Below are 115,343 nucleotides of genomic sequence, written 5' to 3' on the forward strand. Positions count from 1 at the left end.
AGCACCCTGTTGGGTCCTGAAGGAACAACCCGTGGGTTGTCTTTCAGAGCCATGACCTCACCTGTGGTGGGGGTTGGTTGCCAGGCATGACCTGGCCCTGCATACCGGTCACTGTGGTGGCGTTTGGTGTGGGGTGTTTCTGGTTGTGGGTTGGTCGTTTGTTGAGAATTGCACAGTGGACGCGAGCATCTTTGTGGTCAAGTTGTCAAGGGCGAACGGTGGATGCCTTGGCACCAGGAGCCGATGAAGGACGTGGGAGGCCGCGATAGGCCTGGGGGAGCTGTCAACCAAGCTGTGATCCCAGGGTGTCCGAATGGGGAAACCCGGCACCAGTCATGTGGTGTCACCCGCACCTGAACACATAGGGTGTGTGGGGGGAACGCGGGGAAGTGAAACATCTCAGTACCCGTAGGAAGAGAAAACAATTTAGTGATTCCGTGAGTAGTGGCGAGCGAAAGCGGATTGAGGCTAAACCGGCTGCGTGTGATACCTGTCAGGGGTTGCGTGGTCGGGGTTGTGGGACCCTGCTGAACAAGCTGACACTTGTTCGAGGAGTTATAAAGTCAGTGGCTAGCCGAACAGTCTGGAATGGCTGACCGTAGGCGGTGAGAGTCCGGTAGGTGAAAGTTGCTGACCTTCTGTGGGTGTTCCCGAGTAGCGGCGGACCCCTGAAATCTGCCGTGAATCTGCCAGGACCACCTGGTAAGCCTAAATACTTCCTGGTGACCGATAGCGGACGAGTACCGTGAGGGAATGGTGAAAAGTACCCCGGGAGGGGAGTGAAATAGTACCTGAAACCGTTCGCCTACAATCCGTCGGAGCCTTGCGGGGTGACGGCGTGCCTTTTGAAGAATGAGCCTGCGAGTTAGTGGCATGTGGCGAGGTTAACCCGTGTGGGGGAGCCGTAGCGAAAGCGAGTCTGAATAGGGCGATCGAGTCGCATGTCCTAGACCCGAAGCGGAGTGATCTAGCCATGGGCAGGCTGAAGCGCGGGTAAGACCGCGTGGAGGGCCGAACCCACCAACGTTGAAAAGTTGGGGGATGACCTGTGGTTAGGGGTGAAAGGCCAATCAAACTCCGTGATAGCTGGTTCTCCCCGAAATGCATTTAGGTGCAGCGTCGCGTGTTTCTTGCCGGAGGTAGAGCACTGGATGGTCTAGGGGGCCCACAAGCTTACCGAAATCAGCCAAACTCCGAATGCCGGTAAGTGAGAGCGCGGCAGTGAGACTGCGGGGGATAAGCTTCGTAGTCGAGAGGGAAACAGCCCAGATCACCAGCTAAGGCCCCTAAGCGTGTGCTAAGTGGAAAAGGATGTGGGGTCGCATAGACAACCAGGAGGTTGGCTTAGAAGCAGCCACCCTTTAAAGAGTGCGTAATAGCTCACTGGTCAAGTGGTTCCGCGCCGACAATGTAGCGGGGCTCAAGCACACCGCCGAAGCTGTGGCATTCACATTTCAACCTCGCTTGGACTTGATTCCTTGTGCAGGTGTGTGGATGGGTAGGGGAGCGTCGTGCCGGGGGTGAAGCAGCGGGGTGACCCAGTTGTGGACGCGGCACGAGTGAGAATGCAGGCATGAGTAGCGAAAGAAGGGTGAGAAACCCTTCCGCCGGATGACCAAGGGTTCCAGGGCCAGGCTAATCCGCCCTGGGTGAGTCGGGACCTAAGGCGAGGCCGAGAGGCGTAGTCGATGGACAACGGGTTGATATTCCCGTACCCGCGAAAGAGCGTCCCTGATGAACCTCGTTGTGCTAACCACCCAAACCAGCCAAGACCTTCGGGTTGAGGTTGGGGAGCGTGGGAACCTGGCGGGTAGTAGTCAAGCGATGGGGTGACGCAGGAAGGTAGCTGATCCCGGCCGGTGGTTGTGCCGGGGTAAGCGTGTAGGCCGCACCATAGGCAAATCCGTGGTGCATATAGGCTGAGACGTGATGCCGAGCCGATTCAGGTGAAGTCAGTGATCCTATGCTGCCGAGAAAAGCCTCTAGCGAGTTCTGAGCGGCCCGTACCCCAAACCGACACAGGTGGTCAGGTAGAGAATACCGAGGCGATCGGGCGAACTGTGGTTAAGGAACTCGGCAAATTGCCCCCGTAACTTAGGGAGAAGGGGGGCCGGAGACGTGAAGCCCCGCGCGGGTGGAGCGTTGTATGGCCGCAGAGAGCAGGGGGAAGCGACTGTTTACTAAAAACACAGGTCCATGCGAAGAAGTAATTCGATGTATATGGACTGACGCCTGCCCGGTGCTGGAACGTTAAGGGGACCTGTTAGCTCTTCGGGGCGAAGCGGAGAACTTAAGCGCCAGTAAACGGCGGTGGTAACTATAACCATCCTAAGGTAGCGAAATTCCTTGTCGGGTAAGTTCCGACCTGCACGAATGGCGTAACGACTTCCCCACTGTCTCAACCACAGGCCCGGCGAAATTGCAGTACGAGTAAAGATGCTCGTTACGCGCGGCAGGACGGAAAGACCCCGGGACCTTTACTATAGCTTGACATTGGTATCCGAATTAGCTTGTGTAGGATAGGTGGGAGCCGGTGAAGTCCATACGCCAGTATGGGTGGAGGCAATCTTGAAATACCACTCTGGTTGATTTGGGTATCTAACTTCGGACCGTTATCCGGTTCAGGGACAGTGTCTGGTGGGTAGTTTAACTGGGGCGGTTGCCTCCTAAAGGGTAACGGAGGCGCCCAAAGGTTCCCTCAGCCTGGTTGGCAATCAGGTGTTGAGTGCAAGTACACAAGGGAGCTTGACTGTGAGACTGACAGGTCGAGCAGGGACGAAAGTCGGGACTAGTGATCCGGCACTTGCGAGTGGAAGCGGTGTCGCTCAACGGATAAAAGGTACCCCGGGGATAACAGGCTGATCTTCCCCAAGAGTCCATATCGACGGGATGGTTTGGCACCTCGATGTCGGCTCGTCGCATCCTGGGGCTGTAGCAGGTCCCAAGGGTTGGGCTGTTCGCCCATTAAAGCGGTACGCGAGCTGGGTTTAGAACGTCGTGAGACAGTTCGGTCCCTATCCGCCGTGCGCGTAGGATACTTGAGAAGGGCTGTCCCTAGTACGAGAGGACCGGGACGGACGAACCTCTGGTGTGCCAGTTGTCCCGCCAGGGGCACGGCTGGTTAGCTACGTTCGGAAGGGATAACCGCTGAAAGCATCTAAGCGGGAAGCTCGCTTCAAGATGAGGTATCCCACCCACTTTGTGGGGTAAGGCCCCCAGCTAGACGACTGGGTTGATAGGCCGGAAATGTAAGCCCGGTAACGGGTTCAGTTGACCGGTACTAATAGGCCGAGGACTTGACTACCAAGCTGCTACGCGTCCACTGTGCAACTCTGAACAAGCGAACACCCGCGAAAGGGTTGTTTTGACATGTTCATAGAGTTACGGCGGTCATGGCGGAGGGGAAACGCCCGGTAACATTCCGAACCCGGAAGCTAAGCCCTCCAGCGCCGATGGTACTGCACTCGGGAGGGTGTGGGAGAGTAGGACACCGCCGGACATCTTCATAGTCAGGGCCACCCCTATCCGGGGTGGCCCTGACTGCATTTCTGGAAAGGGCCGCAGGCCGGCCGATGCCATGTGATCCCGCCGAACCCGTTCGGTGAATCGGTCCGATCCCCCTGCCCGCCTCGGTACCGTCGGTGCGGGACACGCCCTTGACGGCGCGACCCCCGCCGCGACGGCGGAAACGTGACGTGGCGTACGCCCCGTCCGCAATCGGGGCGGACCGGTCGGGGTACCTGCTCCCCGTACGACCGGAACTGACCGCCGGAGACCGGCGGAGGCAGGAGTGGTCATGAAGATCGGAATCATCGGCTCGGGGCACATCGGCGGGACCCTCACCCGGCGGCTGAGCGCCCTGGGGCACGACGTGACAGTGGCGAACTCGCGGGGCCCGCAGAGCCTCACCGACCTGGCGCAGGAGACCGGCGCCACGGCCGGCACCCTGGAGCAGGCGGCGCAGGACGCCGAACTGGTGATCGTGGCGATCCCGCTGCTGGCGGTGCCGGGGCTCCCCGCGGAACCCTTCGACGGCAAGGTGGTCGTCGACGCCGACAACTACTACCCCCAGCGCGACGGCGACATCGCCGAACTGCTCGACCGCAGCCTCAGCTCCAGCCGCTGGACCGCCGAACACCTCAAGGGCGCCCGCGTGGTGAAGGCGTTCAACAACATCCAGGCCCAGCACCTCATGGACAACGGCCGGCCGGCCGGCGCCCCGGACCGGATCGCCCTGCCGATCGCCGGTGACGACGCCGAGGCCAAGCAGCTCGTGATGCAGCTCGTCGACTCGCTCGGCTTCGACCCGGTGGACGCGGGCACGCTGGACGAGAGCTGGCGGCAGCAGCCCGACACCCCGGTCTACGGCACCGACCGCGACGCGGACGGCGTACGACAGGGACTGGCCGAGGCACGCCCCTGAGGGCGTACGACAGCAGGAAGCCCCGCCGGCGACGGAGCCGGCGGGGCTTCGGTGCGCCTGGGGTCAGGAGGGTTCCGGAGCGCAGATGAAGCGCGGCTCGGCGTCGTAGGTCCAGCTGAACTTCTCCCGCTTGACGACCTTGCCGTCCTTCTTGATGACCCGGAAGGCGTCCTGGCTGAAGCCGTCGCTGCCCACGGCCGCGATGCACCTCGGGCCGGGCTCCAGGTAGACCGTCTTCGGCTTGGTGATGTTGCGGCGGGGCCCGTACTCCGTCTTGACGCTGTCGTAGATCTTCGTGCTCCAGATCGACACCGTGATGGTGCTGGAGGTCCACGAGGTGTCGATCAGCACCCCGTGCGGGGTGTTGTTACGGAACTTGAAGTCCAGGTCAGGCCAGAAGATGGTCGACTCGATCACCGCCGGGTAGCGGCTGAAGTAGAACGAGTGCGGCTTGTGCTCGACGTCCTCCAGACCGGCGTAGTACGTGGCGTTGAAGAGCGTGGTGGTGAACTGGGAGACACCGCCGCCCACCCCGGGCACCAGCTTGCCGCCGACGATCACCGGCGCGTCCTTGTAGCCCTGGGCGTAGCCACGCTCCCCGGTGTGCCCGTTGAGCGAGAACGTCTCGCCGGGCTGCACGACCGTGCCGTCCACGTCCTTGGCGGCCTGGATGATGTTCTGGCTGCGCGGCGAGGAGAGCCCGCCGGGGAACCGGGTGGTGAAGGTCGACACCCGCTCCTTGATGCCGAGGGTGGCCAGCTTCTCCTCGGTCAGCTCCGGCTCGCTCGCCTTGAGCTGGCCGGTGACCGTCCGCCCCTCGGTCCTCGGCAGGACGGCGAGCAGGTCCCGAGCGAGGGCCGCCGTGTCGACCTGCTGCCCGGCCTGGCCCGGCACCACCTTGGGCTTGCCGCCGGAGATGGTCATGCCGGCGTCCTTCGGCGGCACCTCGATCTTCGCCAGCCGGTCGCCGAGCGCGCTGCGCAGGCGCTTCACGTCCACCCGGGGGGTGAGCTTGCCCGCCTCGTCGGCGGAGAAGCGCAGCGCACGGGCGATCGCGGACGGTGGGATGCTCACCGAGCCCTTGTCGGTGCCGAGGGTGACCGGGGCGGCGACGGCCGGCTTCGCCAGCTCGGCCACCAGCCGGTCCACCTCCTCGCGGGTGGTCGCCGGCGCCTTCTCCACCACCGGCACGGTCACCGGCTCACCGGCGAGCCACCCCGCCTTGATCACCTGGACGGACTGGTCCGGGTCGAGGGAGAGGGCCGGCTTCGGGTAGACCGGCTTCGGCGTGGTGCCGGTGAAGATGATCGCCGGCATGGTCATGTCCCGGCCCTGCTTGCCCAGTACCTTGCGCAGCGCGGCGTCGAGCCTGGCGGCGTCCACCGTCACCACCGGCTCCACGGTGCGGGAGCCGACCAGCCGGCTCACCGGGTGCGCGTCGGCCTCCGCCGCCGCGGCCACCGTGGCGTCGACGTCCACCGCCAGCCCGACGTCGGCGGGCACGATCTCCGCCTTCGTCTCGCCCACCACGACGGTCAGCGGCGCGTTCAACGTCGCGGCCCGGCGCTCCAACTCGGCGCGGAGCTCCTTCGCCGCGTCCGCCCGGCTGCGACCACCCAGCTCGGCCCCGAGCACGGTGGTGCCCCGGGGGACGTCCCCGGCGTACGCGTAGGCGCCGACACCGCCGACGCCGGCCAGCACCGCGGCGGTCAGCCCGCCGGCCAGCAGCAGCTTGACCCGGCGCGACCGCAGGCCGCCGGTCGGGCCGGCGGACTTCCCGCCCGGCGGCGGCTCCTCGTCACCGGGCCAGGTGACCGCGGTGACCTGCACCGTGGGCCGGTCGTCGGAGAGACGTTTGTCGCCGTAAAGGGTCACAGCCACCTCGATCGGGACGTACCACGTGGGGGTTGCGGGCCCCCGGAAGCAACTACGGTAACGAACGCGCGGACCGCTCGACACTGTGCGCCCGGCCATCCGTGCCCCACCGCGTGTCGGCGGGGGTGGGCCCGGTCGCCGCGCCGGGTGACGGCCGTGGCACGGTGTCGCGGTGGGCGATCGGATGATGGCGTACGGCGGCGGGTGGCTGGACCGGGCGGGGGCGCTGCGCGCCGACCGGGAGTGGATCTCCGCCCGGCTGGGCAACCCCGGCGGGGTGCTGCTCCCCCTCTGGCGTGACCACTGTCTCGTCGACGCCGGTCAGGCCCCCGTCCGGCTCGCCCTGGCCGACGCCACCGACCTGCTCGCCGCCGCCGACGAGCCCGTCTTCCTGGGCCTCGACGACGACGTGCCGGTCTTCGCCCTGGACCTGTCGGAGCGGACCGGGCCGGAGGCGGTGCGGCTGGCCGGAGCCGTCTCGACCGTCGACGTCCGGGCCCTGGTGGGGCGGCTCGCCCCGGCCGACGCGGCGGTGCAGGCGTACGCCCGGGGGCTGCTGCACTGGCACCGGCAGCAGCGCTACTGCGGCTGCTGCGGGTCGGCGACGGTGCCCCGTGACGGCGGGCACGTGCGCGCCTGCTCGGGGCCGCGCTGCGGCCGGCTGATCTTCCCGCGGATCGAACCGGCGATCATCGTGCTGGTCGAGTCCCCCGAGACACCCGAGGCGCCGGACCGCTGCCTGCTGGCCCGGCACGCCGGGGCGCCCGAGGGGTCGTACTCGACGCTCGCCGGGTTCGTCGAGGTGGGCGAGAGCCTGGAGGACGCCGTCCGGCGGGAGATGGCCGAGGAGGCCGGGGTGAGCGTGACCGCGCTGTCGTACCAGGGGTCGCAGGCGTGGCCCTTCCCGGCCGGACTGATGGTCGGCTTCCGGGCCACCGCCGGGTCCGAGGAGGTCCGGGTCGACGGCGAGGAACTGCTGGAGGCGCGCTGGTTCACCCGCGACGAGCTGCGCGAGCGGGTGGCCGCCGGGCGGACCCTCGGCCGGGTCGACTCGATCGACCATCACCTGCTCACCGGTTGGCTCGCCGCCGGCGACTGACCGTACGGCCGGGCCACCGAGGCCGACCGGGGCGGCCGTACACGCCGCGCCGACGGGCCGGGTCGGGTCAGCGCCGACCGGACCGGTCGCGGGGGCGCAGGACGAGCCAGGTCATCACGGCGGCGGTCACGGCGGCGGTGCCGAGCGCGCAGGCGAGCACCCCTTCAACGGTGCGTGGCGCGACCAGCAGGGCCGCCGCGGCCAGGCCGGCGGTGGCCACCCAGAGCGGCGCGGCGGGGAACCGGACACCGCTGGCCACCCGGTCGTTGACCAGCATGAAGACCACCGCGTACAGGGCGCCGGTGGCGGCAAAGAGCGGGGCCTCGCCCGCCAGGTGCAGGTAGGCGGCGCCGCCGGCGAGCCGGAACGCCAGCTCGCCGCCGAGTTCGGCGGCCGCCACCAGCACCGCGCCGCAGGCGAGGATGACGGCCAGCCCCAGCGCGCGGGCCCGCCGGTCGCCCCGCGCGAGCCGGGGCAGCGCGAGCAGGGTCACCACCTGCGGCGCCCACAGCGCACCCTTGGTGAGCACCGAGCCCACCGCGTACGCGCCGGAACCGGCCGCCGGCAGCAGCTGCCGGGCGAGGATCAGGTCGGCGTACGAGATGGTGAGCATCGCCAGCGTTGCCGTGCACGCGGTCATCACGTGCCCGGGTCGCAGGTCGCGGTCCCGCGTGGTGGCCGGTGCGGCGGGCGGCCCGGAACGGGCGGGGCGGGCGAGGCGGGCCAGCAGCGGCAGGGCGAGCAGCCCGGTGACCGTGGCGAGCAGCAGGGCGGTGACCGCGCCACCGCCGAGCGCCAGACCGGCGATCAGACCGCCGTAGCGGCCGAGGGCGAGCAGGGTCATCGCGATGGAGAGGCGCAGGAAGCGCTGGTCGCCCTGGAGTTCGCCGAGCCAGCGGCCGGCCAGCACGGTGGCGAAGGTGGTCGCCGCGAGTAGCAGGGTCAGCGTCACCGGCAGCCGCAGCAGGACGGTCAGCAGCGGCGCCGCCCCGACCGTGACCCCGGCGGTGAGCGTCGCGGTGAGCAGCGCGAGGCGGCGGGTGTGGGTGGGGCCGTGCCGGGCGCGGTGTACCGCGACGGCGATCTGCAGGCCGAAGCCGGGCACGGCCGCGATCGCGCCCAGCGCGAGCACCGTGGCCAGCGCGCCGAGGTCGGCCGCGTCCAGCCGCCGGGCGCCGAGCACCGGCACCAGGTAGGCCAGGGCGTTGCTCAGGGTCGTGGCCACGGTGACGGCGACGCCGGCGGCTCCGAGCCGCCCCGCGCCGGTGTCCCTGCCAATGGCCTGTGTCATGCCGCCCCGAGTGGCCTGCGCTGCTTCGAAGACCGTGCGCGTCGTGGCCGGCGGACGGCCGTGACGCTCCGGCCCGACCGGGGAGACAGTACCGCCCGCCCGACCGGCCGTCAGCCCCGCACCGGCGACCCCTGCCCCCGGAGCCGGGAAGGGGCTAGTGTGCTGCCCCATGGCGTCGACGAACGTGGCCGCGGCAGCCACCTCCGGGCTGGCCGCGAAGCTGCCGGAGCGGTGGGTGGCGGACGGGATCCGGCTGGTCTATCCCCGGGTGGAGCCGGAGCTGGCCCGGCTGGCCGACTTCGTGCCGCGCGGCGGCACCGCGGTGGACGTCGGCGCCTGGTACGGCCCGTGGACCGCCCGCCTGCTGCGCCGCGCCGACCGGGTCGTCGCGGTCGAGCCCACGCCCCCGCTGGCCCGCCAGCTGCGGGCCGCCTTCCCCACCGTCGAGGTGGTCGAGGCGGCCGTCTCCGACCACGGGGGCACCGCCGCACTCTACCTGCCCGACGGCGGCGCGATCGTCGGCACCTCCTCGCTGGAGCAGCCGGAACAGGGCAGCCCGGTGCAGGTCCGCCGGATCACCCTGGATTCGCTCGGCCTGACCGATGTGCGCTTCGTCAAGCTCGACATCGAGGGGCACGAGCTGCCCGCGCTGCGCGGCGGGTCGGAGACCGTCCGCCGGGACCGGCCGGTGCTGCTGATCGAGGTCGAGGAGCGGATCCAGCCCGTGGAGCCCTTGCTGGAGCTGCTCACCGGCTGGGGCTACCGGGGGTACGTGCTGCCGGGGCGTACCTGGGTGCCGCTGGCCGACTTCGACCTCGGGCGGCACCAGCGGGAGGCGATCGCCCGGGTGGGGCAGAGCTTCGCCCGCCGCGTGCTCTGGCCCCGCCCCCGGTACGTCAACTCGGTGCTGTTCCGGCCGGAGTGACCGGCCGACGCGTCACTGTTGCGGGACCGGGCTGCCGACCGCGACCTCGTTGGTGCAGAGCGTGACGTCGGGGTCGGCGACGCTCAGCTCGACGGTGTCGCCGCCGCCGGTGAACTCGAAGAAGGTCTGGTTCAGCCCGGTCTTCACCGGGAACCGCTTCTCCCTGCCGCCGAACCGGAACGTGGCCGTGCTGTCGCCGGAGCTCAGGTAGCCGATCCGGACCACCCAGAACCAGTCGTCGCGCGGCCCGGTGAGCGGCATCCGCACCGCCTCGCCGTCGGTGACCTTCCAGCCGCAGGCCTGTTCCGGGCCGGGCTGAGCGGTGGGTCCGTCGATCCGGACCGGGGTGATCCGGCCGGTGCGGTCGAACAGGGACGGCGCCTCCGCCTCGGTGACGAAGACCGGCCGCTCCGGCAGCGCGCGGAAGAACTTCGACTGCCGGTTGTACGGCGCGGAGAGCGCGGGCACCACGTCACCGGGGACCGGCTGGTCGAAGAAGACCGTGCCGGGCGGGGCGGCGGCCAGCTCGGCCCGGACCGTGTCCAGGTAGGTGCGTCCGGCCTTGACCGCCCACTCGTCGCCGAAGCGGGCCGTCGTCCAGGCGGTGCCGAGACCACCGGCGACCAGCGCGATGGCCAGGCCGGCGGAGACCGCCTCCCGGTGGCGTACCAGCACGGCCGGGGGCGCCGGGTCCTCCGGGTCGTGCCCGCCCGTGGACGCCGCCGGTACGGCCGGCTGCTCCGGCTCACCGGTGGGCCGGACGGCCGGGGTCGCCGCCCGGGTCGCGTCCTCGGCCCGGTCCGCCCGGACCGGCGCTGCGGTGGGTGGGGGCGCGCCGGTGGCGGTCGGCGGCGTCGACCCGGCGGCCGCGCCCGCGCGCTGTGGTGGCGCGTCGAACGGTCGCGCCGCCGGCGGGCGGACCGGGGGTCGGAGATCGTAGTCGTCGTACTCGGCGTGGATGACGCCGTGGGCGGCGGCCGGGACGGCGACCCGGGGGGCCGGCTCCGAGTCGGCCGGGCGCTCCACGTCGGGCGTCACCTGCTCGACCGTGGCGATTTCCGGGTCCTCGTCGTGGGCGCCGGCGCTCCCGGTCGCGGCGCGGACGGGCTCGCCGTCGGTCGCCGTGGCCGGCTCGCCGTCCGTCCGCTCGGCGTCCCCGTCCCCGTCGCCGTTGCCGTTGCCGGTGGCCGGCTGGGGGTCGTCGCCCGGGTCCGCCCGCGGCGGGTCGGCCGGGGCGAAGCGGTCCGGCACGGGCCGCAGCCCGAGCAGCGCGACGCCGATGCAGAGCGCGGCCACCACCACGACGTCGCTGACGTAGCGGGGGACGGCGCCGGCGACGTCGCTGTAGATCGAGCCGAGCCGGGTGGCGGCCAGCAGGGCGGTCACCAGGGTCAGGTACGAGGCCAGCAGCAGCCACGCCCGGCCGGCGACCCGGCGCAGCCGGACGGTCAGCACCACCAGCACCAGGAACGCCACCCAGGCGATCCACCGGCCCAGCTCGGGCGGCGCGGTCACCGGGGCGCCGTCACCGGCCGGCAGCCAGCGCCACGGCCCGCCCAGCAGACCCGGTACGACGGTGGAACCGAGCAACTGCCACAGGAAGGAGAACACCTCACCGAGCGAGTCCGGCCGGCGTAGCGAGGACTCCGCCCGGGAGCCGTAGAGCGCGAGGAAGCCCAGCGACAGGGCGGTCAGCACCAGCCACGACGGCCAGTAGCGGCGGACGGTGGTCAGCACCGCGCGCACCGGCGGGCCGCCGACGAAGAGGAACGTGGTCAGCAGGAAGACCAGCGGCACCACCAGCAGCGCCTTCTCGAAGAAGAGCAGCCCGAGGAGCACGGCCAGGCCGAGGGTCACCAGGTGCCGCCGCCGGCCGCTGCGCACGTACCGGACCTGCGCGCTGACCGCGAGCACCATGGCGATCTGCATCGGCAGCATGTTGACCCCGACCGCCCACCAGGAGGTGGCCTCCAGGGTCAGCGGGCTGAACAGGAACACCGCCAGCGGCACCAGCAGCGCCCAGCCGGGGCGGACCAGGGTGCGCAGCAGCCGGGCGAAGCTCACCGCGAGCACCGCCTGGGCGGCGGTGAGGATCAGGACGTACGGCCAGTAGGCGAGGCCGACCGCCCGGGTCACCAGCCAGGTGATGAGCAGCGCCGCCGGCATGAAGTGATTGTTGTAGAGGGTGAGCAGGAAGCCCGGGGTCAGGTCGGCCTCCGCCGCCCGGGCGATCAGCATGTAGTCGTCGACCGCCAGGTAGCCGCGGGAGGCCAGCTGTGCCCGCCAGACCAGGCTGACCAGGATCATGGCGGCGGCCACCGCCCGGACCGGGTGGGCGCGTGCCCAGCCGCCGACGAGGCCGGTCCCTTCGGGGGCGTTGGTCGTGCCGGTCGATGCCATGGCGGGAAGACTGCCACACCGGCGACCTGGCGTCCCATCAGGTCATCGGGTGGTTCCCGGTCGTCGCCGGAGCGCGGTCGTGGTCGCGTACAGTGGCGAGCCACCACGGCGCGGTCGGGTCGCGCCCGGCAGGCAGGTGGGGGTCGACGGATGCGTGGACGGCTGGTGCCGTACGGCGTGGCCGCCGCCGTGGCGGTGGTGGTGCTCGCCCCGCTGGCCCTGCCCGGGTACGTCCTCCGCTACGACATGGTCTTCGTGCCCCGGCAGGCGTTGAGCTGGGACGTGATCGCCCCGGCCTCGGCGCTGCCCCGGGCCGTGCCGCAGGACGCCGTGGTCGCGCTCGCCACCCAGCTCGTGCCCGGCTGGCTGCTGCAACGGCTGGTGCTGGTGGCGATCCTCTGGTTCGCCGCGCTCGGCGCCGCCCGGCTGGTGCCCACCACCCGCACCGCCGTACGGGTGGTCGCCGCCCTCGGCTACGCCTGGACGCCGTACCTGGCCGAGCGGCTGCTGCTCGGGCAGTGGGGGCTGCTGTTGGCGTACGCGATGCTGCCCTGGCTGGTGGCGGCGGCGCTCGGGGTGCGCGCGGGCCGGCCCGGGGCGCTGCCGGGGCTGCTGCTGGCGGCGGCGGTCTCCGCGATCACCCCGACCGGTGGGCTGATCGCCCTGGTGGCGGTGGCGGTGCTGCTGCCCGGCCGCTACCCGGGCGCCGCCCGCCGGGCCGGCACCGGGCTCGCCGTGACGGTGCTGCTCAACGCGCCGTGGCTGGTGGCCGGGCTGGGCAGCGCCACCGGGGGCCGCTCCGACCCGGCCGGGGTGCCCGCCTTCGCCGCCCGTGCCGAGAACTGGGGCGGGTCGCTGGTCGCGCTCGCCGGCACCGGCGGGATCTGGAACGCGCTGACCGTCCCGGCGTCCCGCCAGGCCGTGTTCGTGCCGTTGGCCACCGTGCTGCTGCTGCTCCTCGCCGGGTACGGCGTGTCGCTGCTGCGCCGGCGCTGGCCGGCCGGCGCGCCCGCGCGGCTGCTGGTGCTGGCCGCCGGGTCGTGGCTGGTGGCGGCGCTCGGCGTGCTGCCCGGTGGGGCCGCGCTGCTCGGTTGGCTGGTCGACGCGGCGCCCGGGGGCGGGCTCGTCCGCGACGGGCAGAAGCTGCTCGTGCCGTACGCGCTGGCCCTCGCGGTGGCCGTGGCGCTCGGCGCGGAACGGCTCGCCGACCGGCTGGCCACCCGGTTCGACCGGGCCACCGGCACGGTGCTGCTGGTCGGCGCGGCCATGCTGCCGGTGGCGCTCCTGCCCGACCTGGCCTTCGGGGCGCTCGGCCGGTTGACGCCGGTGCACTACCCGGCCGACTGGGCGGTGGTCGCCCGGCAGGTGGCCGACCGGCCGGGCGAGGTGATCTCCCTGCCGTTCCAGGAGTACCAGCGGTACGCCTGGAACGACGGCCGGGTGGTGATCGACCCGGCCCCGCGGTATCTGTCGTCGCCGGTGCTGATCGACGACACGTTGTGGGTGGGTGACGTAGCGGTCGGCAAGGAGGACCCGCGCGCGGCCCAGGTGCGTGAGCTGCTCGCCACTGGCCGCCCGCTGGCCGGCATGGGGGCGCGCTGGGTGCTGGTGCAGCGGGCCTCGGGCCCGGCGGTGCCCGCGGCGTCGCTGGTCGGGCTGCGCCTGGCCCACGCCGGGCCGGAGTTGACCCTCTACGAGAACCCGGCCGGGACGGCCCCGACCGGCCGGGAAGGCCCCGGTCCGGTCGGTTACGCCCACCTGCTGGCCGGAACGGTGGTGTTGGCCATCGGGTTTTCGGGCACTGCGCAGGTGCTGCGGCGCGTGGTAGCGTCCCGGCACGCGAGTCCCGCGGAAGGAGAAGGTGGATGAGGAACCTGCCCGCGTTCGTCGCCGTCGGGGTGCTCGGGGTCGTGCTCGGCCTGCTCGGCAGCGTCGGTCTGGCGAATGCGCTCAGCCCGTCCGCCAAGGAGGCCGCCAACACCAAGGTGAGCGAGCAGAGCTCCGAGAGCACGCTGTACGGCACGCGCTGAACCACCGTCGACCGGGGCGTCCGCTGATGCGGGCGCCCCGGTCGCGTGTCCGGGGCAGGTGCGCGCCGGCCGTCAGCGGGCGGCGGTGAGCCGGGCGACCAGCTGCGCGAAACGCGCCCCGGTCGCGGCCCAGGTGAAGCGGCCCGCGTGGGCCAGTGCCGCCTCGCCCATCGCCTTGCGCCGCACGTCGTCGGCGAGCAGCTCGCGGACCCGGTCGGTGAATTCCCGCTCGTCGTCGACCAGCAGGCCCGTCTCGGTGTCGACCATCGCCTCGGCGACGCCACCGGCGTAGCGGAACGCGATCGTGGGCGTGCTCCGGGCGGCGGCCTCGACGATGGTCAGGCCCCAGCCCTCCTTGAGCGACGGGGTGAGCGCCAGCCAGCAGGAGGAGAGCACCTCGTGCTTCTCCTCCTCGCTGATGAAGCCGGTGAACCGGACCCGGTCGGCGACGCCGAGGGAATCGGCGACCTCCCGCAGCGGCTGCTCCCACCAGCCCTGACCGGCCACCACCAGCTCCAGCTCCGGCAGCTCCCCGACCAGCTCGGCCACCGTGCGCATGGCGATCTCGACCCGCTTGTGCGGCACCAGGCGGCCCAGCACCAGCAGCGACGGGTGGGCGGTGCGGGGCAGCGGCGGGCCGGTCACCGGCGGGGTGCCGTTGGGCACCACGTCGATCCGCTCCGCGTCCACCCCCAGCTCGGCCAGCTCGGCGCGGCTGGCCTCGGAGACCGTCACGTAGCGGCAGCGGCGGTAGAGCCGGACCGCCAGCCAGGACTCGATCCACCAGCCCAGCCGGCACATCCACGGGCCGAAGACGACCGGCCACTGCTCCCGGTGCACGTGGTGCACCAGGGCGAGCACCGGGCGGCCGGCGTACAGCGGGGCGAAGAACGGCACGCCGTTGCAGACGTCCACCACCAGGTCCGGCAGGCCGCCGCCGCGCCGGCCCAGCGGGCCCAGCCCGAATCGCCCGGCGAGGTAGGTCAGGGCCGCGCGGGCGTACACCGTGTGGCGGGAGCCGCGGCGCAGCACGCGTACGCCGTCGGTGTTGGTCTCCTCCGGGCCGGCCTGCGGGTGGGCGGCGCAGAGCAGCGTCACCCGGTGGCCGGCGGCGACCAGTTCGGCGGCGATCCGCTCGATGTAGACCTCGGAACCGCCGCCCTCCGGGTTGCTGGTGTCGCGCCAGTTGAGGAACAGCACGTGGCGAGCGGTGGTGCTGCTGGAGGGGTCCACGCTGCTCCTACCGGTCAGTAAGTAGCGGATCGCGCCACCCTAGGGCGGCCCGGGGCTCGTACGCAATGGGTCGGACCGGCAGCGACGATCGGATAACAGCTCGTCGCTCGGGGGTTTGCCGGGGACCCGAAACCTTGGCAGGGTGTGTCAGCGCGGACCGGTGCGGGGCCGGTGAGTACACCGGCGGAGGCCGTCCGCCACACCCGTGACCTGCGGCAGCGTGCCGATGGACGGGCGAGGGACGAGCAGGGGAGGCAGCCGTGGTGCGCGACGTTCCGGCGCGGCTGCTCGCCCGCCGTTCCCCGGTGGTGCTGCTCAGCGCGGCCCTGGTGCTGCTGCTCGTCGGCTGGGCCGGGTACACCTGGCTGCACGACGAGCGGGTGACGCCGGAGTGCGCCGAGCGGGTGCGGCTGCGGGTGGCCGCCGCCCCGGTGGTCGCCCCGGCGGTGGACCGGATCGCCCGCGCCTCGGTCGGCCGGCAGCCCTGCGTGTCGATCGCGGTGGAGTCCCGGGAGTCCGACGCCGTCGCCGCCGAGCTGGCCCGGGGCGCCGAGGTGGCCGACGCCTGGCTGCCCGAGTCGACGTTCTGGCTGCGGCGGGCCCGCGCCGCCGGCGCCTTCGAGGTACCCGGGCAGGGCACGTCGGTGGCGAGCACCCCGGTGGTGCTCGCGGTGACCGAGCGGGTGGCCCGCCGGTCGGGCTGGCCGGCCGAGCCGCTGACCTGGGCGCCGCTGCTCGGGCCCCGCGCCCGCGCCGGCACGGTCGGGCTGCCCGACCCGGCCGCCGACCCGGCCGGGGTGGGCGCGCTGCTCGGCGTCCGCGGGCTCGCCGCCGGGGAGCGCGATCCGCGCGGGGTGGTGGCGGCGACCCTGCGCCGGCTCGCCGGCCACACGTTCAGCCCCGCCGGTACGCCGGCCGGGCTGCCCGGCCGCTCCGACGCGGTCGCCGCCACCGAGCAGGCGGTGCTCGGGCACAACGCGCTGGCCGGCGCCGACAAGCTGGTCGCCGCGTACCCGGAGGTGGCGGTGCCCTGGCTCGACCTGCCGTACGCCGTGCTGCCCGCCGCGCGCGACGCCGTGCGGGACGCCGCCGCCGGGTTCCTCAGCGACCTGCTGACCAGCGCCTCCCGCGAGGTGCTGACCGGGTACGGCTTCCGCACCGCCGCCGGCTATCCGCCGGCGATGCCCCGCGACCGCCGCTTCGACCCGGCGGTCCGCGAACCGGTGGCGCTGCCGGCCGAGGAGACGGTCACCGAGATGCTGACCGGGTGGAGCGGCGTCCAGCGCAGCGCCCGGATCCTCACCGTGCTGGACATCTCCGGCTCGATGGCCGCCCGGGTGCCCGGCGGCGGCACCCGGCTCGACGCCACCCTGGGCGCCGCTCGCGAGGGTGCCGGGCTGCTGCTGGACAACAGCGAGCTGGGGGTCTGGGTCTTCTCCACCAAGGTCGACGGCGAGCGGGACTACCGGGAGATCCTGCCGGTCCGGCCGCTGCGGGTGCAGCGGACCGCGCTGGCGCAGCGGCTGGCCGAGGTCAAGGTCAAACCCAAGGGCGGCACCGGCCTGTACGACTCCACCCTGGCCGCGTACCGGGAGGCCCGGCGGCACTGGACGCCGGGACGGATCAACCTGGTGCTGGTGATGACCGACGGACGCAACGAGGACGCCGAGGGCATCGACCGGAAGAAGTTCCTCGCCGAACTCGCCGCCATGCAGGACCCGCGCAAGCCGCTGCCGATCGTCTTCGTCGGCCTCGGCCGGGACGTCGACCCGGAGGAGCTGAACGCGATCGCCAAGGTCACCGGCGGGCAGGTCCACCGCACCGACCAGCCGAAGGGGATGCGGCAGATCTTCTTCTCCGCCCTGGCCAACCTGAGCTGCCTGCCTCCGGAGTGCCGTCGGTGATCGCGACCTCGGCGCGCCGGGTGCTCGACCGGGTCGTCCGGCCGGTCCGCGAGGCCCCCGCCACCGCGTCCTGCCTGGTGCTGCTCACCGTGCTGGCGTTCGCGCAGCGCCCCGGCCAGGTCACCTTCGACACCAAGCTCGACCTGGCGGCGAACCCGGTGCACTTCATGGCCCGGGCGCTGCACCTGTGGAACCCGGAGGCCACCTCCGGCGAACTCCAGAATCAGGCGTACGGCTACCTCTTCCCGATGGGACCGTTCTTCGGCGCCGGGCAGCTGCTCGGCGTGCCGCCGTGGATCACGCAGCGGCTCTGGTGCGCGGTGCTGTTCTGCGCCGCCTTCTACGGCCTGCTGCGGCTGGCGCGCGCGTTCGGCATCGGCACCGAACCGACCCGGTACGCCGCCGCGCTCGGCTACGCGCTGGCACCCCGGATGCTCACCGAGATCGGCGTGCTCTCCTCGGAGGTCCTCTCCGCGGCGATGCTGCCCTGGGTGCTGCTGCCGTTGGTCCAGGTGAAGCGGATCGGCTCGCCGCGCCGGGCCGCCGCGCTCTCCGCGCTGGCCGTGCTCGGCATGGGCGGCATCAACGCCGCCGTGGTGCTGATGGCCCTGGTGCTGCCCGGGGTGTGGCTGCTCTCCCGCCGCTGGGACGCCGCCCACCTGCGGCTGGTCGGCTGGTGGTGCGTCTGCGTCGTCGGGGTCTGCCTCTGGTGGATCGTGCCGCTGCTGCTGCTCGGCGAGTACAGCCTGCCGTTCCTCGACTACATCGAGTCGTCCACCACCACCACCGCGGTCGCCTCGCTGTTCCAGGCGGTACGCGGCACCAACCAGTGGGTGGCGTACATCGTCCAGGGCGACCCGTGGTGGCCGGCGGGCTGGCTGCTGATCGACCACCCGGCGCTGATGGCGCTCACCGCGGTGGTGGCGCTGGTCGGCCTGGCCGGGCTGGCCGGCAACCTGCTGCCCGAGCGGCGGTTCCTGGTGCTCGGCTTCCTGGCCGGGCTGACCCTGCTCACCATGGGCTACGTCGGCAGCCTGGACAGCCCCCTCTCCGAGCAGGTCCGCGACCTGCTGGACGGTCCGCTGGCGCCGTTCCGCAACGTGCACAAGCTGGAACCGGTGCTGCGGCTGCCGCTGATGCTCGGCTTCGCGCACGGCGTCGACGCCTGGGTCACCCGGCTGCACACCGCCGCCCGTCGCCGCCGGCCCGGGCTGCGGCTGCGCCCGGTGGTGTTCGTACCGGTCTTCGCCCTGGTCCTGGGTGCGGCCGCGCCGGCCTGGACCGGGCTGCTGCGCCCCGGCCCCGGCTGGTCCGACCTGCCGCCGCACTGGCGGGCCGCGGCCACCTGGCTCGCCGACCGGGACGCGTTGGCCCGCACGCTGGTGGTGCCCGGCTCCGGCTTCGGCCAGTACGACTGGGGACGCACCGTCGACGAGCCGTTGCAGTCGCTGGCCGGCGCGCCCTGGGCGGTGCGCCACCAGATCCCGCTCGGCTCCATCGGCAACATCCGGATGATGGACACCGTCGAGACGCTGCTGGCCGGTGGGCGCGGCTCGGCCGGGCTGGCCGACTTCCTGGCCCGCTCCGGCTTCCGCCATCTGCTGCTGCGCAACGACATCGACCGTACGCAGATCGACGCCCCGCCGGTGGCGGTGCTGCGCCGGGCGCTGGCCGGGTCGCCGGGGATCACCCGGGTGGCCACCTTCGGCAGCACCGACGCGGTCGGCCGGGCCGCCGGCAGCCCGGTCGACGACGGCGCGGGCCCGCTGCCCGCCGTCGAGGTGTACGTGGTGGACCGCCCGGTGCCCGCCGCCTCGGCGGTGCTCACCGCCGACGTGCCCACGGTCAGCGGCGGCCCCGAGTCGCTGCTGCCCCTGCTGGAGCAGCGTGTGGTGGAGCGGGACCGCCCGGTGGTCCTGGCCGGGGACCGCCCCGACGCCGACGTCGGCGCCACCGGTGACCGGTGGATCGTCACCGACGGCCTGCGCCGCCGGGAACGGGACATCGGCCGGGTACGGGACAACCTCAGCCAGACCATGACCGCCGCCGAGTCGGGCCGGCAGGGCCGGGTGGCCCTCGACCTGCTGCCCTTCGCCGAACGCCGGCACCAGACCGTCGCCACCTACCAGGGGTTGCGTGAGGTCAGCGCCTCCACGGCGGCCAGTTTCGTGGACAACCTGGCCCCGGCCGACCCGTCGCACCTGCCGTTCGCCGCCGTCGACGGTGACGCCGGCACCGCCTGGCACTCCGCGGCGCTGGTCGGGCCGGTGGGGCAGTGGCTCCAGCTCGACCTGGACACCCCGCGTGAGGTCCAGCAGGTGTCCCTGGCGTTCGTCGACGACCTCGGGGTCGGCTGGCCGGTGACCCGGTTCCGGATCAGCACCGACCGGGGCTCGGTCGACCACGACGTCGCCGTCGGGCTCGGCGCGCAGACGTACTACACCCTGCCCGGGGCCACCAGCACCATCCGGATCACCGTGCTGGCGGTGGCCGGCAACCGGCTCGACGGCGGGGTGGGCATCCGGGAACTGAGCGTCCCCGACATCACGCCCCGCCGGGCGCTGCGCGTGCCGACCGACCTGCCGGCCGCGAGCACCGGCCCGGTCTCCTGGTCGTTCAGCCGGGGTGCCGGGGACCGGCCGGCGTGCTTCCCCGTCGACGCGCCCGAGGGCAACCCCCGCACGGTCCCGGCGGGCTCCGACGGGGTCGCGCCCGGCTCGGACCCGGTGCCGGTGACGCGGTCCACGAACGGCGTCCGTCCGGGGGGCAGCGTGGTGCGCTGCGACCGCTTCCTGGCCCGGGTCGGCGAGGAGCCGCTCGGGGTGGACCGGCTGTTCCGCAGCAGCACGGCGGGCACCTACCGGCTGACGGTCACCGCGGTGGCCCGCCCCGGTGGCGCGGTGACCCTGGCCGGGGAGCCGGTCACCGCCGGCGCCTCGTCGTACCTGGCCGGCGACCCGTCCGTGGCCCCGTACGCGGCGGTCGACGGGGACCCGGGCACCGCCTGGCTGGCCGGCACCGGCGACCTGCGGCCCACCCTCACGCTGCGCTGGCAGGGGCAGCGCCGGATCGACCGGCTCCGGCTGCGCCCGGCCGACCTGCCGATCGGCTCGCCGCCCACCCGGGTCGAGGTGCGCGCCGGTGGCCGTACCCAGCTCGTGCCGGTCGCCCCGGACGGGCTGGTCCGCTTCGCCGCGGTGCGTACCGACCGGTTGGAGATCGTCGTGCGGGAGGCCACCGATCGGGTCGCCGACCGGCGCGGCAACGGATGGACCGCCACCGCCGGCATCGCCGAGGTGGAGATCCCTGGGCTGGCGATCCGGCCGCTGCCCGCCGGCACCCGGATCTCCGCTCCCTGCGGCGCCGGCCCGACCGTGGAACTCGACGGCTTCCGGTACGACACCGCGGTCACCGGCACCCTCGGCGACGTCGTCGCCGGACGGCCGATGCCGGTCACCCTCTGCGGGGAGACCGGCGCGGTGGTGGACCTGCCGGCCGGCGGTCATCGGTTGGCCAGTTCCCCGTCGCGCGGCTACCTGGTGCAGGACGTGACCCTGCGGCCGGTCGGCCCGGCGGTCGCCGCCCCCCGGCACCGCGACGTGTCGGTGCTGGACTGGGCGCCGACGCAGCGCCGGGTCCGGGTCGCCGCCGGGGAGAGCGCCCTGCTGGTCGTACCCGAGAACGCGAACGCCGGGTGGACGGCCACCCTGGACGGACGGGCGTTGCCGGCAACCCGGGTCGACGGGTGGCAGCAGGCCTGGGTGTTGCCGGCGGGGGCCGGCGGCGAGGTGCGGCTGGAGTTCGCCCCCGACCGGGCCTACCGGGGCGGCCTGGCGGTGGGGGCGCTGACCGCGCTCGGCGTGCTGGTGCTCGCCGCCTGGCCGGCCCGGCGGCGGCCGGAGGACGGGTCGCCGGTGCCCGCCGAGAGCGCGCCCTGGTTCGTCGGGACGCTGCTGGTGGTGCTGCTCGCCGCGCTCGGCGGGGTGCTGCCGGTGGCGATCGTGCTCGCGGCGATGCTGCTGCGTCAGCTCGCCCGCCGGGCGCTGCCGGTGGTCGTCTTCGGCGGCCTGACCGTGGCCACGGTGGTCGCGGTGGCCGGGAGACTGCGCGGGCACGGCCAGGAGTGGGCGTACGGGACGTGGGTGCAGGCGGCGATGCTGGTGGCGATCGGCGCGGTGGTCGCGGCGGTGGTCCCGGTCCCCGGCACGGTCGCGGCGACTGACGACCCCGGCCCGGCGGAGCGGACCGACGTGCCCGCTGCGCGGCTGGGCGGGGCGGAAGCGGCCGGTGGGTCGTCGGCCGACGGGCGCGGCGGGACGACGGACGGCCCGGCGACGGGCGACGACGAGACCGGTGCGACAGTTCCGGCGGACGGTGACCGGCCGACCGCCGGTGAGGACGAGGACGGGACGGTAGTGCGATGACCGTTGGACAGGGACCGGCAGCCCGCCGCCGGTTCGCCACGCTGGGTCGTTCGGTGGCCCTGTTCCGGGCCTTCCTGGTCGAGCAGACCGACCCGGACCACTTCTACGGCCTGCTGGCCGACGACTCGGTACGCCAGGTCTCCGGCTACACCGGCCTGGCCGGGCGGACGGTGCTCGACGTGGGCGGCGGGCCGGGCTACTTCGCGCAGGCGTTCCGCGCCGCCGGCGCCCGCTACGTGGGCCTCGACCCGGACGTCGGTGACTTCTCGGCGGCCGAGTCGTCGGCCGGGATGCTGCGTGGCAGCGGCACCGCGCTGCCGGTGCGCAGCGGCAGCGTCGACGTCTGCTTCTCGTCGAACGTGCTCGAACACGTCTCGGAGCCGGACCGGATGCTCGACGAGATGGCCCGGGTGACGAAGCCCGGGGGCGTCCTGTTCGTCTCGTTCACCCCGTGGCTCTCCCCGTGGGGCGGGCACGAGACCGCGCCCTGGCACTATCTGGGCGGGCAGCGGGCCCGGCGGCGGTACGAGCGGCGCAACGGACGCCCGCCGAAGAACCGGTTCGCCGAGACGCTCTTCCCGGTCTCGATCGCCGACGCGCTGCGCTGGGCCCGGGGCAACCCGGAGGTCGAGGTGCTGGACGCGCTGCCCCGCTATCACCCCTGGTGGGGCCGGTGGATCGTCCGCATTCCCGGGGCGCGGGAGATCGGCTCGTGGAACTTCCTGCTGGTGCTGCGCCGGACCGCCGAGCGGCCGGACGTTGCCGGGCAGGCAGGAAAAGTTGGGCTGACCGGGGGTCGCGTCCAGATGTGACCAGGTAGTAACCTCGCGGCCAACTCACTGATCGACAACGACGAAATTGAGCTCCTCCAGGAGGAAACATGAAGCGCCGCGCCATCGGTGCCGTGCTGTTCGGGGTCGGCGTACTGCTCCTGGCGCTGGCCGCCGGGCTGGTGTTCGTCGTGACTCCCGCACTGGCCAAGCTCCCGTACGACCTGAAGGCGGCGACGTCCGTGGCGGAAGCCGACGGTGCGACGTTCCTGCAGATCAACAACGGGTCCATCAAGATCAATAACGGTGACCTCAGGTCGACCATCCGGGTCAACCAGCTCAGGGACGAGACCGCGAAGCTGGGCGGCGACCTCGACGGCAAGGCCGTGGTGTGGCAGGTCGGTCAGACCGTGGACCGGGTCGACAACAAGGAGTTGGTCAGCGCGTACGGCGCCAAGCTGGCCATGGACCGGGTCTCCGGCGAGGCGCTGAAGTGGCAGGGTCAGTGGCTCGACGACACCGGCCAGCGTGACACCGGGGTCCAGTTCGCCGGCCAGATCTACAAGTTCCCCTTCAACACCGAGAAGCGGGACTACAAGATCTTCGACCGCGACATGCGCCAGGTGCGCGACGCCAAGTTCTCCGGTACGGAGAACGTCAAGGGCATCGAGACGTACCGGTTCGAGCAGGTGATCACCGACGAGCCGCTGACCCTCGACGCGACCCGGCTCACCCCGCTGCTGGCCACCTTCGCACCGGGCGCGACCGACGGCAAGGTCGTCTACAGCAACCAGCGCACCGTCTGGGTGGACCCGGTGACCGGGTCGTACATCAAGGTGCGCGAGGTGCAGAAGAAGGTCCTCACCCCGAACGTCGGCACGCCGACGACGCTGCTGGACGCCGACTTCACGTACAACGACGCGACCCAGACCGCCTCGGCGGACCGGGCCAAGGAGAGCCGGAACAGCCTCCGGCTGCTCAGCGTCTACGCCCCGGTCGGTCTGGCCGTGCTGGGCCTGGTGCTGATGGTCTTCGGCCTGCTGGTGGCCCGCCGGAGTGCGGTCGCCACGGCCGGCGAGGCGCGGCACCGGGCGGACGTCCCCCCGGCTCCGGTCGACGCGCCCACCCGTCACGAGGAGCCGGTCGTGGACGAGGAGCGGCCGACCGCCGAGCAGCCCGCCGTGGACCGCGAGGGCGGCCCGCTGAGCGACGAGATCCCGCCCGCGTCGACGAACTGGCGCGCGGACGACGAGCCGACGGTGCCGACCCAGCGGCCGGCATCGGACGAGCGGGAGAAGCACTGACCCGGTAGCACCACGAAGAGGGCGGGCCGATTCTTCGGCCCGCCCTCTTCGTGTCGGCGTCATCACGCTCGGCACTTGTTACTTAATCGTAACTTATGAATGGTTTGACTGCGCCGGGTAACCGACTGCGAGGCAGATTGCCCCTATTGAACGCTTGATCCGGTCGTGGATCGGGGCGTGTGTTCCACCCGGAGTGACGGCAGTAGATCATCGGGTGGCCCGCAAGTTACGGGACCGTAAGTGGGGTCTTGTGACCCACGCCTCAGTCGGTGCACCATCACTGCGCACGTTCGTTACTCGCCGGTAACAGATGTCGCGGCCCGGCACCGGGCCCACATCCCCTCCCCTCGGCCACCACCGGAGCAGCGCACCACCCCACCCAGGAGGAACCCGTGCAGGATCGGATCGACAATCCGGGGCGTACCCGGTGGCGGCGCTTCGCCGCGATGATGGTGCCCGCGACCGCCGCCGTCGGCGCCATCCTGTTCGGCATGCAGTCCGGCGCGATCGCCGCCGACATCACCGTCTCCGGCCAGACCTTCAAGATCGCCGCGGACCGGCTCGAGGGTGACGGCTTCAAGCAGTACGGCGGGATCGTCAAGGAGAAGAACGGCAAGACCCACCCGGTCGCCCTCTCCGAGATCGACAGCGCCAAGCTCTACAAGCTCTGCCAGTCGGTCCGGGCGGACCTGCCCGGCCTGCCCGTCGTACTCACCATCAACGCGGGCGACGACGAGCCGGCGACCGCCCGGGACCTGCTGATCGCGATGGACACCCTGGAGGGCAACGCCACCTTCAGCAACATCAAGATCGGCCGGGACGCCACCGACCTCAACCCGTCGGCCCAGGCCGGCTCCTTCGGGCAGAACAGCGAGAAGGTCGACATCACCGGCGTACGACAGGTCTCCCGCTACACCACGGCCGCCACCTTCAACCTGACCGGCCTGCGACTGAAGGTCAACGTCGGGGAGGACGCCAAGGGCAAGGAGTGCTTCTGAGCTGACCCGGGGCCCGTGGCGGGTGACCGCTGCGGGCCGGCACCCGCGTCCCCCCGTCCCCGCTCCGCCAGGAGGAGTACGTGACAACCGCCGAAGCGCCGCACACCCCCGCCGGTGGCCTCACCCGGGCGTGGCGCGGATTCCGCCGCTGGCGGCGGAGCCGACCGTTCTGGGGCGGCCTGCTCACCGCGCTGGCCGGGGTGGAGATGTTCGCCTCCACCAAGATGACGATCAACGGGCTCAGCTTCGCCAGCGGAGCGACCGGTCTCTACTCCCTGCTGATCCCGGTCATCCTGCTCACCTGCGGGCTGCTGCTCTGGCTCAGCCCGGGGCAGCGGCTCTTCTACTCGATCGTCGCCGCCGTCACCACGATCTACTCGCTGATGGGGCTCAACCTCGGCGGCTTCTTCGTCGGCCTGTTGCTCGGCCTGGTCGGCAGCGCGCTCGGCTTCGCCTGGACGCCGACCGGGCCGGCAGCGACCGGCCCGGCAGCCGGGGACCCGGCGGCCGGCGGTACGCCGCACCGGCACGACGAGCCGTCCGCCGAGGACCAGACCCTGGTGGACGACCTGCTGCCCGCCGGTGACGCGGCCGTGCCCCGGCAGCGCGCCGGGCGCTCCCCGACGGGCGGTGCGCCCGCGCCCCACGGCGCGGCCCCGACCGGCGGTGACGTCGACCCGCCCGCCGGCTCGCGTGACCCGGGCTGGTTCGCGGTGGCGTTGCTGGTGCTCGGCCTCGCGGTGAGCGGGCTCGTCGCGCTCCGGCCGTCGGCCGTGCACGCCGCCCCGGCCGTGCCCGCCGTGCCCGCCCCGACCGGCACCGCCTGCCCGACGCCGCCGGCCCGGCCGGCCACGCCCACCCCGGCGCCCAGCCGGAGCGCGCCGGCCGGCCCCAGCCCCACGCCGTCGCCGGAGCCGACCGAGGACGGCAACATCATCACCGACTTCTTCCGCGGAATCGGCGATCTGTTCACCGGCGGCCGCCGGGCCGAGCCGAGCACCACGCCGTCGGCCGGCCCGACGCCGGGGGCGAAGACCCCCACGGCGAAGGCCACCCCGAACCCCACGCCGAGCCGCCGGGGGAGCAGCACCTGCGCCCCGGCGAAGCCCGACCGGTCCGAGAAGGTCGAGCCGGGCAAGCTGATGCCGCGTATCGCGCCGGAACCCGGCCAGCCGAAGGTCGCCGAGCGCCCCTCCAAGCTGACCGGCTCGAAGGTGACCATGACCGGCCTGCGGTTCGAGGGGATCGTCGACCTGCCGACCGCGAACGGGACGCTCAAGGCGCTGAAGTTCAGCATGGCCAAGGCGGTCACCGACGACTTCAAGCTGGTCGCGGACGGTCCGGCCGGCCGCCGCCAGCAGTACGTGACGGACCGGCTGACGGTGCAGGGCGACGTGGCGTTCTACGCCGCCCGGTTCTCCGGCAAGCTGCTCGGCATCAGGATCACGCTGACCCCGGACCTGCCGTTCCCGGACGGCATCCCGATCACCTCGCCGATCCCGATCACCTTCACCGACCCCGAGATCGACCTGGCCTTCGTCGACAGCGACACCCTGACCGCCCGGCCCGACCTGCGGCTCAGCGTCCCCTGACCTCCGTCCCACCACCACAGGGGACCGGGGGCGGGTCGTCCCGCCCGCCCCCGGTCCCGCAGCTCAGAGCCGGGCCAGCGCCCTGCGCAGCGGGTCGAGCCCGAGCGAGCCGAGATCCAGCGCCTGCCGGTGGAACTCCTTGAGGTCGAAGTCGGTGCCCTTGCGGGCCCTCGCCTCCTCCCGGGCCTGCAGCCAGATCCGCTCGCCCACCTTGTACGACGGCGCCTGCCCCGGCCAGCCCAGGTAACGGTTCAGCTCGAAGCGCAGGTTCTCGTCCGGCACCCGGCAGTGCGCCCGCATGAACTCCCAGCCCAGCTCCGGCGTCCACCGCTCTCCCGGGTGGAAGCCGAACGGGTTGTCCTTCGGGATCTCCAGCTCCAGGTGCATGCCGATGTCGACGATCACCCGGGCGGCCCGGAACGCCTGTCCGTCGAGCATGCCGAGCTTGTCGCCCGGGTCCTCCAGGTAACCCAGTTCGTCCATCAGCCGTTCGGAGTAGAGCGCCCAGCCCTCGCCGTGCCCGGAGACCCAGCAGAGCAGTCGTTGCCAGCGGTTGAGCAGCTCGGCGCGGACGGCGGTCTGCGCGACCTGGAGGTGGTGACCCGGCACGCCCTCGTGGAAGACGGTGGTCACCTCCCGCCAGGTGGAGAAGTCGGTGATGCCCTGCGGCACCGCCCACCACATCCGGCCGGGCCGGGAGAAGTCCTCACTCGGGCCGGTGTAGTAGATCGCGCCGTCGCTGGTCGGGGCGAGGCAGCACTCGATCCGGCGGACCTGCTCCGGGATGTCGAAGTGGGTCCCGTGCAGGTCGCCGATCGCCTTGTCGGCCAGCGCCTGCATCCAGTCCCGGAACGCCTCCTTGCCCTGGATGGTCCGGGCCGGGTCGGCGTCGAGCGCCGCGACGGCCTCGTCGACGGTCGCGCCCGGGCCGACGATCCTGGCGGCCACCGCGGCCATCTCGGCCTCCAGCCGGGCCAGCTCCGCGAAACCCCAGGCGTACGTCTCGTCGAGGTCGACCTTCGCGCCGAGGAAGTACTGCGAGGCCAGCTCGTACCGCTCCCGGCCGGCGGCCTGCTTGTCCCGACCGTGCGGCGCCAGCTCGGTACGGAGGAACTGACCGAACTCCGCCGTCGCGGCGGTGGCGGCGGCCGCGCCCCGGCGCAGCTCGGCGCCGAGCGTGCCGTCCGCGTCGAGCCGCTCGACCAGCCCGTGGAAGAAGTTGTCGCCGTCCGGGTCGGTCCACACGTCGCACTGCTTGGCCACCTCGACCAGCTGCACCTTCGAGCTGACCCGGCCGGCGGCGGCGGCCTCGCGCAGGGTGGTCTTGTAGCCCTCCAGGGTCGCGGCGAACCGGTTGAGCCGGGTGGCGACGTTCGCCTTCGCCTCGTCCCCCTCGGTGGGCATCAGGTCGAAGACCATCCGGATCTCGTGCAGGCCGCTGGCGATCACGTTGACCTCGCTGGTCACCTCGCCGGCGTCGTACCGGGCGAGGTCCAGGCCGAGGCGTTCCTGCATGGCCTCCTTGGCCGTCCGCTCCGCCTCGGTCTCCGGTTCGGTCACGTCGAGATCGGCGAGGGCGCGCCGGGTCAGCTCGGCCCGGGCCTCGTAGCCGGCCGGGGAGAGGTCGTCGAGCTGGTCGTCGTAGCCGGAGATGCCGACGTAGGTGGCGCCGGTCGGGCTCAGCGGCGCCCAGTCGGCCACGTAGCGGTTGGCGAGGTCATCGATTCGTCCCACGCTGCGACCCTACGTGACGCACCGGCCCGGATGTCGACCGTGTTTGGCGTGTTCAGGGGAGCAGTCGGGCCGGGGCGAAGTCGATCGGAAAGGGGTCGCGGACGCGCAGCCGCTGCCCGCCGACCGCCCGGGCGGCCGGTGCCCAGCCACCGCCGTCGGTACGCCGGAACAGCTCGGCCGTCATCCGCTGCGGTCGCCGGTCCACCTCCACCCGGAGGAACCACGGCACGCCCGCCTCGGCGCACCGCCGCCGTCGATCCACCTGATCGACCCGGCCAGGACCCGGCTGCGGCGCGGCTGCTCGACGAGCGGGCGGTGCCCCGCGCCGGACGAACTCCACCGCCATGGCGCACAGCGCCGCCGGCACCCAGCGTTCCTCCTCGTCGCAGGCGGGCAGGGTGTGCAGGACGGTGACGTCCGGCTGGATCCAACAGGTGGGGGAGAAGGTCAGGTTGACCCGCCCGAACACGTGCCGGCCGGTCGCCTCGGCCGCCGGCACGAAGGCACTGGCCAGGCTCGCCATGGCGATGCTCTCGGTGGCCGGCGGGAACGGGCTGACCACCAGGCGGCCGTCCACGCACTCGTGGCGGGCACCGGCCAGCTCCCCGACCCGCAGGTGCCGTTCGGCCCGCTGGATCGTCCACCGGCCGTCCAGCGCTCCGACCGGTTCCGCCCCGCGCGTGAGCAGCATCAACCGCGACACCTCCGGGCGGATCAACGAGGCGGCGGCGTGCGGGTTCCGGGGTGGGTCACGGCAGCAGCTCCGCCGGGTCGAAGTCGATCGGGAAGGGCAACTCGGAGCGGAACCGTTGCCCGCCCCGCGCCTCGACCACCTTCCGGTACGTGCTTCCGTCGTCGAGGGCGAGGAGCTGCACGGAGACCTGGCGCAGCCGCCGGACGATCTCGACCCGCATGAAGTACGGCACCCCGGCCTCGGCGCAGCGCCGGGGCTTGTGGAGGTGGTCCTGGTGCCGGCCGGCCGGGGAGACAAACTCCACCGCCATCGTGCAGTACCGCACCGGGACCCACCGATCCTCGTCGTCGGTCTTCGGCACGGTGTGCAGGACGGTGATGTCGGGCTGGATCCAGGTGCGCGGGTCGAAGGTGAGATTGACCGGCCCGTAGACGTAGAGGTGGGCGGCCTCGGCGGCGGGGCCGAGGATCCGAGCGAGCTTGATCTCACCGAAGCTGTTGGCGCCGGCTTCCGCGGGGGTCATGACCAGCCTTCCGTCGAGGCACTCGAACCGCGCGTGGGGGAGGTCGCGCGGGGGGAGGTGACGGTCGGCCAGGGTGGTCGTCCACTGCCCGTCGAAGTCGTACAGCGGGTCGAACCTGTCCGGCATCGCCATCGGGGGTACCTCCTCGACCGGTCAACGCCCCCACCGTACGACGGTGACTGTGGTGGTCGACACGGCGTGGTGATTTCGCGGGACTTCGTCGTACCCCTGGGGCAGAGTGTCAGGGGTGACGGCCGATATCACTCCTGACAAGGCGCCGCTGCGCAGCTGGCTGCCGGGCTTCGTCGCCCTCGCGGCGATCTGGGGTTCGAGCTTCCTCTTCATCAAGGTGGGCATCGAGGAACTGCACCCGCTGCACCTCACCCTCTACCGGGTCGCCACCGGTGCGGCCACCCTGCTGGTGGTGCTCGCCGTGCTGCGCGACCGGCTGCCGCGCGAGCCCCGGGTCTGGGCGCACATGGTGGTGGTCGCCGCGTTCGGCGTGGCCATCCCGTTCACCCTCTTCGGCTTCGGTGAGCAGCGGGTCGAGTCGATGCTGGCCGGCATCTGGAACGCCACCACGCCGCTGATCGTGCTGCCGCTGGCGGTGCTGGTCTTCCGTACCGAGCGGCTGACCGCGCGGGCGGCGGTCGGGCTCGGGCTGGGCTTCCTGGGCGTGCTGGTGGTGCTCGGCGTCTGGGAGGGCGTCGGCGGCGCGCACTTCGTCGGCCAGCTGATGTGCTTCGGGGCGGCGGCCTGCTACGGCGTCGCGATTCCGTACCAGAAGAAGTTCATCGCCGGCAGCGCGTACTCCGGCCTGTCGCTGTCGGCGGCGCAGCTGCTGGTGGCGACGGCGCAGCTCGCGGTCGTGGGGCCGCTGGCGGCCGGCGCGCCGCAGGTCCCCGCCGACCTGTCGCTGCCGGTGCTGGGCAGCGTGGTCGCGCTCGGCGCGCTCGGCACCGGTCTGGCCTTCGTGATCAACCTGCGCAACATCCGGGTGGCCGGGGCGAGCACCGCCTCCACCGTGACCTATCTGATCCCGGTCTTCGCCGTGCTGATCGGCGCGCTGGTGCTCGGCGAGCGGCTGAACTGGCACCAGCCGGTCGGTGCGCTGATCGTGCTGCTCGGCGTCGCGGTGGCGCAGGGCCTGGTCGGCCGCCGTCGGCCCCGCCCGACCGTCGGCGCGGGCGCTCCCGCCGTGCCGGCCGTCGAGCCGGTGGCCCGCTGACCCTCGGTCGGGACGCGGGCCGCGTCATCGGTGGGTCGTGGCCCACCTGACCAGGCGGTCGGCCTTCCAGGTGTTGACCACCCGGTCGGCCGGCACCCCGCAGAGCGTCGCCCGCTCGCAGCCGAAGCGCTGCCAGTCGAGCTGACCGGGGGCGTGGGCGTCGGTGTTGATCGCGAACCGGCAGCCCGCCTCCAGCGCCCGCCGGATCAGCCGCTTCGGCGGGTCCTGCCGCTCCGGCCGAGAGTTGATCTCGACGGCCACGCCGTGCTCGGCGCACGCGGCGAAGACGGCGTCCGCGTCGAAGTCGCTCTCCGCCCGGGTACGCGGCCGGTGCGCCCGGTCACCCGGGCCCTTCACCCCGGCCGGTCGGGACGCCACCATCCGCCCGGTGCAGTGCCCGAGGATGTCCAGGTGCGGGTTGGCGATCGCGGCCAGCATCCGGCGGGTCATCCTGGCCCGGTCGTCGTTCAGGCCGCTGTGCACCGAGCCGACCACCACGTCGAGGCGGGCCAGCAGCTCCTCGTCCTGGTCCAGCGAGCCGTCGGCGAGGATGTCCACCTCGATGCCGGTGAGGATGCGGAACCCCTTCGGCAGCGCCTCGTTGACCGCCGCCACATGGTCGAGCTGCTGGCGCAGCCGGTCGGCGGTGAGACCGCGGGCCACCTTCAGCCGGGGCGAGTGGTCGGTCAGCACCAGGTACTCGTGACCCAGCTCGACCGCGGCCAGCGCCATCTCCTCGATCGGCGATCCACCGTCCGACCAGTCGGAGTGCGTGTGGCAGTCGCCGCGCAGCGCGGTGCGCAGGGCGGTCGCCGCCGCGTCCAGGTCGGTGCCCTCGGTGGCGACCAGCCGGCGCAGGTAGACCGGCTCCTCCCCGGCCAGCGACTCGACCACGCACCGGGCCGTGACGTCGCCGACGCCGGTCAGCTCGGTCAGTTTGCCGGTCCGGGCCCGCTCGGCGACCTCCGTCGCGGGCAGCCCGGCCAGCGTCTTCGCCGCGGAGCGGAACGCCCGTACCCGGTAGGTGGCCTCGTTGGCCCGTTCCAGCAGGAAGGCGATCCGGCGAAGGTCGGCGACAGGGTCCCGCGCGGTCATGCCCTGCAACCTACGCGTCCGCGCCGCCGGTCGGGGTACGACCGGCGGCGCGGACCTGGTGGTGGTGCGGTCGGATCAGGCGTACGGGAGCTTGACGAACGACTGGTCACCGATGCCGAGGGTGGTCGGGTGGACGCCGATGGCGGACCAGACCTCCACCTTCACGGTGCCGTTCGACAGGTTGCCCAGCGCTCCGGTCGAGGAGAGCAGGCCGGCGTGCTGGGTGTAGTGCTCGTAGCCGGGCACCGGGTCGGTGGGGAAGTAACGGTACGTCTCCACCCGGTCGAAGGTGCCGTCGCCGGTCAGGTCGTAGGAGACCCGGGTCTGCACCCCGTTGCCGACCGCCTGGTTGGCGTCGAGGAACAGGTCGAACGTGGTCTGTCCACCGGCGTAGGTCATGTCCAGGCCGGTCGAGGTGAACACCAAGGGATTGTGCGGAGTTCCGTCCCGGTTGGTGCCGCCGGCGCCGGCGACCGTGACGGTCGACGGGGTGCCGGCCGCCGCGAGTCCCCCGGCGGGGAGCAGGTAGCGGGTCGGCGAGTCGCTCGGCGGCGGGGTGGTCGGGTCGGGGCTCGGGCTGGTCTCGGACGGGTCCGGGCTCGGGCTGGTCTCGCTCGGGTCCGGCGACGGGCTCGTCTCGGACGGGTCCGGCGAGGGCGAGCCCGACGGGTCGATGCCGCCGTTGGCGTTGCCGCCGCTCCAGGTGTGCGCCCCCTTGGTGGCGGTCTTCCCGGCGGCGACCGTGAGGCTGGTGCCGTCGGAGAAGGTGACCGTCAGCGGCGCGGCGGTGATGTTGCTCGCCACGTAGGTGCGGGCCCCGTTGCGGTTGAAGACCGCCGCCAGCGGGTGGTTGGCGGTGATCGACGTGTCGGGCTGGCCCAGCGCGGCGAGGTTGCGGATCCAGTGGAACGTGTGCGCCCGGCTCTCGCCCTCCTCCGGGGTGTACCCGGGGTTGGCGCGCAGCTTGGACAGCGCGGCGTCCGGGTCCCCGAGGGCCAGGAACTGCCAGAGGATGTCCTGCCACACGGTGGGTTCGCCGCCGTTGTTGCGGACCAGTTCGGCGTAGTTGACCTTGTTGTAGTCCGGGTTGTAGCCCATGTACAGGTGGCCACCGGTGACCGGGAGCATGTTGATGCCCTGGATCATCTCCGGGTCGGCGCTGAACCAGGTGGCGTACGCGCCGCCGTCACCCCAGACCATGCCGACCGTGGAGTGGCCGAAGTTCGCCGGGAAGTTCTCGTCGTCGGCGTCGAACCAGTACTCCTGGATCGCCGCCGCCTGGGTGGTGTAGATGAAGACGCCCGCGTCGCGTACGGCGGTGTTGCCGGTGGCCTGACCCCACTGGATCAGCGCGTTGGCGAAGTTCATCCCCTCCGACGAGGACTCCTGGTTGTTGCCGGCGTGGAACGAGCCGTGCCCGGAGGCCCAGTCGTGCCCGGCGTAGATGTCGAAGTCGCGCAGGTACGGGAAGCGCGTGTCGCTACGGCTGTAGTTGTTGGCGTCCCGGATCAGCAGGTCGACCATGCCGCCGTACTGGTCCTGCTTCGCCCACGACGGGTCGAACTTGGCCAGGGTCGCGGCAGCGGCGATGAAGTAGCCGTAGTGGAAGTGGTGGTCGTTGAGCTCCAGGTCGGACCCGTACGACGCCGGGTAGCCGATCAGGGTGCCCCACTTCTCGTCGTAGTAGAAGATCTTGGCGGTCTTCCCGGGCGCCGCGGTGAACCAGTCGTTGAGCGTGGTGCGGATGGCGTTCAACGCGACGGTGCGGGTCTCGGTGTCACCGACCAGGTCGGCGATCTCGGCGATCCGGGCGGCCCGGCCGAGGCCCTTGCCGGTCCAGTAGGTGTCGCCGCCACGGGCGTCCATCGGGTTGCCCCGCAGCGCGGCGAGCTGGTCCTTGAGCTGGGCCAGGTCCGCGCCGCTGCCGGTGCCGACGGCGGGCAGTTCGGGCAGCACGCCGTGGTACTTCATCGAGGTGCGGAACTCGCTGACCCCGGTGAGCACCTTCATCCGGCCGCGGGCCGACGGGTAGGTCAGGGTGAGCGGGGTGGACCCGGTCAGCGCCTTCCACTGGTGCGGGTAGAGGCTGACCACCGTCTTCGTGGTGGTGCCCTCCTTGGCCTGCGTGGTGAAGGCGTACGTGGTGTTCACCGTGCCGGACGCCTGGTTGTAGGCGTACGAGACGCGGGTGCCGGTGATGTGGGCGTGGGCGTGCTGGCCGTAGGTGGCGGCCAGTTGGGCGCGGGCCGTGGCCTCGGTCGTCGGCGTGGTGGGCAGCAGGGCGATGGAGAAGTAGCCCTTGCCGGCCAGGTTGGACGTGATCCGTCCATTGGTGACCGACCAGCTGGCGCCGGTCGGGGCGTAGGCGACGTAGTCGTGGCCCTTGATGGTGAAGCCGATGGTGGAGCCGCTGTTGGACCAGACCGTGGGGCTGCCCCCGGTCGGGTTGATGTTCGCCTCGCCACCGCTGGTCTGGAAGTACGAGAACGGCAGGCCGTGCCCGATGGTGGCGCGCATGGTGCGCACGCCGTCGCTCCAGTACGGGCTGACCGTCCAGTCGCTCCAGTCGTCGACCTTGACGATCGGCACGCCGAGCGCGGTCACGCCGACCCGGAAGTCCTCCGAGTACGCGTACTTGAACTCGCCCACCCCGGTGGCGGTGCCGCTGATGGTGGGGGTGGAGGTGGCCGAGAAGCCGAGCCCGTCGCTGAACGCCTGGTACGACAGGGGGTGCGCGTGCAGCGGCTCGCTGTAGGAGCAGTTCGTCTTCTTCCACAGCAGGGACGACCACCAGTCGTTGGTGGGGATCGGCCCGGCCGGTGCGTTGGCGGTGGCGAACTGTCGGGGGTTGGTGGACATCTCACCGCAGCCGGCGGGGAGCGGTCCCACCCGGTCGGTGGTGTAGCTGCCCGCGCCGACGGTGGCAGCTTCGGCGGTGCCGGTGGCGGCGGTGAAGGTGAGGCCGGCAACGAAGACGGCGAGTGCGGTGGTGGAGGCGAGCACCCAGGGGGTGCGGCGGTGTGGGACGGGAGGTTTCATCTGTCCTCCAGCGCGCCGGGGTACGGGGTCGGTCGCGCAGTTCGTCGGAATCAGGGGGTTTGTTACGTGAGAGAGCGCTCTCTCTAAATCGGACGTTAACTGAGTCACAAGCCTTTCGTCAATGTGTCCCTCAGATGACGGAACCGTTGCCTGGCCTGGTCAACCGGCGACCGGGGCCTCTGGGCAGCCGTGTTCGCGCTCCCACGCGGTGATCTCCGCGACCGGTGAACGGTTGCCGCCCCGGCGCCAGGAATCCAGGTACTTCGCCGGCCAGACGACCCCGCGCCGGATCCACCAGTCCTCGCGCCCGGTGCACTTCGGCGACAGGCCGAAGTGGAGGTGGCAGACGTTGTTCGCGTTGCCCGTCCGGCCCACCTCGCCGAGCCGCTGTCCGGCGCGTACCCGCACCCCGGCGTCCACGCCCGGGCTGATCACGCGCAGGTGCGAGCCGTAGTACCGCACCCCGTCGTCGCCGAGCAACGACACCGACAGCCCGCCGTTGTACGGCCCCCGTGGCCCCCGCGTGTCGAACCGGTCGACCCGGCTCACCTCCAGGATCGTCCCGTCGGTCACCGCCACCACCGGCTCCCCGCAGTCGGCGAAGATGTCCGTGCCCGGGTACGTGGAGTGGGTCGGGTGGTAGGCCACGTCGTCCGCGCGTACCGGAAAGACCCGCCGGGCCGGCGACCGGCTCGGCGACGGCGCGACGGCGCGCGGCGTCGGGCTCGCGTCCGTCGCCGCCGGCTGCGCCCCGGTGGCCGGCGCGCTCGGTGCGTCCCACACCGCGCTCGGCGCCGCCGTCGGCCGGTCCCCGCCCGCGCAGCCGGCCAGCAGCGCCGGCACGAGCAGCAGCAGGAGCGGGTACGCCGACCGGGTACGACGGCGGTCGATCGATCGCGAGGACATCCGGCAATCCTGACAGAAGGCTACGGTGGGACGGTGCCCGAGGAGCACCGGGCGACGTCGACGGGAGCAGTGACACCAGATGGACGGTCAGCCCGCGTACCCGGCCGCGCCGGCGGCCGGCCACTTCCTGGCGCGTACCCCCTCGGGGTTGTTCCCCTCCGGGCCACCGCGCCGGCCCACCTGGCGCGAGCCGCACCCGGTGACCGGCAGCGGAGTGGCCGCCGGCGCCGCCCTCGCCGCCGCCTGGCTGCTGCTCTTCGGCCTCCTCGGCCGGGACGTCCCCGGCTACGCCTGGTGGACGGCCGTCGCCGGCGGGATCGCCTGGTCGGCCGCACTGGCCCTGGTCCGGTACGGCGACCGGGGCGTCGCCACGGGGGTGGCGATCGTCACGGCGGGTGGCTGGAGCATCGCGTTCGCGGTCGTGCTCGTCCGCTGGGCGACCAGCGCGAACTGGCCGATGTGGTGACGACCGGTGATCGGTCCACTCCGTTTCGAACGCCATCTTGACGTACTCGCTGTGACTGGGGACGCTTTCCGGTATGGCCTGGACCACCCCGCGGCTCGACCCTGATCGCAGCCGTCGCCGCCTGCAGATTCTCGCCGAGCTGGCGGGGGCCCGCGCGGTACGCAGGCGCGACCGGCCGCAGCGGGAACGGACCGAACAGCTGCGGCAGCTGATCGCGACCCGTCGCCGCGTCACGGGCTGAACCGACTTTCCAGGAATGACCGGCCCTTCGGGGCGTTGACCGGTCGCCTGCCGACCCGACCGGTTAACGTGCACGCGTAACGAGTCGGCGAGCTGTGCCGAGGCCATTGGGGGAACCGTGTCGTACTTCGCTGCCGCCGTGGTGCGCGTCGAGGGCGGCTGGACCGCCGCCGAGGTGAACCTGCGCGGTGCCACCGACGTCGACGACGTCGCCGACCGGCTGCGCGACGTCGAGCCGGACGCCGACCTCTCCCTGCTCTTCGTCGAGGCCGACGACACGTACCTGGTGATCCTGCGGCTGGACGAGGGGGAGGATCTGCGGATCTTCGGCTCCGACTCGGCGTACGCCGAGGAGTCCCGCCTCGGCGCGCTGCTCGTCGGCGACCTGAAGACCTCGGTCACCGGGCTGGACGACACCGAGGAGGCCCGGCCCGCCACCGGCGGTGGCGAGGAGAGCGAGCAGCCCGCGGTGGACCCGGAGGCCGACCCGGTCGGCGACGCCGACATCCTCGCCGACCTGGGCATCTCCGCCCAGAAGCTGCTCCGGCTCTGTGCCCACGAGGGGATGCTCCCGGCCGACGTCACCGCCGAGGTGTGCCAGGTGCTCGGCTGCGCCGACGAGGTCGAGGAGCTGCGTGAGGTCTGAGCCCTCGTCGCCGGGCGGGGCCGAGCCGGCCGGCGGTCGCCCCGAGCTGTCCGGCGGCGGGTCGCCGCTGGCGAGCGCCGCCGAGCCGGCCGACGCCACCGACCCGGCCCTGGGGACCGTACGACCGGGACAACCCACCCCCGGCGCGGTTGGGCGGGTCGGCCCGGGGGCGGACGAGGGGCTGGCCGGACCGGAGGGGCCGGGCCGCCGGCAGCGGCACGAGCTGTGGATGCGCCGGGCGCTGGAGGTCGCGGTCACCGGCCCGGAGCCACCGGCCGGTGCCGCCGCCCCGGAGGGTGGCGTGCCGGTCGACGACGTGCCGGTGGGCGCGGTGGTCTACGGCCCGGACGGCGCCGAGCTGGCCGTCGGACGCAACGAGCGCGAGCTGACCGCGGACCCGACCGCCCACGCCGAGGTGCTGGCGCTGCGCCGGGCCGCCGAGCGGCTCGGCCGCTGGCGGCTGGACGACTGCACCCTCGTGGTGACCCTGGAGCCGTGCACGATGTGCGCGGGCGCGTTGGTCCTGGCCCGGATCTCGACCGTGGTCTTCGGCGCGTGGGAGCCCAAGACCGGGGCCGCCGGGTCGCTCTGGGACGTGCTGCGCGACCGCCGGCTCAACCACCGCCCCGAGGTCTACGGCGGGGTGCTGGAGGCGGAGAACGCCGCCGTCCTGCGGGCCTTCTTCCGCTGACCTGCTCCACGCCGCCGGCCGACCGGTGTCCTTCCCAGGCCGGTGTCCTTCCCAGGCCGGTGCCCTTCTCAGGCCGGGGTCGTGGCGGGACGCAGCAGGGTCGCGGCGACCGCGCGGGCGGCTTCGGTCCACCGGGTCGGCCGCAGGGTCGCCGGGTCGAGCCGGACGATCGCCCGCCGGCCCTCGGCGTGCACCGTGCGGCCGTCCGGCGAACGGAACTGGTAGCCGTACTCGGCGCTGCTGGTGCCGAAGTGGTCGAGCCAGAAGTGCACCGCCACCGGCCCGGTCCCGGTGATCGGGGCCCGGAAGGTGATGGCGAACTCGCGCACCGCGTGGAACACGTCGGGGGCGCTGGCCGAGCCGCCCCGGAAGGAGATCCCGCGGGCGGCCCAGTACGGGGTCAGCGCGCGTTCCAGCAGCACCGCGTACCGGGCGTTGTGCAGGATGCCGAGGGCGTCGAGGTCGTCGAAGTGCACGGGAACGTGCTCGACGTGACCGAACTCGACGGCGGGCGGGTCGATGACGGTGTGGCTCACGGGAGACCACCTTCCGGTAGCAGGGTGGGATCGGGGCACAGCGCCCGCAGGCGGTCCAGCAGACCCTGGCGGGCGTGCCGGTAGGCGGTGTCGGGCTCCAGCAGCCGCGAGCGCATCGCGGCGGCGATCCCGAGGGCGTCGATCTCGTACGCCAGCTGCGACACGTCGGTGCCGGCGGGAAGCTCACCGGCCTCCACGGCCTCCCGGACGAGCCGTTCGAGGAACGCGGTCCACCGGCCGAACACCTCGGCGAGCCGGTCCCGGACCGGGCCGGGACGGGCGTTGTACTCGAAGTCCGTGCTGGCGAAGAAGCAGCCGCCGGGGAGCACCCGGGCGGCGTAGAAGTCGATCCGGGCCTGGTGCAGCGCCAAGAGCCGCCGTACGCCCGCCGGGGCGCGCAGCCCCGGTGCGACGATCCGCTCCTGCCACTGCTCGACGGCCCGGTCGACGGTGGCGAGCTGGAGCGCCTCCTTGGACCGCCAGTGCGCGAAGAGGCCGGACTTGCTGACGCCGAGGGTGTCGGCGAGCCGGGCGAGGGAGAGCCCGTCCAGGCCGACCTCGGTGGCCAGCACCACGGCGGCGTCCAGCGCCGCGCCGCGGGTCCGATCACCCCGCGCGAGGCGTCCGTCGACTGTCATGGGCAGAGCCTAATAAATAAGCACGACCGGTCGTATACTTTTCTCGGGTGACCGTGGTCACCGCCGTACGACACCGCCCCGCCGTCCGGACGGAACGGCGGGGCGGCGGCGTCGAGGAACTCAGGCGATGGCGGTGTCCAGGGCGATCTCGACCATCTGACCGAAGGTCTGCTCGCGTTCCTGCGACGTGGTCTTCTCGCCGGTCTTGATGTGGTCGCTGACGGTCAGGATGGTCAGCGCCCGCGCCCTGAACCGGGCCGCGATCGTGTACAGCGCCGCGGACTCCATCTCGACGGCCAGCACGCCGTAGTCGGCGAGCGCGTCGTAGAGGTCCGGCCGGTCCGTGTAGAAGGCGTCCGCCGCCAGGATCGGGCCCACGTGCATCTGGATGCCGCGCCGCTCGGCCACCTCGACCGAGGTGCGCAGCAGGCCGAAGTCCGCCACCGGGGCGTAGTCGATCAGCCCGTCGAAGCGCATCCGGTTCATGTTCGAGTCGGTGGACGACCCGATCGCGGCGACCACGTCGCGCAACTGGAGGTCCTCGGTGAGGGCACCGCAGGAGCCGACCCGGATCAGGGTCTTCACGCCGTACTCGTTGATCAGTTCGTGGGCGTAGATCGAGGCGGACGGCATGCCCATGCCGGAGCCCTGGACGGACACCTCGACGCCGTTCCAGCGGCCGGTGAAGCCCAGCATGCCCCGGACCGTCGAGTAGCACGTGGCGTCCTCGAGGTAGGTCTCCGCGATCCACTTGGCCCGCAGCGGGTCGCCCGGCATCAGGACCCGCTCGGCGATCTCTCCCGGCTTCGCGCCGATGTGCGTACTCATGGCAAAGATCCTGCCAGGCCGGCCGGAGGGATACCGGTTCGGCATCCGAACCCGTGGTCCTGTACCCTCGTCGGCGGTGGCGTGTCCGAGTGGCCTAAGGAGCACGCCTCGAAAGCGTGTGAGGGTTTACGCCCTCCGCGGGTTCAAATCCCGCCGCCACCGCTCGTGACAAACGAGAACGCCCGGTCGATCCGTGAGGATCGCACCGGGCGTTCTCGTGTACGGCCTGTGCGGTGGGCCGGCCCCCACGGGACCGGCCCACCGGGTGTCACGAGGTGCCGGCGTCCCGGCGGGTGAGCTGGTACGACGCGGCGGCACCGTCGGTCTGGAGCAGCACCGTGACCGGCCCGGCCGGCAGGTCGCAGGTGACCGTTCCCTGGGCGACGCGGTCCACCGTGCCGCAGCGTGACCAGCCCTGGCTGTCGTACACCTGCAGGCGGGCGCGCCCGGTGCCGGAGGTGCGGGCCCAGGTGACGCTCTCCCGGGCGGCGTGGTCGGCCGGGATCGAGTAGCAGGCCGCGACACGGTCCGCGCCGGTCGTCACGGTGACGCCCGTCGCGTCCCGCGGCAGCACCGGGCAGTCCGGCGTGTCGACCCGGGCGAAGCCCAGCGTGTACGGCAACTGCGTGACCCAGCTTCCGCCGGTGAGCAGCACCGAGTACGGGGCCGGGCCGTCCAGCCGGCAGTTGTACCACCGGTACGAGGACAGGCTGCACACCGGCTCGCCCTCAGCATCGACCACCTCGATGTTCATGGCGAGGTCGGTCGGCAGCAGCGCGGCGAGGCCCGCTCCGGACGGGGTGGGCAGTGCGACGCAGTCGACCTCACCGGAGGTCGTGATGTCGCCCCGGTGTGGCGCGTCCCGCCAGCCGGCGTCGGAGACGGGCGCGCATCCGGTCGGCCGGATCGGCAGCAGCGAGACGCGGTACTCGACGTCGCCGGCCAGCCCACCGTTGACGGGGAACAGCGTGTAGCGGCCCGCCGCCGGGAACTCGCAGCGGACGTCCCCGCAGATCGTGCGGCCGGCGGTGTCCAGGACCCGGGCGTACGCGTGCAGGTTGTCGCCGTGCAGCGCCTTCACCCGGTAGACCCCGGCGGACGGGATCTCCAGGATCTGGCACGGCACCGTGTTCGGCGTGCCGGAGGGGGCCGCGTTGTACGCCCCGGGGCGGACCGTCGGGCAGCCGACCGGGTCGGAGAGCCGGCGGATCGCCATCCGGTACGTCGCCTCGGTGCTCTCGGCGTCCCAGGAGGACAGGTGCGAGATCATCCGGTAGGTGCCGTCGGCCGGCAGCACGCACCCGATCTCGTCGGACGGCTCGGTGCAGATCAGCGCGCCGTTGCGGTCCACCAGCCGGTGCCAGTCCAGGACGTAGGGGGCGATGCGGTCACCGGTCCGACCCTCGAACGGCTGGCAGTTCGTCTGCACCGGCGAGGTCTGGCGCACCGTGAGACCCGGCTGGTCCCAGGCGGCGTAGCCGGTGGTCGGGGCGCAGCCGTCGGTCCGGTCGAGCGGAGTGACCGCCATCCGGTAGTGGTGCGTCCGGTCGCTGTACTGCGGGCCGCCGACCAACAGGGTGTACCGGCCGGCAGCCGGCAGGTCGCAGATGGGGACGCCACTCGACGTGCTCCCCGAGCAGACCTGTACGCCGGTGTGGTCGAGCACCGTCCACCCGAACGTGCTCCCCTCGCCGCTCACCGCGCGCAGGAGAGCCGGCCGGGGGGCGTCGGTGGTGAAGGTGTGGCAGGTCTGGTCGTCCGGCGGGGTCGCGCCGGTGCCGACGGCGTCACCGGGGTCGCCGAACGGCGCCAGCGGCAGGGCCTGGCAGCCCGCCGGATCCGACAGCCGTCGCGCCGTGATGGTGTGGGCGCTCTCCTTGCCGTAGGACTCCCAGGTGAACAGCCGGTACGGCCCCGGCCGGCTGAGCCGGCACTCGATGCCGTTGAAGGAGCTCACGCAGAGCGTCTCGTGCTGCGCGTCCAGGATCTGCCCGCGCAGGTCACCGGGACCCTTCAAGCGGATCAGCGCCAGCGCGTCCAGCGGCTGGTCGAACTGGTGGCACTGCGCGGCCGCGCCGGCGGGCAGCGTCCGGGGGAGTCCGGCCGCGCCGAAGTGGAACAGCTCGGCCGGGAGCGTCCCGCACGCCGACGGGGTGCGCGTCGACTCGACCGCGATGGTGTAGTTGCCGCGTCCGGTCGGGTACGGCAGCTTCACGGTGATCGTGTACGTGCCGGCGGCGCCGAGCTGGCAGCTCTCCGCGTCGACCCCGATCCGGCAGAACTCCTGGCCGGCGGCGTCGGTCAGCCGCGCGCCGACCGAGTCGAGGTCCAGGCTGCTGCTGCGGCCGAGCTGGGTGAGCAGGACGTCCCGGTCGGCGGTCGTGGTGACCGTCCACCGGTGTTCCTGCTGGTCGACGATCGACGCGCAGGTCCCGACCGCGCCGAGGGCCAGCGCCCCGCCGCACGCGGGTCGCCTCGGCGACTGGGTGATCCTGGCCGACCGGTACCGGGTCTGCTCCGTGGTCAGCCCGGCCGCCGTCGAGCCGGACACGGGCGTCGGTGCGGGCGTGCTGGCCCGGCTCGGGGCGGTCGCCGTCGACGTCCGGTCGGTCGTGGTGTCCGTCGCTGGCGCGGACGTGCCGGGCGCGGCGACCGGCGCCGACGTGGCGGGCCGGGCATCCGGCGCCGAGGCACCGGCGACGACGGCCGCCGGTGTCGTACCGCCGGGATCCGGCGCGGACGGTCCGACCAGGAACGCCGGCACGGTCAGCACCGCTGCGGCGAGCAGCGCGATCCGTGGTGTTCCCCGGCGGGTCCGGTCCTCCCGGCAGGCGGGCAGGGTTGTGCTCACCGTCAACTCCCCCGTGACGTCCCGCGCCGACTGCGCGGGGCCAGGCGATGATGCCACGCGAGTTGATCAGCGGCCATCGGCCGGGCGGTCGGTCAGCAGGGGCCGTAGCCCTCGTCGAAGAGGCGGCGGGCCCAGTCGGCGTACCCGGCGATGATCTCGCGTACGGCGGTGCCGTCGTGCAGGAAGAGGTACGCCCGGTCGCCGTCGCGGGCGAGCAGCCCGTCGAACCGGTACGTCCCCTGTGGAGCGTCGAGCGGGACGGCGGACGGATGGCTGACCCGCACCTCGTCGACCGGAGTGCCGACGGTGATCCCCTCCGAGGTGCTCATCGGGTCGTCCAGCCAGAGCAGCACCAGCCGGTCGTCGACGAATATCGGACTGGCCGACTCGTGCCCGGCCAGCGTCGGTCCGCAGGCGTCGACGTCGGCGCGCAGCACCCCGCGCCGGACCAGTTCCTGCTCGGTGTCGCCGAACTCGGCGTCGTCCAGGCCGTGCAGGCCCACCACCTCGGTGGCGCCGATCGGCCGTGCCGGCACGTCGGGCCCTTGTGGACGGACGCCGCTGCCGGAGATCGAGGCAGCCGTCAGCAGCGCCGCAATGAACACGAATTGTCGCAATTTCATGGAATCCCCCAGTCCCCAACGGCACCGAGGCGTCCAGGTTGCTGCTGATCGCCGGATTGCTGCTCTTCCCATTCCTCGGCCAGCTCGTCCCAGTAGTCGGCGGAGAGTCCGCGCCGCCCGTGGGTCAGCCAGCCGGCGGTGTTCCGTTCCAGGTGCAGCCCCAGTTCGGCGAAGGGGTCGATCCATCGGCCGGGCTCCGTGCCCAGCCGGGCCAGCGCCGCGTTGATCGGCCAGTCCGGGCGCGGTGCGGCGAAGCTGTCGTCGTAGCAGGGACCGAAGGTGACCCGCCCGTGCAGCCAGACCGCGGCCGCCTGTCGTCCCAGCCCGCCGGCGAACTCCGCCTCCAGGTACGCCACCGGCCCCTGCCGCGACCAGCGGGCCAGCAGCTCGTCCAACACCGGCGAGAGGACCAGCTCGAACGGCTGCGCGGCGGACGGCTCGCCCGGGGCGAAGTCGGGCAGCCCACCGGTCAGCTCCTGCACCAGCTGCGGCGTCACCGGCAGCAGCGCGAAGTCCTGGCGGAGCGCGGCGAGGACCGCGTGGTCCAGGTCGGCGGTCTGCTCGCGCAGCAGCTCGACGTCCGCGACGACGGCGCTGAGCTGGTAACTCATCGGATCCCTCCGCCGTCCACACCCTGTGGATGGAACATGTGTACGACGGGTGTTCCGCCGTCGATCAGGGCACGGTACCGGGACCGGGCCGCCGGGCGCAGCGTCGTGGCGTACCCGTGAGGGCCGGGCCCGACCGCGACGCCGGCCCTCGCGGCGCGGCGTCACCAGGCGGTCATGTCCGGAAGCTGGTCGATGGAGATCGTCCTCGGGTCGGCCATCGCGGTGCGCCACAGCCCGGCCACGTCCCTGCCGCTGCCGGCCCAGTCCCGCGACGCCCACACCACGAAATACGGCCACGGCGCGTCCGAGGCGGGGTTGAGCGGGCTGAACGTCTCCGCCACGCCGGTGGTCTTGGCGCTGCTGACCGCCTTGGTGGTGGCGAAGTCGCTCCAGCTCTGGAAGTAGTCGGAGGTGACCAGGTCGACGTAGCCGTCACCCGGGTACCAGGAGGCCAGCGAGGTGCCCTGGCCGCTGGCCATGCCGTTGAACACCCAGACGATGTTGTGCGCCCCGGCCAACTGGGCGCGCTGGTAGATCAGCCGCCAGAGCTGCTTGTACGCGTCCTGGCCCTTCTTCGCCCACCACATGTAGTTGTTGTTCGCCTCGTGCAGCGGCCGGAACAGCACCGGCACGCCGGCGTCACCCATCTTCTTGATCTCGCGGACCACCAGGTCGATGTCCTGGTACAGCTTCGAGGACGGGTTGCCCAGGTCGGGCACGAAGTCGCAGGGCGCCGAGTAGTTGCCGCCCCGGGGGCAGTACCAGTGCCACTGGAAGGCGACGATGCCCTTGCGGGTCCGCGCCCAGTCGATCACCTGCTGGGTCTGGACGGTGCCCCGGGTGTACTCCATGAAGTCGAAGGCGACCATCGCCGGGTAGCGGCCGGTCAACTGCTGCACCCTGTCGGCGTCCGGCAGGTCGGTCTGGCCGCTGACGTAGGCGTGCGTCTTCAGGTAGCAGATCAGGTGGCGGACCTTGGAGTCCGCGTCCGGGTCGGCCGGTGTCTGGCCGCAGTCCGGGCCCGGCGGGGTGGGCGGCGCGACCGCGTACACCTCGAACTCGTACAGGGAGTAGCCCCAGCTCGTGCCGCGCGCGGTGCCCGACATCCGGACGTACCGGCCGCTGGCCGAGGTGGGCGCGATGTCGTCGGTGCCGCCGTCTCCCGTCGTGGTGCTGTGCACCGAGGTCCAGGTGGTGCCGTCCGTCGAGGTCTGGATCCGGTACGCCTTGCCGTACGCCGCCTCCCAGCGCAGCCGCACCAGGGCGATCGGGTACGTGGCGCCCAGGTCGACCTGGATCCACTGCGGGTCGGCGTACAGGCTGGACCAACGGGTTCCGCCGTTGCCGTCGACCGCCAGCGCGGCGGTGTGCGGGCTCTCCGTCGAGGAGGCGGTGACCGGTCGGTTCACCGCCAGGTTGCCGGCCGGCGCGGTGGTCGTCGGGGTCGGTTCGGCCGTCGGACTCGGATCGCCCGTCGGTGAGCCGGTCGGCGTCGGCGTCGGTGACTGCGGCGTCGCCGAGCCGCAGGCGATGCCGTTGAGGGTGAAGGCGGCCGGTGCCGGGTTCGACCCGCTGTAGGTCACGTTGAAGCCGAAGCTGACGGAACCACCGTTCGGGATGGCGGCGTTCCAGCTCACGTTGCTCGCGGTGGCGCTCGCGCCGGACTGTGACTTCGTGGCGTTCCAGATGTCGCCGATCGTCTGGTCGCCGGGGAAGGTCCAGCCGACGTTCCAGCCGTCCACTGCCGCGCCGGTGAGGTTGGTGACGGTGACGTTCGTGGTGGCGCCCGAGCCCCAGTCGTTGGTGACCTGGTAAACGACGTCGCAGACGGGAGCGGCGGCCTGCGCGTTCGGCATGGTGACCAGGGCGGGGGCCAGCACGGTGACGGCTGCCGTCGCGCCGGCCAGGGCGGCTCGGGCGCGTACGCGGTGTCTCATGGTGATCTCCTGACGGATCCGGGTGGTGGCGTACGACGCGCGACGACGTCGGGGACGCGGTCGCGTGCCAGCTCTGCCCGGACGAGGTCGACCGGCCGTTTGCCCCCGGCGGCCGACCCAGAGGAGATATCGACGATGGTGCTGATGAACCGGTTAACTTGTCAAGCTCTCGAAGTGTCGCTGGGCCGGAGAATGCCTGCTGGGAGGGTCAGAGTTTGCAGCAAAATCTTCTGAACCGGTATAGAGGTTCAACCTCGACGGGTGAGGATCTTGCGCGTTCGGCGCGGCTCAACGGTGGTCGAGTGGCGCGGGGCGCGACGACGACAGGTAGACCGCGACGATCGGTGCCGCACCGAACGGGGAGCGGGCCCGTGGAGACGACGAAGGGCCGGTCCCCGACGGGGCCGGCCCTTCCGTTCGTGCTGCTCAAGCGAGCGGAGGATACGAGATTCGAACTCGTGAGGGTGTTAACCCAACACGCTTTCCAAGTCTGCCGCCTCACGTTCGCTTGGATCCGTGGCTGTCTTAGGCAGCGACGTCGACGCGGGATGAGACGTCGCCGGATGACCTTGGACGTGGCCGAACGAGACGACAACTGAGACGGCCCCGGTCCTCCCCACTCGACCTAACCCGTAGCGAACTACTCGGCACGTAGCCGGCGAGCCCGCAGCCTGCACCATTGAGCCGCGTCAGCAGTCACGAGTCGCCCGTTTTTGCCGCTTTGGCGATGAAAGGCCCGGGGGTGAGTCCCTCGTCTCGCTCAACCCCAGGGAATAACATGACCGAGTGGAAGAGCGCTCATTCGGCATCGGCTGCATGCAATTCGAGGTCGCAAATAGCGATTTTAGCGAGTGGCAACGAAGGGTGAGGAGGGCCCTAGAGGCAATTCCGAGCGTACGCGATGTGGAGATGGACTTCGCCGGAAGGGAGCTTCCCTTCGTGTCGCGAACCGGCTCGATCTACTTTACGCCGCACCCAGTTGCCGGCATGCTGCGCTTCAGAATTACCATACCTCGGAGAATTCATAAAGAATTGATGCCCTTCGTCACAGGAGAGCACTCTGAAGAGTTCACAGTTTTGGTTTGCTACTGGAACGATTTCCCAGTGACGTATGTGCTCGAAGGAAATGACGTAAAGCTCCCAGATTCCATCGGTGTAGCGATCGTCCGGGAGTTTTTGCAGAAGGAGCTTAAGCGACTTGGAGCGGAAGCTGATGGCGTTAGCCTGTCATGCCTGGGGCCCAGCCCTTTTCACGCCAACTTCCACCTTGCACCATGCGCCGAACCCATCCCTGACAGCTCCGGAATCGCGATCGAGAAGGTCAACAGCAAGTCGACGACCATCCTTATTCGCTACGACGCCAGCCACCTCAAGACATCCGCAGATGCATTCGCGCGATTCAGCGAGCTAACCATTGCGCAGTTCAGCTACTACTATTACCAGGTAGCACTACGGCATCGGCGGCTTGACAGCGCGATCAGGATTTCTAACCTGACCGCAGGGTTAATTGAGATGCATCAGCTTTCGGGCTTCCGGGGTTGGGTCTTGAGGGCGTTCCGGTCGGGCCGCTTGGCGCGCGAAATATCTCTCGCGGCCATCAGCTACGAATTCGAGACAACCACAGAGCAGCAATCGGCAAAACGCACCCTGGACGAACTTTACGATAAATCCAGTATCGCCTTGTTTCGGCCCTGGATTGAATCCGAAATCGAGGAGGACTTTATCGCCGAGCATAAGGCTAGCCGTGAAACCGCTGACCTACTAGAGCCCCGGCGCCTTCGGGAGGCGAACACCCTCCTTGTCCTACTCGTCGCCGTTATCTCCGCCCTCATGGGCGCAACCGCTAAGCTGCTGATTGGTTAGCTCTAGCACCCTATTCCCCTGGTCGGTTCCATGCGAGAGGTGCGGTCTTGTTGGGAAGGCGTAAGCCCTGCAAATGTCCGAGCTGCGACTTTCGTTCCGCTGAGCGACTTCTGCGTTGCCCGCTCTGCGGTGAACGGACGGTTATCGATACCGAGAGGGTGGAGGGACTTCAACTCTCCCTTGCCTTCACCGTCTGGGATTGCGATGAATGCGGAGGCGTTTCTAGGCTGACAGAAGCGGGCACCTGTCTTCATTGTGGCGCGTTTGGCAAAGAGGCCAACGGGGAAGATCAGCGAGTGTCGGAGCGTAGAGCGGCATATGGATCGGATCTTGCGCTACTGCAAGAGAGGATTCAATTATTGCTTGACATGGAGTTCACCTCGAGAGGACGCCGGGCTGAGGTTCGAGAATATTCGCGATGGCTTAATCGCGAGATTTTTGAGCCGTTCTCCAGGTGCACGGCTCGGCTCAACAGGGTTTTCGGTAGCACAGATTGGAACGACATCGGGAGCAGTCAAACGATTGCAGGTTGGACTGAAGTTCAGGAAGTATGTCACGATGCAATAGATCGTGCCATAAGGGGCCACCTGATAGTCCCGCCTATACTCTTGCTTGCAGTCCACAGGCAGAGCATTAGAGCAGTTACGAGGGCGGCCCAAGCGCTCGCCGAGTTTGTTGGATGTTTCGTGGCTCCCGATCCGGATACAGCAATAGTGAGAGCCAAGCAATTCGAGAGATCCATGGCGGCTGCTGGACTGCTTCTGTCCGACGTTGGCAATCTTATCGCGGGTGTAACTCCAGTCGTTGCACGAGGCGCTCCTCTTGCCTCTATCGGTAACGTCGCATCAGGGCCGGTCGTCGAGGTGTTTCCCGAACTCTCCCACGTTGCGCGATCTGACCCCGCGATGCTTCGTCCAGTCGAGAGGCTGCGGCTGATGGCCTGCGTGGGCCAGGACCGCCATCGACGTGGAGAACGATACAGAGAGGCGGCGGCAATTCTCGAAGGCGCTAGTCGGTCAAATCCGGACTGGATCGAGGACTCAGCGCTTTTCGTCGAAAGCTTCTCTGCGGCGTGGAATCAACTCAACCAACAATCGGATCGAATCCTCGGCGAACTCGATCGCACTAGCTCGATAGTTCGCCTTGATGGCGTATTGGACGCGCTTAGTAAGATTGCGGAAGGCCCCTTCCGCAGACATGGAGCCATTCTGGCTGTTGCTAGGAAGGTGGCATCCGGGTCGACGCGGGGTTTAACTTCCGAAACCCTATTTCAGAATCGACGGCTAAGCGGCGTTCACAGGGACCTGGCGAGTGCAGCGCCAGCGATCACCAACAGTGTCGATCGCACGCTTCGCAATGCTGAGGCCCATTACGACTACGAGGTGCGGGCGGACACGGTAAAGATTCGGCATTTGCCGCCGAATGCAAGCTCTCCCGCCGATGCTATCGTGGAAGAGTTATTCCACGATGACGTATTAGAGCAGGCATTGGATATGTTGGAGACAACATGCGCTATGACATTCGCTCTGATGGCCTTCGCATGGCGGCACCATAGTGCTGAGATGCGCGAAAGGTTCCGCGCCTCATGGCTATCTCTCCATCGGATGTAAGCGATCTGGCCGGCGGCTTCGTCTCATTCACTGAGGATTTAGTAGCGGCCAAGCCTCCCACGCGTCCCCAAGAATGTCGCTCAGCTTTGACCGTGCCGGGGTCCAGCCAAGAACGGTGCGCGCGCGACTAATGTCCGCGATCAGGTTCGGAGGCTCAGGCTTGGGTGGCTGGCGGTAAACGACAACCGGGCGGCCGGTGACCTGCTCGGCGGTGGCTACCACGGTGGCCATGCTCGTTCCGACGCCTGAGCCGAGGTTGATGGTCCGACAGACGCCCGGAGTACAGGCGACTAGGGCGAGCCGGACTGCGGTAGCTACATCGGCCACGTGCACGAAGTCGCGCACTGCCGATCCGTCGCCGTTGAGGGTCACATGGTCGAGTTGGCCGGTGATCGCGCGGAAGACGTTCGGGATGATCCGTGCGCGGTCGGTATCGGTGACGCCGTCGACGGCTCCGGCGATGTTGAAGGGCCGGACGGTGATCGCGCCGATTGCTCCGGTTGCCGCGTAGGCCGCGACCATGTGCTCGGCCGCGACCTTCGACGCCGCGTACGGGCTCTCGGGGTGTGGGTCGAGGTCTTCGGACAGTGCGCCGTGGTGCTGCGATCCGTAGACGATGTTGGTGGAGGCGAAGACCAGCGCGGCCGGTGCCGTGGTCGACCGCGCGGCGTCCATGGCCATTAGCAGGTTCAGGGTGCCGGTCGCATTGACGTCGAAGTAGCTCAGCGGATCGGCGAACGAGTCCCGGCCGCTGGTCAGGGCGGCCAGGTGCACGACTCCGCCGTACCCGCCCTCCTGGACAATCTCGGCAACCCGAGCGCGGTCCCGGATGTCTCCCGTCACCAGCTCGACACCCGGGGGCGGGTTGCGGTCACCGCGGCCCCGGCTCATGACAGTGACCCGGTGGCCGGTGGCGAGCAGTTCACGTCCGACGGCGCGGCCAAGGAAGCCCAGACCACCGGTTACCAGTACGTGCACGTCAACCTCTCCCCAGGATGGTGCGGCGGTGCTCCCACGCGAGCTGGATGCACCCGGCCGCCGCCGGGGCCAGGCGCCCGCCGGCGGTCAGCTCCTCAATGGTGTGGCGAGTGAACGGCAGCGCCGACGTGGGCCGAACCCGCCCGGTCTTCACCACGGTCCCCTCAGCGTTGGCGCTGACCATGTTGGCGAACAGACGGTCATAGGTGGGGCCGTCGAACACGGCGACCGTCAGGATCTCGCCCCACAGGGTTAGCGCGTCAAGCGCGACGCCGAGGCAGAAGACCCGCACCCCGCCGGTCGCATACGCGCGGTCGAAGGATGCCAGCGGCTCGGCGCTGTAGTCCGCCGGCTCACCTTCGCCGCCGTGCTCGGCGCTGCCGAGGAATTCCTCGCTGTACTCGCGCATCATGTTGCGCCACAGGTTGAAGTCGGCCACCTGGGCGGCAGGCAGGACGCTCGACGGTTGGAAGACCCCCGCCGGCATGATGTGCAGCATTCCCCCGGCCACGGCCACGTTGCCGGCCGCGCGGTTGTGCAGCACGAAGGAGACTCCGTCGTCGTCGACCCGCAGAGTGAGCGTGTCGGTTGACGGTGCCGTCGGCCGCCGGCTGGGCGTGAACGGGTCGCCGACAACCCGCCGAAAGTTCAAGTTCCGCCAGGACGCCGGCAGGATGCCGCTCCCGTCGCCAGCAACGTGGTACATCGCCATTTCGTGTGCGAGCGCTTCCGAGACGTCGACGCCACCGAAGTACGTACCGGTGGTGAAGGTGAGCGCCCTATCGGGCTGGCTCCAGTCGACTCCGGCGAGGTGCCACGCGAGTCGGTTCTCAAAGAGTCGAGGCTGTTCGACGTCCCGCAGGGCGAGGCTGTAGCGCTGATGCCGCCGCCCGTCCGCCGCCAACGGCCGCACGCCGGCCGACGCGTCCTCGGTTCCGGTGACAAGGGGCGCGGTTCCCTCCGGTGCGAGTCCGATGCCGAACTGTGTCAGCTCGACGGGAGTCGACGGCAGCCATTCCGGCGGCGCGATCAGTCCGCTGTTGCCTACTCGCTGCTCCGCGTCGTACAGGCGCGCTGCCTCCCGCGCGAGCTGCACCCGGTGGGCATTCAGCTTCCGCCGGACCGCCCGCCATTCGTCCTGGCTTTCCTCCGCGTGCGGGTGAGACTCAAGATCCTGGTAGATCGCGAAACCTCCGGAATCGCTCTCGGGGCTGTCTCGTTGCTGCGGCGTGACGCGCTGCCGAGTAAGGCCGAGATCCTGCACGGATACGCCGAAGTGCTCGGCAAGGAGCTGCCGGTATAGCGCCGAGGGAAACGTAATTCCCCGCTCCCATCTGCTCACCTGGTTGGCGGTAACGGCCAACCTCTTGCCGCGTCCCGCCCCGAGGCGGTTCAGTCCGTCCGCCACGTCCTGTTGAGTCTCGCCGGCAGCATCGCGGAGGTTGTAGAGCGCGAGATTTGGGTTGGCATCTCTGGCGCGAGCAGGCACAACGGCCCTCCCTCTACTGGCGTAGGCATCGACCCATGCACACCCGTGCCTAGTCGATGCCTAGTGGACGGCGCTTACCCGGCTGGTGAACGGCGTTCGGATGCGCGTGCGGAACTGGTGTCCTTGTCGCCATGACCGACATCGACCGCGATCCGCTCTACGGCATCCGCGAGCCGCCGCACCTCGGCGTGAAGCTGATCCAGCCGTGCGAGCACCAGCGAGGAACTGTCTGCCCGCCCGGCACTCCCGCCACCGCTCGGCGGCGTAGCCCCGGTCAGCACGGCACGGAGGTAGTCGTCCGGCCAGCTGAGAGCCTGAGAGATCGCGGCGAGCGTACGGGCCGAACGCTTGCGAGTCGCCGTCGCGTATTGCAGCTCGCGCAGGGTGGCCACTGAGACCTTGGACCGCTCGGCCAACTCCTGCTGAGTCATCGGCAACTCGGCCATCCGGCTGTTGATGGCGCTGGCTACAGCCTGCCAATCCTCCACCCGACGCCTCCCCTGTCTGACTGCCCGATCCGCTGATCCTAGTCCCTCCCCTCGTTGACATCGCACAACATCAGCGCTAATTTTAGCGCTGAAATCAGCTATGCCGCCGGTTGGCTACCGAGGAAGGCAGCGCCTCACGGCGCTGCGCGCCCACGAGCCGCCGTGCACTCGTTCCTTCAGAACTTCATCGGGCCGCATCTCCCACCGAAAAGGTGCCGCGCACGGCTCTGGTCACCGTGCAGCTCGTCACCCAACCTGGCGCGTCGGCGCGGGCCGTCTCTGGCTCGCACCGTCGCTGCTCCCCATCGACCTGTCCCGGAGGTTCCCGTGAGGAAGCACCTCGCACCCGTCACCGCCGAGCCGGCCGCCGAAGACCTGGCCGCCATCGAGGCGGAGTGGCCGCTGATCGCGGCCGAACTGGACCTGCTCGACGCCGAAATCACCCTGCTCTACGCCGAGGACCACGGCGGCCCGACCGCCCTGGACTGGCGACGCCTGCGCCGGGCCGAGGCCCGCGTCACCCGCGCAGCCACCGACCTGGCCGCCCACCCGACCCCGCACCGCGCGGCCTGACCCACGCGGGCCGTACCTGCCAAGGAGGTGGCCGCATGGCCCGCCGCTACCCGATCTCCCGACCCGCCGACGACTCCCGTTTCACGTTCGGCCTGGCGCTGGACGTGGCCCGCGTGCTCGCCGAGCACGGCTACCCGCCGATGGCCGAGTCCTACGACGGTTGCGGCGCTGACCTGCTGGCGCTGCAAGACGCCCTCTTCGGCCTGGCTGACACCTCGGAGGTTTCGTCGTGACTGCCCCCACCATCAACGGCACGAAATACCCGCAGCCGGTTGAGGCGCTGTTGCCGCCGGCCCGCAAGCTCACCCGCGAGTTGGGCGAGCTGCCCAGCCGGAACCGGCTGATGCGCGAGTACCACATCGGCGCACCGAAGGCGGACGAGTTGCTGTCGCGGCTGCGCGACGAGCGCGACCGGCAGGCCCGCGTCGACGGCCTGCACGCCGCCATGGCCGTACGCGGCAGCCTTGCCGAGCGGGTCGAGCTGTTCCCCGTCGACACCGACGAGCCCGCCACGGACCCGGCCACCCCGCCGGCCGTATCCGAGTCCGTCCCGCCGGCCGCCGAGCCGGTGGAGATCACCCCGCCAGAGCCGGCCGGGCAGGTCACGCCGGTCGGACACCCGGACACGCCCACCCCGCCCGTGTCGGCCCGTCCAGCGGTGGTGTGGCCGGTGGTGCTGCTGGCGTTGCCGGCGTTCGTGGCGATCTGGTCCGGGTGGGTCGGTCTCGGCGGACTCACCGGATTCGGCATCGTGCACCCGCTGCCCGGTATCGCCGACGGGTTCAGCCTCAACACCGCCATCACCCTCCCGATCGGTGTGGAGACGTACGGCGCGTACGCGCTCTACGTGTGGCTGTCCGGCCGCGTACCGGAGCGCGCTCGCAGGTTCGCCAAGTGGTCCGCCCTCGGTTCCCTCGCTGTGGGCGCGCTGGGCCAGGTCGCCTACCACCTGCTCGCCGCCGCCGGGGTCACCTCGGCCCCGTGGTGGATCACCACCGCCGTGGCGTGCCTGCCGGTGGCGGTGCTCGGCATGGGCGCCGCCCTGGCCCACCTCGTGCGGGAGAGCGGCCGATGAGCGCGCAGTGGTGGTCGTGGGCGCTGACCCTGATCGGCCTGACCGGGTGGTGGTTGACCGGCCGCCGGCTGTGGCAGGGCTGGGCCGTCAGCCTCGCCGTGCAACTGCTCTGGCTGGCCTACGCCCTGGCCACCCGACAGTACGGATTCATCCTCGCCGCCCTCGCCTACGGGGCGATGGCGGCGCTGAACCTGCGCCGCTGGCGCGCAGACGCCCGCACCACCACCGACGGGACGCAGGCATGAACCCGCTCACCCCGATCACCACCACCACCTACTGACAACCGGAAGGACATCACCGCCATGGGACGCAAGTACCTGTTCAGCGAAGACAGCGACGGCCGCACCCGTGAGGTCAAGGTCGACCCGAAGCACCTCGACCGGCAGATCCGCCAGGAGCGGGCCGCCGGCCGCACCCCGACCGTCCTGAGCGAGGACGAGCGCATCCGCTATGGGCTGCTCGCCCAGCAGATCAGCAAGAACAGCAGCAAGTAGCCCCGCCCGGCGGCACGGCCCCTGGCCTGGAAACCGATGCCGTGCCGCCGGCCCTCTGCCGATCCGACTGACCGTTGGAGGAACCCCCATCATGACGTCCCCCCGAGATGACGACCGTTTCGACTGGCACGCCGCCGAACGCGACCTGAACAACCCGGACGCTGAGGTGGTCGACCTGGACGCCGCCCGCGCCGCCCGTAACCCCGACCCCGACGGCGACGGCGACGGCGGGCCGGTGCTGGTCGACTCGCCTGCCGCGCAGCGCCCGCTGCGGTTCACTCTCGACGCCGTCCGCGCCGGCCAGCGTCGCCCGATCCTGCCCGCCTGGCTGCGCTCGCGCGCCGAGCTGGCCGACATGATGCGGTGGGCGGTCGGGCACCTGCTGCACACCACCGCCTACCACCTCACCCGCCTACCGAAGTACGCCGGCAAGCTGGCGCTGCGCTCCCCGGCCGGGGCGTGGCGGCTGCTGTCCGGTGCGACCCGGTGGGTGTTCGACTGGGAGGGCGAGCAGCTGCGGCAGGCCACCTCCGAGACCCGCGACGGTGAGCTGTACTTGAAGCTGTCCCGGCAGCGTGACCGCCGCGTGCGGTGGCGGGGCATCGTCGCCACCTTCACCCTCGCCCTGTCCCTGGTCGGCGGTGCGGCGATGATGTGGGCGCCGAGCTGGGCGCAGTGGGCGATACCCGCGCTGCTGGTCACGCTGTGCGGGCTGGCGGGGCAGCCGGCGGACAAGCCGCTGCTCGACACCGCCGTGGTCGTGCCCCGCGTGGCCCGGCTGACCTCGGATGTGGTGGTGCGGGCCCTGGCCGTGCTCGGGATCTCGGGTATCACCCAGGCCATCGCCAAGCAGGGCACCAAGGCCATCGCCTTCACCGCTCCGATTACCCGGGACGGGCCAGGGTGGCGGGCCGACATCGACCTGCCGCCCGGCGTCACCGCAGGCGACGTGATCGAGCGCCGGGACCGGCTCGCCGCCGGCCTCACCCGCCCCCTCGGCTGCGTCTGGCCCGAAGGGCAGCCGGAGGTGCATCCGGGCCGGTTGCTGCTGTGGGTGGGCGATCAGGACATGGCCGCCACCCCGCCGAAGCCGTGGCCGCTGCTCAAGGCGTCCGGAGCGTTCGATCTGGGCCGGCCGGTGCCGTTCGGCACCGACCCGCGCGGCCGGGTCATCGCCATCGAGATGCCCTACACGAACCTGCTGATCGGATCGATTCCCGGCTACGGCAAGACCGCCGCCACCCAGGTGCCCATGCTGGCCGCCGCCCTCGACCCGTATTCGGAGTTGTGGTGCTTCGACTTCAAGGGCACCGGGGGCCTCGACCCCTTGGAGAAGGTGTCGGCGCGGTATGCGTCGGGGCAGGACGACGACACCGCCGAGGCCGGGCTGTTGGCGCTGCGGGAGCTGCGCAAGGAATGCCAGCGCCGCGCCGCCGTCATCAAGGGCCTGCCCAAGGCGGTGTGCCCGGATAACAAGGTCACCCCCGAGTTGGCCCGGCGCAAGAAGTTGGGCCTGCACTGGCTCGTGGTCGCCCTGGACGAGGTGCAGGAGCTGTTCAGCCACGCGGAGTTCGGCAAGGAAGCCGGGGAACTGGCCGAGAAGGTCATCAAGCTCGGCCGCGCCCTCGGCGTCATCCTCGTGGTCGCCACGCAGCGGCCGGACGCCAAGAGCCTCCCCACCGGCGTCTCAGCGAACGCAGGGACCCGGTTCTGCCTGCGGGTCATGGGCCAGATCGAAAACGACATGATCCTGGGCACCTCGGCCTACAAGAACGGCATACGGGCAACGATGTTCGCCAAGAAGGACAAGGGCGTCGGCTACCTGGTCGGCGCGGCCGACGACGCGCAGATCGTGCGCACGTTCTACGTCGACGGCCCGACCGCAGAGAAGATCACCGACCGGGCACGCGCCCTGCGGGAGGCGGCCGGGACGCTCACCGGCCATGCGATCGGGCAGGCCGCGCCGACCCCGGCGGCCCGGCGGGACACGCTGCTCGACGACATCCTCACCGTGGTCCCGGCGACCGAGGCGAAGGTGTGGGCCGAAACGCTCACCGAGCGGCTCGCCGACCTCAACCCCGAGGCATACGGGGACCTCACCCGCGACCAGCTCACCGCCGCACTCAAGCCCTACGGCATCACCACCGGGCAGGTGTGGGGCACCGACCCGACCACGGGCAAGGGCGCGAACCGGCGCGGCATCGACCGCGCCGACATCACTGATGCGGTAGCGGAGCGTAACAAGCGCCGAGGAGACAAAGCCGCCTAAGCCGGACAGCGATTGGTTGCTAGGTCTAGCGGTGGTCCCCGCTAGACCTAGCACCCCCGCTAGCAACCCATCTCAACCCTGGCCAGCGCCCTAACGACTAGCGGCGCCGACCTTCTGCACCCTCATTTCGGCTCGTGGAGGCGTTTCGTGACCACCATCGCCCTGCTCGCTAGCCTCACCATCCTCGGTTACGCACTGTGTTACCTGGCCGTCTGTGCCGTCTCGCCGTGGGGGCGCTGCCGCCGCTGCCACGGCCGGCGTTACCACCGCACCGCCATCGGTACCCGCCGCGACTGCCGCCGCTGCGACGGCACCGGCATCCGTGTCCGCATCGGCCGCCGCCTCATCGACTACATCCGCACCGAGTACCGGGCAGGCCACCAATGACTTGCCCGAACAATCACACCGACTGGTGCGGACGCGACCACCGCTGCGGCCTCGGCGAGCACCGCTCCGACGAGATCGTGGTCGACCTGCCCGGCCGCGCCCGCGCCGTCCTCGTCCGCGTCCGCACCGCCGCCGGCCGCGAGCACGCCGAGGTGCGTGTCCGCGTCGCCCTTGCCCCGACCGAGGTGGCCGCCCGCCGCCAGTTGGTGGGGCTGCTCGGCGACCTGCGCCAGGCCGTCATCCGCGCTGCCATCGCTGCCCGACCCCGCCCGAGGAGGGCCACCCGATGACCACCATGACCGCAGTCCGATTCACCAACTCCCAGCGCGCCGCCCTGATCGTCTGCGCTCCTGTCCGACTCACCGCCGGCGTGCTGGCGCACCGGGTCGCTCACCACAGCGTCGGCACCGACACCGACGGCACCCCGACCCGTGGCGCACGGCTGGTGTTCACCGCCGATCGGCGCTGGATCATCGCCCCGGCCTGCCAGCCCGCCCCCGACCCCGCCGACCCGACCGCCGGCCGTGGTTGGGCCGAGTACACCGCCGGGTGGGCCGACCACTTCGGCGCGCTGGCCTGCCTCACCTGCTTCCCGCCGGCCACCCGGTCGGACGGGGTCGACGAGATGGTGGAGGGCTGAGCGGTGCTGACCATCACCGACCTGTTCTGCGGAGCCGGCGGATCGTCCTCCGGCGCGATCCAGGTCCCCGGCGTCCGGGTGCGGATGGCCGCGAACCACTGGCGGCTCGCTGTCGAGACCCACAACACCAACCACCCCGACGCCGATCACGACTGCGCGGACATCTCCCAGACCGACCCGCGCCGCTATCCGGCCACCGACATCCTGTGGGCGTCCCCGGAGTGCACCAACCACTCTCAGGCCAAGGGCAAGCGGCGGGCCGACCGGCAGCCGGACCTGTTCGACCAGGTGCTGCCCGACGACGCCGCCGAACGATCCCGGGCAACCATGTGGGACGTCTGCCGGTTCGTGGAGGCGATGAAGCTGCGCGGCCGGCCGTACAAGGCGTTCGTGGTCGAGAACGTCGTGGACGTGCGGGACTGGATGTACTTCGACGCCTGGGCGATGGCGCTGCGCGTCGCCGGCTACTGCCTGCACCACGTCTACCTGAACTCGATGTTCGCCCAAGCCATGGGCGCCGGAGCACCGCAGTCACGTGACCGCTGGTACGGCGTCGGGCACCTGGAGGGCAACCGCTGCCCCGACCTGAGCCGGTGGACGAGCCCGACCGCGTGGTGCCCCGCCTGTGACAAGCAGGTCCGCGCGGTGCAGGCGTGGAAGCGACCCGACCGGCGTCACGGCCGCTACCGGCAGCAGTACGTCTACCGCTGCCCCACCCCGCGCTGCCACATCGAAGTACAGCCCGGGGTGTTGCCGGCCGCCGCCGCAATCGACTGGACCCTGCCCGGCGAACGCATCGCCGACCGCGCACGGCCCCTCGCCCCGAAGACCGTCGCCCGCATCGAGGCCGGACTCAAGCGCTACACCCGGCCGCCGTTTCTGACACTGCTGCGCTCCGACCGCGCCCGCACCGTCGCCATCGGCCAACCCCTCGCCACGATCGTCGCGGACGGCTCCAACCACGGCATGGTCGGCACCAGCATGCTCGTGCCAGCGGGCGGGACGTGGAACGACGACGCCCGCACCGTGGCCGACCCCTTCCGCACCCGCACCACCCGTGACACCGAGGCGCTGGTGGTGCCGCTGCGAGCGAACAACACGGCCAAGCCGGCCAGCGTCGCGCCGTTGGACACCGTGGCGGCGGCCGGCAACCACCACGCCCTCGTGATGCGCAACATGACCGCCCGCGGCGACCAGGGGCAGATGTCCACCCCGGTCGACGAGCCGCTACGCACCCAGACCGCGTCATCGGTGCAGTCCCTGATCCGCTGGGACCACCTGCTCGTGCCCTACTACGGCAACGGCAACGCGCGGCCCGTCGACCGACCCGCCGGCACGGTCACCACCGTCGACCGCAACGCCCTCGTCAGCGCCGACGTCGACGTGCAGGACTGCACGTTCCGGATGCTGGAGCCCCACGAAATCCAGCTCGCCATGGCGTTCGACGCCGACTACCGGGTGCTCGGCAACAAACGCGAGCGCGTGCGGCAGCTCGGCAACGCCGTCACCCCGCCGGCCGCCCGCGACCTCATCGCCGCCGTCGCCGAATCCATCACCGGCGAGCAGCACTCCACCTGACCACCCGGCCATGACCACCGCCGTCTGCCAGCACTGGATCGGCACGGACGGCCGGCACTGCCTCGCGGCCGAGGGTGTGCGCCCGTACCTGCAAGGCCCGCGCTGCCCGGCGCACACCCCGGCCGCCATCGCCGGCCAACCCGAACCCGACTCGACGCCGATGCCCCGCCGGCAACCCGCACCCGCCCGACCGATGGAAGGGAGGCACCTCGTGCCCAACCCCGATCTTCTGGCCGCCGCGCTCGCCCACGCCGCACGCGGCTGGCACGTCTTCCCCCTGCGTCCCGACGACAAGCGGCCCGCGTTCCCCGACCACACCGCCGACGACTGCACCGGCCGCGACCCCCGCTGCCGCACCGGCCACACCGGCTGGGAGCAACGCGCCACCACCAACCCGGACCGCATCCGCCGGGCATGGTCGCACCGCCCCTACGGCATCGGCATCGCCTGCGGGCCGTCCGGTCTGGTCGTGGTCGACCTGGACGTGCCCAAGCACCCCGACGACACCCCACCGTCGGAGTGGGCGGGAGCGTGCAACGGGTGGGACGTGTTCGCCACCCTCGCCGCCCGCCACGGCACCCCAGTCGACCCGTTCGATGGCCTCGGCCCGGACATGCCGCCCCGCACCGGCATCGACGCCACCTACACCGTCACCACTGCCAGTGGCGGCACGCACCTCTACTACCGGCATCCCCCCGCCGGCCCGGCACTGCGGAACACGACCGGCGATCGGGGTGGCCTCGGCTGGAAGGTCGACACCCGCGCCCACGGCGGCTACGTCGTCGCCGCCGGCTCCACCGCCGCCGGCCACCCCTACACCGTCACCCTGGACTGCGAGCCCGCGCCGCTGCCCGCCTGGCTGGCCGGTCTACTCGCTCCGGTTCCGCGACCGGCCCGCCGGCCGGTGGCTGTGTCGTTGCCGGTGGATCGGCACGGCCGGTACGTCGCGGCCGCGATCCGCCGCCAGGTCGCGCACCTGACCGCCGCCACCGATGGGCAGCGCAACCACGCGCTGTTCACCAGCGCGGTCGCACTCGGGCAGCTCGCCGCCGGTGGCGCGCTCACCGAGGACGACGTGACCGCCGTCCTGGAGCCGCCCGCGCTGTCGATTGGGCTGCGTCACGGGGAGATCGCACGGACCATCGCGTCCGGCCTGCGGGTGGGCGCCCGCAACCCGCGCACCCTGACCAACCTCGGGAGGGCCGCATGACGAACCGCCTGCAAATCGGCTCCGGCCCGGAAACCATCCGGGTGCTCAAGGCCGCGCTCGTCGACGGGCTGTTGCCCGACACCTACGTGTCGGCCGGGCAGCTCGTGCACATGGAAGCCGTCTCCGGTGGCCTGCCCACCGCGGCCGACGAAGACTCCCCGCTGCCGATCAGCGCGAGCACCCTCACCCCCGCCGGCCTTGCTGGGCTGCTCGCCGAACACGCCTACGTCTACAAGCTCAAGACCCGCAAAAGCGACGGCGGATCACCCGAGATGTACGAAGACGAGGTGACCCCGCCCCGGGACATCCTGTCGTCGGTGCTGGCGGGCAAAACGTGGCCGGGCGTGCCGCCGCTGCGCGGGATCATCGGCGCACCTGTGCTGCGCCGCGACGGCACCCTGTTGCAGCGCCCCGGCTACGACCCGCAAACCGGCCTCTACCTGGCCGCCAAGGTCGCCCTGCCCCCGGTACCGGACGAGCCCACCGCCGAGCAGGTGGCCGAAGCACGCACGTTCCTGCTCAGCCGGTTCCTGCGCGACTTCCCATGGGCATCGGCCGCTGACCGGGCGAACTACGTGGCGCTACTGGCCACGCCGATCCTGCGGCACTTCACCCGCTCCCTGACCCCGTTCGCGCTGATCGACGCCACCATGCCGTCGAGCGGTAAGACGATCCTCACCGCCGGCCCCGGGATGCTCTACGGCCAGCGCGTCATGCCCTGGGCCTACGCCGACGAGGAACTACGCAAGTCCATCACCGCCGTCCTGGCCGAGCAGGTCGGCGTGGTCATCTGGGACAACCTCGCCGAAGGCACTGTCATCGACTCGGCCGTGCTCGCCCAGCTCGTCACGACGGGCGTGTGGTCCGACCGCCAGTTGGGCGCGTCGCGCAACATCGCCACCGTCAACGACCGGCTGTGGATGGCTACCGGCAACAACCTGCAAGTCGGCGGAGACATGGCCAGCCGCACCGTCCGGGTGCATCTCGACCCGAACATGCCCCGCCCCGAACTACGCGACCAATCCGGATTCGGCATCCCCCACCTCGACCAATGGATCACCGACCCGGCCAACCAACTCACCGTCCTGTGGCACCTCCTGGTCCTCGTCCTCGACTGGACGCGGCAGGGAGCACCGAAGGTGACCGGGTTGTCGATGCGGCAGTTCACCCCGTGGGCGCAAGCCCTCGGCGGATTCCTCGCCCACCACGGCATCGACGGATTCCTCACCAACGCCGCCGACGTCCGCGAGATCGATGAAGACGAAACGCGCTGGCGCGCGTTCCTCACCTGCTGGCACGACCGCCACGGCGGCCGTGCAATGACCGCCGCCGAACTCCGGCAAGACGCCGAACCGATGCACCTCGGCAGCGACGCCCACGACCCCTGGGACGGACAGTTCATCACCACCCACAACGGCCGCCTACCCAACCCCCTGCAACTCGGACGCCTCCTCACCGGCCAAGCCGGACGCTGGCGCGGCGAACACGTCATCCGGGCCGGCAAACACGAACGCGGCAACCGAGCCGTGTTCTGGGTCGAACGCCACGAGGGGTAAAACCCGCTGAACCATCTCGGCAACTCGGCAACTCGGCAGAACCAACCCCCTAGCTGGGAAAACACCCCGCCGAAATTCAGCCAGTCGACAACCGTCGATCTCGGCAACTCGGCACCCCTCTGCCGAGATGACCGCCGATTGCCGAGATGGCTCAGCGAACCCGCAACGATCTCGGCAGACGTTTGCCCAGCTCACCGGCACCTTTGCCGAGATGCCGAGATGCCGAGATGGTTCAGCCCCTCCCACAGCGAGCGCCGACCAACCGCGCCGGATCCGCGCAGACCGGCCGGCTGAGAAGCCCTGAGCCGAATCGCCCCATGCCATCACACCGGCCCACCCGAAATCTTGGCTCTACGGCCCACTCGGCGGCCCGTTCTAACGGCCGCCATCAATCCCACTGCTCTGCCCAGCAACTGACCCTCACCCGACGAGAACGCCAGCCACCGGCGCTCTCAACCCACCGAAACAACGGGGAGAAGCCGTGCCCACGCCAGAAAACCGCGTCGTCCTCACCATCGAAGAAGCCGCCCAACGACTCGGCATCGGCCGCACCACCATGTACGCCCTCATCAAGACCGGCCAAATCCGCACCGTCACCATCGGCCGCCTCCGCCGAGTCCCCACCTTCTGCCTCGACGAATACGTGCGCAACCTGCTCGCCGACACCGCGCCCCTCGACCACGCCGCCTGACGAAAGGAGCCAGCCAATGGGACGCAAGCCAAACGGCGCATCCAGCATCTACAAGGGCGGTGACGGCTACTGGCACGGCCGCGTCACGGTCGGCGTGAAGGACAACGGGAAGCCGGACCGGCGGCACGTCCAGGCGAAGACCGAGGCCGAAGTAATCCGCAAGGTTCGTGCCCTGGAGCGGGAGCGGGACAACGGCACGGTACGGAAGCCGGGACAGCGCTGGACGGTCGAGAAGTGGCTCACGCACTGGGTCGAGAACATCGCCGGCCCGGTGGTCCGCACGAACACCCTCGATGGCTACCGGGTCGCCGTTCGCCGGCACCTGATCCCCGGCGTGGGCGCCCACCGCCTCGACCGCCTGGAGCCGGAGCACCTGGAGAAGCTGTACGTACGGATGATGGCCAACGGCAGCGCGGCCGGCACCGCCCACCAGGCGCACCGCACGATCCGCACGGCCCTCGGCGAGGCAGTCCGCCGTGGGCACCTCGCCCGGAATCCCGCCGCGCTGGCCAAGCCGCCCCGCCTCCCAGATTCCGAGGTGCAGCCGTACACCGTCCCCGAGGTACAGGCGATCCTTCGCGCGGCAGCATCGCGGAGGAACAGTGCCCGGTGGGCCGTAGCGCTGGCCCTCGGGCTGCGCCAAGGCGAAGCGCTCGGGCTCAAATGGCCCGACGTGGATTTGGACAACGGGACGCTGACCGTGCGTCGCGCGCTTCTGCGGCCGAAATGGCGGCACGGCTGCGACGGGAAGTGCGAGCAGAAGTTGCCCGGCCAGTGTCCCGATCGCGTGAACGAACGGCCGGTAGCAGCGGATACCAAATCCCGCGCCGGCCGCCGCTCCATCGGCCTGCCAGATGCCCTGATCGACCTACTACGGCAGCACCGGAAGGAACAGGACGCTGAGCGAGAAACGGCCGCCCAGCTCTGGCGCGACGAGGGTTGGGTGTTCGCCTCGCCGGCCGGCGAGGCGATCCACCAGGCGACGGACTACGACGAGTGGAAACGGCTGCTCAAGCTCGCCGAAGTGCGGGACGGACGGCTTCACGACGCCCGGCACACGGCCGCCACCGTGCTCCTGGTCCTCGGCGTCTCCGGCCGCGCCGTGATGGGCATCATGGGCTGGTCCAACTCGGCGATGGCCGTCCGATACCAGCACATGACGGATCAGGTGCGTCGGGACATCGCCCAGCAGCTCGGCGGACTGCTGTGGGGCGAGAGGTCGTGACATGGGCTTGGGCCGCCGAGGGGCGGCCCAAGCCCATGAGCTACGTGGATCTGGTGACTGCACTAACCAGCAGGTTCAGTTGATGTGGTAGCTCCACGTCCTGCCCGCTTCTTTTGAGATCGCTGATCCTGAAAGCGGTAGACGTCGGACATTGAGAATAGTGGGCCGTTTGGGGTCCTAACGATTGGTCGGGGAAAGTCGGGTTGCTGTGAGAGTTGTCTAGCGCGCTGCCGTGAGACTCCGAGGACTACGCCAATCTCCGCAAGAGTCATTGCTGGCGGCATGGGTTCGGGCGACTTTTCTGGATGAGCTAGAACCGACAATGCCTGTCGACCCTCGCCCAACTTCTTTGTGAGTTCCAGCACTAATGTACAAGCTTCAATCAAAGCTTCCGATGGGTTCAAGCATTGAACGCGTTTGCTGGCGACGATGGTTGGTCCGGATAGCCTGTCCAATGTCACCAGGCTCAGTCCCATCTTGGAGGACTCCTCCTGCAGCCCAGCGACGATCGGGGCGGTGTGCTTGTACTCAACTTTGACGATCCAGTAGGTAGCCACGGTGTGCCGTCTCGTCCTATTCGGAGATCCAGTAGCTAAGGAATCCGTGCAAGACGGGGATGCTCCCGAGTGCGAGCGCCGTGTCTCCGGACCGGTCTTGCACTGCTGCGGCTCCCGCTAGGCACGCGGCGGTGATGACGAAGCTTCGAATGGTGAGCGGCTGTCGTTCCGTCCGCATCGCCTCGTCTCTTGGCAGTTCCGCCCGGGGATTGGGTCGGGGTATCCTCACCGTGGCTCCTTCTTCTCCTGGAATTGGGTTGGAGCATGACGGCGCCCGAGGGAACAGCTCGGGCGCCGTCGTCATTGTTCGAGTTGGCTCCCGTCGCGGATCGCACAGCTTGTGCGATCGGGTGCGACAAGTGTTTGAAGAGTGAGTGCCAGATGGCAGATCGCTCTTGTCGCTGACAAGAGAAATCCTTGTCGCTGACAAGAGAAATCCTTGTCGCTGACAAGAGTGTTGGGTAGGCGTCAGCCGAGCTGGTTGGGCTACGGCCCCGCGATGCAGTCAGAGTTGCCGAGGGTCCGGACGGTGCCGCCACGGTAGAGCTGCTGGACGCGGTCCCGGCGCGGCCCAGCGTCCGAGTGAGACGACAACTGAGACGAGAGTGACGTAGAGACGACGGAGGGCCGGCCCCGACGGGGCCGGCCCTCGCGTTCGTGCTGCTCAGCGAGCGGAGGATACGAGATTCGAACTCGTGAGGGTGTTAACCCAACACGCTTTCCAAGCGTGCGCCCTAGGCCTCTAGGCGAATCCTCCGCGAGCCAGAATACAGGTCTCCGCCGGGCCGGCCACCCCACCACCCCCTGAAGATCCACGCGACGTCGGGTAGGGTTGGCGGTACCTCCCGTGCGGCGGTATCTCGTGAACCTCCCCAGGGCCGGAAGGCAGCAAGGATAAGCGAGCTCTGCCGGGTGCACGGGAGGCCTTTCGTCTCCGGGCGCCGGTACCGTACCTGCGGGTCAGGTCACGGGGTGGTGGGTGGTCACCCGCGCCCGACCGGCGCAGAATGGCTCGGTCGAGAGGAGGCGGGACGCGTGACGCTGGCGCTCTACCGCAAGTACCGGCCGCGTACCTTCGCCGAGATGATCGGCCAGGAGCAGGTCACCGAGCCGCTGTCGCAGGCGTTGCGCAGCGGGCGGCTCAACCACGCGTACCTCTTCTCCGGCCCGCGCGGCTGCGGCAAGACCTCCAGCGCCCGGATCCTGGCCCGCTCGCTCAACTGTGAGCAGGGCCCCACCCCGGAGCCGTGCGGGCAGTGCGACTCGTGCCGCGGGCTGGCCCCCGACGGCGGCGGTTCGATCGACGTGATCGAGATCGACGCGGCCAGCCACGGCGGCGTCGACGACGCCCGGGATCTGCGCGAGAAGGCGTTCTTCGCGCCGGCCCGCAGCCGCTTCAAGATCTATATCATCGACGAGGCGCACATGGTCTCGTCGGCAGGCTTCAACGCCCTGCTCAAGCTGGTCGAGGAGCCGCCGGAGTACGTCAAGTTCATCTTCGCCACCACCGAGCCGGAGAAGGTCCTCGGCACGATCAGGTCGCGGACCCACCACTACCCGTTCCGGCTGTTCCCGCCGAGGGTGGTCCGGCCCTACCTGGAGCAGCTCTGCGAGGCGGAGGGGGTGACCGTCGACCCGGCGGTCTTCCCCCTGGTGGTGCGCGCCGGTGCGGGCAGCATGCGGGACAGCCTCTCCGTGCTCGACCAGCTCATCGCGGGCGCCGGCCCGGACGGGGTCGGCTACGCCCGGGCCGCCGCGCTGCTCGGCGTCACCGACTCGGCGCTGATCGACGAGATGTGCGACGCGCTGGCCGCCGGGGACGGCGCGGCCGCGTACGCGACCGTCGACCGGGTCGCCGAGGCCGGGCACGACCTGCGCCGGTTCGCCTCGGACCTGCTGGAGCGGCTGCGTGACCTGATCGTCCTCCAGCAGGTGCCGGACGCCGCAGCCAAGGGCCTGATCGACGGCCCGGCGGACCAGATCGAGCGGATGGCCGCGCAGGCCCAGCGGCTCGGCCCCGGGACGCTGTCCCGCTGCGCCGACATCGTGCACAACGGCCTGGTCGACATGCGGGGCACCACCGCGCCCCGGCTGCTGCTGGAGCTGATCTGCGCCCGGATGCTGCTGCCCGGCGCGGACGACTCGACCGGTGGCCTGCTCCAGCGCCTGGAGCGGATGGAACGCCGGCTCACCCTGGGTGGTGTCGAGCTGCCGTCGGCCGCCGCCGGCTCCGCGTCGGCCGGGCCCGACTCCGGCGTACGCCAGGAGCCTCCCGCCCCGCCCGCGGCTGCCGCCGCGCCCCACCCGGAGACCGCCGGCCCGCCGGCGGCTGCCGCCGCCCCGTCCGGGGTGGCCGCCGCCCGCGCCGCGGCCGCCGGTGCCCGTCCCACCCGGTCGGCGGCGGACATCTCCCCGGTCTCCGACGACCCGTCACCCGTCCGCCGTACCGTGCCGCCGTCGGCGGTGCTGCCCGACCCGGCCACCCCCGCGCCGCCCCGCCCGGGCTCCACCCCGCCGGGCACGCTGGACGCCGTCGCGGTACGCCGGGTCTGGCCGGACGTGGTCGGCAAGGTCAACCGGACCAACAAGCGGATCGCCGCGCTCATGCGGGACGCCGTCGTCCGCGATCTGGACGGCGACGCGCTGGTGCTGACCGTGAAGTCGTCGGTGCTGGCGAAGATGATGTCCGACAACGCGCAGGTGCTCACCGACGCGCTCTACGAGGAACTGGGCGGGCGCTGGCAGATCCGCTGCGAGGTGGCCGGCGAGCGCGGTGGCGTCTCCCTCGGTGGTCCGCCCCGCTCCGCCGCCCCGGCCCGCCCGGCGTCCCCGCCGCCCGCGGCCCCGGCCGGCTCCGGTCCGGCTGCCGACGGCTCCGCGCGACCCGACGACGAAGGCTCCTCCGGCACCACCCCGGCCGGGTCCGGCCGGAGCGCCTCGACCGGCGGCGGCCAGCCCGGCGCTGTCAGCGGCCAGCCCGGCGCGACCGGTGGCGTCGGTGACGGTCAGCCGGGCGGCAACGGCGGCCCGGCCGGGTCCGGCGGCGTTGCGGGTGGCGGGCCGGGTGCGGGTGCTCCGGCGGCCGTTGGCCCGCCGCGTCACGCGGGCTCCGTCGGGCCGGCGGCCGGCTCGACCGACGCCGTGGGCGGCTCCGGCCGCTCGGGTGCCCACGGCACGGGCCCGAACGCCTCCTCGACCGCCCGCGCGGGTTCGCCGGGTGGCGGTGGCGTGGACGACGACCAGGGCTGGCCCGAGCCGGCCCGCCCCGGCGGCGGGGAGGGCCGGCCCGAGGCAGCCCGTCCCGGGGAGGACTGGCCCGAGGCGGCCCGTCCGGGGGGTGCCGCCCCGGCCGGCGCGACCGACGACTGGCCGCAGGCCGCCCGTCCGGGTACCGCCACGGCCACCGCGACGGCCGCTCCCGCCGTACCGAAGCCGGCCGGACCGACGACGACGCCGGCCGCGCCGGTGAGCAGCGCGATCGCCGCGGCCCGGGCGGCCGCGGCGGCGGCCGGCACCGGAAAGGCCCAGCGGGGCGCCCAGCCGGCGCGCCGGACCGCCGATCCGGACTGGGCCGGTGAGCCGCCGTACGACCCGGACTACGACGGGCCGCTGCGCGGCGGTGGCCGTCCCGAGCCGGCGGCGACCCCGGCGTACGAGGGGTTCGATCCGGGCGACGAGCCGCTGGACGACGTGATCGACGAGCGGACCGCCCGGCAGTCCAGCGAGGAGCAGGCGGTGGCCCTGCTCCGGGAGGCGTTCGGCGCCGAGAAGATCGACGAGGTCGACGCGCGCTGAGCGGGCACCGGTCGACGAGGACGGGGGCCGCCGCCCGACTAGGCTGGGCGCGGCCGAGCAGACGAGTGCGAGAAGGAGCCATCCGTGCGCCCAGGTGGACAGCCGAACATGCAGCAGATGCTGAAGCAGGCGCAGAAGATGCAGCAGCAGATCGCCAAGGCCCAGGCCGAGCTGGCCGAGGCCGAGCTGACCGGCACCGCCGGCGGTGGCCTGGTCACCGCGACCGTCTCGGGTGCCGGTGAGATCAAGTCGATCAAGATCGACCCGAAGGCGGTCGACCCGGAGGACGTCGAGACCCTGGAGGACCTGGTCGTCGCCGCCCTGCACAACGCCGCCGAGGCGGCCCGGGAGCTGACCGAGAAGAAGATGGGCCCGGTTGCGGGCGGCATGGGTGGCCTCGGCCTGCCCGGGTTCTGAGCCGTCAGATGTACGAGGGCGCCATCCAGGACCTCATCGACGAGCTGGGGCGGCTGCCGGGCGTGGGCCCGAAGAGTGCCCAGCGGATCGCCTTCCACGTCCTGTCCGCGGATCCGGCGGACGTCAACCGGCTGGCCGGCGCGCTGCGCAAGGTCAAGGATCTGGTCCGGTTCTGCACCACCTGCTACAACGTCGCCGAGTCCGAGCAGTGCCGGATCTGCCGTGACCCGCGCCGCACCGACGAGGTGCTCTGCGTGGTCGAGGAGCCCAAGGACGTGGTCGCGATCGAGCGGACCGGTGAGTTCCGCGGGCGCTACCACGTGCTCGGTGGGGCGATCAATCCGTTGGAGGGGATCGGGCCGGACAACCTGCGCATCCGGGAGCTGATGACCCGGCTGGGCAGCGGGACGGTCCGCGAGTTGATCCTGGCGACCGACCCGAACACCGAGGGCGAGGCGACCGCCACCTACCTGGCCCTGATGGTCAAGCCGATGGGGATCGCGGTGACCCGGCTCGCCAGCGGCCTGCCGGTCGGCGGCGACCTGGAGTACGCAGACGAGATCACCCTCGGCCGCGCGTTCGAGGGGCGACGCGCCATCTGAGGTGACACGTCGCGCAGGGGTCGGCCGCATCCGTGGCCGGCCCCTGTCGACGTCCACCGCCCCGGACCTCCACGCGCCCCGGCCGGCCGTCCGCCTCCGTCCGCCTCCGTCCGCCGTTTGCGGCGTGTCGCGGTGTCCTGCCGCCCGGACACCGCGACGCGCCGCAAACCGCGTGGATCCCAGGGCCGGAAGCGTCGCGGTGGCCTCCCGGACCGGAAATGATCTGACACCTGAGGCTCGGAGCGGCCAGGGCGACGTAACAGTTTGGCATCGCACTTTCGGATCGTTCGGCAGAGTTGGCGGATTGCCTTCGATTCTTCGGTTCAGTCGCTGCTGGGACACGATCCGATACCAACCCGCCATTCGCCGGTTTCCGGAGCGTCCACGCGGGGGCTATGGTTCCCGCCATCGGTGACCCCTGTCACCACGTTGTCCGTACCCCCAAGGACGAGGTGAAAGCACCATGCGTGCACCCAGGCCGAAGGCCGCGATCGCGGCCGTCGCGGTCGCGGCCCTCGCGGTAGCAGGCTGCGCCGAGAGCAACCGTGAAGACAGCGGCGGTAGCAAGAAGGACACCCTGGTCTTCGGCGTAGCCGGAGACCCGAAGGTGTTGGACCCGAGCTTCGCCAGCGACGGTGAGTCGCTGCGCGTGGCGCGTCAGGTCTTCGAGACTCTGGTCCGTCCGGAGGAGGGTGGCACCAAGGTCACCCCCGGCCTGGCCGAGTCCTGGACCCCGGACGCCGCCGGCACCACGTGGACCTTCAAGCTCCGCTCCGGTGTGAAGTTCCACGACGGCACCGAGTTCAACGCCGAGGCGGTCTGCAAGAACTTCGACCGCTGGTACAACGCCAAGGGCCTCATGCAGAGCCCGGACGTGACCGCGTACTGGCAGGACGTCATGGGCGGCTTCGCCAAGAACGAGAGCGCGGACCTGCCGCCGAGCCTCTTCAAGTCCTGCACCGCCAAGGACGCCACCACCGTCGACCTGGCCTTCACCCGGGTCTCCAGCAAGATCCCGGCCGCGCTGATGCTGCCGTCGTTCTCCATCCACAGCCCGAAGGCGCTGGAGCAGTACGACGCCAGCAACGTGGGCGGCACCGCCGAGGACATCAAGTACCCGTCCTACGCGATGGAGCACCCGACCGGCACCGGCCCGTTCAAGTTCAAGGCCTGGGACGTCGCCAACAAGACGCTCACCATCGAGCGCAACGACGACTACCACGGCGACAAGGCCAAGCTGAAGACCCTCATCTTCAAGACCATCTCGGATGAGAACGCCCGCAAGCAGGCGCTGCGCTCCGGCGACATCCAGGGCTACGACCTGGTCGGCCCGGCCGACGTCGAGCCGCTGAAGAAGGACGGCTTCAACGTCCTCACCCGTCCGGCGTTCAACGTGCTCTACCTGGCGATCAACCAGAAGGGCAACCCGAAGCTCGCCGACCTCAAGGTGCGGCAGGCCATCGCGCACGCGGTCGACCGGCAGGCGCTTGTCGACTCGAAGCTGCCCCCGGGCGCCAAGGTCGCGCTGAACTTCATGCCGGACACCGTCGAGGGCTTCAACGGCGATGTCACCAAGTACGATCACAACCCGGAGAAGGCCAAGCAGCTGCTGGCCGAGGCCGGTGCCTCGAACCTGACGCTGAAGTTCCACTACCCGACCGAGGTCACCCGGCCGTACATGCCGAACCCGAAGGACATCTTCGAGCTGCTCTCGGCGGACCTGCAGGAGGTCGGCATCAAGGTCGAGGGCATCCCGCTGAAGTGGAGCCCGGACTACCTCAACGCCACCACCTCCGGCAGCAAGCACGACCTGCACTTCCTCGGCTGGACCGGTGACTACGGCGACGCCTACAACTTCATCGGCACCTTCTTCGACCGGCCGAAGGACGAGTGGGGCTTCACCAACAAGGCCCTGTTCGACCAGTTCCGCGACGCCGACACCACCGCCGACCAGGCGGCCCGGGTGGAGAAGTACAAGGCCCTGAACAAGGCCATCATGGACTTCCTGCCGGGTGTCCCGGTGTCGCACTCGCCGCCGGCGATCGTGTTCGGCAAGGACGTGACGGGCATCAAGGCCAGCCCGCTGACCGACGAGCGGTACGCCACCGCCGAGTTCAAGTCCTGACCTGAGGTAAGGAACGCGGGCGGGCGCCGTCTTCACGGTGCCCGCCCGCACCCCTCCGCACCCCCTTCGAGGCCGCCGTGTTCCGGTTCATCGTCAGACGCCTGCTCCAGCTGATACCGACGCTGTTCGGGCTCTCCCTCCTGCTCTTCATCTGGCTCCGCCGACTGCCCGGCGGTCCGGAGACCGCCATCCTCGGTGAGCGCGGCACCCCCGAGATGCGCGCCGCGATCCGCCGCAACATGGGCCTCGACGAGCCGATCATGGTGCAGTACGCCCGCTTCGTCCGACGGCTGGTCCGGCTGGACCTGGGCACCTCGACCTCCACCAAGCGGGCCGTGGTCACCGAGTTCGTCGAGCGGTTCCCCGGCACGGTGGAGCTGTCCGTCGCGGCGATGCTGCTCGCGATCGGGGTCGGCATCCCGCTCGGCTATCTCGCCGCCCGCCGTCGCGGCCGGTTCCTCGACCATGCGTCGGTCGGCGGCTCGCTGATCGGCATCTGCATCCCGGTCTTCTTCCTGGCGTACGTGCTGAAGGCGATCTTCGCGGAGAACCTCGGCTGGTTCCCGTCCAGCGGCCGGCAGGACCCGACCCTCGGCGCCACCCGGATCACGAACTTCTTCGTCCTCGACGGGCTGATGACCCGGGAGTGGGACGCGGCCGCCGACGCGCTCTGGCACCTGGTGCTGCCCGCCGTCGCACTGGCCAGCATCCCGCTGGCGATCATCGTCCGGATCACCCGGGCCAGCGTGCTGGAGGTGCTCAACGAGGACTTCGTCCGCACCGCCGAGGCCAAGGGGCTGACCGAGCGGACCGTTCGCGGCCGCCACGTGCTGCGCAACTCGCTGCTGCCGGTGGTCACCTCGATCGGCCTACTCACCGGCGGCCTGCTCTCCGGCGCGGTGCTGACCGAGACCGTCTTCGCCTTCAGCGGCATCGGGGCCTTCATCTACGAGGGAATCAGCCAGCGTGACTACCCGGTGCTGATGGGCTTCATCCTGATCATCGCGGTGGTGTACGTGCTGGTGAATCTCCTGGTGGACCTCTCCTACAGCTTGATCGACCCGAGGGTGAGGGTCCGATGACGATCACCACCGGCAAGAAGAAGGAAAAGATCGACCGGCTCGCCGAGCTGGCCGCCCGGGACGACGAGCGCGGCGTCAGCCTCTGGCAGGAGGCGTTCCGCCGGCTGCGGACCAACCCGGCGGCGGTCGTCGGCGCGGTCATCCTCGGCCTGTTCCTCCTGGTCGCGCTGGTCGGGCCGTTCCTCGTGCCGCACGCGCCGGACGCCCAGCTGTGGAAGGGCGAGGTCCGGGAGAACATCGGCTTCATCCCCGGTCCGAGGGCCGAGAACTGGTTCGGCGTCGACCACATCGGCCGCGACGAGTTCAGCCGCATGATCGTCGGTGCCCGGCAGACCCTGCTGGTCGGCGTGGTCGCCACCCTGATCGGTCTGGCCGTCGGGTCGCTGATCGGCGGGATCGCCGGTGCCGCCGCCGGCCTCGGCGGACGCTGGGGGCGCGCGGTCGACAACGTGCTGATGCGCTTCATCGACATGCTGCTCGCCATGCCGAGCCTGCTGCTGGCGATCAGCATCGCCGCCATCCTCGGGGCCGGGCTGACCACGGTGATGATCGCGGTCGGTGTGGTGTCGGTGCCGGTCTTCGCCCGGTTGCTGCGCGGCTCGATGATCTCGCAGTCGAACACCGACTACGTGCTGGCCGCCACCTCGCTCGGCGTGAAGAAGCCGAAGATCGCGCTGACCCACGTGGTGCCGAACTCGCTCGCCCCGGTCATCGTGCAGGCGACGCTGACCCTGGCCACCGCGATCATCGAGGCCGCCGCGCTCTCCTTCCTCGGCCTCGGCAACAACGACGCGTCCATCCCCGAGTGGGGGGTCATGCTCGCCGACGCGCAGCGTTACCTCGACGCCGCACCCCAACTGGCGATCCTGCCCGCTCTCGGCATCATCATCACCGCGCTGGGCTTCACCCTGCTCGGCGAGGCGATGCGTGAAGCCCTCGACCCGAAGCTCCGGAAGTAGGTCGACCATGGCACTGCTCGATGTGGAAGACCTCTCCGTCACCTTCTCCCGGCGCGGCCAGCGGACCGTGCGCGCCGTCGACGGGGTCTCGTTCTCCGTCGACGCCGGTGAGGTGGTCGGCCTGGTCGGCGAGTCCGGCTGCGGCAAGAGCGTCACGTCGTTGGCCATCATGGGCCTGCTGCCCAAGCAGCCCGGCCTGGCCGTCGGCGGCAAGGCGGTCTTCGACGGCACCGACCTGCTCCAGCTCGACGACCGCTCCCGCCGGGACATCCGGGGCCGGGACGTGGCCATGATCTTCCAGGACCCGCTCTCCTCCCTGAACCCGGTGATCCCGATCGGGTTGCAGGTCACCGAGGTGCTCACCCGGCACCGGGGGATGAAGGGCGCGGCGGCCGAGAAGGAGGCGGCGGCGCTGCTGGACCGGGTCGGCATCCCCGACCCGAAGCGGCGGCTCAAGGAGTACCCGCACCAGCTCTCCGGCGGCATGCGGCAGCGGGCCCTGATCGCCATGGCGGTGGCCTGCAAGCCCCGGCTGCTGATCGCCGACGAGCCGACCACCGCGCTGGACGTGACCATCCAGGCGCAGATCCTGGAGCTGCTCAAGGATCTGGTCCGGGACTCCGGCACCGCCCTCGTCATGATCACGCACGACCTGGGCGTGGTCGCCGGGATGTGCGACACCGTCAACGTCCTCTACGCCGGCCGGGTGGTGGAGACCGCTCGCCGTCGCCCGCTGTTCCGGGAGCCCCGGCACCCGTACACCGTGGGTCTGCTCGGTTCGGTGCCGCGCCTGGACGCGGGCCGGGGCGAACGGCTCAACCCGATCCCCGGTTCGGTGCGCGACGTGCTGCCCTGGCCGGACGGCTGCGCCTTCGCGCCGCGCTGCTCCCGCCGGGTCGACGAGTGCGTGGGGGAGCCGCCCCAGCTCGTGCTCACCTACGACGGGCGCGGCTACCGGTGCGTCAACCCCGCGCCGGTGGCCGGCACCGACCCGGGCCAGGAGGTCCGGGACACGGTGCCCGCGCCGGCCGAGCCGGGTTCCGTGCCGGCGCAGGCCGTCCCGAACGACCCGCCGACGGTGCCGGGCATCGGCCCCGCCCCGAGCGAGGAGGAGACAGCGTGAGCGACGACGACATCCTCGTCGAGGTCCGCGACCTCAAGGTGCACTTCCCGATCAAGCGGGGAGTGATCTTCGACCGTACGGTCGGCCACGTCAAGGCGGTCGACGGCGTCGACCTGCGCATTCCGCGCGGCAAGACGTACGGACTGGTGGGCGAGTCGGGCTGCGGCAAGTCGACGCTCGGCAGGGCGCTGCTCCAGCTCACCCCGCCCACCGACGGCCAGGTCGTGTTCGACGGCGTCGAGTTGACCACCCTGGCGGCCGGGAAGCTGCGCACCATGCGCCGCCGGATGCAGATGATCTTCCAGGATCCGATGTCGAGCCTCGACCCCCGGCAGAACGTCGAGTCCATCCTCACCGAGGGCTTGCAGACCCACGGGATCGGTAAGGACCGCGACGACCGGCGGCGGATCATCGGGGAGACGCTGGACGCGGTGGGGCTGCCCCGGTGGGCGCTCTCCCGCTACCCGCACGAGTTCTCCGGCGGCCAGCGGCAGCGCATCGGCATCGCCCGGGCGTTGGTGCTCGGCCCGGAGCTGATCGTCGCCGACGAGCCGGTCTCCGCGCTCGACGTGTCGATCCAGGCCCAGGTGGTGAACCTCCTCGACGAACTCCAGGACAGCCTCGGCCTCACCTACCTGGTGATCGCGCACGACCTCGCCGTGGTCCGGCACATCTCCGACGTGGTCGGCGTGATGTACCTCGGCGCGCTGGTCGAGGAAGCGCCGAGCGACCGGCTGTACACCGAGCCGCTGCACCCGTACACCCGGGCGCTGATGTCGGCCGTCCCGGTGCCCGACCCCGACGTGGAGGACCGGCGGGAACGCATCCTGCTCGCCGGTGACCTGCCCTCCCCGGCCAACCCGCCGTCGGGGTGCCGGTTCCACACCCGCTGCCCGTGGGCCCAGCCCACCCGCTGCGCCGACGAGCGGCCGGTGCTGCGGGAGATCGGCGGCAGCCGGGTCGCCTGCCACTGGGCCGAGCAGATCGCCGCCGGCGAACTGCGGCCGCACGCGGTCAGCGCCGAGGTGGTCCGCCCCGAGGGCGAGGGGGAGGCGCCCGGCGTCGTCTCCGCGCCGAGCGAGCCCGGCTCGTACGTCTGAGCGACGTCGCGCCTGCCGACCCCGTGGCAGGGCCAGGCACAGCCCCGAGCGTGACACCCCGTGCGGGTGTCACGCTCGGCGCGTCTCAGCCCTCCGGGCGGTGCAGCAGGGCGACCGCGACGGCGTGCACGGCGTCCAGCCCGGCCGGGTCGGCGAGCTTCGCGTCGGCGCCGGTCACGGCGTACCACTCGTCGGCGTCCTTGTACTGCACCGAGAGCCGGACCTGGCCGTCGGCGTACGACGTCCGCAGGGTCAGCTCGCCGGTGACCACGCCGACCTCGTCGGTCATCACCCCGCCGGGGCCGGCGACCAGGTCGGCGGTCAGCTCGCGGGGTGCTCCGGCGCCACCGGCGTCGGCGTTCATCCCGGCCCCGGGGACCTCGGCGGAGCCGGCCGGGCGTCCGTCGGCGGTCATCCCGGCGGTGGCGGCGCCGGGCGCGGATGTGCCCCCCGTCCCGGTCACGGCTTGTTCGCCCATGTGCACCCCTCCAACATGTCGCTGAGGGCGGCCTTCTCGGCAGTGGTCACCGTCAGCCGCCAATGGTGTTTGACCGTCACCCAGTCCGCGGCGTACCGGCACCAGTACGACCGGTTCGCCGGTTTCCACTGCGACGGGTCCTGGTCACCCTTTGCCCGGTTGGAGGAGGCGGAAACCGCGATGAGCTGCGGTCGGGTCAGGTCGTTGGCGAACTCCCCGCGCTTCGCGTCGTCCCACTCGGCGGCCCCGGAACGCCACGCGTTGGCCAGCGGCACCATGTGGTCGACGTCCACGTCGGAGGGATCGGTGAAGGTCCGCCCGTCGTAGACGCTCTCCCAGTGCCCCGCCACCACGTTGCAGCCGGAGAGCCGGATGTCCTCGCCGTCGCGTTTGAGGACGCTGTCCCGGACGTCGCAGTTCTTGCCGGTGTCCCGCCAGTGCGGGAAACGTTCGCGGCTGTAGCCGCGCATCGAGCCGGCCTTCGCCACGGGCAGCTCGGCGAGCTGCTCACCGACGTTGCCGGCGTTGCTGGGCGGCGCCTCCGGCTCGTCGACCGCGACCTCGCACCCGGCCACGCCGAGGGCGAGGACCATGGCGAGCGCGGCCGCCACCGTCGCACGGGCTTCTGATCTGGTACGCACAGACGACACCTCTCCAGCTTGCGGGCTCCCGGCGATCCCGCACAGTACCCGGGCACGCTTTCGGCGTTTCGTGGAATCTCCCACGCGGCGCGAGGAGGATTGGTACCCATGACTGCACCCGCTCACGCGTTGAGGATGGGCACCGGAGCAGGCCGGGGGACCCTGCTGGCGGCGATCCTCGCGTCCGGGATGGTCTTTCTGGACAGCACCGTGGTGAACGTGGCGCTGCCCCGGCTCGGCGCGGACCTCGACGCGACCGTCGCCGGTCTGCAGTGGACCGTCAACGGCTACCTGCTGACCCTGGCCGCATTCGTCCTGCTCGGCGGCGCGCTCGGCGACCGCTTCGGCCGGCGACGGGTCTTCCTGCTCGGCGTCGTCTGGTTCGCCGCCGCCTCCGTCCTGTGCGGTCTGGCGCAGGACACCGGCTGGCTGGTCGCCGCCCGGTTCCTCCAGGGCGCCGGCGGCGCGTTGCTCACGCCCGGCTCGCTCGCCGTGCTCCAGGCCAGCTTCCACCCGGACGACCGGGGCCGGGCGATCGGCGCCTGGTCCGGCCTGTCCGGGGTGGCCACCGCGCTCGGCCCGTTCCTCGGCGGTTGGCTGATCGACGCGCTCTCCTGGCGGTGGATCTTCTTCATCAACGTGCCGTTCGCGGTCGGCGTGATCCTCGCCGCCCTGCGCTGGGTGCCGGAGAGTCGCGACGAGGACGCCGCGCGGGCCGGGGGGACCGGCCGGTTCGACGTGAGCGGCGCGCTGCTCGGCGCGCTCGGCCTGGCCGGGATCACGTACGCGCTGATCGACGCCCCGGCGCGCGGTCTCGGCTCGCCGACGGTGCTGGTGGCCGCGTTGGTCGGCGTCCTCGCCGCGGTGGCCTTCGTGCTGGTGGAGCGCCGCCGGGGCGAGACCGCGATGCTCCCGCTCGGCCTCTTCACCAGCCGACTCTTCACGGTGCTCAACCTGTTCACCGTGGCGGTCTACGCGGCGCTCGGCGGGTTCACCTTCTTCCTCGCCGTCTACCTCCAGAACGTCGTCGGCTGGTCGGCGTTGGAGACCGGGCTGGCCACCATCCCGCTGACCGTGCTGCTGCTGGTCGGCTCGGCCCGGGCCGGGGCGCTCGCGACGCGGATCGGCCCCCGGCTGCCGTTGACCGTCGGCCCGGTGCTCGCCGCCGCCGGACTGCTGCTGCTGCGCCGGGTCGGGCCCGGCGCGTCGTACTGGGTGGACGTGCTGCCGGGGGTGACCCTCTTCGGTGTCGGGCTGACCCTGGTGGTGGCGCCGCTGACCGCGTCGGTGCTGGCCGCGGTGGCCGACCGGTTCGCCGGCGTGGCGAGCGGCTTCAACAACGCCGCCTCCCGGGTCGGCAACCTGCTGGCGGTGGCCGCGCTGCCGTTGCTCGTCGGCCTCTCCGGCACCGGGTACGCCCAGCGCGACGAGTTGACCGCCGCCTACCGGGGCGCGCTCGCCTGGTGCGCCGGGCTGCTGCTGGCCGGGGCGCTCACCGCCGGCCTGTTCGTACGCCGTCCGCCCCGGCAGGCGCCCCCGTCCCGGCCGCGCCCCTCGCGGCCCGCGTCGACCCCGCCGGACGCACCAGGGTGACCAGACCGTCGTCCAGGTCGTAGCGGGCCCCGACGATCAGCAGCCGGCCCCGGTCCACCCGGTCGGCCAGCAGCGGGCTACGTTCCCGCAGCGCCCGGACCTGGGCCCGGATGTTGGCCCGGCACCCGTTCTCCACCGGGTCGCCGGGCAGGCCCAGCGCGGGCGCGACGACCGGGCGCAGCGCCGCCACGATCGCGCCGACGTGGTCCGGCGGGTCCTCGCCCCGGGCGATCGCCTCGACGGTGGCGGCGATCGCCCCGCACCGCTCGTGCCCCAGGACGACCACCAGCGGGCTGCCGAAGGCCCGCACCGCGTACTCGACGCTGCCGAGCACCAGGTCGTCCACCACGTTGCCGGCGAGCCGGTTGTCGAAGACGTCCCCGAGCCCCTGGTCGAAGAGGATCTCCGGTGGCACCCGCGAGTCCGCGCAGCCGAGCACCACCGTGGTCGGGTGCTGACCGGCGGCGAGTCGGCGCAGGGTGGCCGGGTCCTGCCGGGGCTGCCGGGCCTGTCCCCGGGCGAAGCGCCGGTTGCCGGCGAGCAGCGCGGCGAGCGCCACCGCCGGGAGGGGCTGGGGTTGTCCGCCACCTCCGCCGGGCGGTCGCGGGCTGCTCCTGCCTGCCGGGACATCGCGGCCGGGGACCTCACCGGCTCGACCCGGGTGCGCGGCGGCGGATCCACCGGCGGCGGACGGGGAACCGGTCGCGAGGGCGCAGGTGGCACCCAGGCCGAGGGTGGACAGCAGTACGCGTCGGTTCCACCTGGTGCGGTCCATCCTGCTCGCCCCTCTTCCGTCCGGCCGGTCCCGTAGGGACAACGACGGGGCGGCCCGACGGCGGCGGCGATGGTCGACTCCGTGTCGGCGACGTGGCGGTGTCGCCAGCGGTCGGACACAGTCATGCCGGCGACATGGAGTGGAGCGAGCGACCGGCCGGGCCGCCACCGGATCGCTCCGGCGGCCGGCGTTGCTACGGTCGGCGGATGAGTGATCAGGACGACCGGCTGCGGTACCGGCTGCTCACCGGGCCGGACGACGCGGACTTCTGCCGCCGGGTCAGCGATGCGCTGGCCCAGGGGTACCGGCTGCACGGCTCCCCGGCGATGACCTTCGACGGCCGGCGGGTGGTGGTCGCCCAGGCCGTGGTGCTCGACGAGGGGCGGCTCGGCGGGATCACCCCGGTCTGAGCGGCGACGAGGGGCCCCACCGGTGCGGCGGGGCCCCTCGTGACCGTTTCCGTCAGCCGCGGGCGCGGTTCACCGCGCTGGTCACCGCCTTGATCGAGGCGGTGACGATGTTGGCGTCCGTCCCGACGCCCCAGACCGTGCTGCCGTCCACGTCGCACTCGACGTACGCGGCGGCCTGCGCGTCACCGCCCGAGGAGAGCGCGTGCTCGTGGTAGTCGAGCACGCGTACCGCCACGCCCACCGACTGCAGCGCGTTGACGTACGCGTCGATCGGGCCGTTGCCGACCGCGGTGAGCGTGTGCTGCTCCCCGCCGCGCGCGACGCGGGCGTCGATCTCGACCTTGCCGTCGACGGTGCCGATCGAGTAGCCGGCCAGCGTGACCGCCGGGTCCACCTGGTGGTCCACCAGGTAGTTGCGGGCGAAGATGTCCCACATCGCGCCCGGCTCGACCTCGCCGCCACCGTGGTCGGTGACCTGCTGGACCACGCCGGAGAACTCGATCTGGAGCCGGCGCGGCAGGTCCAGCTGGTGCTCGGTCTTCATGATGTACGCGACGCCGCCCTTGCCGGACTGCGAGTTGACCCGGATGACGGCCTCGTAGGTGCGGCCCAGGTCCTTCGGGTCGATCGGCAGGTACGGCACCGCCCAGGTGTGCTGGTCGACCGGCACACCGGCGGCCTCGGCGTCCCTGGTCAGGGCGTCGAAGCCCTTCTTGATGGCGTCCTGGTGGGAGCCGGAGAAGGCGGTGTAGACCAGGTCGCCGGCGTACGGGTGGCGCTCGTGCACCGGCAGCTGGTTGCAGTACTCGACGGCCCGCTTGACCTCGTCGATGTTCGAGAAGTCGATCATCGGGTCGATGCCCTGGGAGAACAGGTTCAGGCCCAGCGTCACCAGGTCGACGTTGCCGGTGCGCTCGCCGTTGCCGAACAGGCAGCCCTCGATCCGGTCCGCGCCGGCCAGCAGGCCCAGCTCGGCGGCGGCCACCCCGGTGCCCCGGTCGTTGTGCGGGTGCAGGCTCAGCACCAGGCTGTCCCGGCGGGGCAGGTGCCGGTGCATCCACTCGATCGAGTCGGCGTACACGTTCGGCATGGCCATCTCGACGGTGGCCGGCAGGTTGACGATCAGCTTGCGGTCCGGGGTCGGGTCGACCACCTCGATGACCTTGGCGCAGACCTCCAGCGCGTACTCCAGTTCCGTGCCCGTGTACGACTCCGGCGAGTACTCGTAGTGGATGTCGGTGTCCGGGGTGTGGATCTCCGCGTACTTGCGGCACAGCCGGGCGCCCTGGGTGGCGATGTCGGTGATGCCGTCGCGGTCCAGCCCGAAGACCACCCGCCGCTGCAGCGTCGAGGTGGAGTTGTAGAAGTGCACGATCGCCCGGCGCGCGCCGCGCAGCGACTCGAACGTCCGGTCGATCAGGTGCTCCCGGCACTGGGTGAGCACCTGGATGGTGACGTCCTCCGGGATCAGGTCCTGCTCGATCAGCTGCCGGACGAAGTCGAAGTCGGTCTGGCTGGCCGAGGGGAACCCGACCTCGATCTCCTTGTAGCCCATCTGCACCAGCAGCTGGAACATCCGCCGCTTGCGCTCGGGGGACATCGGGTCGATCAGGGCCTGGTTGCCGTCGCGCAGGTCGACCGCGCACCAGCGGGGCGCGGCCTCGACGTGCCGGGTCGGCCAGAGGCGGTCCGGCAGGTCGATCCGGAACTGCTGCCGGTACGGCTGGTAGCGCTGGAACGGCATCCGGCTCGGACGCTGCCGGGCGATGGGATCGGTTTCGGCGTCGGTGACGGGTTGAGCCATGGCGGAGTGCTCCCGTGGGTCATGTCGGGCGTCAGCAATCGGAAGGTGTCGGCCTGCTGCCGGGCGACGGTGCCCGGTGGGCCAGAGGAGTTCGGATGTGCTGGACGGCGCGGTTCGACTCCGCGACGAGGTGCCGGCCGGTCAGGCCTCGTCGCGGCGACCAAGGAGGAGGTACGCCCGCCACATGACAGGGTCACCCTACGTGGTGGGACGGGGGGTGGGAAGGCAGGTCCGGACTATGGGACCGGAGTCACGGCCGGCGCCGCCGCCCCGGGCGCGGCCTCGCCGAGGCGCGGCGTCCGGGCGGCCCGGGCCACCACGGGTACGATCGCCAGCCCGACGATCACGAAGAGCGCCGCCGTCGGGTACCAGCCCCAGCCGCCGGTGGCCACGCCCAGCGCGGTCAGCCCGGCCGGGGCGATCAGGTACTGCACCTGCGTGCCGAGCCGGAACGCCCCGACGTACGCGCCGCGCTGGGCGGCCGGCGGCAGGGTGGCGGTCAGCCCCCAGGTGCCCGCCGACTCGATCAACTCGGCCAGGACGAGCAGCGTCGCGGCGGCCACCAGCACCACCACGGTGAGCGCCCCCCGGGTCACCCCGGACAGCGGCAGGACCAGGCAGAATCCGGCGATCAGCAGGGCGCCTCGGCGGGACGCGCGGGCCGCCCCGGCGACCGTGTCGGCGCCCCGGCTGGCCCGTACCTGGAGCAGCACGATCAGGATCGTGTTCAGCAGCACCAGAGCGGCGATCACCGTCTTCGGGGCGTCGGTGTGGGTGAGGATCCACAGCGGCATGACCGTCAGGTAGAGCGTCTGGTGCGCGGTGAGCAGCCCGGAGAGCAGGGACACCGCCATGAACGGGCGGTCCCGCAGCACGGTCAGCCGGCTCATCGGTTCGACCGGTCGGGCCACCTCGGGCAGCCGGGGCAGCCGGCGGACGAAGAGTGCCGTGACCAGGAACACCGCCGCGATGAACCAGACCATCCCCCGGTACGCCGCCATCGTGTCGACCGCCAGCACCACGCCACTGATCACCGCGCCGAGCCCGAAGCCGACGTTCAGCGACGAGCGCTGGTACGCCATCGCGGTGACCCGCTCGGCCGGCGGCAGCGCGTTGATCGAGTAGACCTGCCGGGCCGTCCCGGTGGCGGCGTCCACCGCGGCCAGGGCGACCACCACGGCGAGGAAGCCGGCGAAGCCGCCCACGAACGGGTACGCCGCGAAGAGCGCCGCGTCGAGCACCAGGCCGACCAGCCAGACCCGCTGCGGGCCGTACCGGTCGGTGAGCCCGCCGAGCGGCACGGTGCCGAGCAGCGACACCCCGGCGGCGATCGACAGGCCGAGCCCGACCTGGGTGGCGCTGAGCCCGAGCGCCCGGGTGAAGAAGACGGCGCTGCCGGCGTGGAAGAGGCCGTTGCCGACGGCGTAGACCATCGCCTGCACGGCGAGGGCCCGGATCAGGCCGGCGGGTGGCACGACGTGTCGGACGGCGGTGCGGATGGTGTCGCTGGTCCCCATGGACGACGAGCAAAGCGTGCCCCCCACGGCGCGGTCGAGCCTTTTAGGCTGAGCCGAATTCTCGACGGGGGTGGAGGATGTCGCAGCTTCGGTTCCACACGTCCGACGCCGCCGGGGTGCGGTTCGGGATCGCGCCGGTATGGGACACCGTCTCCAGCCTGTGGGTGTTGCGCAACGCGGCCGGCAACCCGGTGCACCTGCCGTGGATCGACCGGGCCCGGCAGGTGGTCCGCCGGCCGGAGGTGGCCGCCGCCGTCCGCCCGCTGCGCGAGCTGACCCGTCCCCGGACCTGGCTGCCGGACTTCCTCACCCCGCCGCCCGCCGGCCCGGCCGTGGAGTTCGAGGAGCAGCTCGAACAGGTCGCCGCCACCCCGGCCGACGTGGTGGTGCGGGACCTGCTGGCGACCACCCGTCGGGGCCCGCTCGGCCCGTTCGCCGAGGCGCTGCGCGCCGACCCGAAGGCGCTGCTGCCGGAGCTGGTCACCGCCGTGCGGGTCTGGCACGAGCAGGCGATCGCCCCGGACTGGCCCCGGATGCGGGCGCTGTTGGAGGCGGACATCGCCCACCGGGCCGGCCAGTTGGCCGAGGGCGGCGCGGGACTCGCGATCGCCGGCCTGCACTCGACGGTGCGCTGGGCGGGCGACCGGGTGGTCAGTGACGACCCCTGGCACCTCGACTACGACCTCGGCGGCCGTGGTCTGGCGCTGAACCCGGGGATCTTCACGCCGCAGCGGGTGCTGTGGAACCTGCTGGAGGACTCGCCGCCGGGCGGGACGTACCCGGTGCGGGCGGCGGCCACCGTGTGGGAGACGGCGGCACCGGTGCCCGGCGACCCGCTGGCCCGGGTGATCGGCCCGGGCCGGGCGGCCCTGCTGCCCCTGTTGGAGAGCGCGTCCACCACCACCGACCTGGCCCGGCGGACGGGGATGTCGGCCGGGAACGTCTCCCAGCACCTGTCCGCCCTGCACGCCGCCGGGCTGGTCTCCCGGGTCCGGCAGGGGCGGCACGTCCGCTACCGGGGCACCGAGGCGGCGGCGGCGCTGCTGCGCGCCGCCCACGGCACCTGACGCCACCCGACCCTCGACCCTTCACCCTCGACCAAGATCGTGCAGTTTCCTGGATCGAGCGGCATCGGCCCGGGCCGGAGGCCACGACATCCAGGATCGAGTGCGCCGCCGCCCGGCGGCGGGGGCCCGCGCTGGCGCAGTCAGCGCAGCAGCAGGGCGGGCACCGGGTGTCGGCGGCGCAGCGCCGTCTCCCGCCGGCACAGCTCCTCGGGGAGGGCGAACGGGTCGCCGAGCCGGCCGACGGCGGTGACCACCAGGGGGCGTACCTCCGGCGGCAGGTCGAGGTCGGCGCGGAGCGCGGCCCGGTCGAAGCCGGTGAGCTGGTGCGCGTGCAGGCCCAGCGCGGTGGCCTGGACGGTCAGGTGGGCCATCGCCTGACCCAGGTCGTACGCGCTCCGCTCCGGGTCGCCGCCGGTGTGCGCGCCGAGCACCAGGGCGCAGGCGTGCCGGGCCCAGCGTTGGTCGCGGTCGGGGAGGCTGACCAGGAGCCGCTTCCAGGTCTCGTCGTGGCGGTGGCCGAGGGCGAACCGCCAGGGCTGGGCGTTGCCCGCCGACGGTGCCCAGCGGGCGGCCTCCAGCAGCGAGGCCGTCTCGTCGCCGGTCAGCTCGGCGTCCGGGTCGAAGGCGCGGGGGCTCCAGCGGAACGCGAGCAGCGGGGTGAGGTCGACCATGCGTAGAGCGTCCCGTATGGGCGATTTGACCTCGCGACCGGGCCGGTCAAATGTGGGCAAGAGCACCCGTAACGTCACTGTGGGTCAGGGCGTTCCCGCGCTCGGGCTCTCCTCGACGGTCGGCGCGTCCGGACCGATCGGCTCGGCGTCCGTCACCGGGCCGGCCAGCGCGACCGTGGCCGGACCGGGGCCGGGCGGGGCGGCCAGGGTGAGCGTGCCCAGCGCCGCCCGGACGTGGGTCGGCGTCCCGTCCGCCTCGTAGCAGTAGATGCCGACGTCCAGGGGCGGGTGGAGCGAGGCGGAGGTGGTCTCCACGGCGTAGCAGCGCCCGGTCGCGCCGGCGGGCGGGGTGGCGGGGGAGACCGCCAGCGGGGTCCGCCGGTCGGTGAGCACCTCCAGCCAGTCCGTGAACGGGTGCTGCACGCGGGGGTCCAGCCGGCGTGGCACGACGTCGTCCCGGTCGCCGAGGCGTACGCAGCTCGCGCCCTCCGGGCGGCCGGCCGACGGCAGGCCGCACTGGAAGAGCCCGTCGGCGGTGGCGGCGAGCGAGACGTCGGCCGTGCCACCGAGCGCGCCGCCCGGGACGTCGACCCGCCAGGTGCCGTCCTCGGCGCGGACCACCGTGACCTCCCGGGCCGGGCCGTCGGTGCCGGTGAGGGTGTAGCGGGCGGTCAGGTGGCGGTCCCGCGCCGCCGCCGCCAGCGCCGCCAGATCGTCCCGCGCCGCGTCGGCCCCGGCGGGGGTCGGGCCGGCGGACGCGCTGGTGGCCGGTGCGGCCGGCGGGCCGGTGGTGCAGGCCGCGAGGAGGGCCACGAGGAGCAGGGTCAGCGCGCCGGTCAACCGTCGCGGCGCGGGCAGCTGGGCATGCACCGGGTCATTCTGCGCCGTGTCCGCGCCGCGCACGGACCCGCGCCGCCCGCGCGGCGTACCGGCGTGTCGCTCGCCACCGACAGCGGCCGGAACCGCAGGTCCGGCCGGTGCGGGCCGCCGGATGGTGGGATCACCCGACCCGGCCTCGCGTACCGCCCGATACCCTGGGAAGGTCTGACGCGCGCCGCCGGAGGAGAGAAACCGGCGGCGTCGGCACGCTCAGGGTCGTCGCTGGGAGGGAGTGCACCGTCGTGGCACTCGTGGTGCAGAAGTACGGCGGGTCCTCCGTCGCCAACGCCGAGCGCATCAAGCGGGTCGCCGAGCGCATCGTGGCCGCCCGCAAGGCGGGCGACGACGTCGTGGTGGTGGTCTCCGCCATGGGTGACACCACCGACGAGCTGCTCGACCTGGCCAACCAGGTCAGTCCGCTGCCGCCGGGGCGCGAGCTGGACATGCTGCTCACCGCCGGGGAGCGGATCTCCATGGCGCTGCTCGCCATGGCCATCCACAACCTGGGGTACGAAGCCCGCTCGTTCACCGGCTCCCAGGCCGGCGTGATCACCACCTCGGTGCACGGCAGGGCGCGGATCATCGACGTCACCCCGGGGCGGCTCAAGGGCGCGCTCGACGAGGGCGCCGTGGTGATCGTCGCCGGCTTCCAGGGCGTCTCGCAGGACACCAAGGACGTCACCACGCTGGGCCGGGGCGGTTCGGACACCACCGCCGTGGCGCTCGCCGCCGCCCTGCACGCCGACGTCTGCGAGATCTACACGGACGTGGACGGCATCTTCAGCGCCGACCCGCGGATCGTGCCGAACGCGCGGCACATCAAGCAGATCACCTACGAGGAGATGCTGGAGCTGGCCGCCTGCGGCGCCAAGGTGCTGCACCTGCGCAGCGTGGAGTACGCGCGGCGCGCGGGGTTGCCGATCCACGTCCGTTCGTCATACTCGACCAACACCGGCACCATGGTCACCGGATCGATGGAGGACCTTCCCGTGGAACAGGCGCTGATCACCGGGGTCGCCCACGACCGCAGTGAAGCCAAGATCACCATCGTCGGCGTGCCCGACGAGCCGGGCGCCGCCGCGCGGATCTTCGACACCGTGGCCGGTGCCGAGATCAACATCGACATGATCGTGCAGAACGTCTCCACTGAGGGCACCGGCCGCACGGACATCTCGTTCACGCTGCCCAAGGCCGACGGTCCCACCGCCATGGCCGCCCTCAGCAAGATCCAGGAGACGGTCAAGTTCAAGGGCCTGCTCTACGACGACCACGTGGGCAAGGTGTCGCTGATCGGCGCCGGCATGCGGTCGCACCCGGGTGTCGCGGCCGGCTTCTTCGCCGCGCTCGGCGCCGCCGGCGTCAACATCGAGATGATCTCCACCTCGGAGATCCGGGTCTCGGTGGTCTGCCGGGACACCGACCTCGACAAGGCCGTCCGCGCCATCCACGACGCCTTCGAGCTGGGCGGCGACTCCGAGGCCGTGGTCTACGCGGGGACGGGACGGTAGCACCGGTGACGGGGCGGCCCACCCTGGCCGTGGTCGGGGCGACGGGTGCCGTCGGCACCGTGATGTGCGAGCTGCTCTCCTCCCGGCGCAACGTCTGGGGCGAGATCCGGCTGCTCGCCTCGGAGCGCTCGGTCGGGCGGAAGGTGCGCTGCCGGGGCGAGGAACTGACCGTGGGGGCGCTCACCCCGGAGGCGTTCGACGGCGTCGACGTGGCCATGTTCGACGTACCGGACGAGGTCTCCGCCGAGTGGGCGCCGGTCGCGGTCGGCCGGGGCGCGGTCGTGGTGGACAACTCGGGCGCCTTCCGGATGGACCGGGACGTCCCGCTGGTGGTGCCCGAGATCAACCCCGAGCAGGTGCGGAACCGGCCGAAGGGGATCCTCGCCAACGCCAACTGCACCACCCTCGCCATGATCGTGGCGATCGCCCCGCTGCACCGCGAGTACGGGCTGCGCGAGCTGGTGCTCGCCTCGTACCAGGCGGTGTCGGGGGCGGGTCAGGCGGGCGTGGACGCGCTGCACGGCCAGCTCGGCAAGATCGCCGGTGACCGGGTGCTCGGCTCCCGCCCCGGCGACGTGCGGCAGGCGGTCGGCGAGGAACTCGGCCCGTTCCCCGCGCCGCTGGCGCTCAACGTGGTGCCGTGGGCGGGGGCCTTCGCCGACGGGGGCTGGTCCTCCGAGGAGATGAAGATCCGCAACGAGTCCCGCAAGATCCTCGGGCTGCCCGACCTCAAGGTCTCCGCGACCTGCGTACGGGTGCCGGTGGTGACCGGTCACTCGGTGGCCGTGCACGCGGTCTTCGCCACCGAGGTGGACGCCGAGGGCGCCCGCGAGGCGCTGCGCAACGCCCCGGGCGTGATCCTGGTGGACGACCCGGCGGCCGGCGAGTTCCCGATGCCGATCGACGCGGTCGGCACCGACCCCTCCTGGGTCGGCCGGATCCGCCGCGCCCTCGACGACCCCCGTGCCCTGGACCTCTTCGTCACCGGCGACAACCTCCGCAAGGGCGCCGCCCTCAACACCGCCCAGATCGCCGAACTCCTCGCCAAGGAACTCACCCCCTAGACCCTCGGCGATCTTGCACCCCACCCCACCCCCGCGCGATCTTGCACTTCGGGTTGTCGGCTTGCCCTGCTTCGTGGCTTTTGACGGCACCACAAGTGCAAGATCGCGCGGGGGTGGGGTGGGGCGCGGGGGTGGGGCGCGGGGGTGGGGTGGGGTTAGGCGGCGGCTAGGCGGACGCCGTCGCGGCCGTGCCGTTTGACCGCGTACAGGGCCTGGTCAGCGCGGCGGAGGGTCGCCTCGCCCGGCTCGCCGGGGTGGGGCAGGGCGACGCCGACGCTGATGGTGCGGCCGGTGCGTCTCGCCGCCTCGGTGAGCCGCTCGGCGATCCGGACCGCCTCGTCGGGGCGGCTGACCTCGATCACCGCGACGAACTCGTCGCCGCCGATCCGGTACAGCTCGTCGCCCTGGCGCAACGCCCCCTCCAGGGCCCGGGCCAGCCCGACCAGCAGCCGGTCCCCGGCCTGGTGGCCGTACGTGTCGTTGACCGTCTTGAAGCCGTCCACGTCGATCGCCAGCAGGGCGGTACGCCCCGGCGTGGCCGTCCGGATCCGCTGCCCGAAGGGCCCGGTGTGGCGCAGGCCGGTGAGCGGGTCGGAGCTGGCCTGCTCGCGGAGCCGGGCCAGGGTACGCAGCCGGTCCAGGGCGCCCCACGCCTGGCCGGCGAGCAGTTCCATCAGGTTGACCGTGGTCGGGTCGGGTCGGAGCAGCCGTTCGTCGGCGACCAGCAGCACCCCGCCGGAGTCGGGCGGGCCCACCGGCACCGACACCAGGGTCCGCACCCCGGCCCGGACCAGCGGCTCGTACTCCTCGGTCGGGGGCAGCCCGGCCTCGCCCAGGGTGTACGCCGATCCGTGCCGGTGGGCGCGGCCGACCAGCCGGCCGAGCGGCCCGGTTCCCGCCTCGGTCAGTTCGGCGCGGATGCGCGCCTCCAACTCGCCGGGCACGCCGGTCGGGTCGCCGACCCGGGGGCCGCGCCGGCCGCCGAGCACCAGCACGGCGGCGGAGAGGGTGGAGACGTCCCGGGCTGCGGTGATCGCGGCGGCCATCAGGTCCCACTCGGTGGGGGCGGAGGTCATCGCGGTGGCGTGCCGGAGCAGCTTCTCGCTGCGGCTCTCGGCGGGCGGACCGCCGAGCGCCATGATCCGGGCGCCGAGCCGGGCGGCCAGCCGCGCGGCGGTCGCCCGCCAAGGGGCCAGCTCGACGGGCTCGCTCCACTGCAGGTCGAGCACGCCGATCGGGCGGCCCGCCGGGTCCAGCACCGGCACGCAGATCTCGGTGGTGACGTCGGGGCGTACCGGGAGGTAGTCCGGGTCCTGGGTGACGTCGGTGACGGTGGCGCTCTCGCCGGAGGCGTAGACCCGGCCGACGATGCCGGACTTCGGCGGCACGGTGGAGAAGACCTGCCAGGCGCCGGTCGCCGCGACGCAACGCAGCCGGTCGTGGACCTGGAGCAGGACGGAGATCGTCGCGGGGGTGTACCGGGCGAGCGCGGTCACGGTCCACCGGCACGCCTCGACCGCGGTCGAGGCCATCGGCAGGCGGACCGTGACGTCCCGTACGACTCTGTCGTGATCCACGTTCTTCCAGGTGAGGGTGGGACCCGGCCGGCGCCGGGGCTGCGATCAAGCGTACTCAGCAGGCGTCGCCCGCCCACACGAAGATCAACTTTGTTCGTACACATGTTTCATCCACAGGGTGTGGACGTGGCCTGTGGGTTACCGACGGGACCACGCCGGGTGCGTCGCGGGGTTAGCGTGAGGGGCCCGGTCGCAGTGGAGGAGCCATGCTCGTCGCCCAGCTGAGTGACCCGCACCTGACCACCGGCGTGCTCGCCGCCGCGCCCGCCGCCGGTCTGCACCGGGCCCTCGGCCGGGTGCTGGCGCTGCGCCCCCGTCCCGACTGCGTGGTGATCTCCGGCGACCTGGTCGACCAGGGCCGCCCCGACGAGTACGCGGCGCTGCGCGAGGTGCTCGGCCGGTACCCGCTGCCGGTGCACCTGGTCACCGGCAACCACGACGACCGCGAGTCGCTGCTGGACGCCTTCGGCGGCACGCCCTACCTGGGCGGTGGCTTCTCCGCGTACTACCACGTCGACCATGCCGAGCTGACCGTCGTCGCGCTGGACTCGCTGGTGCCCGGTGAGAGCGGCGGCCGGCTCGGCGAGGACCAGCTCGGCTGGCTCGACGGGGTGCTCGCCGGGCGACCGGACGTGCCGGCCCTGGTCTTCCTGCACCACCCGCCGGTCGCCGTCGGTGTCCCGGCCGCCGACGTCATCCGGCTCGCCGACGGCGACGCCCTCGCCGCGGTGATCCGCCGGCACCCCCACGTGGTACGCGTCGCCACCGGCCACCTGCACCGCCCGGTCACCGCCGCCTTCGCCGGCACCGTGCTCACCGTCGCGCCCAGCACCTGGCGGCAGGCGTCGCTGACCATGAGTCCCGACGAGGAGATCGGCTGGGTCGACGAGCCGACCGCGTTCCTGCTGCACGTCGTCGAGCCGGGCGGCTGCGTGACCCACACCGTGCAGGTCAGCCACGCCGCCGGCATGACCTGCGGCTTCTGACCGGCCCCCGGGTGCCGCAACTGCCCTGAACGCCGTGTCCGGCAGGTGGGGCGGGGTCGTCGCCCACCTGGCCGACCGGCCCGGGGGTGCCGGGCACTGGACCTGCGCTGCCCTGAGGGCGCTGCGCACGGCCTGGCCCGCCGGGGGCGTCGGCGCGCTCGCAACGCCGGCGGTTCCGGGGTGGCCGGGTCGGCGCGATCTGCCGCAGGGTGCGTCGGTCTCGCTGCCCGAGCGGGTCGGTTCGTTCCCCGGTCGGGCGGGTGCGGCGACGGACGGGTCGGTCCGGGTCGCTCTGTCGCGGGCGCGGAACAGGCCGATCGCCCAAAAACGGATCACCATTCGGGTCCCGTGGTCGGGACTGACGGATTTGTTTGCGTCCGCAGACGTTCGGCGGGTCCACAGTTGCCACTCGGCATGGATAGCCTCGGCGCACTCCTGGCGGCCGGCGCCCTGAGGGGCGGGTGCCGGCACGTCATCCGACCGTCCCGGGGAACGGGCGGCGACTCCCCGGCACCGGGAGCCGGCGGCCCTCCCCGGGACGGTCGCCCCTGCCGTGGTCAGCCGGTCGGTCGGTTGCCGACCCGGCCGACGTGACGTGGTCAGCCGAGCAGGGCGCGGCGCAGCTCCGGGGCCAGCCGGTCGGCGGGCACCTCGTGGAATCCGCCCGCCAGGCTCAGGTGCCGGGCTCCCGGCACCGCCTCGGCCGCGGCCCGCGCGGCGTCGCGCAGCCAGTCCGGGCTGCCCGTGCTGTCGACGACCACGGTCGGCGCGGTGATCGCGGCGAGGCGCTCGGCGGGGAGGCTGCCGTCCCCGGTGACGGTTGCGTCGTACACGAGGGTCGGGGCCAGCATCTCCATCCAGGGCCACATCGGCTGCTCCCGCATCCCGCGCACCTCGTCGGCGGGGACACCCACCGCCTCGACCAGGAAGCACTCGACCGTGTCGCCCCGCCGCCCCGCCGCCACCAGCTCCGCGAGCTTCGGTGCGATCGCCGCCCGGGAACCGGCGTGCGCACCCACCTGGAACGGCGGCTCGAACAGCGCCAGCCCCGTCACCGGCAGGCCGGCGGCGGTCGCCAGGGCGGCGAGGATCGCACCGGAGGAGAGACCGTAGACGTACGCCGTGCCGCCGGCCGCCCCGATCACCGCCGCCAGGTCCTCGATCTCGCGCTCCACCGCGTACGGGGCGGTGTCGCCGCTGTCGCCCCGGCCGCGCCGGTCGTACCCGAGGACGGTGAAGTCCGCCGCCAGCGCGGCGGCGAGCTCCCGGGTGGTGGAGCGGTCGTTGAACGCGCCGCCCACCAGCACCATCGCCGGCCCGTCGCCACTGCGCTCGTACGCGATCGTCGTGCCGTCCGCGGACCGCGCGGTGCCCACCGTCCAGGTTGTCCCAGCCATCTTCCGTCCCTCCGTCGCCTGTCGTCTCCCATCCTGGTCGGAGCCACCGACGACAAACCGACAACCTCCCCCCGGGGCCGCCGTCATCTACCCGTCATGTCGGAATCGTCCGAACGTCCGACCGCCGCCACCTGACGTATCCGCAGGTCTGTTCGACTTCCCCAGTCGACCGGCGGTGGGGGGAGGTGAGAGGCTGTCTCCCGACGGAGCGGCGAACCCCCGACCGCCGCCATCCGCGATCGACCCCTGCCACGGCACGGATCAGGGTCGCCGGGCGAACCATCGTCCGCGCAGCGTCCAACGCCGAACCTCACGAGGAGTTCCATGTCCGTCCCCGGGATGCGTAGGGCCGCCATCGGTCTGACCGCGCTCGCCGCGGCCGCGCTGAGCACGGTCGCCGTCAACCCGAACCAGGCCGAGGCCGGCCCCAAGCCGGTCGACGTCAAGCTGCTCGCCCTCAACGACTTCCACGGCAACCTGGAGCCCCCGGGCGGTTCCAGCGGCACCATCGCCGGCCAGCCCGCGGGTGGTGCGGAATACCTCGCCACCCAGCTCGCCGCGCTGCGCGGCGCCACCGAGAAGGAGCAGGAGCGGACCATCACGGTCGCCGCCGGTGACCTGATCGGCGCCTCGCCGCTGCTCTCCGCCGCGTTCCACGACGAGCCCACCATCGAGGCGCTCACCATGGCCGGGCTGGACTTCGCCAGCGTCGGCAACCACGAGTTCGACGAGGGCGCCAACGAGCTGCTCCGCATCCAGAACGGCGGCTGCCACCCGGTCGACGGCTGCGCCGACGGCACCCCGTACGAGGGGGCCGGCTTCCAGTACCTCTCCGCCAACGCCTTCAAGACCGCCACCGGCCAGCCGCTGCTGCCGCCGTACGGCATCAAGAAGGTCGCCGGCGTCAAGGTCGGCTTCATCGGGATGACCCTGGAGGGCACCCCGCAGATCGTCAGCCAGGAAGGTGTCGCCGGCCTGACCTTCGCCGACGAGGCCGAGACCGCCAACAAGTGGGCCCGCGTGCTGCGCGCCCAGGGCGTCGAGAGCATCGTCGTGCTGCTGCACGAGGGCGGCCAGCAGGACTCGACCGGCGGCATCAACGACTGCAACGGCTTCACCGGCCCGATCGTCGACATCGCCAACCGGATGGACCCGGCCATCGACGTGGTGGTCAGCGGGCACACCCACCAGGCGTACAACTGCGAGATCAACGGCAAGCTCGTCACCAGCGCCAGCTCGTTCGGCCGCCTGGTGACCGACATCGACCTGAAGATCGACCGGAAGACCGGTGACGTGCTCACCGCGTCGGCGAACAACGTCGTGGTCACCCGCGACGTCGCCAAGGACCCGGCGCAGACCGAGCTGATCACCCGCTACAAGACGGCCCTCGGCCCGGTCGCCACCAAGGTCGTCGGCACCACGGCCGAGCCGCTCAACCGGACCCAGGAGACCCTCTTCGGTACGGCCAAGGGCGAGTCCCCGCTGGGCAACGTGATCGCCGACGCGCAGCTCGCCGCGACCGACACCGAGCAGGGCGCGCTCGGCGCGTTCATGAACCCCGGTGGTGTCCGCGCCGACCTCGACGCCGGCCCGGTCACCTACGAGGAGGCGTTCACCGTCCAGCCGTTCGCCAACAACCTGGTGACCCTCGACCTCACCGGCGCGCAGCTCTACTGCGTGCTGGAGCAGCAGTTCGTCGTCGGCCGGACGCTCTACCCGTCCTCGACGGTCAACTACACGGTCGACGTGAACGGCACCACCGGCACCACCGCCGACCCGTGCGCCGGCACCCGGGTCGTCCGGGGCAGCCTGACCCTGGGCGGCGTCACGGTCACCGACTCCGGCACCTACCGGGTCACGGTGAACAACTTCCTCGCCGGCGGCGGCGACGGGTTCACCGCCCTCAAGAGCGGCACCAACCAGGTCACCGGCATGATCGACCTGGACGCCTTCGTGGCGTACCTGACCGCGTCCTCGCCGGTCTCCGCGCCGGCCCTGGACCGGATCCGTACCACCGCCGAGGTCCCCGCCGCCTGACGGCAGCCCTCGACACGACGGGCCCCGGAGCACCCGCTCCGGGGCCCGTCCCCGTTCCTGCCCTCGTCCCGCCGGACCTGCCTGGCGGTCGAGCGTGGCCTGCCTGGCCCGGCTGGCGTGCCTCACCTGGGCTGGGCTGCCGGTCAAGATCGTGCTCGATCCTGGATGCAGTGGCCTCCAGCGCGCTCGGACGGCACTACATCCGGGATTCAGCACGATCATGGCCGCGACGGGATGCGCGTGTAGCCGGATCAGGCAGGGGTGGGGGCGGCGGCCGGGTCGTCGGCGACGCGGACCTGCCCGTCCTGAACGGCGGAGAGCAGCGGCCGCAGGGACAGGGCGATCACCGAGGCGGCCAGGCAGCCGCCGACCACGACCGCCACCCACACCTTGCCGTCGGCGGCCCCGATCAACGGGCCGGCGGTCACCGGCCCGATCACCCCGCTGATCCCGAAGATCATCGAGCTCATCGCGTTGTACCGGCCCCGCAGCTCGTCGGTGGCGAGCGCGTTGGTCAGCGCCGGCATCACCGGGGAGAGCATGGTCTCGCCGAAACCGAAGACCGCCGCGCAGGCCACCACGCCGAGCGCCGCCACGACGGCGTTGCCCGTGCCCACCACGCCGGCCGCGCCGAGGATCAGCCAGGCGGCGGCGAAGACCGCACCGACCACCGCCAGCGCTCCGGTACGGCTGCGCCCCTCCATCCGCCGGATCACCAGCAACTGGGACAGCACGATCATCACGGTGTTGCCGGCCAGCGCCCAGGCCACGACCCGGGGCGTCACCTCGGCGACCCGGACCGCGTACGCGGTGAAGCCCACCTCGATCTGGGCGTACCCGCAGGTGGTGAGGACCAGACCGAAGATCACCAGGCGGCGGAACGGTCGGTCCCGCAGCACGGTGAGGTAGCCCCCGCTCGAACCCTTCGCGCCGGCCGTGACGTCGGCGAGCCGGTGACCGACGTGCGGCAGGCTCAGCAGGATCAACGCCGGGGTCAGGTAGCTGATCGCGTCGAGCAGGTAGATCAGCTCGAAGGTGATCGGCCGCGCCGTGTCCACGATGGCGCCCGAGGTCAGGCCGCCGACGCCGATGCCCAGGTTGAGCAGGGCGAAGTTCAAGCCGTACACCCGCTGCCGCTCGTCGTCGGCGGTGAGCGACGCGAGGATGGTGTTCTGCCCGGACCAGATCGCCGAACTGCCGATCGCGACCACGGTGATCACGCCGAACGCCGAGCCGGTCGAGTCGACCAGCGCGAGCGAGCCGGTGCCGACCGCCTCGATCAGCAGGGCCGGCAGCAGCACCCGACGGGCGCCGAACCGGTCGATGAGCGTCCCGCCCAGCGGGGAGAGCGCCAGGGTGACCGCGCCGTACCAGCCGATGACCAGGCCGGCGCGGGGGTCGGAGAGGCCGCGCACGTCGGTCAGGTAGATGAAGAGGAACGGCAGGGTCAGGCCGCGTCCGATCGCCGACAGCAGGGTGCCCAGCAGGATGCGGCGGGCTTCCGGACGGCGGGGGAGGGATCGGCGCAGCATGCCGCGATTCTGTCCAGCGGGTCCGACAGGCCGCGACGGGTTTTGTCGCCGCTCGCGCATGTCACGTGATCAAGCGCACGCGGACCGGCGCTGTCGGGCGGCTCTGCCATGCTGGCCCGGTGAGCGTGACCTGGCGACACCTGCCCGCACCGGCCCGCGAGATCGCCGTCGCCGCCACCGACGCCGTCGAGGCGGCACAGGCTCGCGACGGCGAGGCGTACGAGGCGGCGACCGCGCGGCTGGCCGCCGCGGAACGCTCCGGGCTGGTCCTCGGCTCGGTGGTACGGCTGCTGCTCGAGGAGGTCCACCCGGACGGGCTCGACTCCGACGACGTCCGGCAGGTGCTGGAGCGGTGCGTCCGGGCGGCGGCGCAGTGGCGGCCGGACGTCGACCCGCACGTGGTGCTGGTCCTGCTGGCCGGGGCGCTCGGTGTGTACGACCCGGGCGAGGACGACGCCCCGCCCGATCCTGCGGCCGTCGCCCGGCACGCCCCGCTGCTCGTCGCCGATCTGCTCGCGGTGACCGGCGGGCCGGTCGAGGGCTACCTGGGCGCGGCGTTCGCCGAGATCGAACGCACCGAGCGGCACGACTGAGCCGTCTCGGCTCTGTCCGGCCTGCCGAATGCTCGACCAGACCGACCGGGGCGGACGGTGCCCGTGGCCGTCGCCGGCGCCGGTGACCACGGCGGCGGTCGGCGAGCTGTATGGCCGCTTCCCGTTCCGGCATTGACCCGTCGGGCGAGGGCATTGACCGATCGGCGCTGATGAGATCGACGGTCGCCCCGATAAGCTCCCGGCACACATGATCGATTTGTCACGGGGGCGGTTGATGGACAGACGTGCGTGGGTGCGGCTCGCGGTCGTACCACTGGTCGGGGGCGCGGGCCTGGTCGGCCCTGCGACGCCCGCGGCCGGTGCCGCACCGGCACCGGTCACCCAGGCGGTGACCGACGAGCTGTACGTGAGCAACAAGGACTGCGCGCCGGGTGGCGACGGCAGTGTGGACCGGCCGTTCTGCACCGTCTCGGCGGCGGCGGTCGTGGCCCGGGCCGGCCAGACGGTGCTGGTGCAGCCGGGCAACTACCCGGAGTCGGTCACCTTCACCCGCTCGGGCGTCGACGGCGCGCCCATCACCTTCCGGGCGGTCAACGGCCCGGACGGCCAGGTCGCCGTCGGCAACACCACCAGCGGGGCCGTGACCGGCACCGTCTTCACCCTCTCCGGCGTGCACGACGTCGCGATCGAGGGCTTCCGGCTGGTGAGCGTCGCCGACCAGCCCGCCCTGGTCGTCGACCAGGTCCAGCGGGTCACCATCGACGCGGTCAGCGTCCTCGGGTCCCGCGCCCCGGGAGGTGCCGTCCGCGTCACCGGCGCGTCGGCCGACGTCACCGTGAGCCGTAGCTGGCTGGCGAACCTGCCCGCCAGCATGCCGAGCCTGGTGGTCGACGCGGGAGTCACCGGAGTGGTGCTCACCAACAACCAGTTCTCCTACGCGGGGCTACGGATCACCGACGCGCCGGGCACCGTCATCACCAACAACACCCTCGTGACGAACTGCAGCCGGGGGATCGACGTGACCGGTGCCTCGACGGGCGTGTCGATCGAGAACAACATCGTGCGCACGAACCGGAACCGGGAGCTGTGCAGCGTCCCGGCGAACGCCACCGCCATCGCGGTCTCGGCCCCGTCCGTGCCGGGCACGGTGCTGGACCACAACCTGATCGATCCGGTCACGGGCGGAGCCCTGTACTCCTGGGGCGACACGACGTACCAGGATCTGGCCGCGTTCCGGCAGGCGACCGGGCAGGGTGGGCACGACATCGTGGCGGACCCCCTGATCGGTTATCAGAAGAGCGTCATGCGGGCCTGGTTCCCGCTGGAGTCGAACTCGCCGGCGGTCGACTCCGGAAATGCCTCGGCCAGGGGCGTGACCCGTACGGACATGCTGGGCAACCCACGCAGCGACAACCCCGACGTCGCCAACGCCGGCACCGGCTCCGGTTATCACGACCGGGGCGCGATCGAGGTGCAGGGCGGTGTGATCGGCGGCCAGGTAGGTATCCAGCGCAAGCGCGGCAGCGACCCGATGGCCGTGACGGCGATGGCCGCCCCGCAGTACGCCTGGCCGACCGACGGTGACGGCGGCGCCATCGCGTACAAGTTCGGCGACGAGAAGTTCTGGCGGGTGACCGACGCCCGGACGCGCGATCACACCTTCCGTCGGGGTGGACGGGCCTGCGTGGCGACCCGGACCAGCTTCACCGGGTTCCGGGTGGCCGCCGAGTACAGCTACTCGCACTGCACCACCGTCGGGGCGCTCTACACGCCGGTGGCACCGACCCGGCTGCTGGACACGCGGGCGGCGATCGGCACCGCCACCACCACCGCCGTGCCGCCCAAGGGTGAGCTCGTCCTGCCGGTGCCGAGCGTCGGCGGCGTGCCGGCCGGCGACATCACCGCGCTGGTCCTCAACGTGACGGTCACCAGGCCGACGGCGTCCGGCTTCATCACCGTCTACCCGGACGGTGGCACGCTGCCCGGCTCGTCGAACGTCAACTTCGTCGCCAACGAGACCGTGCCGAACCTGGTCAGCGTGCCGATGGGTGACGGCATCCGCTTCCGCAACACCAGCAGCGGGACCGTGCACCTGGTCGCCGACCTCCAGGGCTTCCACGGCCGGCAGGGCGCCGGCTTCAAGCCGCTCAGCCCGGTCCGGGTGCTGGACACCCGCACGTCGACGCCGCTGGCCGGCAACGCCGACCGACGACTGGACTTCGCCGGTCGGCTTCCGGCCGACGCGACGGCGGCGATCCTGAACGTGACGGTCACCAGGCCGACCGCCGCCGGGGTGCTGAAGGTCTACCCGGACGGTTCACCGGCGCCGGTCGCCTCGAACCTCAACTTCGTGGCCGGGCAGACGATTCCGAACCTGGTGATCGTGCCGGTGGTCGCCGGCAAGGTGATGATCCGCAACGCCGGCTCCGGGACCACCCACGTGGTCGCCGACCTGGCCGGCTACTTCGGTTCGGGGGCGTCCGGCGCCAACCAGCTCTACGTGCCGTCCGGGCCGATCCGGATCGCCGACACCCGCGACGACTCGGGCTGGATCAAGGTGGTCTCCGGCCAGCTTGGCAGGTACCAGAAGGCGCCGTTCGCGGTGCAGGGCGCGACGGGCTGTGACTTCGAGTGCCCGCGGCCGACGGCCGCGGTGCTGAACCTGACCGTCACCGCGCCGACGGCCGCGGGTGTGCTGACCGCGTACCCGGCGGACGAGGCGGCGCCGACCGCGTCGAACGTCAACTTCGTCGCCGGCGAGACGGCCGCGAACCTGGCCGTGGTCAAGGTCGGCGCGAACGGGCAGGTCGCGGCGTTCAACAACAGCAGTGGCTACACCCACGCCATCGTCGACCAGTCCGGGTACTTCATCGCCCCGGCTTCCTGATCGCGAGGCTCCGGCCCCGACCATCTCCTGGACGGTCGGGGCCGGAGCCGTCGGTGGTGCCGTGTGCCGCTCGGCGGCCTCGACCGGCCCGACAGTGGGCCGGTCGGTCAGGGGCTGGCGGCGAGGAAGACGAACGCCGCGAGCAGCACCAGGTGCACCCCGCCCTGGAGCACGGTCGCCCGGCCCGGGACGACGGTGAGTACGCCGGTCACCGCGGTCAGCGCCAGCAGCGTCAGCTGGGTGCCACCGAGGCCGAGCAGCAGCGGCCCGTCCAGCCAGATGGAGGCGATGGCGATCGCCGGGATGGTGAGGCCGATGCTGGCCATGGCGGAGCCGAGGGCGAGGTTGAGGCTGATCTGCACCCGGTCGCGCCGGGCGGCCCGGGCGGCGGCGAGGGTCTCGGGGAGCAGGACGAGCAGCGCGATGACCACGCCGACGAAGGCCTGCGGCAGGTTCGCGGCGGCGACGGCGGACTCGATGGCGGGGGAGACACCCTTCGCCAGGCCCACCACGGCGATCAGCGAGACGAGCAGCAGGGCGAGGCTCGCCAGCGCGGTACGCCCCGAGGGCGGGTCGGCGTGCCCGTCGCCGTCGGCGTCGACGACGCTCCCGTCGCTGGTGACGGGGAGGAAGTAGTCGCGGTGCCGGCCGGTCTGCACCATGACGAAGAGCCCGTAGAGGGCGAGCGACGCCACCGCGGCGAAGGCGAGTTGGGCGGGGGAGAACTCGGGGCCGGGCCGGCTGGTGGTGAAGGTGGGCACCACCAGGCTGAGGGTGGCGAGGGTGGCGACGGTGGCCAGCGCGCCGCCGGTGCCCTCGGGGTTGAACACCGCCACCCGGCGGCGGAGGGCGCCGAGCAGCAGGGACAGGCCGAGGATGCCGTTGCAGGTGATCATGACGGCGGCGAAGACGGTGTCCCGGGCCAGCGCCTGGGCCTTGTCGCCGCCGCTGATCATCAGGGTCACGATCAGCGCGACCTCGATCACCGTGACCGCGACCGCGAGCACCAGCGAGCCGTACGGCTCACCGACCTTGTGCGCGACCACCTCGGCGTGGTGCACGGCCGCCAGCACCGCGCCGGCCAGGAAGGTGGCGACCACCGCGACCACGATCCCCGAGAGGTCACGGCCCCAGGTGAGCACGAGCAGCACGACCGCGAGGACGGGTACGAAGACGGTCCAGTGGGACAAACGGGATCGAATCAACGCGGTCATGCGCTCAAGAATGCCAGGCGTGATGATCGGTCGCCGAGCGTCGCCCGCACCCCTTCCGGACGGCCGACCGGAGCCATCGGTGCGCTCCGGGTCGGCCGTTCAGCGGCCAACCGATCGGTGGCCGTCGCGGTAGCCTGCCGCGACACGAACACACATGGGGGACGGTGGATGAGACGAATTGCGATGCTGGCGATCGTGCCGTTGGTGGGTGGCGGGGGGCTCTTCGTGCCGACCGCGGCGGCTGCTCCGGTCGTCGCGCGGGTGGCCGAGGCCGGTTCCGAGCTGCACGTCGGCGGCACCGGATGCGTGCCGGACGGTGACGGAAGCGAGGACAAGCCGTTCTGCACCATCTCGGCGGCGGCAGCCGTGGTCCGACCCGGGCAGACCGTGCTGGTGCAGCCGGGCGTGTACCCGGAGGCGGTGCGGCTGACCCGTTCGGGCACGGAGGGGTCGCCGATCACCTTCCGAGCGGTCAACATCAGCACCGGCATCGTCCGGGTGGGGCGGTTCGCCGGCGCGGACGTCGACGGCAGCATCGTCACGTTCGCCCAGGTCCACGACGTCGTCGTCGACGGGTTCACCCTCTACGGCGGCGGTGGGGCGCCAGGGGTGCTGGTGGACGGATCCTCCCGGGTCACCCTCGACAACGCGGCCGTCAACCAGGGTCTCGGTGCCGCCGTACAGGTCACCGGCGGCTCCCGCGACGTGACGGTCAGCCGGAACTGGCTGGTCGCCCCGGCGTCGGTGGCCCTGGCCGTGGAGGCGGGCACCACCGGCGTCACCGTCGTCGCCAACCAGGTGCCGGTCGGCCGGATGGTCCTCACCGACACCCCGGGCGCCACCGTCACCAACAACACGGTCCGGGCCGCCTGCGGCCCGGGCATCGAGCTCGCCGGCACCTCGCCCGGCGCGTCGGTCACCAACAACATCGTGCAGCCGCTCGCCGACGAGAGCCCGTGCACCCTGCCGGTGTCCCGGCAGGCCGTCTCGGTCTCGGCGGCGTCCACGCCGGACACGGTCGCCGACCACAACCTGCTCGATCCGAGCACCGGCTGGGCGCCGTACGCCTGGGCCGGCGCCACCCATGCCACCCTGGACGGATTCCGCGCCGCCACCGGGCAGGGCGCGCACGACATCGCGGCCGACCCGCAGCTGGTCGACCCGGTCGGCGGCGACCGTGGATTCCTCCCGATCAAGCAGACCTCCCCGGCGGTGGACTCGGCCGACGCCACCGCGCGCGGCGTACCGGCCACCGACATGCTCGGCAACCCGCACTTCGACAACCCGGACCGGCCGGACACCGGCACCGGCGTCGGCTACCACGACCGCGGCGCGATGGAGAGCTTCAGCTCGATGGGCTCGAGGTGGTCTCCCCTGCGCCGGACCGTCGGCGGCGGCCCGCTCGACGCCACCTCCGTCATCACACTCGTCTACCCGTGGCGGGCCGACGGGGTGGGTGGCCACTTCGCGTACAGGTTCAGCGACTCGAACCTCTGGCGGGTCAGCCGGTCGCCGCAGGAGACCCACCGGTTCCGCCGTGCGGGCAACGCCTGCGTCGACCGGCAGTACAGCTACACCGGCTTCCGCACCGCAGGCGGTGGCAGCGACAGGTCCTGCACCGTGCTCGGCGCGCACTACACCGCCGTGCCGCCGACCCGGCTGCTGGACACCCGCGCGGCGATCGGGGTGGCCACCACTACCCCGGTCCCGGCGAACTCGGAGGTGGTGCTGACGGTCGACGACGTCGGCGGCGTACCGGCCCCGCTGATCAGCGCGGTGGTGCTGAACGTGACGGTCACCCAGCCCACCGCCTCGGGCTTCCTCACCGTCTACCCGGACGGCACCCCCCGGCCCAGCTCCTCCAACGTCAACTTCGTCGCCGAGGAGACCGTGCCGAACCTGGTCACCGTGCCGATGACGAACGGGCGGATCCGGATCCGCAACAGCGGCAGCGGCACGGTCCACGTGATCGCCGACCTCCAGGGCCACTACAGCGCCGCCGGGCAGGGCTTCTCCGCCCGTACGCCGGAGCGGGTGCTCGACACCCGCGTCTCCGGTGGGGCGTTCGCACCGCAGACCACGCGCCAGCTCGACCTGGGGCACCGGGTCGCCCCGGGCACCACGGCGGTCGTCCTCAACGTCACCGTGACCGGGCCGACGGCGAACGGCGTGCTGAAGGTCTTCCCGTACGGCCAGGCGGTGCCGACGGCGTCGAACCTCAACTTCGTCACCGGGCAGACCATCCCCAACCTGGTGGTGGTGCCGGTGGTGGACGGCAAGGTGAACATCCACAACCAGAGTTCCGGCAGCACCCACGTGGTCGCCGACCTGGCCGGCTCGTTCGGCCCCGACGCGCAGCTCGGGTACGTCCCGAACGGCCCGAAGCGGATCATCGACACCCGGGACGGCACGGGCGTGCCCGGTGCCGCGCCGCTCCAGCCGCGCCAGAGCATCGAGGTCTTCCCCGACGTTAAGGGGTGGCCCTGCTGCGTGACGGTCGAGGCGTTGGTGGCGAACCTGACGGTCACCGCGCCGACCGCCCCCGGTGTCCTCATCGCCCACCCCGCCGACGAGGACCGACCGACCGTGTCGAACGTCAACTTCGTGGCCGGGGAGACCGCGTCGAACCTTGCCGTGGTCCGGAACTCGCCGGGCGGTCTTCGGCTCCACAACAGCAGCTCGGGCACCGTCCACACGATCGTGGACCAGGCGGGCGTCTTCATCGCTCCGCAGTACTGACCGGTCCGCCCTCCCGGCTCCGGCCATCCTCCTGTGCGGTGGGTGGCCGGAGCCGTTCCGGTGTCCGCCGGGTCGTCCGATCGGCGGCCCATCCATCGGTGACCGTCGCGGTACGCTGCCGCGACACGTACTCGCACGGGGAGAGTCGATGAGACGACGGCTCGCGATGGCCGCGGTCGTACCGCTGGTCGGTGGGGTAGGTCTGGCAGCGCCGGCGGTGGCCGCGCCGGTCGTCACCGCGGTGACCACGACGGCAGCGGAGTGGTACGTCAGCGCGAAGCACTGTGCCCCGGGCGCGGACGGCAGCCAGGACGCGCCGTTCTGCACCATCTCGGCCGCCGCCGCGGTCGCCGGTCCCGGCCACACCGTGCTGGTGCAGCCCGGGGACTACCCGGAGGCGGTGACGCTGACCCGCTCGGGCACGCAGGGAGCGCCGATCACCTTCCGGGCGGTGAACGGGCCCGACGGTAACGTCCGGGTCGGCTACGTCGCCGGCCAGGTGACGCCGGGCATCATCTTCAGCCTGGTCGGCGTGCACGACATCCGGGTCGAGGGCTTCTTCGCCCACACCCCGGAGACCGTCCCGGCGGTGCTCGTCGACGGTGGTGCCCGCGTGACGCTGGACGGTCTCGCGGTCCGGGCCGCCAACGCGCCGGCCATGGTACGGGTGACCCGGTCGAGCGACGTCACCGTCAGTCGGGGCTGGTTCCAGGGCGCGACGGTCGGGCTGTCGGTCGACGACGGCACGACCGGCGCGGTGGTCACCGCCAACGGGTTCTCCGGCACCCGGCTGCGGGTCGCCGACGCCCCCGGCACCGTCGTCACCGGCAACACCGTCGTGACCTCCTGCACGAACGGCATCGAGGTGACCGGCGCCTCGCCCGGGGTCTCGCTGCGCAACAACATCGTGCAGACGGCGGCCGGTGCCGTCACCGCTCCCACCGCCTGCGCGGACCCGGCGACCGCCACGGCGATCGGCGTCTCCGCCGGGTCCGCGCCCGGGACGATCGTCGACCACAACCTGATCGACCCGACCAGCCGCGGCGCGCTCTACCGGTGGGCCGGCGTCGACCACGCGACGACGGAGACGTTCCGGGCGGCGACCGGCCAGGGTGCGCACGACATCGCGGCTCCGGCCCTGATCCAGGGACGGTACGGCGGGGAGCGCGGCTGGTACCCGCTCCACCCGGCCTCCCCCGCCGTCGACTCCGCGGACGGCACGGCGCCCGGGGCGACCGCCACCGACGTGCTGCACCACCCGCACGCGGACCCGCCGGAGACGCCCAACACCGGCACCGGCGGCGGCTACCACGACCGGGGTGCGGTGGAGTACGTCAACTGGGCGGGCATGACGGGCTACGACCTGCGGCGGGTGCCCGGCGCCGGGCCCACCGACGTGCAGGCCTCCATGACCGCCGGCTACCCGTTCCCGGTGGACGCCCCGGCCATGCTGAGCGCCTTCAAGTTCGAGGACGAACGCTTCTGGCGGGTCACCACCGCACCGTCCGTACGCCACACGTACCGGCGGGCCGGTGTGGTCTCGGTGACCTTCAAGTTCAGCCCCACCGCCTTCCGGGACGGCCCCGGGACGCACGAGTACCGGTTGTGGACGGCGGTCGGGGCGCACTACCGGCCCGTGACCCCGACCCGGCTGCTGGACACCCGGGCGGCGGTGGGCGTCCCGGGCACCACGCCCGTGCCGCCCAACTCGGAGATCGTGCTCCCGGTCGACCGGATCGGTGACACTCCGGCCCGCGACGTCAGCGCCGTGGTGCTGAACGTGACGGCGACCCAACCGACCACCGCGGGCTTCCTCACCGTCTTTCCGGACGGGAGCGCCGCGCCGAACGCCTCGAACGTCAACTTCGTGCCGGGCGAGACGGTGCCCAACCTGGTCACCGTGCCGATGGGGGACACCGGGGTCCGGATCCGTAACAGCGGCCCCGGCACCGTGCACGTCGTCGCCGACCTCCAGGGCTGGTACGGCCGTACCGGGTCGGGCTTCGAGCCGGTCGCGCCGACCCGGGTGCTGGACACCCGCGCCGCGGGCGGCACCGCGTTCGGCGCGTACGCCACCCGCCAGCTCGACCTGTCCCGGAAGTTGCCGGCCGACGCCACGGCGGCGGTGCTCAACGTGACGGTCACCGCGCCGACCCGGGCGGGCGTGCTCAAGGTGTTCCCCGCCGGCAGCGCGACGCCCGAGGCCTCGAACCTCAACTTCGTGGCCGGGCAGACCATCCCGAACCTGGTGGTGGTGCCGGTGGTCGACGGCCGGGTGAGCATCCACAACGCCAGCTCGGGCAGTACCCACGTGGTGGCGGACCTGGCCGGTTTCTACGCCTCGACGGCGTCCGGCGCCACCGACGCGTACGTGCCGTACGGCCCGACCCGGATCGTGGACACCCGGACCGACACCGGCCTGATCTACCGGAACGTCCACGGCGCGCTGGAAGCGGGGGAGGGCGGGATCTTCCGACCGGACTTCCTGCTGCACAACTGCTGGGAATGCCCGGAGCCCACCGGCGCGGTGCTGAACGTGACGGTCACCGCGCCGTCCGCGCCCGGCTTCCTCACCGTGTACCCGCACGCCACCGACATGCCGAACGCCTCCCACGTCAACTTCGTCGCCCGGGAGACGGCGGCCAACCTGGCCGTCGTACCCACCGGTCAGTGGCGGCGGATCGTGGCGGCCAACCGCAGCCGGGGCAGCACCCACCTCGTCGTCGACCAGGCCGGCTACTTCATCGGGCCGGCCGCCTGACGCTCCGCCGGGAGCCGATGTCCCGTACGCAAGGCCGGCCCAGCACAGGTGGAAGGGTTCCGCCGACCTCGGGCACCCGCACCGCCGCGCCCGGCCGGGGCGCCTGCGACCACGACCGAACGGTCCACCCGGGTCGGGATTTCCGGTGCTGCTCGCATCGGTGGTCATCGGTGTACGCTGCCCGCGCACGCACAACTTGATCACGGGGGAACGTTGATGACAACGCACAACGCGCTGGCGCGGCTCGCGCTCGTTCCGTTGGCGGCGGGTGCGGTGCTGGTCGGGCCGACGGCGCCGGCCGCCGTCGCCGCGCCCGCTCCGACGACGGCGACCGCGCCTCGGACCGAGCTCTACGTCAGCAAGACCCACTGCTCACCGACGGGCGTCCAGGACGGCAGTCCGGAGGCTCCGTTCTGCACCATCCAGGCCGCGTCCGCCGAGGCCGGTCCCGGCCAGACGGTGCTGGTGTATCCGGGCACCTATCACGAGAACGTCTCGTTCACCCGGTCCGGCACCCCGGACGCGCCGATCACCTTCCGTGCCGTTCAGATGCACGACGAACCGGTCCGGGTCGGCAAGTACGACACCACCGCCCCGATGGGGGCGATCATGATCGTCGCCGGGGCGCACGACGTCGTCATCGAGGGCTTCACCGTCTACGGGGAGAGCCGGGCCGACGGCGTCGTCGTGGTGGACTCCAGCCGGGTCACGCTGGACCAGCTCACCGTTCACAGTAGGCCCGACGGGGCGAGTGGGGTGAACGTCACCGGCGTCTCCGACGACGTGACGGTCAGCCGTAGCGTCATCAGCAACACCGGCGGGCCCACGGTCGACCTCGACCCGGGCACGACGGACGTCACGGTCGCCGGCAACCAGCTTCTCGGCTCCGGCCTGCTGGCCACCATGTCCCCCGGCGTCTCGGTCACCAACAACACGATCGTCACCGACTGCCGGGTCGGCATCGACCTGTACTCGGACTCGACCGGTGCCTCCGTCCGCAACAACATCGTCCGGACGTCCCGCACCCGCCAGCCCTGCGCCGCCCCGGCCGAGGCCGTCGCCATCCGGGTGGCCCACAACGCCGTTCCGGCCACCACCGTCGACCACAACCTCATCGACCCGGCCGGCGACGGCCCGCTCTACCGTTGGTCCGGCGAGAACCACGCCACCGTCGCGTCGTTCACGACGGCGACCGGGCAGGGCTCCCACGACCTCGCCGCCGACCCTCGGCTGGTCGGGACGCAGACCGGTTGGACCAGCTGGTACGGACCGGGGACCGGTTCGCCCGCCCGCGACTCGGCCGACGCCACCGCGCGGGGCGTCCTGGACAGCGACCTGCTCGACAACCCGTACGCCGACGATCCGGCCGTCGAGAACACCGGCACCGGTAGTGGCTACCGGGACCGGGGCGCGGTGGAGGCACAGGGTACGCCCGTCACCGAGGTGCCCTACCTGCGCCGCAAGCCCGGCGGTGGCCCGCTCGACATGGTGGCCGGGGCCAGCCTGCGCTCCTCGTGGCCGGTGGAGCGGGAGCGGACGAAGTACGCCTACCGCTTCTGGGGCGACCGCTACTGGCACGTCACCGACGCCGGTTCGCTGGAACGGACCGTCCGACGGGCCGGCCGGGTCTGCGTCGACGTGCGGGGGACGACCTCCAACTTCCGAAGCGCCAGCAGCTACGCCGCGAGTCCGTGCACCGTCGTCGGTGCCCGGTTCACCCCGGTCACCCCGACCCGACTGGTCGACACCCGCAGCGGGCTGGGCACCGGCTCGGCCGCGCCGATCGGGCAGAACGGCGCGCTCTTCTACCCGGTCCCCACCGTCGCGGGGGTGGCGGCCGAGGACATCACGGCGCTGGTGCTCAACGTGACGGTGACCAGGCCCGAGGCGTCGGGCTTCATCACGGTCAGCCCGGACGGCACCCGGCTGAACGCCTCCAACGTCAACTTCGTGGCCGGCGAGACGGTGGCGAACCAGGTGACCGTACCGGTCACGGGCGGACGCATCGTGTTCATCCACACCGGCATCGCCTCGGTGCACCTGATCGCGGATCTCCAGGGCGTCTACACGGCAGCCGGCTCGGGCTACGCCCCGGTGCCGCCGGTGCGGATGCTCGACACCCGGGAGGGCGCGGCCGGCCCGGTCCCGGCCCACACCACCCGTACGCTGGACCTCTCGGCGAAGCTGCCGGCGGGCGCGACGGCCGCGGTGCTCAACGTGACCGTGACGAAGCCGACCGCGAACGGGGTGCTCACGCTCTTCCCGTACGGCTCGGCCGTACCGGTGGCGTCGCACCTGAACTTCGTCACCGGGCAGACCATCCCCAATCTGGTCACGGTGCCGGTGGTGGGTGGCAAGGTGAGCATTCGCAACGCCAGCTCCGGCAGCACCCACGTGATCGCCGACCTGGCCGGCTGGTTCAGCCCGGACGCCACCCAGACGTTCGTGCCGCTCACCCCGACCCGGTTGCTCGACACCCGGGAGGCCGGCGGCGCGCTCACGGCACGGACGGCGGCCCGCGTCCAACCCGCGACGGCAGCTTCCTCCTGCGCTCCGGCCCCGGCCTGCCCGGAGCCGACAGCGCTGGTGGGCAACCTGACCGTCACCCAGCCCACGGCGGCGGGGGTGCTCGTCGCCCATCCGTCCGCGCAGGCACGACCGACCGCCTCGAACGTCAACTTCGTCGCGGGTGAGACCGCGTCGAACGCCGCGCTGGTGGCGGTCAACTTCGGCGTCGACGTCTACAACAGCAGCTCGGGTACGACGCACGTCATCGTGGACCAGTCCGGGTACTTCATCGGCCCGGCGGCCTGACCGCGCGCTGTCCTGACGTACCGCCGGAGCCGGCGTCCCCCGCGACCAGCGGGCGGGCGCCGGCTCCGGCGTTTTCGGTTGAGCAGCCGGTCAGCGGGTACGGATTCCTGTGGACCAGTACGGCTCCCTCCCGGTTGGAGGGAGGTTCGACCGGAACGAGGAGGAATGTCATGACCACCGTGGTCGAGAAGTCGATCGAAGTCGACGTCCCGGTCAGCACCGCCTACAACCAGTGGACCCAGTTCGAGGAGTTCCCCCGCTTCATGGGTGGCGTCGAGGAGGTGCGTCAGCTCGACGACCGGCGCATGCACTGGGTCGCCCAGATCGCCGGGGTCAAGCGTGAGTGGGACGCGACCGTCCTGGAGCAGGTCCCGGACCAGAAGGTCGCCTGGGCGGCGACCGAGGGCGCGACCAACGCCGGCGCGGTCTACTTCCAGCCCGTGGGCGCCGGCCGGACCATGGTCCGGCTGCACCTGGAGTACGAGCCGGAGGGGCTGGTCGAGAAGGCCGGCGACAAGCTGAACATCGTCGAGAAGCAGGCCGAGTCCGACCTGGAGAAGTTCAAGAGCTTCATCGAGTCCCGGGACGTCGAGACCGGAGCCTGGCGCGGTTCGGTCGGCGAGGGGCACGGGGTGGGCACGCCGGGCGTCGCGCACGCCGCGTCCTCGCTGGGTGACAGCGGCAAGGCCGGGGTCTCCGGTACGGCGGTCGCCGCCGGTGCCGCCGTCGCGGGCGCCGCGACCGCGGCCGGAGTCGCCGCCGCCCGGCACCGCTCCGACGACGAGGACCGGACGCCGTCCACCACCGAGTCGGAGTACCGGACGACGGAGGTGGTCGAGCCGACCACGACGACGTACCCGGGTGGCCCGGTCAGCGAGCCGAACCGCCCGCTCTGACGTAGCGCTGCGGGGCCCCGGCCGCCGACCACCCGGTCGGCGGCCGGGTCGCCGGCGTCTCCGGAGACGAATCAAGGCCCCTCCGTGGAGGGGCCTTGACCTTTGCCTACCTCTGGTCGGGGTGGCCGGATTCGAACCGACTGGTCCTGGACGCCTTGTCGGTAGAACTGCGACAGCCGCTTCGTCGACTGCTCCATCTGGCGCACGACTCCGGGAAGAACCACAAGCGCCAGACACGGCTGGCCGAGGCCGAGGGCGGGGCAATCCGACCTGATCGGGGTCAGTGGACCAGCAGCGCGTCCTGCATGCGTTCGGACAGCCAGTCGCGGAACGAGTCCTCGGTCCAGCCGCAACGCAGCACCAACGCGTCATAGTGCGCCGGGTCGTTGAAGATCCACAGAACGTCGATCGCCCGCTCGACGTCGGAGCCTTGGCGCAGCGGGCCGAGCGAGTGACCCCGCTCGACCACCATCCGGGCGCCTGCGCGACGGTTGCGTAGCAGCGTTTCCCACACGTCGGCGACCTCAGGCGCTTCGTCGGCCGCCCGCCGGACGGTCTCGAAGATCCGCGCCGCGCGGCTGCCGATCAGGGTGCACACATCGGCGTACGCGTGCAGGACGCCGGCTTGCGTGTCGGCTTCGAAGACCGGCCGGAACCAGGGTCGTTGCGCGACCGGAACCGGCTCGTCGTCGCCGGCGAGCGCCTCGTCGAGGACCTGCCGTAGCAGCGCCGGCTTCGACCCGAACGCGGCGAACACGGTCGGGCGCGCGACGCCTGCGGCGGCCGCCACATCAGCCAGCGAGGTGCCGGCATACCCACGTGCGACGAACAACTCGGCCGCCGCGCCGACCACCGCCCGCCGGGTACGCCGTGCGCTCTCCTCACGCACTGCGGACCGGTAGCGCCGTGTCGGCTTTCCGTCCTTGACACCGTCCATGACTCCGCCATACTAGCAACGTATTCACTAGACACCGGCTAATGAATAGACCTTGTCCATCAGTCAAAGAGGGGCAACGACATGCCTGTTCGCCCGTACGTGCGCCGCGCCGGCGAGGGAGAAGCCCACTGGCTTCTCGGCAGCCTGATGACCGTCAAGGCGACCGGCGAGCAGACCCGCGGCCGTCTCACCGTCGTCGAGTTCGTCAACCCGCCCGGCTTCACCGCGCCTCTGCACCGGCACCAGCACGAGGACGAACTGTTCTACGTGCTGTCCGGCACCACCGAGTTCCGCTGCGACGGCGAGGCCTTCACCGCCGGGCCCGGCGACTTCGTCCTGCTACCCGTCGGACTGCCACACACCTTCCTCGTCGGACCCGACGAGCCACTGCATGCCCTGCAGATCACCACCCCGTCCGGGTTCGAGCAGTTCGCCGCCGAGGCTGGCACCCCCGCACTCGATCGGCGGCTGCCCGACCCGGCACCGATCGGCCCGGCCGCCCTCGGCCACGCCGCCGCTCGGCACGGCATCGAACTGCTCGGACCACCTTCCCAGCACTGACCACCGAATCGACAGCACAGGAGGCCAGTACATGACGGACGGAGAGGTTCGACGGCGGGGCCGGTGGTGGCGGGCGTGCGCCGCCGCAGTCGTGATCAGCGGCGCGGCGGCCTGCGGGTCTGCACCGGCGGACCAGCCGGCTGCGGCGGCCAGTGACCCGTCCGGCTCGGCCGGTGCGACGGCGGTCGAGGCGAAGCAGGTCGACGCCTGCGCGCTGCTGTCCATCGACGAGGTCACGCAGGTGATCGGAGCCACGGGCGACACCGGTCCGCGGGTCGGCAACCCCGGCGACGGCGGCAGCTCCTGCGCCTGGGAGAACCCGGATACCTACCATTCGATCACCCTCGACATCGGCAGCCCCGGCACTGCCGTCGGCGGCAACCTGCCGGCCGAGTCCGCGTACGGGCAGACCGAACCCGGCCCCGACGGCATCCGCTTCGCCTCGGGCGGCATCGCCGAGTTCGCCGTACGGGACCGCGCCTGCGAGATTCAGGTCGTCACCGAGGTCACCGACAACACCGACCAGTCCACCGCGGTTCGGCTGATCGGCCTGGTCCGCGACCGTGCCTGAGATCCCGGCGCAGACAGTCCGATGAGCAGCGTCCAGGCCGGGCCGGCTACAGAGACAACGGCTGCGGCCACCCAGAAGGGGGTACACATGCGACGACCAGCAGTGCTCGTGCTAGGCCTGTTGCTGGTGGTGCCGGCGGGGTGCCGCGCCGCATCCGAACCAGCGACGGGCACCGACGTCAGTGCGGAATCCGACGTGCAGGCCGGCCCGGGAATCGTGCCCGGCGGCGCCGTCCCGCCCTGCCCCTTCACCGCGAGAGAGGTATCGACCATCCTCGGGCAGCCACTGACCGACGACGGTGACTGCCTGTTCGGCGACGGTAAGGGCGTGGCCAGCGTGAACATCACCACCTCGTCCCCGGCCGCGGGTTCGACCACGTACGAGTACGCGCGCCAACGAGCGGAGCAGACCTTCGACTCGGTGAAGGATCTCGACGCGGGTGTGACGGCGTACGTCGCGGTGAGGGACCTCGCCGGCGAGGCGGTGCTGGTCAGCGCATCGGGCGCCTACACGATCAACCTGAGCAGCTTCGAGCGGCTCGACTCCGCCGGCTACGAACAGGCCCTGCAGGCGCTGCTCGACGCGATCCTGGCGGCCTGATGCCCACCACACGGGTGCCGACCCTGGACTGGACCGTACCCATGATCACCGGTAACCGGACCGTAAGGCGGCGTGCCTCGGTCATCTCCGTGGCGGTCATGATCCTCGCGCTGACCGGATGCGGCAAGGCCGACCCGGCTCCCCCGCCGCCCACCGTCGATCAGCCCTCCGCCGAAGCACCGGCCGGCGCAGGCGACCACGGTGACGTCACCGCGACCCCGGCACGGGCAGTCGACCCGTGCGCGCTGGTGCCGAAGGCCGCCGCCGAGCGCCTGGCCGGAACACCCCTGCAGGATCCGGTGGCAGCCCCCGGGTCCTGCACCTACACCGGCCCGATCAGCGGACCCACCGCCCAGGTCGAGGTCTACGTCGGCGCTGGGGCCAAGAAGATCCTCGACATCGACCGCGACCTCGGCCACGACCTGAAACCCGTCACGGGCGTCGGCGACGAGGCGCACATCGAGGACGGCGCGGTATTCGTCAACGTCGGCGACGTCTGGATCGCGATCCGGCTGGTCAGCCTGGCCGACCCCGCAGCTTCCCGGCAAGCGCTACAGGACCTGGCTCGGGACGTGGTGACCCGGCTATGAACCTCAAGACGCAGCGGACCCGCAGGGTCGTCGCTGCCGCGACCGTCCTGCCCGTCCTGCTCGGTCTGACCGCGTGCCTGGACGCGAAGCCGACCACGCCCGGCGATGATCTGCGCCATGGCGCCGCGCCCGCCCCACACCCGGACGTGACCCTCCATCCGGACGTCGTCATCGTGGCTGGCGGCAGCGGCGCGGTGCGTTCGGTCACCGACGGGGGCCTGACCTGGCGGCTGGACCCCGACGCCGGCAACGCCGACCTGCTGGCCCCAGGCAAGGTCATGTTCGTCACCGGGCGTGGGGTCGGGCGGGTGATCGACGCCCGACGTGACGGTCAGGACCTTGCGGTCGCCATCGGCCCGGTGGACATCACCGACGTGATCCAGGACGGCGAATTCACCTCCGAACAGCCCGTCTCCCTGGCCGGTGCAACCCCATACCAGTTCGACGACGCATTCTGGTCCCACCCGGACACCTCCGCGCCGCGATCCGAACCGGTTGCGACCGCGGCCCTGGACCGCACCCCGGCCGCGACCGTCAACGCGCTGACGCTGGCCGGCACCCGGCCGGTCACCGCCGCTGTGCCGCTCACCACAGGCGCGGCCCGGCCAGGCCAGCTCGTAGCCAAGGGTTTCTGCTGCACCGACGGTGTCGGGGCCCGCTTCTCCTACCGTGACAGCGGACTCGACCTCTCAGGCACCATCGCCTTCGTGATGAAGCAGCCCTCCGCGAAGTTCCACCTGGTGATCGACGGGACCGAAGTCACCGCAGCCGAGTTGCGGATCCACGGCGCCGCCGGAGTCCGGGTCCAGGTCGACGCCATCACCACAACCGGTCAGAACGTCCACCCCGTTGTCTTCGTCCCAGTCAACTTCAGCGTCCCCCTCGAATCCGTACTGGGCATCCCGTTCTCCGCGACCGTTCGGCAGTCGATCGGCATCCGCACCGGCTTCAGCGCCGGGCACACGACGATCAGGGCCACCGGTGAGTACTCGCTCGGCGGCACCATGGGCTTCGGCTACGCCGACGGCACGTTCGGCCCACGCTGGCCCGGCGGTCTGCAGGAGAAGAGCAGCCTCGTCGACTCCATCGACGGCACCTCGGTGGGGGTGAACGCCTTGCTCATCGACTACGACGTGAAGTTCTTCGTCGGCCTCGGCGCGGTCGTGTTCACCGCCGGGCTGTACGCCGCGCTCACCACGACGGTTGGGATCACCCGAGGATCGAGCGTCGGCTTCGGTGGTCTGCAAGGCCTCGCCAACCGCGAGGGCTGCAACCGCGCCGACCTCACCATCAACGCGACCTACGGCATCGGCTACACGATCCCGGCCCTGGTCGTCAAAGTGATCAACTTCTTCCTGAGAATCCTCAACGCCAGACCCATCGCCGCCGAGGGCGGCATCCCCGACCCGCCGCCGGTCGTGAATCTGGTCAACCAGCACTGGATCACGAACCGGCCGGTGTGTCAGCACTGAGATCAACTACACGCCCGGGTCGCCGTCGCCGCCGGCACGGCCTGTGCTGGGGCGAGTGCGCGGGCTCCGCTGGGACGTCGTCGACCTGGCCGCGAGCGTCCTCAGGGTGGTGCGGGTCGCAGAGGAGGTGTCCGGGCACGTCACGGTCAAGCCGTACCCGAAGTCACGAGATGGCCGGCGCACCGTGCCGCTGCCGCCGTCACGCACTCGACCCGGGATCGGATTCGCAGGGTGCTCGCACCGTTCGCTGCCTCCGCCGGAGCGGTGATCGGCGGGAACGAATCAAGGCCCCTCCGTGGAGGGGCCTTGACCTTTGCTTACCTCTGGTCGGGGTGGCCGGATTCGAACCGACGACCTCTTCGTCCCGAACGCCGGCGCGGCGCATTGGCTGTTGCCGGTCGACGTCGTCCTGTGCGCTCAACTGTGACGGCCGTGCTAGTTGCCGTCGGACTCTGTCGGCTGCTGATATACGGCTTGCTGCCTTCTCGCTGCCCTGCGCGGTGACCCCTTGGAATCTTGGCCGGAACTCGCGGCGAGCCGAGACCGTGCGGTCCTTGCGAGGTCAACATGGGTCATCGTGCTCGTGCGAGCTTGCCCATCTGTACTTCTCCGGCCCTACAACCACACTGCGGTCCCGCGACCGCGCCAGCTTATTCGCTGGACACTCCGCTGCTCGATCACTATCCTGTGGGGCTGCCCTGCGTCCAGTGGCAGCGACGGGCCACCCGGCTCTTCTCTGGACCCCGGCGCGCAGGAGCACAGCCATGTTTGAGGACACCACGTCGCGAACTGATCAGCTGTTGACCGCAGTAACTCACGAGCAGATCGCGCTGCTAAGGATCGTGGGCGACGTGCTTACGGACATCGGTGAGTGGCCGGTCTACCAGTACGTCGAAGCCCGTATGGATGAACTGGGACTCGATGCCGACGCCGTGCTGAGGTCGATGCCGTCCATTTCGGCTGGCCAACTGAACTATTCGCTGGTCCGCCGGGACCACAGCAATTCCCCGGACGCCCAGATCAAGCTGACTGTCGCTGGGTTTGCCCACCTGCCTGAACATGCTGATGTCCTGGACATGTTCCTAGCCGTGCTAGTTGAACTGGCTGATCGCCGTGCCAGGGCGGCGTTCGACCCGCGGCGTGTGATCGATGTGACCCTGTCAGGGCCCGACCTACTCAGCGACCTCGGTCTTGAGAACAAGGCACTGGTGCGGTTGCTGCCAGACCTTCTGTCTGGAGAGCCATCGACCTGGCACGGGGGCGGCAACGTCAATGGTGGCGTCTGGATGCCCAACCCCAGCACTTTCGTGAGGCGCTTCCGCGACGTGTCCTCGGTCGGTGACTACCTTTACCGTCTGCGCACCTGGCTCG

At 71.7% G+C, this 115,343-nt stretch carries 90 protein-coding genes, 2 tRNA genes, 2 rRNA genes, 1 other RNA gene and 1 pseudogene (1 of these 96 running past the window's edge); 62 read left to right on the forward strand and 34 right to left on the reverse strand.

All coding sequences use genetic code 11. The features are described from left to right. The first annotated feature begins 195 nt into the window (after positions 1-195). From ACPFP2_RS12120 to ACPFP2_RS12130, 3 genes are all read left to right on the forward strand, one after another. Positions 196-3,304, forward strand: a 23S ribosomal RNA gene (locus tag ACPFP2_RS12120). Between the two features lie 78 nt (positions 3,305-3,382). Next, positions 3,383-3,499: ribosomal RNA gene (gene rrf / locus ACPFP2_RS12125) — 5S ribosomal RNA — on the forward strand. A gap of 297 nt (positions 3,500-3,796) precedes the next feature. After that, positions 3,797-4,423, forward strand: coding sequence for an NADPH-dependent F420 reductase (locus ACPFP2_RS12130; RefSeq protein WP_424088991.1), 627 nt, complete (start codon positions 3,797-3,799; stop codon positions 4,421-4,423). A gap of 63 nt (positions 4,424-4,486) precedes the next feature. On the opposite strand, the gene ACPFP2_RS12135 is transcribed toward ACPFP2_RS12130, so the two are convergent. Continuing rightward, positions 4,487-6,304, reverse strand: a complete 1,818-nt coding sequence (locus ACPFP2_RS12135; protein WP_424088993.1) for a VanW family protein — start codon at positions 6,302-6,304, stop codon at positions 4,487-4,489. A gap of 178 nt (positions 6,305-6,482) precedes the next feature. Between ACPFP2_RS12135 and nudC the strand changes: the two genes are divergently transcribed. Then, the gene (nudC, locus tag ACPFP2_RS12140; protein ID WP_424089316.1) at positions 6,483-7,397 is read left to right on the forward strand and encodes an NAD(+) diphosphatase; all 915 of its coding nucleotides are present in this window, start codon (positions 6,483-6,485) and stop codon (positions 7,395-7,397) included. Between the two features lie 67 nt (positions 7,398-7,464). On the opposite strand, the gene ACPFP2_RS12145 is transcribed toward nudC, so the two are convergent. Further along, positions 7,465-8,688 carry a polysaccharide biosynthesis protein gene (locus ACPFP2_RS12145; protein WP_424088995.1) on the reverse strand — a complete coding sequence of 408 codons (1,224 nt, stop codon included), beginning with the start codon at positions 8,686-8,688 and terminating at the stop codon, positions 7,465-7,467. 169 nt (positions 8,689-8,857) lie between these two features. Here ACPFP2_RS12145 and ACPFP2_RS12150 point away from each other — a divergent pair, with 169 nt between their 5' ends. Continuing rightward, positions 8,858-9,613, forward strand: coding sequence for an FkbM family methyltransferase (locus tag ACPFP2_RS12150; RefSeq protein WP_424088996.1), 756 nt, complete (start codon positions 8,858-8,860; stop codon positions 9,611-9,613). Between the two features lie 12 nt (positions 9,614-9,625). Here the strand turns inward: ACPFP2_RS12150 and ACPFP2_RS12155 are convergent, their stop codons facing one another. Then, positions 9,626-12,013, reverse strand: a complete 2,388-nt coding sequence (locus tag ACPFP2_RS12155) for a hypothetical protein (RefSeq protein ID WP_424088998.1) — start codon at positions 12,011-12,013, stop codon at positions 9,626-9,628. A gap of 150 nt (positions 12,014-12,163) precedes the next feature. Here ACPFP2_RS12155 and ACPFP2_RS12160 point away from each other — a divergent pair, with 150 nt between their 5' ends. Next, positions 12,164-13,882 carry a hypothetical protein gene (locus ACPFP2_RS12160; RefSeq protein ID WP_424088999.1) on the forward strand — a complete coding sequence of 573 codons (1,719 nt, stop codon included), beginning with the start codon at positions 12,164-12,166 and terminating at the stop codon, positions 13,880-13,882. Then, positions 13,879-14,043, forward strand: coding sequence for a hypothetical protein (locus tag ACPFP2_RS12165; protein ID WP_334457566.1), 165 nt, complete (start codon positions 13,879-13,881; stop codon positions 14,041-14,043). Before ACPFP2_RS12160 ends, ACPFP2_RS12165 begins: the two co-directional genes overlap by 4 nt. Before the next feature lie 72 nt (positions 14,044-14,115). Here the strand turns inward: ACPFP2_RS12165 and ACPFP2_RS12170 are convergent, their stop codons facing one another. Beyond that, positions 14,116-15,276: a glycosyltransferase family 4 protein gene (locus ACPFP2_RS12170; RefSeq protein ID WP_424089001.1), complete on the reverse strand. Its 1,161-nt coding sequence runs from the start codon at positions 15,274-15,276 to the stop codon at positions 14,116-14,118. Positions 15,277-15,539: 263 nt separating this feature from the next. Here ACPFP2_RS12170 and ACPFP2_RS12175 point away from each other — a divergent pair, with 263 nt between their 5' ends. The 6 genes from ACPFP2_RS12175 to ACPFP2_RS12200 all read left to right on the forward strand — a co-directional run bounded on the left by ACPFP2_RS12175 (position 15,540) and on the right by ACPFP2_RS12200 (position 26,268). Beyond that, positions 15,540-17,180, forward strand: coding sequence for a substrate-binding domain-containing protein (locus tag ACPFP2_RS12175; RefSeq protein ID WP_424089003.1), 1,641 nt, complete (start codon positions 15,540-15,542; stop codon positions 17,178-17,180). Next, positions 17,177-21,604 (forward strand): alpha-(1->3)-arabinofuranosyltransferase, encoded by a 4,428-nt coding sequence (locus ACPFP2_RS12180; RefSeq protein ID WP_424089005.1) that lies wholly within the window; start codon positions 17,177-17,179, stop codon positions 21,602-21,604. Before ACPFP2_RS12175 ends, ACPFP2_RS12180 begins: the two co-directional genes overlap by 4 nt. Then, the gene (locus ACPFP2_RS12185) at positions 21,601-22,416 is read left to right on the forward strand and encodes a class I SAM-dependent methyltransferase (RefSeq protein WP_424089007.1); all 816 of its coding nucleotides are present in this window, start codon (positions 21,601-21,603) and stop codon (positions 22,414-22,416) included. Before ACPFP2_RS12180 ends, ACPFP2_RS12185 begins: the two co-directional genes overlap by 4 nt. Before the next feature lie 68 nt (positions 22,417-22,484). Then, positions 22,485-23,678: a porin PorA family protein gene (locus ACPFP2_RS12190; protein WP_424089009.1), complete on the forward strand. Its 1,194-nt coding sequence runs from the start codon at positions 22,485-22,487 to the stop codon at positions 23,676-23,678. Positions 23,679-24,070: 392 nt separating this feature from the next. Then, positions 24,071-24,676 (forward strand): DUF6230 family protein, encoded by a 606-nt coding sequence (locus ACPFP2_RS12195; RefSeq protein WP_424089011.1) that lies wholly within the window; start codon positions 24,071-24,073, stop codon positions 24,674-24,676. Between the two features lie 80 nt (positions 24,677-24,756). Beyond that, positions 24,757-26,268: a DUF6114 domain-containing protein gene (locus ACPFP2_RS12200; RefSeq protein ID WP_424089013.1), complete on the forward strand. Its 1,512-nt coding sequence runs from the start codon at positions 24,757-24,759 to the stop codon at positions 26,266-26,268. A gap of 63 nt (positions 26,269-26,331) precedes the next feature. Here ACPFP2_RS12200 and ACPFP2_RS12205 read toward each other — a convergent pair whose 3' ends face one another. From ACPFP2_RS12205 to ACPFP2_RS12215, 3 genes are read right to left on the reverse strand one after another with little or no spacing between them, the layout of a single operon-like run. After that, on the reverse strand, positions 26,332-28,002 hold the full coding sequence (locus ACPFP2_RS12205) for a DUF885 domain-containing protein (protein ID WP_424089015.1): 1,671 nt from the start codon (positions 28,000-28,002) through the stop codon (positions 26,332-26,334). Between the two features lie 52 nt (positions 28,003-28,054). Then, on the reverse strand, positions 28,055-28,693 hold the full coding sequence (locus ACPFP2_RS12210) for a Uma2 family endonuclease (RefSeq protein WP_424089017.1): 639 nt from the start codon (positions 28,691-28,693) through the stop codon (positions 28,055-28,057). Between the two features lie 58 nt (positions 28,694-28,751). Then, complete coding sequence (locus ACPFP2_RS12215) at positions 28,752-29,351, reverse strand: Uma2 family endonuclease (RefSeq protein WP_424089019.1); 600 nt, start codon at positions 29,349-29,351, stop codon at positions 28,752-28,754. Between the two features lie 115 nt (positions 29,352-29,466). Here ACPFP2_RS12215 and ACPFP2_RS12220 point away from each other — a divergent pair, with 115 nt between their 5' ends. Then, entirely contained in the window at positions 29,467-30,447 is a 981-nt protein-coding gene (locus ACPFP2_RS12220) for a DMT family transporter (protein WP_424089021.1), read from the forward strand. A 24-nt stretch (positions 30,448-30,471) separates the two neighbouring features. Here ACPFP2_RS12220 and ACPFP2_RS12225 read toward each other — a convergent pair whose 3' ends face one another. The 3 genes from ACPFP2_RS12225 to ACPFP2_RS12235 all read right to left on the reverse strand — a co-directional run bounded on the left by ACPFP2_RS12225 (position 30,472) and on the right by ACPFP2_RS12235 (position 35,487). Beyond that, the gene (locus tag ACPFP2_RS12225) at positions 30,472-31,542 is read right to left on the reverse strand and encodes a PHP domain-containing protein (protein WP_424089023.1); all 1,071 of its coding nucleotides are present in this window, start codon (positions 31,540-31,542) and stop codon (positions 30,472-30,474) included. Positions 31,543-31,617: 75 nt separating this feature from the next. Further along, positions 31,618-34,581, reverse strand: a complete 2,964-nt coding sequence (locus tag ACPFP2_RS12230) for a glycosyl hydrolase (RefSeq protein WP_424089025.1) — start codon at positions 34,579-34,581, stop codon at positions 31,618-31,620. 159 nt (positions 34,582-34,740) lie between these two features. After that, a complete protein-coding gene (locus ACPFP2_RS12235; protein WP_424089027.1) occupies positions 34,741-35,487 on the reverse strand; it encodes a M23 family metallopeptidase in 747 nt (248 codons plus the stop codon). A gap of 79 nt (positions 35,488-35,566) precedes the next feature. Here ACPFP2_RS12235 and ACPFP2_RS12240 point away from each other — a divergent pair, with 79 nt between their 5' ends. The 4 genes from ACPFP2_RS12240 (at position 35,567) to ACPFP2_RS12255 (ending at position 37,530) form a co-directional block, all read left to right on the forward strand. Then, positions 35,567-35,953: a hypothetical protein gene (locus tag ACPFP2_RS12240; protein WP_424089029.1), complete on the forward strand. Its 387-nt coding sequence runs from the start codon at positions 35,567-35,569 to the stop codon at positions 35,951-35,953. 73 nt (positions 35,954-36,026) lie between these two features. Further along, the gene (locus tag ACPFP2_RS12245; protein WP_424089031.1) at positions 36,027-36,194 is read left to right on the forward strand and encodes a hypothetical protein; all 168 of its coding nucleotides are present in this window, start codon (positions 36,027-36,029) and stop codon (positions 36,192-36,194) included. 117 nt (positions 36,195-36,311) lie between these two features. Continuing rightward, positions 36,312-36,839, forward strand: coding sequence for a tRNA adenosine deaminase-associated protein (locus ACPFP2_RS12250; RefSeq protein WP_424089032.1), 528 nt, complete (start codon positions 36,312-36,314; stop codon positions 36,837-36,839). Between the two features lie 229 nt (positions 36,840-37,068). Next, a complete protein-coding gene (locus ACPFP2_RS12255; RefSeq protein ID WP_424089318.1) occupies positions 37,069-37,530 on the forward strand; it encodes a nucleoside deaminase in 462 nt (153 codons plus the stop codon). A gap of 68 nt (positions 37,531-37,598) precedes the next feature. Here the strand turns inward: ACPFP2_RS12255 and ACPFP2_RS12260 are convergent, their stop codons facing one another. The 3 genes from ACPFP2_RS12260 to deoD all read right to left on the reverse strand — a co-directional run bounded on the left by ACPFP2_RS12260 (position 37,599) and on the right by deoD (position 39,532). Further along, positions 37,599-38,066, reverse strand: a complete 468-nt coding sequence (locus ACPFP2_RS12260; RefSeq protein ID WP_424089034.1) for an acyl-CoA thioesterase — start codon at positions 38,064-38,066, stop codon at positions 37,599-37,601. After that, a complete protein-coding gene (locus ACPFP2_RS12265) occupies positions 38,063-38,704 on the reverse strand; it encodes a TetR family transcriptional regulator C-terminal domain-containing protein (RefSeq protein WP_424089036.1) in 642 nt (213 codons plus the stop codon). The genes ACPFP2_RS12260 and ACPFP2_RS12265 overlap by 4 nt, the downstream gene beginning before the upstream one ends. Positions 38,705-38,824: 120 nt before the next feature. Beyond that, positions 38,825-39,532 carry a purine-nucleoside phosphorylase gene (gene deoD / locus ACPFP2_RS12270; RefSeq protein ID WP_424089038.1) on the reverse strand — a complete coding sequence of 236 codons (708 nt, stop codon included), beginning with the start codon at positions 39,530-39,532 and terminating at the stop codon, positions 38,825-38,827. 75 nt (positions 39,533-39,607) lie between these two features. Here deoD and ACPFP2_RS12275 point away from each other — a divergent pair. Then, positions 39,608-39,694 (forward strand) — tRNA-Ser (locus tag ACPFP2_RS12275). A gap of 106 nt (positions 39,695-39,800) precedes the next feature. Here ACPFP2_RS12275 and ACPFP2_RS12280 read toward each other — a convergent pair. The 4 genes from ACPFP2_RS12280 to ACPFP2_RS12295 all read right to left on the reverse strand — a co-directional run bounded on the left by ACPFP2_RS12280 (position 39,801) and on the right by ACPFP2_RS12295 (position 45,554). Next, entirely contained in the window at positions 39,801-42,383 is a 2,583-nt protein-coding gene (locus tag ACPFP2_RS12280) for a hypothetical protein (protein WP_424089040.1), read from the reverse strand. 92 nt (positions 42,384-42,475) lie between these two features. After that, complete coding sequence (locus ACPFP2_RS12285; RefSeq protein WP_424089320.1) at positions 42,476-42,970, reverse strand: hypothetical protein; 495 nt, start codon at positions 42,968-42,970, stop codon at positions 42,476-42,478. Between the two features lie 32 nt (positions 42,971-43,002). Beyond that, complete coding sequence (locus tag ACPFP2_RS12290) at positions 43,003-43,617, reverse strand: hypothetical protein (protein ID WP_424089042.1); 615 nt, start codon at positions 43,615-43,617, stop codon at positions 43,003-43,005. A 161-nt stretch (positions 43,618-43,778) separates the two neighbouring features. Beyond that, entirely contained in the window at positions 43,779-45,554 is a 1,776-nt protein-coding gene (locus ACPFP2_RS12295; RefSeq protein ID WP_424089044.1) for a cellulose binding domain-containing protein, read from the reverse strand. A 903-nt stretch (positions 45,555-46,457) separates the two neighbouring features. On the opposite strand from ACPFP2_RS12295, the gene ACPFP2_RS12300 reads away from it, so the two are divergent. Further along, positions 46,458-47,417 (forward strand): hypothetical protein, encoded by a 960-nt coding sequence (locus ACPFP2_RS12300; RefSeq protein WP_424089045.1) that lies wholly within the window; start codon positions 46,458-46,460, stop codon positions 47,415-47,417. A 1,040-nt stretch (positions 47,418-48,457) separates the two neighbouring features. Here ACPFP2_RS12300 and ACPFP2_RS12305 read toward each other — a convergent pair. From ACPFP2_RS12305 to ACPFP2_RS12320, 4 genes are all read right to left on the reverse strand, one after another. Continuing rightward, complete coding sequence (locus tag ACPFP2_RS12305) at positions 48,458-48,616, reverse strand: hypothetical protein (protein ID WP_424089047.1); 159 nt, start codon at positions 48,614-48,616, stop codon at positions 48,458-48,460. Between the two features lie 438 nt (positions 48,617-49,054). Next, a complete protein-coding gene (locus ACPFP2_RS12310) occupies positions 49,055-50,005 on the reverse strand; it encodes an NAD-dependent epimerase/dehydratase family protein (RefSeq protein ID WP_424089049.1) in 951 nt (316 codons plus the stop codon). Between the two features lies 1 nt (position 50,006). Further along, complete coding sequence (locus ACPFP2_RS12315; RefSeq protein WP_424089051.1) at positions 50,007-51,494, reverse strand: helix-turn-helix domain-containing protein; 1,488 nt, start codon at positions 51,492-51,494, stop codon at positions 50,007-50,009. 74 nt (positions 51,495-51,568) lie between these two features. Further along, the gene (locus ACPFP2_RS12320) at positions 51,569-51,982 is read right to left on the reverse strand and encodes a hypothetical protein (RefSeq protein WP_424089053.1); all 414 of its coding nucleotides are present in this window, start codon (positions 51,980-51,982) and stop codon (positions 51,569-51,571) included. A 327-nt stretch (positions 51,983-52,309) separates the two neighbouring features. Between ACPFP2_RS12320 and ACPFP2_RS12325 the strand changes: the two genes are divergently transcribed. The 14 genes from ACPFP2_RS12325 to ACPFP2_RS12390 all read left to right on the forward strand — a co-directional run bounded on the left by ACPFP2_RS12325 (position 52,310) and on the right by ACPFP2_RS12390 (position 63,680). After that, positions 52,310-52,555, forward strand: coding sequence for a DUF6284 family protein (locus ACPFP2_RS12325; protein ID WP_424089055.1), 246 nt, complete (start codon positions 52,310-52,312; stop codon positions 52,553-52,555). Positions 52,556-52,590: 35 nt separating this feature from the next. Further along, positions 52,591-52,788 carry a hypothetical protein gene (locus ACPFP2_RS12330; protein WP_424089057.1) on the forward strand — a complete coding sequence of 66 codons (198 nt, stop codon included), beginning with the start codon at positions 52,591-52,593 and terminating at the stop codon, positions 52,786-52,788. Next, entirely contained in the window at positions 52,785-53,630 is an 846-nt protein-coding gene (locus ACPFP2_RS12335) for an ABC transporter permease (RefSeq protein WP_424089059.1), read from the forward strand. The genes ACPFP2_RS12330 and ACPFP2_RS12335 overlap by 4 nt, the downstream gene beginning before the upstream one ends. Then, positions 53,627-53,875, forward strand: coding sequence for a hypothetical protein (locus ACPFP2_RS12340; RefSeq protein WP_424089061.1), 249 nt, complete (start codon positions 53,627-53,629; stop codon positions 53,873-53,875). The genes ACPFP2_RS12335 and ACPFP2_RS12340 overlap by 4 nt, the downstream gene beginning before the upstream one ends. 57 nt (positions 53,876-53,932) lie before the next feature. Then, the gene (locus ACPFP2_RS12345) at positions 53,933-54,124 is read left to right on the forward strand and encodes a hypothetical protein (protein WP_424089063.1); all 192 of its coding nucleotides are present in this window, start codon (positions 53,933-53,935) and stop codon (positions 54,122-54,124) included. 91 nt (positions 54,125-54,215) lie between these two features. Continuing rightward, positions 54,216-56,393: a cell division protein FtsK gene (locus tag ACPFP2_RS12350; protein WP_424089065.1), complete on the forward strand. Its 2,178-nt coding sequence runs from the start codon at positions 54,216-54,218 to the stop codon at positions 56,391-56,393. 147 nt (positions 56,394-56,540) lie between these two features. Next, a complete protein-coding gene (locus tag ACPFP2_RS12355; protein ID WP_424089067.1) occupies positions 56,541-56,780 on the forward strand; it encodes a hypothetical protein in 240 nt (79 codons plus the stop codon). Then, positions 56,777-57,070, forward strand: a complete 294-nt coding sequence (locus ACPFP2_RS12360) for a hypothetical protein (protein ID WP_424089068.1) — start codon at positions 56,777-56,779, stop codon at positions 57,068-57,070. Before ACPFP2_RS12355 ends, ACPFP2_RS12360 begins: the two co-directional genes overlap by 4 nt. 5 nt (positions 57,071-57,075) lie before the next feature. Then, positions 57,076-57,420 carry a hypothetical protein gene (locus tag ACPFP2_RS12365; protein WP_424089070.1) on the forward strand — a complete coding sequence of 115 codons (345 nt, stop codon included), beginning with the start codon at positions 57,076-57,078 and terminating at the stop codon, positions 57,418-57,420. Positions 57,421-57,423: 3 nt separating this feature from the next. Further along, positions 57,424-58,998 carry a DNA cytosine methyltransferase gene (locus ACPFP2_RS12370; protein ID WP_424089072.1) on the forward strand — a complete coding sequence of 525 codons (1,575 nt, stop codon included), beginning with the start codon at positions 57,424-57,426 and terminating at the stop codon, positions 58,996-58,998. Between the two features lie 193 nt (positions 58,999-59,191). Further along, positions 59,192-60,208, forward strand: coding sequence for a bifunctional DNA primase/polymerase (locus ACPFP2_RS12375; RefSeq protein ID WP_424089322.1), 1,017 nt, complete (start codon positions 59,192-59,194; stop codon positions 60,206-60,208). Further along, positions 60,205-61,764, forward strand: coding sequence for a hypothetical protein (locus tag ACPFP2_RS12380; protein WP_424089074.1), 1,560 nt, complete (start codon positions 60,205-60,207; stop codon positions 61,762-61,764). Before ACPFP2_RS12375 ends, ACPFP2_RS12380 begins: the two co-directional genes overlap by 4 nt. Before the next feature lie 481 nt (positions 61,765-62,245). Beyond that, complete coding sequence (locus tag ACPFP2_RS12385; protein ID WP_424089076.1) at positions 62,246-62,455, forward strand: helix-turn-helix domain-containing protein; 210 nt, start codon at positions 62,246-62,248, stop codon at positions 62,453-62,455. Between the two features lie 16 nt (positions 62,456-62,471). Further along, positions 62,472-63,680, forward strand: coding sequence for a tyrosine-type recombinase/integrase (locus ACPFP2_RS12390; protein ID WP_424089078.1), 1,209 nt, complete (start codon positions 62,472-62,474; stop codon positions 63,678-63,680). 1,229 nt (positions 63,681-64,909) lie between these two features. Here ACPFP2_RS12390 and ACPFP2_RS12395 read toward each other — a convergent pair. Next, positions 64,910-64,994: transfer RNA gene (locus tag ACPFP2_RS12395), tRNA-Ser, on the reverse strand. Between the two features lie 82 nt (positions 64,995-65,076). Here ACPFP2_RS12395 and ffs point away from each other — a divergent pair. The 9 genes from ffs to ACPFP2_RS12440 all read left to right on the forward strand — a co-directional run bounded on the left by ffs (position 65,077) and on the right by ACPFP2_RS12440 (position 75,440). After that, positions 65,077-65,166: signal recognition particle sRNA small type (gene ffs / locus ACPFP2_RS12400), an RNA gene on the forward strand. A 106-nt stretch (positions 65,167-65,272) separates the two neighbouring features. Then, positions 65,273-68,032 carry a DNA polymerase III subunit gamma and tau gene (locus ACPFP2_RS12405; protein WP_424089080.1) on the forward strand — a complete coding sequence of 920 codons (2,760 nt, stop codon included), beginning with the start codon at positions 65,273-65,275 and terminating at the stop codon, positions 68,030-68,032. A gap of 108 nt (positions 68,033-68,140) precedes the next feature. Continuing rightward, a complete protein-coding gene (locus ACPFP2_RS12410; protein ID WP_231933697.1) occupies positions 68,141-68,449 on the forward strand; it encodes a YbaB/EbfC family nucleoid-associated protein in 309 nt (102 codons plus the stop codon). An 8-nt stretch (positions 68,450-68,457) separates the two neighbouring features. Then, positions 68,458-69,051, forward strand: a complete 594-nt coding sequence (recR, locus tag ACPFP2_RS12415; RefSeq protein WP_088976521.1) for a recombination mediator RecR — start codon at positions 68,458-68,460, stop codon at positions 69,049-69,051. A gap of 463 nt (positions 69,052-69,514) precedes the next feature. After that, positions 69,515-71,176, forward strand: coding sequence for an ABC transporter substrate-binding protein (locus ACPFP2_RS12420; RefSeq protein WP_424089083.1), 1,662 nt, complete (start codon positions 69,515-69,517; stop codon positions 71,174-71,176). Positions 71,177-71,253: 77 nt separating this feature from the next. Continuing rightward, positions 71,254-72,258, forward strand: coding sequence for an ABC transporter permease (locus tag ACPFP2_RS12425; protein ID WP_424089085.1), 1,005 nt, complete (start codon positions 71,254-71,256; stop codon positions 72,256-72,258). Then, positions 72,255-73,217 carry an ABC transporter permease gene (locus ACPFP2_RS12430; protein WP_424089087.1) on the forward strand — a complete coding sequence of 321 codons (963 nt, stop codon included), beginning with the start codon at positions 72,255-72,257 and terminating at the stop codon, positions 73,215-73,217. Before ACPFP2_RS12425 ends, ACPFP2_RS12430 begins: the two co-directional genes overlap by 4 nt. A 7-nt stretch (positions 73,218-73,224) precedes the next feature. After that, complete coding sequence (locus ACPFP2_RS12435) at positions 73,225-74,340, forward strand: ABC transporter ATP-binding protein (protein ID WP_424089089.1); 1,116 nt, start codon at positions 73,225-73,227, stop codon at positions 74,338-74,340. Next, positions 74,337-75,440 (forward strand): ABC transporter ATP-binding protein, encoded by a 1,104-nt coding sequence (locus ACPFP2_RS12440; RefSeq protein ID WP_424089091.1) that lies wholly within the window; start codon positions 74,337-74,339, stop codon positions 75,438-75,440. Before ACPFP2_RS12435 ends, ACPFP2_RS12440 begins: the two co-directional genes overlap by 4 nt. 85 nt (positions 75,441-75,525) lie before the next feature. Here the strand turns inward: ACPFP2_RS12440 and ACPFP2_RS12445 are convergent, their stop codons facing one another. Then, positions 75,526-75,918 (reverse strand): hypothetical protein, encoded by a 393-nt coding sequence (locus tag ACPFP2_RS12445; RefSeq protein WP_424089093.1) that lies wholly within the window; start codon positions 75,916-75,918, stop codon positions 75,526-75,528. Then, on the reverse strand, positions 75,900-76,511 hold the full coding sequence (locus tag ACPFP2_RS12450) for an HNH endonuclease family protein (RefSeq protein WP_424089324.1): 612 nt from the start codon (positions 76,509-76,511) through the stop codon (positions 75,900-75,902). Before ACPFP2_RS12450 ends, ACPFP2_RS12445 begins: the two co-directional genes overlap by 19 nt. 156 nt (positions 76,512-76,667) lie before the next feature. On the opposite strand from ACPFP2_RS12450, the gene ACPFP2_RS12455 reads away from it, so the two are divergent. Next, positions 76,668-78,152, forward strand: coding sequence for an MFS transporter (locus ACPFP2_RS12455; RefSeq protein WP_424089095.1), 1,485 nt, complete (start codon positions 76,668-76,670; stop codon positions 78,150-78,152). Here the strand turns inward: ACPFP2_RS12455 and ACPFP2_RS12460 are convergent. Continuing rightward, positions 78,052-78,711, reverse strand: coding sequence for a carbonic anhydrase (locus ACPFP2_RS12460; protein ID WP_424089096.1), 660 nt, complete (start codon positions 78,709-78,711; stop codon positions 78,052-78,054). The two genes, ACPFP2_RS12455 and ACPFP2_RS12460, sit on opposite strands and share 101 nt — an antisense overlap. 422 nt (positions 78,712-79,133) lie before the next feature. On the opposite strand from ACPFP2_RS12460, the gene ACPFP2_RS12465 reads away from it, so the two are divergent. After that, complete coding sequence (locus ACPFP2_RS12465) at positions 79,134-79,337, forward strand: DUF1737 domain-containing protein (RefSeq protein WP_424089098.1); 204 nt, start codon at positions 79,134-79,136, stop codon at positions 79,335-79,337. Between the two features lie 52 nt (positions 79,338-79,389). On the opposite strand, the gene leuA is transcribed toward ACPFP2_RS12465, so the two are convergent. Both leuA and ACPFP2_RS12475 read right to left on the reverse strand, forming a co-directional pair. Continuing rightward, a complete protein-coding gene (gene leuA, locus ACPFP2_RS12470) occupies positions 79,390-81,141 on the reverse strand; it encodes a 2-isopropylmalate synthase (RefSeq protein ID WP_424089100.1) in 1,752 nt (583 codons plus the stop codon). A 236-nt stretch (positions 81,142-81,377) separates the two neighbouring features. Further along, positions 81,378-82,658: an MFS transporter gene (locus ACPFP2_RS12475; protein WP_424089102.1), complete on the reverse strand. Its 1,281-nt coding sequence runs from the start codon at positions 82,656-82,658 to the stop codon at positions 81,378-81,380. Between the two features lie 77 nt (positions 82,659-82,735). On the opposite strand from ACPFP2_RS12475, the gene ACPFP2_RS12480 reads away from it, so the two are divergent. Then, positions 82,736-83,725, forward strand: a complete 990-nt coding sequence (locus ACPFP2_RS12480) for an ArsR family transcriptional regulator (RefSeq protein ID WP_424089103.1) — start codon at positions 82,736-82,738, stop codon at positions 83,723-83,725. 140 nt (positions 83,726-83,865) lie between these two features. Here the strand turns inward: ACPFP2_RS12480 and ACPFP2_RS12485 are convergent, their stop codons facing one another. Together ACPFP2_RS12485 and ACPFP2_RS12490 are read right to left on the reverse strand one after the other, a co-directional pair. Continuing rightward, positions 83,866-84,396 (reverse strand): nitroreductase family protein, encoded by a 531-nt coding sequence (locus tag ACPFP2_RS12485; protein WP_424089105.1) that lies wholly within the window; start codon positions 84,394-84,396, stop codon positions 83,866-83,868. Between the two features lie 84 nt (positions 84,397-84,480). Then, positions 84,481-85,266, reverse strand: coding sequence for a hypothetical protein (locus tag ACPFP2_RS12490; RefSeq protein WP_424089107.1), 786 nt, complete (start codon positions 85,264-85,266; stop codon positions 84,481-84,483). 251 nt (positions 85,267-85,517) lie between these two features. Between ACPFP2_RS12490 and ACPFP2_RS12495 the strand changes: the two genes are divergently transcribed. Next, positions 85,518-86,783, forward strand: a complete 1,266-nt coding sequence (locus ACPFP2_RS12495) for an aspartate kinase (RefSeq protein WP_424089109.1) — start codon at positions 85,518-85,520, stop codon at positions 86,781-86,783. Between the two features lie 5 nt (positions 86,784-86,788). Next, positions 86,789-87,847, forward strand: coding sequence for an aspartate-semialdehyde dehydrogenase (locus ACPFP2_RS12500; protein ID WP_424089111.1), 1,059 nt, complete (start codon positions 86,789-86,791; stop codon positions 87,845-87,847). Between the two features lie 155 nt (positions 87,848-88,002). Here the strand turns inward: ACPFP2_RS12500 and ACPFP2_RS12505 are convergent, their stop codons facing one another. After that, entirely contained in the window at positions 88,003-89,424 is a 1,422-nt protein-coding gene (locus ACPFP2_RS12505) for a diguanylate cyclase (protein WP_424089113.1), read from the reverse strand. Between the two features lie 206 nt (positions 89,425-89,630). Here ACPFP2_RS12505 and ACPFP2_RS12510 point away from each other — a divergent pair, with 206 nt between their 5' ends. Continuing rightward, complete coding sequence (locus tag ACPFP2_RS12510) at positions 89,631-90,410, forward strand: phosphodiesterase (protein ID WP_424089115.1); 780 nt, start codon at positions 89,631-89,633, stop codon at positions 90,408-90,410. 599 nt (positions 90,411-91,009) lie between these two features. Here ACPFP2_RS12510 and ACPFP2_RS12515 read toward each other — a convergent pair. After that, positions 91,010-91,807 carry an alpha/beta fold hydrolase gene (locus ACPFP2_RS12515; protein ID WP_424089117.1) on the reverse strand — a complete coding sequence of 266 codons (798 nt, stop codon included), beginning with the start codon at positions 91,805-91,807 and terminating at the stop codon, positions 91,010-91,012. A 324-nt stretch (positions 91,808-92,131) separates the two neighbouring features. Here ACPFP2_RS12515 and ACPFP2_RS12520 point away from each other — a divergent pair, with 324 nt between their 5' ends. Then, positions 92,132-93,844 carry a bifunctional metallophosphatase/5'-nucleotidase gene (locus tag ACPFP2_RS12520; protein WP_424089119.1) on the forward strand — a complete coding sequence of 571 codons (1,713 nt, stop codon included), beginning with the start codon at positions 92,132-92,134 and terminating at the stop codon, positions 93,842-93,844. A 251-nt stretch (positions 93,845-94,095) separates the two neighbouring features. Here ACPFP2_RS12520 and ACPFP2_RS12525 read toward each other — a convergent pair whose 3' ends face one another. Beyond that, complete coding sequence (locus ACPFP2_RS12525; protein WP_424089121.1) at positions 94,096-95,376, reverse strand: MFS transporter; 1,281 nt, start codon at positions 95,374-95,376, stop codon at positions 94,096-94,098. 119 nt (positions 95,377-95,495) lie between these two features. On the opposite strand from ACPFP2_RS12525, the gene ACPFP2_RS12530 reads away from it, so the two are divergent. Continuing rightward, on the forward strand, positions 95,496-95,969 hold the full coding sequence (locus tag ACPFP2_RS12530) for a hypothetical protein (protein WP_424089123.1): 474 nt from the start codon (positions 95,496-95,498) through the stop codon (positions 95,967-95,969). Positions 95,970-96,204: 235 nt separating this feature from the next. Further along, on the forward strand, positions 96,205-98,817 hold the full coding sequence (locus ACPFP2_RS12535) for a right-handed parallel beta-helix repeat-containing protein (protein WP_424089125.1): 2,613 nt from the start codon (positions 96,205-96,207) through the stop codon (positions 98,815-98,817). A 107-nt stretch (positions 98,818-98,924) separates the two neighbouring features. Here ACPFP2_RS12535 and ACPFP2_RS12540 read toward each other — a convergent pair whose 3' ends face one another. Then, on the reverse strand, positions 98,925-100,031 hold the full coding sequence (locus tag ACPFP2_RS12540) for a calcium:proton antiporter (protein ID WP_424089126.1): 1,107 nt from the start codon (positions 100,029-100,031) through the stop codon (positions 98,925-98,927). Positions 100,032-100,199: 168 nt separating this feature from the next. Between ACPFP2_RS12540 and ACPFP2_RS12545 the strand changes: the two genes are divergently transcribed. The 4 genes and pseudogenes from ACPFP2_RS12545 to ACPFP2_RS12560 form a co-directional block, all read left to right on the forward strand. Beyond that, a complete protein-coding gene (locus ACPFP2_RS12545) occupies positions 100,200-102,770 on the forward strand; it encodes a hypothetical protein (protein WP_424089128.1) in 2,571 nt (856 codons plus the stop codon). 148 nt (positions 102,771-102,918) lie between these two features. Beyond that, positions 102,919-105,531 (forward strand): DUF1565 domain-containing protein, encoded by a 2,613-nt coding sequence (locus ACPFP2_RS12550; RefSeq protein ID WP_424089130.1) that lies wholly within the window; start codon positions 102,919-102,921, stop codon positions 105,529-105,531. Positions 105,532-105,747: 216 nt separating this feature from the next. Then, positions 105,748-108,345, forward strand: a complete 2,598-nt coding sequence (locus tag ACPFP2_RS12555) for a right-handed parallel beta-helix repeat-containing protein (RefSeq protein ID WP_424089132.1) — start codon at positions 105,748-105,750, stop codon at positions 108,343-108,345. 170 nt (positions 108,346-108,515) lie between these two features. Further along, positions 108,516-108,962 (forward strand): annotated as a pseudogene (locus tag ACPFP2_RS12560) (SRPBCC family protein); the annotation flags it as partial. 559 nt (positions 108,963-109,521) lie between these two features. Here the strand turns inward: ACPFP2_RS12560 and ACPFP2_RS12565 are convergent. Next, positions 109,522-110,178: a TetR/AcrR family transcriptional regulator gene (locus tag ACPFP2_RS12565; protein ID WP_424089134.1), complete on the reverse strand. Its 657-nt coding sequence runs from the start codon at positions 110,176-110,178 to the stop codon at positions 109,522-109,524. 81 nt (positions 110,179-110,259) lie between these two features. On the opposite strand from ACPFP2_RS12565, the gene ACPFP2_RS12570 reads away from it, so the two are divergent. The 6 genes from ACPFP2_RS12570 to ACPFP2_RS12595 form a co-directional block, all read left to right on the forward strand. Next, positions 110,260-110,739, forward strand: coding sequence for a quercetin 2,3-dioxygenase (locus ACPFP2_RS12570; protein WP_424089136.1), 480 nt, complete (start codon positions 110,260-110,262; stop codon positions 110,737-110,739). 31 nt (positions 110,740-110,770) lie between these two features. Next, a complete protein-coding gene (locus ACPFP2_RS12575; RefSeq protein WP_424089138.1) occupies positions 110,771-111,310 on the forward strand; it encodes a hypothetical protein in 540 nt (179 codons plus the stop codon). Between the two features lie 120 nt (positions 111,311-111,430). After that, complete coding sequence (locus tag ACPFP2_RS12580; RefSeq protein WP_424089140.1) at positions 111,431-111,910, forward strand: hypothetical protein; 480 nt, start codon at positions 111,431-111,433, stop codon at positions 111,908-111,910. Beyond that, the gene (locus ACPFP2_RS12585) at positions 111,910-112,500 is read left to right on the forward strand and encodes a hypothetical protein (RefSeq protein ID WP_424089141.1); all 591 of its coding nucleotides are present in this window, start codon (positions 111,910-111,912) and stop codon (positions 112,498-112,500) included. Before ACPFP2_RS12580 ends, ACPFP2_RS12585 begins: the two co-directional genes overlap by 1 nt. After that, entirely contained in the window at positions 112,497-113,972 is a 1,476-nt protein-coding gene (locus ACPFP2_RS12590; protein ID WP_424089143.1) for a hypothetical protein, read from the forward strand. The genes ACPFP2_RS12585 and ACPFP2_RS12590 overlap by 4 nt, the downstream gene beginning before the upstream one ends. Before the next feature lie 764 nt (positions 113,973-114,736). Next, positions 114,737-115,343 carry the 5' portion of a hypothetical protein gene (locus ACPFP2_RS12595; RefSeq protein ID WP_424089145.1) on the forward strand. 578 nt of this gene lie beyond the right edge of the window, so only the first 607 of its 1,185 coding nucleotides appear in the window; it begins with the start codon at positions 114,737-114,739; the stop codon falls past the right edge of the window.

It is taken from the genome of Micromonospora citrea (assembly GCF_049629545.1).
GTDB lineage: Bacteria > Actinomycetota > Actinomycetes > Mycobacteriales > Micromonosporaceae > Micromonospora > Micromonospora citrea_A.

Bases quoted from the DNA above. Each gene is read 5' to 3' on its own strand.
- ACPFP2_RS12340 (WP_424089061.1), top strand. From the start codon at position 53,627: ATGAGCGCGCAGTGGTGGTCGTGGGCGCTGACCCTGATCGGCCTGACC.
- ACPFP2_RS12540 (WP_424089126.1), bottom strand. From the start codon at position 100,031: ATGACCGCGTTGATTCGATCCCGTTTGTCCCACTGGACCGTCTTCGTA.
- ACPFP2_RS12330 (WP_424089057.1), top strand. From the start codon at position 52,591: ATGGCCCGCCGCTACCCGATCTCCCGACCCGCCGACGACTCCCGTTTC.
- ACPFP2_RS12255 (WP_424089318.1), top strand. From the start codon at position 37,069: ATGCGCCGGGCGCTGGAGGTCGCGGTCACCGGCCCGGAGCCACCGGCC.
- ACPFP2_RS12465 (WP_424089098.1), top strand. From the start codon at position 79,134: ATGAGTGATCAGGACGACCGGCTGCGGTACCGGCTGCTCACCGGGCCG.
- ACPFP2_RS12485 (WP_424089105.1), bottom strand. From the start codon at position 84,396: ATGGTCGACCTCACCCCGCTGCTCGCGTTCCGCTGGAGCCCCCGCGCC.
- ACPFP2_RS12445 (WP_424089093.1), bottom strand. From the start codon at position 75,918: ATGGGCGAACAAGCCGTGACCGGGACGGGGGGCACATCCGCGCCCGGC.
- ACPFP2_RS12305 (WP_424089047.1), bottom strand. From the start codon at position 48,616: ATGTCTGCGGAAGGGGCCTTCCGCAATCTTACTAAGCGCGTCCAATAC.
- ACPFP2_RS12570 (WP_424089136.1), top strand. From the start codon at position 110,260: ATGCCTGTTCGCCCGTACGTGCGCCGCGCCGGCGAGGGAGAAGCCCAC.
- ACPFP2_RS12150 (WP_424088996.1), top strand. From the start codon at position 8,858: ATGGCGTCGACGAACGTGGCCGCGGCAGCCACCTCCGGGCTGGCCGCG.
- ACPFP2_RS12535 (WP_424089125.1), top strand. From the start codon at position 96,205: ATGGACAGACGTGCGTGGGTGCGGCTCGCGGTCGTACCACTGGTCGGG.
- leuA (WP_424089100.1), bottom strand. From the start codon at position 81,141: ATGGCTCAACCCGTCACCGACGCCGAAACCGATCCCATCGCCCGGCAG.
- ACPFP2_RS12475 (WP_424089102.1), bottom strand. From the start codon at position 82,658: ATGGGGACCAGCGACACCATCCGCACCGCCGTCCGACACGTCGTGCCA.
- ACPFP2_RS12520 (WP_424089119.1), top strand. From the start codon at position 92,132: ATGTCCGTCCCCGGGATGCGTAGGGCCGCCATCGGTCTGACCGCGCTC.
- ACPFP2_RS12290 (WP_424089042.1), bottom strand. From the start codon at position 43,617: ATGAGTTACCAGCTCAGCGCCGTCGTCGCGGACGTCGAGCTGCTGCGC.
- ACPFP2_RS12375 (WP_424089322.1), top strand. From the start codon at position 59,192: ATGGAAGGGAGGCACCTCGTGCCCAACCCCGATCTTCTGGCCGCCGCG.
- ACPFP2_RS12575 (WP_424089138.1), top strand. From the start codon at position 110,771: ATGACGGACGGAGAGGTTCGACGGCGGGGCCGGTGGTGGCGGGCGTGC.
- ACPFP2_RS12225 (WP_424089023.1), bottom strand. From the start codon at position 31,542: ATGACCGCGCGGGACCCTGTCGCCGACCTTCGCCGGATCGCCTTCCTG.
- ACPFP2_RS12365 (WP_424089070.1), top strand. From the start codon at position 57,076: ATGACCGCAGTCCGATTCACCAACTCCCAGCGCGCCGCCCTGATCGTC.
- ACPFP2_RS12550 (WP_424089130.1), top strand. From the start codon at position 102,919: ATGAGACGACGGCTCGCGATGGCCGCGGTCGTACCGCTGGTCGGTGGG.
- ACPFP2_RS12435 (WP_424089089.1), top strand. From the start codon at position 73,225: ATGGCACTGCTCGATGTGGAAGACCTCTCCGTCACCTTCTCCCGGCGC.
- ACPFP2_RS12245 (WP_424089031.1), top strand. From the start codon at position 36,027: ATGGCCTGGACCACCCCGCGGCTCGACCCTGATCGCAGCCGTCGCCGC.
- ACPFP2_RS12345 (WP_424089063.1), top strand. From the start codon at position 53,933: ATGGGACGCAAGTACCTGTTCAGCGAAGACAGCGACGGCCGCACCCGT.
- ACPFP2_RS12185 (WP_424089007.1), top strand. From the start codon at position 21,601: ATGACCGTTGGACAGGGACCGGCAGCCCGCCGCCGGTTCGCCACGCTG.
- ACPFP2_RS12155 (WP_424088998.1), bottom strand. From the start codon at position 12,013: ATGGCATCGACCGGCACGACCAACGCCCCCGAAGGGACCGGCCTCGTC.
- ACPFP2_RS12215 (WP_424089019.1), bottom strand. From the start codon at position 29,351: ATGGCGATGCCGGACAGGTTCGACCCGCTGTACGACTTCGACGGGCAG.
- ACPFP2_RS12510 (WP_424089115.1), top strand. From the start codon at position 89,631: ATGCTCGTCGCCCAGCTGAGTGACCCGCACCTGACCACCGGCGTGCTC.
- ACPFP2_RS12235 (WP_424089027.1), bottom strand. From the start codon at position 35,487: ATGTCCTCGCGATCGATCGACCGCCGTCGTACCCGGTCGGCGTACCCG.
- ACPFP2_RS12590 (WP_424089143.1), top strand. From the start codon at position 112,497: ATGAACCTCAAGACGCAGCGGACCCGCAGGGTCGTCGCTGCCGCGACC.
- ACPFP2_RS12515 (WP_424089117.1), bottom strand. From the start codon at position 91,807: ATGGCTGGGACAACCTGGACGGTGGGCACCGCGCGGTCCGCGGACGGC.
- ACPFP2_RS12430 (WP_424089087.1), top strand. From the start codon at position 72,255: ATGACGATCACCACCGGCAAGAAGAAGGAAAAGATCGACCGGCTCGCC.
- ACPFP2_RS12190 (WP_424089009.1), top strand. From the start codon at position 22,485: ATGAAGCGCCGCGCCATCGGTGCCGTGCTGTTCGGGGTCGGCGTACTG.
- ACPFP2_RS12555 (WP_424089132.1), top strand. From the start codon at position 105,748: ATGACAACGCACAACGCGCTGGCGCGGCTCGCGCTCGTTCCGTTGGCG.
- ACPFP2_RS12545 (WP_424089128.1), top strand. From the start codon at position 100,200: ATGAGACGAATTGCGATGCTGGCGATCGTGCCGTTGGTGGGTGGCGGG.
- ACPFP2_RS12410 (WP_231933697.1), top strand. From the start codon at position 68,141: ATGCAGCAGATGCTGAAGCAGGCGCAGAAGATGCAGCAGCAGATCGCC.
- ACPFP2_RS12380 (WP_424089074.1), top strand. From the start codon at position 60,205: ATGACGAACCGCCTGCAAATCGGCTCCGGCCCGGAAACCATCCGGGTG.
- ACPFP2_RS12360 (WP_424089068.1), top strand. From the start codon at position 56,777: ATGACTTGCCCGAACAATCACACCGACTGGTGCGGACGCGACCACCGC.
- ACPFP2_RS12350 (WP_424089065.1), top strand. From the start codon at position 54,216: ATGACGTCCCCCCGAGATGACGACCGTTTCGACTGGCACGCCGCCGAA.
- ACPFP2_RS12210 (WP_424089017.1), bottom strand. From the start codon at position 28,693: ATGCTGCTCACGCGCGGGGCGGAACCGGTCGGAGCGCTGGACGGCCGG.
- ACPFP2_RS12145 (WP_424088995.1), bottom strand. From the start codon at position 8,688: ATGACACAGGCCATTGGCAGGGACACCGGCGCGGGGCGGCTCGGAGCC.
- ACPFP2_RS12525 (WP_424089121.1), bottom strand. From the start codon at position 95,376: ATGCTGCGCCGATCCCTCCCCCGCCGTCCGGAAGCCCGCCGCATCCTG.
- ACPFP2_RS12565 (WP_424089134.1), bottom strand. From the start codon at position 110,178: ATGGACGGTGTCAAGGACGGAAAGCCGACACGGCGCTACCGGTCCGCA.
- ACPFP2_RS12420 (WP_424089083.1), top strand. From the start codon at position 69,515: ATGCGTGCACCCAGGCCGAAGGCCGCGATCGCGGCCGTCGCGGTCGCG.
- ACPFP2_RS12130 (WP_424088991.1), top strand. From the start codon at position 3,797: ATGAAGATCGGAATCATCGGCTCGGGGCACATCGGCGGGACCCTCACC.
- ACPFP2_RS12390 (WP_424089078.1), top strand. From the start codon at position 62,472: ATGGGACGCAAGCCAAACGGCGCATCCAGCATCTACAAGGGCGGTGAC.
- ACPFP2_RS12160 (WP_424088999.1), top strand. From the start codon at position 12,164: ATGCGTGGACGGCTGGTGCCGTACGGCGTGGCCGCCGCCGTGGCGGTG.
- ACPFP2_RS12585 (WP_424089141.1), top strand. From the start codon at position 111,910: ATGCCCACCACACGGGTGCCGACCCTGGACTGGACCGTACCCATGATC.
- ACPFP2_RS12230 (WP_424089025.1), bottom strand. From the start codon at position 34,581: ATGAAACCTCCCGTCCCACACCGCCGCACCCCCTGGGTGCTCGCCTCC.
- ACPFP2_RS12240 (WP_424089029.1), top strand. From the start codon at position 35,567: ATGGACGGTCAGCCCGCGTACCCGGCCGCGCCGGCGGCCGGCCACTTC.
- ACPFP2_RS12165 (WP_334457566.1), top strand. From the start codon at position 13,879: ATGAGGAACCTGCCCGCGTTCGTCGCCGTCGGGGTGCTCGGGGTCGTG.
- ACPFP2_RS12450 (WP_424089324.1), bottom strand. From the start codon at position 76,511: ATGGTCCTCGCCCTCGGCGTGGCCGGGTGCGAGGTCGCGGTCGACGAG.
- ACPFP2_RS12265 (WP_424089036.1), bottom strand. From the start codon at position 38,704: ATGACAGTCGACGGACGCCTCGCGCGGGGTGATCGGACCCGCGGCGCG.
- deoD (WP_424089038.1), bottom strand. From the start codon at position 39,532: ATGAGTACGCACATCGGCGCGAAGCCGGGAGAGATCGCCGAGCGGGTC.
- ACPFP2_RS12480 (WP_424089103.1), top strand. From the start codon at position 82,736: ATGTCGCAGCTTCGGTTCCACACGTCCGACGCCGCCGGGGTGCGGTTC.
- ACPFP2_RS12455 (WP_424089095.1), top strand. From the start codon at position 76,668: ATGACTGCACCCGCTCACGCGTTGAGGATGGGCACCGGAGCAGGCCGG.
- nudC (WP_424089316.1), top strand. From the start codon at position 6,483: ATGATGGCGTACGGCGGCGGGTGGCTGGACCGGGCGGGGGCGCTGCGC.
- ACPFP2_RS12295 (WP_424089044.1), bottom strand. From the start codon at position 45,554: ATGAGACACCGCGTACGCGCCCGAGCCGCCCTGGCCGGCGCGACGGCA.
- recR (WP_088976521.1), top strand. From the start codon at position 68,458: ATGTACGAGGGCGCCATCCAGGACCTCATCGACGAGCTGGGGCGGCTG.